At 71.5% G+C, this 115,343-nt stretch carries 89 protein-coding genes and 1 pseudogene (1 of these 90 running past the window's edge); 57 read left to right on the top strand and 33 right to left on the bottom strand.

Translation table 11 applies throughout. From position 1 onward, the window contains the following. Positions 1-154: the 3' portion of a dihydrofolate reductase family protein gene (locus LWF15_RS16625; RefSeq protein ID WP_232811738.1), read on the top strand. 407 nt of this gene lie to the left of the window's left edge; only the last 154 of its 561 coding nucleotides appear in the window; its start codon lies off the left edge, out of view; the stop codon is at positions 152-154. A 13-nt stretch (positions 155-167) separates the two neighbouring features. Here LWF15_RS16625 and LWF15_RS16620 read toward each other — a convergent pair whose 3' ends face one another. After that, positions 168-1,535, bottom strand: a complete 1,368-nt coding sequence (locus LWF15_RS16620) for an MFS transporter (protein WP_232811737.1) — start codon at positions 1,533-1,535, stop codon at positions 168-170. 442 nt (positions 1,536-1,977) lie between these two features. On the opposite strand from LWF15_RS16620, the gene LWF15_RS16615 reads away from it, so the two are divergent. The 3 genes from LWF15_RS16615 to LWF15_RS16605 are packed head-to-tail and all read left to right on the top strand — an operon-like array spanning position 1,978 to position 4,404. Then, positions 1,978-3,246, top strand: a complete 1,269-nt coding sequence (locus tag LWF15_RS16615) for a hypothetical protein (RefSeq protein ID WP_232811736.1) — start codon at positions 1,978-1,980, stop codon at positions 3,244-3,246. A gap of 56 nt (positions 3,247-3,302) precedes the next feature. Beyond that, a complete protein-coding gene (locus tag LWF15_RS16610) occupies positions 3,303-3,896 on the top strand; it encodes a TIGR03086 family metal-binding protein (protein ID WP_232811735.1) in 594 nt (197 codons plus the stop codon). Between the two features lie 40 nt (positions 3,897-3,936). After that, complete coding sequence (locus tag LWF15_RS16605; protein ID WP_232811734.1) at positions 3,937-4,404, top strand: group II truncated hemoglobin; 468 nt, start codon at positions 3,937-3,939, stop codon at positions 4,402-4,404. Between the two features lie 3 nt (positions 4,405-4,407). On the opposite strand, the gene LWF15_RS16600 is transcribed toward LWF15_RS16605, so the two are convergent. The 8 genes from LWF15_RS16600 to dhaK form a co-directional block, all read right to left on the bottom strand. Then, positions 4,408-5,202: an MBL fold metallo-hydrolase gene (locus LWF15_RS16600; RefSeq protein ID WP_232811733.1), complete on the bottom strand. Its 795-nt coding sequence runs from the start codon at positions 5,200-5,202 to the stop codon at positions 4,408-4,410. A 38-nt stretch (positions 5,203-5,240) separates the two neighbouring features. Then, positions 5,241-6,701: an aminotransferase class I/II-fold pyridoxal phosphate-dependent enzyme gene (locus LWF15_RS16595; RefSeq protein WP_232811732.1), complete on the bottom strand. Its 1,461-nt coding sequence runs from the start codon at positions 6,699-6,701 to the stop codon at positions 5,241-5,243. Positions 6,702-6,755: 54 nt separating this feature from the next. Then, on the bottom strand, positions 6,756-7,067 hold the full coding sequence (locus LWF15_RS16590; RefSeq protein WP_232811731.1) for a DUF3349 domain-containing protein: 312 nt from the start codon (positions 7,065-7,067) through the stop codon (positions 6,756-6,758). 3 nt (positions 7,068-7,070) lie between these two features. Further along, complete coding sequence (locus LWF15_RS16585) at positions 7,071-7,382, bottom strand: hypothetical protein (protein ID WP_232811730.1); 312 nt, start codon at positions 7,380-7,382, stop codon at positions 7,071-7,073. Positions 7,383-7,395: 13 nt separating this feature from the next. Beyond that, positions 7,396-8,607: an inorganic phosphate transporter gene (locus LWF15_RS16580; protein ID WP_232811729.1), complete on the bottom strand. Its 1,212-nt coding sequence runs from the start codon at positions 8,605-8,607 to the stop codon at positions 7,396-7,398. 117 nt (positions 8,608-8,724) lie between these two features. Next, on the bottom strand, positions 8,725-11,193 hold the full coding sequence (gene ptsP, locus LWF15_RS16575; protein ID WP_232811728.1) for a phosphoenolpyruvate--protein phosphotransferase: 2,469 nt from the start codon (positions 11,191-11,193) through the stop codon (positions 8,725-8,727). A 4-nt stretch (positions 11,194-11,197) separates the two neighbouring features. After that, positions 11,198-11,854, bottom strand: coding sequence for a dihydroxyacetone kinase subunit DhaL (gene dhaL / locus LWF15_RS16570; protein ID WP_232811727.1), 657 nt, complete (start codon positions 11,852-11,854; stop codon positions 11,198-11,200). After that, on the bottom strand, positions 11,855-12,865 hold the full coding sequence (gene dhaK, locus LWF15_RS16565; protein WP_232811726.1) for a dihydroxyacetone kinase subunit DhaK: 1,011 nt from the start codon (positions 12,863-12,865) through the stop codon (positions 11,855-11,857). A 203-nt stretch (positions 12,866-13,068) separates the two neighbouring features. On the opposite strand from dhaK, the gene LWF15_RS16560 reads away from it, so the two are divergent. Together LWF15_RS16560 and LWF15_RS16555 are read left to right on the top strand one after the other, a co-directional pair. Beyond that, positions 13,069-13,887 (top strand): mycofactocin-coupled SDR family oxidoreductase, encoded by an 819-nt coding sequence (locus LWF15_RS16560; protein ID WP_232811725.1) that lies wholly within the window; start codon positions 13,069-13,071, stop codon positions 13,885-13,887. A gap of 15 nt (positions 13,888-13,902) precedes the next feature. After that, positions 13,903-15,111, top strand: a complete 1,209-nt coding sequence (locus LWF15_RS16555) for an MFS transporter (RefSeq protein WP_232811724.1) — start codon at positions 13,903-13,905, stop codon at positions 15,109-15,111. A gap of 4 nt (positions 15,112-15,115) precedes the next feature. Here the strand turns inward: LWF15_RS16555 and LWF15_RS16550 are convergent, their stop codons facing one another. The 4 genes from LWF15_RS16550 to LWF15_RS16535 form a co-directional block, all read right to left on the bottom strand. After that, entirely contained in the window at positions 15,116-15,631 is a 516-nt protein-coding gene (locus tag LWF15_RS16550) for a VOC family protein (protein ID WP_232811723.1), read from the bottom strand. 45 nt (positions 15,632-15,676) lie between these two features. Next, entirely contained in the window at positions 15,677-16,255 is a 579-nt protein-coding gene (locus tag LWF15_RS16545) for an LbetaH domain-containing protein (protein ID WP_408623430.1), read from the bottom strand. Between the two features lie 68 nt (positions 16,256-16,323). Further along, entirely contained in the window at positions 16,324-17,721 is a 1,398-nt protein-coding gene (locus tag LWF15_RS16540; RefSeq protein ID WP_232811721.1) for a glycosyltransferase, read from the bottom strand. Position 17,722: 1 nt separating this feature from the next. Next, positions 17,723-19,321, bottom strand: a complete 1,599-nt coding sequence (locus LWF15_RS16535) for a sugar transferase (protein WP_232811720.1) — start codon at positions 19,319-19,321, stop codon at positions 17,723-17,725. A gap of 593 nt (positions 19,322-19,914) precedes the next feature. On the opposite strand from LWF15_RS16535, the gene LWF15_RS16530 reads away from it, so the two are divergent. Together LWF15_RS16530 and LWF15_RS16525 are read left to right on the top strand one after the other, a co-directional pair. Then, the gene (locus tag LWF15_RS16530) at positions 19,915-21,375 is read left to right on the top strand and encodes a hypothetical protein (protein WP_232811719.1); all 1,461 of its coding nucleotides are present in this window, start codon (positions 19,915-19,917) and stop codon (positions 21,373-21,375) included. 93 nt (positions 21,376-21,468) lie between these two features. Next, positions 21,469-23,283: a glycoside hydrolase family 15 protein gene (locus LWF15_RS16525; protein ID WP_232811718.1), complete on the top strand. Its 1,815-nt coding sequence runs from the start codon at positions 21,469-21,471 to the stop codon at positions 23,281-23,283. Here the strand turns inward: LWF15_RS16525 and LWF15_RS16520 are convergent. Then, entirely contained in the window at positions 23,280-24,545 is a 1,266-nt protein-coding gene (locus tag LWF15_RS16520; RefSeq protein ID WP_232811717.1) for an MFS transporter, read from the bottom strand. The two genes, LWF15_RS16525 and LWF15_RS16520, sit on opposite strands and share 4 nt — an antisense overlap. A gap of 52 nt (positions 24,546-24,597) precedes the next feature. On the opposite strand from LWF15_RS16520, the gene LWF15_RS16515 reads away from it, so the two are divergent. Then, positions 24,598-25,722, top strand: coding sequence for an ROK family transcriptional regulator (locus tag LWF15_RS16515; protein ID WP_232811716.1), 1,125 nt, complete (start codon positions 24,598-24,600; stop codon positions 25,720-25,722). A 5-nt stretch (positions 25,723-25,727) separates the two neighbouring features. On the opposite strand, the gene LWF15_RS16510 is transcribed toward LWF15_RS16515, so the two are convergent. Then, positions 25,728-26,132: a VOC family protein gene (locus tag LWF15_RS16510; RefSeq protein ID WP_232811715.1), complete on the bottom strand. Its 405-nt coding sequence runs from the start codon at positions 26,130-26,132 to the stop codon at positions 25,728-25,730. A gap of 38 nt (positions 26,133-26,170) precedes the next feature. Between LWF15_RS16510 and LWF15_RS16505 the strand changes: the two genes are divergently transcribed. Further along, a complete protein-coding gene (locus tag LWF15_RS16505; RefSeq protein WP_232811714.1) occupies positions 26,171-27,127 on the top strand; it encodes a threo-3-hydroxy-L-aspartate ammonia-lyase in 957 nt (318 codons plus the stop codon). Here LWF15_RS16505 and LWF15_RS16500 read toward each other — a convergent pair. Then, on the bottom strand, positions 27,117-29,099 hold the full coding sequence (locus tag LWF15_RS16500) for a putative bifunctional diguanylate cyclase/phosphodiesterase (protein WP_232811713.1): 1,983 nt from the start codon (positions 29,097-29,099) through the stop codon (positions 27,117-27,119). The genes LWF15_RS16505 and LWF15_RS16500 overlap by 11 nt on opposite strands. Positions 29,100-29,509: 410 nt before the next feature. Between LWF15_RS16500 and LWF15_RS16495 the strand changes: the two genes are divergently transcribed. The 3 genes from LWF15_RS16495 to LWF15_RS16485 all read left to right on the top strand — a co-directional run bounded on the left by LWF15_RS16495 (position 29,510) and on the right by LWF15_RS16485 (position 34,754). Beyond that, a complete protein-coding gene (locus LWF15_RS16495) occupies positions 29,510-29,782 on the top strand; it encodes a hypothetical protein (RefSeq protein WP_232811712.1) in 273 nt (90 codons plus the stop codon). Beyond that, positions 29,779-33,423 carry a hypothetical protein gene (locus LWF15_RS16490; protein ID WP_232811711.1) on the top strand — a complete coding sequence of 1,215 codons (3,645 nt, stop codon included), beginning with the start codon at positions 29,779-29,781 and terminating at the stop codon, positions 33,421-33,423. Before LWF15_RS16495 ends, LWF15_RS16490 begins: the two co-directional genes overlap by 4 nt. A gap of 497 nt (positions 33,424-33,920) precedes the next feature. Continuing rightward, positions 33,921-34,754 (top strand): hypothetical protein, encoded by an 834-nt coding sequence (locus tag LWF15_RS16485; RefSeq protein WP_232811710.1) that lies wholly within the window; start codon positions 33,921-33,923, stop codon positions 34,752-34,754. Between the two features lie 18 nt (positions 34,755-34,772). Here the strand turns inward: LWF15_RS16485 and LWF15_RS16480 are convergent, their stop codons facing one another. Then, positions 34,773-36,158: a sugar transferase gene (locus tag LWF15_RS16480; protein ID WP_232811709.1), complete on the bottom strand. Its 1,386-nt coding sequence runs from the start codon at positions 36,156-36,158 to the stop codon at positions 34,773-34,775. 651 nt (positions 36,159-36,809) lie between these two features. Between LWF15_RS16480 and LWF15_RS16475 the strand changes: the two genes are divergently transcribed. The 5 genes from LWF15_RS16475 to LWF15_RS16455 all read left to right on the top strand — a co-directional run bounded on the left by LWF15_RS16475 (position 36,810) and on the right by LWF15_RS16455 (position 42,965). Beyond that, the gene (locus tag LWF15_RS16475; protein WP_232811708.1) at positions 36,810-38,348 is read left to right on the top strand and encodes a hypothetical protein; all 1,539 of its coding nucleotides are present in this window, start codon (positions 36,810-36,812) and stop codon (positions 38,346-38,348) included. An 83-nt stretch (positions 38,349-38,431) separates the two neighbouring features. Further along, positions 38,432-40,378 carry an ArnT family glycosyltransferase gene (locus tag LWF15_RS16470; protein ID WP_232811707.1) on the top strand — a complete coding sequence of 649 codons (1,947 nt, stop codon included), beginning with the start codon at positions 38,432-38,434 and terminating at the stop codon, positions 40,376-40,378. Positions 40,379-40,507: 129 nt separating this feature from the next. After that, a complete protein-coding gene (locus tag LWF15_RS16465) occupies positions 40,508-41,140 on the top strand; it encodes a hypothetical protein (protein WP_232811706.1) in 633 nt (210 codons plus the stop codon). Positions 41,141-41,253: 113 nt separating this feature from the next. Beyond that, positions 41,254-42,210 carry a methylenetetrahydrofolate reductase gene (locus LWF15_RS16460; protein WP_352396541.1) on the top strand — a complete coding sequence of 319 codons (957 nt, stop codon included), beginning with the start codon at positions 41,254-41,256 and terminating at the stop codon, positions 42,208-42,210. A gap of 5 nt (positions 42,211-42,215) precedes the next feature. Continuing rightward, positions 42,216-42,965: a class I SAM-dependent methyltransferase gene (locus tag LWF15_RS16455; protein ID WP_232811858.1), complete on the top strand. Its 750-nt coding sequence runs from the start codon at positions 42,216-42,218 to the stop codon at positions 42,963-42,965. 9 nt (positions 42,966-42,974) lie between these two features. Here the strand turns inward: LWF15_RS16455 and LWF15_RS16450 are convergent, their stop codons facing one another. Beyond that, positions 42,975-43,961: an LLM class flavin-dependent oxidoreductase gene (locus LWF15_RS16450; RefSeq protein WP_232811704.1), complete on the bottom strand. Its 987-nt coding sequence runs from the start codon at positions 43,959-43,961 to the stop codon at positions 42,975-42,977. Between the two features lie 197 nt (positions 43,962-44,158). Here LWF15_RS16450 and LWF15_RS16445 point away from each other — a divergent pair, with 197 nt between their 5' ends. Next, positions 44,159-44,782, top strand: coding sequence for a class I SAM-dependent methyltransferase (locus tag LWF15_RS16445; protein ID WP_232811703.1), 624 nt, complete (start codon positions 44,159-44,161; stop codon positions 44,780-44,782). 6 nt (positions 44,783-44,788) lie between these two features. On the opposite strand, the gene LWF15_RS16440 is transcribed toward LWF15_RS16445, so the two are convergent. After that, positions 44,789-46,768 (bottom strand): M48 family metalloprotease, encoded by a 1,980-nt coding sequence (locus LWF15_RS16440; protein ID WP_232811702.1) that lies wholly within the window; start codon positions 46,766-46,768, stop codon positions 44,789-44,791. 67 nt (positions 46,769-46,835) lie between these two features. Then, the gene (locus tag LWF15_RS16435; protein WP_232811701.1) at positions 46,836-50,693 is read right to left on the bottom strand and encodes a PAS domain S-box protein; all 3,858 of its coding nucleotides are present in this window, start codon (positions 50,691-50,693) and stop codon (positions 46,836-46,838) included. 115 nt (positions 50,694-50,808) lie between these two features. Between LWF15_RS16435 and LWF15_RS16430 the strand changes: the two genes are divergently transcribed. Both LWF15_RS16430 and LWF15_RS16425 read left to right on the top strand, forming a co-directional pair. Beyond that, positions 50,809-51,303 carry a hypothetical protein gene (locus tag LWF15_RS16430; RefSeq protein ID WP_232811700.1) on the top strand — a complete coding sequence of 165 codons (495 nt, stop codon included), beginning with the start codon at positions 50,809-50,811 and terminating at the stop codon, positions 51,301-51,303. A gap of 218 nt (positions 51,304-51,521) precedes the next feature. Then, the gene (locus tag LWF15_RS16425; RefSeq protein WP_232811699.1) at positions 51,522-51,929 is read left to right on the top strand and encodes a hypothetical protein; all 408 of its coding nucleotides are present in this window, start codon (positions 51,522-51,524) and stop codon (positions 51,927-51,929) included. Between the two features lie 7 nt (positions 51,930-51,936). Here the strand turns inward: LWF15_RS16425 and LWF15_RS16420 are convergent, their stop codons facing one another. Both LWF15_RS16420 and LWF15_RS16415 read right to left on the bottom strand, forming a co-directional pair. Next, the gene (locus LWF15_RS16420) at positions 51,937-53,067 is read right to left on the bottom strand and encodes an acyltransferase family protein (protein ID WP_232811698.1); all 1,131 of its coding nucleotides are present in this window, start codon (positions 53,065-53,067) and stop codon (positions 51,937-51,939) included. 111 nt (positions 53,068-53,178) lie between these two features. Then, positions 53,179-54,159, bottom strand: coding sequence for a helix-turn-helix transcriptional regulator (locus tag LWF15_RS16415; RefSeq protein ID WP_232811697.1), 981 nt, complete (start codon positions 54,157-54,159; stop codon positions 53,179-53,181). A gap of 106 nt (positions 54,160-54,265) precedes the next feature. Between LWF15_RS16415 and LWF15_RS16410 the strand changes: the two genes are divergently transcribed. Together LWF15_RS16410 and LWF15_RS16405 are read left to right on the top strand one after the other, a co-directional pair. Next, positions 54,266-55,522: a GNAT family N-acetyltransferase gene (locus LWF15_RS16410; RefSeq protein WP_232811696.1), complete on the top strand. Its 1,257-nt coding sequence runs from the start codon at positions 54,266-54,268 to the stop codon at positions 55,520-55,522. Between the two features lie 205 nt (positions 55,523-55,727). Then, on the top strand, positions 55,728-56,480 hold the full coding sequence (locus LWF15_RS16405) for a copper resistance CopC family protein (RefSeq protein ID WP_232811695.1): 753 nt from the start codon (positions 55,728-55,730) through the stop codon (positions 56,478-56,480). Here LWF15_RS16405 and LWF15_RS16400 read toward each other — a convergent pair. After that, positions 56,468-57,673, bottom strand: coding sequence for a hypothetical protein (locus LWF15_RS16400; protein ID WP_232811694.1), 1,206 nt, complete (start codon positions 57,671-57,673; stop codon positions 56,468-56,470). The genes LWF15_RS16405 and LWF15_RS16400 overlap by 13 nt on opposite strands. A gap of 291 nt (positions 57,674-57,964) precedes the next feature. Here LWF15_RS16400 and LWF15_RS16395 point away from each other — a divergent pair, with 291 nt between their 5' ends. From LWF15_RS16395 to LWF15_RS16380, 4 genes and pseudogenes are all read left to right on the top strand, one after another. Continuing rightward, complete coding sequence (locus LWF15_RS16395; RefSeq protein ID WP_232811693.1) at positions 57,965-58,588, top strand: hypothetical protein; 624 nt, start codon at positions 57,965-57,967, stop codon at positions 58,586-58,588. Positions 58,589-58,806: 218 nt separating this feature from the next. Continuing rightward, positions 58,807-58,949 (top strand): annotated as a pseudogene (locus LWF15_RS16390) (phosphate ABC transporter permease subunit PstC); the annotation flags it as partial. Between the two features lie 653 nt (positions 58,950-59,602). Continuing rightward, positions 59,603-60,442 carry a YcnI family copper-binding membrane protein gene (locus LWF15_RS16385; protein ID WP_232811691.1) on the top strand — a complete coding sequence of 280 codons (840 nt, stop codon included), beginning with the start codon at positions 59,603-59,605 and terminating at the stop codon, positions 60,440-60,442. Beyond that, positions 60,439-61,155, top strand: a complete 717-nt coding sequence (locus tag LWF15_RS16380; protein WP_232811690.1) for a copper resistance CopC family protein — start codon at positions 60,439-60,441, stop codon at positions 61,153-61,155. Before LWF15_RS16385 ends, LWF15_RS16380 begins: the two co-directional genes overlap by 4 nt. A 355-nt stretch (positions 61,156-61,510) precedes the next feature. Here LWF15_RS16380 and LWF15_RS16375 read toward each other — a convergent pair whose 3' ends face one another. Together LWF15_RS16375 and glgP are read right to left on the bottom strand one after the other, a co-directional pair. Next, positions 61,511-63,103, bottom strand: coding sequence for an OmpA family protein (locus LWF15_RS16375; RefSeq protein ID WP_232811689.1), 1,593 nt, complete (start codon positions 63,101-63,103; stop codon positions 61,511-61,513). Positions 63,104-63,302: 199 nt separating this feature from the next. Next, the gene (glgP, locus tag LWF15_RS16370; RefSeq protein ID WP_232811688.1) at positions 63,303-65,894 is read right to left on the bottom strand and encodes an alpha-glucan family phosphorylase; all 2,592 of its coding nucleotides are present in this window, start codon (positions 65,892-65,894) and stop codon (positions 63,303-63,305) included. Positions 65,895-66,399: 505 nt separating this feature from the next. Here glgP and LWF15_RS16365 point away from each other — a divergent pair. From LWF15_RS16365 to LWF15_RS16350, 4 genes are all read left to right on the top strand, one after another. Next, positions 66,400-68,523 (top strand): alpha-1,4-glucan--maltose-1-phosphate maltosyltransferase, encoded by a 2,124-nt coding sequence (locus tag LWF15_RS16365; protein WP_232811687.1) that lies wholly within the window; start codon positions 66,400-66,402, stop codon positions 68,521-68,523. 1 nt (position 68,524) lies between these two features. Continuing rightward, the gene (gene treS / locus LWF15_RS16360; protein ID WP_232811686.1) at positions 68,525-70,297 is read left to right on the top strand and encodes a maltose alpha-D-glucosyltransferase; all 1,773 of its coding nucleotides are present in this window, start codon (positions 68,525-68,527) and stop codon (positions 70,295-70,297) included. Next, complete coding sequence (locus tag LWF15_RS16355; protein ID WP_232811685.1) at positions 70,294-71,826, top strand: maltokinase N-terminal cap-like domain-containing protein; 1,533 nt, start codon at positions 70,294-70,296, stop codon at positions 71,824-71,826. The genes treS and LWF15_RS16355 overlap by 4 nt, the downstream gene beginning before the upstream one ends. 169 nt (positions 71,827-71,995) lie before the next feature. After that, positions 71,996-72,346: a hypothetical protein gene (locus LWF15_RS16350; protein ID WP_232811684.1), complete on the top strand. Its 351-nt coding sequence runs from the start codon at positions 71,996-71,998 to the stop codon at positions 72,344-72,346. A gap of 60 nt (positions 72,347-72,406) precedes the next feature. Here LWF15_RS16350 and LWF15_RS16345 read toward each other — a convergent pair whose 3' ends face one another. From LWF15_RS16345 to LWF15_RS16335, 3 genes are read right to left on the bottom strand one after another with little or no spacing between them, the layout of a single operon-like run. Further along, complete coding sequence (locus LWF15_RS16345) at positions 72,407-73,402, bottom strand: transporter substrate-binding domain-containing protein (RefSeq protein WP_232811683.1); 996 nt, start codon at positions 73,400-73,402, stop codon at positions 72,407-72,409. Between the two features lie 34 nt (positions 73,403-73,436). Then, positions 73,437-74,195, bottom strand: a complete 759-nt coding sequence (locus LWF15_RS16340; protein WP_332879912.1) for an amino acid ABC transporter ATP-binding protein — start codon at positions 74,193-74,195, stop codon at positions 73,437-73,439. Next, positions 74,192-75,133, bottom strand: coding sequence for an amino acid ABC transporter permease (locus tag LWF15_RS16335; RefSeq protein WP_408623428.1), 942 nt, complete (start codon positions 75,131-75,133; stop codon positions 74,192-74,194). Before LWF15_RS16335 ends, LWF15_RS16340 begins: the two co-directional genes overlap by 4 nt. Positions 75,134-75,465: 332 nt before the next feature. On the opposite strand from LWF15_RS16335, the gene LWF15_RS16330 reads away from it, so the two are divergent. Beyond that, positions 75,466-76,206 carry a GNAT family N-acetyltransferase gene (locus LWF15_RS16330; protein WP_232811681.1) on the top strand — a complete coding sequence of 247 codons (741 nt, stop codon included), beginning with the start codon at positions 75,466-75,468 and terminating at the stop codon, positions 76,204-76,206. A gap of 69 nt (positions 76,207-76,275) precedes the next feature. Here the strand turns inward: LWF15_RS16330 and glgX are convergent, their stop codons facing one another. Next, positions 76,276-78,420, bottom strand: coding sequence for a glycogen debranching protein GlgX (gene glgX / locus LWF15_RS16325; RefSeq protein ID WP_332879911.1), 2,145 nt, complete (start codon positions 78,418-78,420; stop codon positions 76,276-76,278). Between the two features lie 120 nt (positions 78,421-78,540). Between glgX and LWF15_RS16320 the strand changes: the two genes are divergently transcribed. The 9 genes from LWF15_RS16320 (at position 78,541) to LWF15_RS16280 (ending at position 88,781) form a co-directional block, all read left to right on the top strand. Next, the gene (locus LWF15_RS16320; protein ID WP_232811679.1) at positions 78,541-78,996 is read left to right on the top strand and encodes a T3SS (YopN, CesT) and YbjN peptide-binding chaperone 1; all 456 of its coding nucleotides are present in this window, start codon (positions 78,541-78,543) and stop codon (positions 78,994-78,996) included. Positions 78,997-79,131: 135 nt separating this feature from the next. Continuing rightward, the gene (locus LWF15_RS16315) at positions 79,132-79,911 is read left to right on the top strand and encodes an enoyl-CoA hydratase/isomerase family protein (RefSeq protein WP_232811678.1); all 780 of its coding nucleotides are present in this window, start codon (positions 79,132-79,134) and stop codon (positions 79,909-79,911) included. Positions 79,912-80,516: 605 nt separating this feature from the next. After that, complete coding sequence (locus LWF15_RS16310) at positions 80,517-81,920, top strand: class I SAM-dependent methyltransferase (protein WP_232811677.1); 1,404 nt, start codon at positions 80,517-80,519, stop codon at positions 81,918-81,920. 71 nt (positions 81,921-81,991) lie between these two features. Beyond that, positions 81,992-83,191 (top strand): hypothetical protein, encoded by a 1,200-nt coding sequence (locus LWF15_RS16305; protein WP_232811676.1) that lies wholly within the window; start codon positions 81,992-81,994, stop codon positions 83,189-83,191. A 197-nt stretch (positions 83,192-83,388) separates the two neighbouring features. Then, the gene (locus LWF15_RS16300; RefSeq protein ID WP_232811675.1) at positions 83,389-84,168 is read left to right on the top strand and encodes an electron transfer flavoprotein subunit beta/FixA family protein; all 780 of its coding nucleotides are present in this window, start codon (positions 83,389-83,391) and stop codon (positions 84,166-84,168) included. A 29-nt stretch (positions 84,169-84,197) separates the two neighbouring features. Beyond that, complete coding sequence (locus LWF15_RS16295) at positions 84,198-85,160, top strand: electron transfer flavoprotein subunit alpha/FixB family protein (protein ID WP_232811674.1); 963 nt, start codon at positions 84,198-84,200, stop codon at positions 85,158-85,160. A gap of 77 nt (positions 85,161-85,237) precedes the next feature. Further along, positions 85,238-86,509: a cysteine desulfurase family protein gene (locus tag LWF15_RS16290; RefSeq protein WP_232811673.1), complete on the top strand. Its 1,272-nt coding sequence runs from the start codon at positions 85,238-85,240 to the stop codon at positions 86,507-86,509. Continuing rightward, a complete protein-coding gene (mnmA, locus tag LWF15_RS16285) occupies positions 86,506-87,609 on the top strand; it encodes a tRNA 2-thiouridine(34) synthase MnmA (protein WP_232811672.1) in 1,104 nt (367 codons plus the stop codon). The genes LWF15_RS16290 and mnmA overlap by 4 nt, the downstream gene beginning before the upstream one ends. Before the next feature lie 26 nt (positions 87,610-87,635). Then, positions 87,636-88,781: a sensor histidine kinase gene (locus LWF15_RS16280; protein WP_232811671.1), complete on the top strand. Its 1,146-nt coding sequence runs from the start codon at positions 87,636-87,638 to the stop codon at positions 88,779-88,781. 21 nt (positions 88,782-88,802) lie between these two features. On the opposite strand, the gene LWF15_RS16275 is transcribed toward LWF15_RS16280, so the two are convergent. Then, on the bottom strand, positions 88,803-89,609 hold the full coding sequence (locus tag LWF15_RS16275) for a VOC family protein (RefSeq protein ID WP_232811670.1): 807 nt from the start codon (positions 89,607-89,609) through the stop codon (positions 88,803-88,805). Between the two features lie 181 nt (positions 89,610-89,790). On the opposite strand from LWF15_RS16275, the gene LWF15_RS16270 reads away from it, so the two are divergent. The 7 genes from LWF15_RS16270 to nhaA all read left to right on the top strand — a co-directional run bounded on the left by LWF15_RS16270 (position 89,791) and on the right by nhaA (position 98,568). Further along, positions 89,791-90,549 (top strand): hypothetical protein, encoded by a 759-nt coding sequence (locus LWF15_RS16270; protein WP_232811669.1) that lies wholly within the window; start codon positions 89,791-89,793, stop codon positions 90,547-90,549. Between the two features lie 178 nt (positions 90,550-90,727). After that, the gene (locus LWF15_RS16265; protein WP_269810314.1) at positions 90,728-91,738 is read left to right on the top strand and encodes a uroporphyrinogen decarboxylase/cobalamine-independent methonine synthase family protein; all 1,011 of its coding nucleotides are present in this window, start codon (positions 90,728-90,730) and stop codon (positions 91,736-91,738) included. A 15-nt stretch (positions 91,739-91,753) separates the two neighbouring features. Continuing rightward, positions 91,754-92,407 carry a class I SAM-dependent methyltransferase gene (locus tag LWF15_RS16260; protein ID WP_232811667.1) on the top strand — a complete coding sequence of 218 codons (654 nt, stop codon included), beginning with the start codon at positions 91,754-91,756 and terminating at the stop codon, positions 92,405-92,407. A gap of 74 nt (positions 92,408-92,481) precedes the next feature. Continuing rightward, on the top strand, positions 92,482-94,617 hold the full coding sequence (gene ligA, locus LWF15_RS16255) for an NAD-dependent DNA ligase LigA (protein WP_269810313.1): 2,136 nt from the start codon (positions 92,482-92,484) through the stop codon (positions 94,615-94,617). A 44-nt stretch (positions 94,618-94,661) separates the two neighbouring features. Next, entirely contained in the window at positions 94,662-95,315 is a 654-nt protein-coding gene (locus LWF15_RS16250; protein WP_232811665.1) for a hypothetical protein, read from the top strand. 138 nt (positions 95,316-95,453) lie between these two features. After that, a complete protein-coding gene (locus LWF15_RS16245; RefSeq protein ID WP_232811664.1) occupies positions 95,454-97,100 on the top strand; it encodes an FAD-binding dehydrogenase in 1,647 nt (548 codons plus the stop codon). Between the two features lie 64 nt (positions 97,101-97,164). Next, the gene (nhaA, locus tag LWF15_RS16240) at positions 97,165-98,568 is read left to right on the top strand and encodes a Na+/H+ antiporter NhaA (protein WP_232811663.1); all 1,404 of its coding nucleotides are present in this window, start codon (positions 97,165-97,167) and stop codon (positions 98,566-98,568) included. A gap of 79 nt (positions 98,569-98,647) precedes the next feature. Here the strand turns inward: nhaA and LWF15_RS16235 are convergent, their stop codons facing one another. Then, positions 98,648-99,319, bottom strand: coding sequence for a DsbA family protein (locus LWF15_RS16235; RefSeq protein ID WP_232811662.1), 672 nt, complete (start codon positions 99,317-99,319; stop codon positions 98,648-98,650). A 167-nt stretch (positions 99,320-99,486) separates the two neighbouring features. On the opposite strand from LWF15_RS16235, the gene gatC reads away from it, so the two are divergent. The 4 genes from gatC to LWF15_RS37590 are packed head-to-tail and all read left to right on the top strand — an operon-like array spanning position 99,487 to position 105,168. Next, entirely contained in the window at positions 99,487-99,783 is a 297-nt protein-coding gene (gene gatC / locus LWF15_RS16230) for an Asp-tRNA(Asn)/Glu-tRNA(Gln) amidotransferase subunit GatC (protein ID WP_232811661.1), read from the top strand. Continuing rightward, the gene (gene gatA / locus LWF15_RS16225) at positions 99,783-101,300 is read left to right on the top strand and encodes an Asp-tRNA(Asn)/Glu-tRNA(Gln) amidotransferase subunit GatA (protein WP_232811660.1); all 1,518 of its coding nucleotides are present in this window, start codon (positions 99,783-99,785) and stop codon (positions 101,298-101,300) included. The genes gatC and gatA overlap by 1 nt, the downstream gene beginning before the upstream one ends. Beyond that, a complete protein-coding gene (gene gatB, locus LWF15_RS16220) occupies positions 101,297-102,844 on the top strand; it encodes an Asp-tRNA(Asn)/Glu-tRNA(Gln) amidotransferase subunit GatB (protein ID WP_232811659.1) in 1,548 nt (515 codons plus the stop codon). The genes gatA and gatB overlap by 4 nt, the downstream gene beginning before the upstream one ends. A gap of 26 nt (positions 102,845-102,870) precedes the next feature. Further along, positions 102,871-105,168 (top strand): putative bifunctional diguanylate cyclase/phosphodiesterase, encoded by a 2,298-nt coding sequence (locus LWF15_RS37590; RefSeq protein WP_232811658.1) that lies wholly within the window; start codon positions 102,871-102,873, stop codon positions 105,166-105,168. Between the two features lie 3 nt (positions 105,169-105,171). Here the strand turns inward: LWF15_RS37590 and LWF15_RS16210 are convergent, their stop codons facing one another. Beyond that, entirely contained in the window at positions 105,172-106,266 is a 1,095-nt protein-coding gene (locus tag LWF15_RS16210; RefSeq protein ID WP_232811657.1) for a PQQ-dependent sugar dehydrogenase, read from the bottom strand. A gap of 41 nt (positions 106,267-106,307) precedes the next feature. Further along, the gene (locus LWF15_RS16205; RefSeq protein WP_232811656.1) at positions 106,308-107,000 is read right to left on the bottom strand and encodes a sirohydrochlorin chelatase; all 693 of its coding nucleotides are present in this window, start codon (positions 106,998-107,000) and stop codon (positions 106,308-106,310) included. A gap of 110 nt (positions 107,001-107,110) precedes the next feature. On the opposite strand from LWF15_RS16205, the gene LWF15_RS16200 reads away from it, so the two are divergent. The 5 genes from LWF15_RS16200 to LWF15_RS36475 form a co-directional block, all read left to right on the top strand. Further along, positions 107,111-107,779: a SigE family RNA polymerase sigma factor gene (locus LWF15_RS16200; protein ID WP_232811655.1), complete on the top strand. Its 669-nt coding sequence runs from the start codon at positions 107,111-107,113 to the stop codon at positions 107,777-107,779. After that, entirely contained in the window at positions 107,776-109,290 is a 1,515-nt protein-coding gene (locus tag LWF15_RS16195; RefSeq protein WP_232811654.1) for a hypothetical protein, read from the top strand. The genes LWF15_RS16200 and LWF15_RS16195 overlap by 4 nt, the downstream gene beginning before the upstream one ends. 83 nt (positions 109,291-109,373) lie before the next feature. Beyond that, positions 109,374-111,053 (top strand): dihydroxy-acid dehydratase, encoded by a 1,680-nt coding sequence (gene ilvD, locus LWF15_RS16190; protein WP_269810309.1) that lies wholly within the window; start codon positions 109,374-109,376, stop codon positions 111,051-111,053. A gap of 92 nt (positions 111,054-111,145) precedes the next feature. After that, positions 111,146-113,716: a putative bifunctional diguanylate cyclase/phosphodiesterase gene (locus tag LWF15_RS16185; protein WP_232811652.1), complete on the top strand. Its 2,571-nt coding sequence runs from the start codon at positions 111,146-111,148 to the stop codon at positions 113,714-113,716. Between the two features lie 32 nt (positions 113,717-113,748). Further along, positions 113,749-115,343 (top strand): diguanylate cyclase (locus LWF15_RS36475; RefSeq protein ID WP_332879910.1); only part of this gene is annotated, 1,595 nt, incomplete at its 3' end.

The following is a 115,343-nucleotide window of genomic DNA, read 5'->3' as shown; positions in this document are numbered from 1 at the left end:
CGGCCTGGTCGACGAGTACCACCTGTTCATCACCACCACCGCGGTGGGCGGGGGCAAGCGGTTCTTCCCCGACGGGGTGCGGCTCGAACTGGACCTGGTCGACCAGCGACGCTTCGCCTCCGGCCTGCTCTACGCGCGGTACCACACCCGGTGACGACTCGACCGGGTCAGGCCGATTCGGTCGCCTCGCGGGAGACCGCGCCCATGGTGTGCGCGGTGTTGCTCAGGCGGGTGCGCAGACCGGCCAGTTCGGCGCCCTGACCGGCCAGGGCGGCGCGGGCCCGGGCGCAGCGGGCGCGCAGGGCAGCGGCGACGCTGATCGCCGAGGGCACCTGGTCGGCCACGGCGAGGGCCAGACCGGTGGCCACCAGCACCATCAGGCTCACCCCGGTCAGGGCGGTGCGCAGACCCACCTGGTCGGCGACCAGGCCGATCACCGGTGGGCCGGCGAGCGGGCCGAGGTAGGCGACGGTCGAGGCCAGGCCCACGCCCCTGGCCCCGTTGAGCAGCCCGGCCCGGCCGATGGCGAGCGGGAAGACGTTGGCCAGGCCGAGGCCGACCAGCAGGAAACCGGTCAGGGCGACCGGCAGCGAGGGGCCCAGCGCGGTGGCGAGGGCACCGGCCGCGGCCAGCAGGGTGCCGCCCAGCAAAACCCGGGTGTCGCCGAGGCGGGTGATCAGGCGGGGCCCGGCGATCCGGCCGGTGGCCATGGCCAGGCTGAACAGGGCGTAGCCGACGGCGGCGATGCCGGGATGCGCCTCGAGGTTCTCGCGCAGGTGCAGGGCGCCCCAGTCGCCGAGCGCGCCCTCGGCCAACGACGAACAGGCGGCGATCGCTCCCAGGGCCACGATCACCCGCAGGCGTGAGGTGAACCGGCCGGGCAGCACCCGGATCGCGTCCGGGGGCAGCAGATTCACCGAGATGAGCGGGCGGGCAACGGCTTCGCCGGCATGGGCGTGACGGCCTCGGTGGCGGTGGACCGGTCGTTCGCGCGGTGGCTCGACCACCTTGTCGATCACCCCGGCCAGCCAGGCGCACACCACCAGGCTCAGCCCGGTGATACTTGAAAGATGAAGTGTGGCGGGGGTAATCCCGGCCAGCAGGCCGCCGGCGGCGGAGCCGGCCAGACCGCCCAGGCTGAAGACGGCGTGCAGCGAGGACATCACCGGTCGTTTCGCCCGGGCCTCCACCTCGACGCCCAGGCTGTTCGCGGCGACGTTGGCGGCGCCGCTGGCCATCCCGAAAAAGAAGAGCGCAAGGCACAGTTCGGTCAGGTTACCGGCAAGTGCGGGCAGGGGGAGGACCACCGCGAAGGTGGCCACCGCCACGATGCCGACGTGTTTCGAGCCCAGCCGGGCGCACAGGTGGCCGGTGGGCTGCATGCTGGCCAGCGCCCCGAGCGACATGCAGAAGAGGGCGGCGCCCAGCGTGCTCGGGGTCAGGGCGAGGTTGCGGGCGACGTCCGGGACGCGGGCGGCCCAGCTTCCGAAGGTGAGGCCGTTCAGGGCAAAGAAGATCGCAGCGGCGATAAACACGGGGGTGTCCTCAGTGTGCGTGGGCAAGCCTGTGGTCGGTGCGGGCGGCTGCGCGCCGCAGGGATCACCCGGACGACGAGGAGAGGTCCTCGCGTCGTTCCGCGCCGACAGGCTTCGACGGGCCCGGCCTGACCGGGCACCTTCAGCCTGCGGGCAGGCCCGGGCAGGGTCAACCGGAACGAAGGTGATCACCGGTTCCGGATCTGACCTGCGGTTTCGTAGGCTACGGAAGCGTAGGGGCATCGTTGTCGTGCGGGAGCGGTGTTACAGCCGGGCCGGATGTTCCCCGGAATGGCCGAACGGCGGCCGGATCCGGGCGGCGAGATCGGTGCAGTCGTCCAGGGTTGGTGTGCCGTCGGCGGTTCGGCCCCCTGAACGTCACCTCGCGTTTCCTTGTCACAGATTGGGTGGCTGTGATGTCTACGCGGCGAGGGCGAACCTGATGCACCAGCAGTCGAAGGGCCGGCCCGGCCGGTCCCGGAGCCGGCGCTCGACGCCGAACCTTCTTCTTGCCGCCGGGGTCACCGTGCTGGTGATGGCACTCCTGGCCGGGGTCCTGGGTTGGCAGGGGTTGCTGCGGCGGGCCGACGCGCTGGAGCGGGCCCGGGCCGACACGGCCCAGCAGGTGAAGATCCAGACCGCACGCACCGCGCTGATGATCGCCGACACCAACGCCGGCACCGACGTCCTGACCGGGGCCGACCCCACCCAGTTCCGGTACAAGCTGTTCGCCTTCGAGGCTCAGCCGGCCCTGCTCGGCCTGGTCACGGCGGCCCGCACCGACGCCGACGCGGCCCGGCTGGCAACCGCCAACAAGTACCTCACGCTGTACGCGATGCAGGTCGAGAGTGCGCGCACCCTGGCTCAGGAGGGGCAGGACGAAGACGCCGCGCAGACCCTCACGGCAGCCTCGCAGATGCTGCGCGAGGAGGTGCTCTCGCGGCTGAACGAGGTGCAGCAGGCCAGCCGTGACCGGCTGGACGACGACCGGTCGGCCGCCGACCTGGCCCCGGTGATCGCGCTGCTGGCCGGGATCGTGGCCGTGCTGGTGATCGTCGGCGTGCACCTGTGGCTCACCCGGCGCACCCGGCGGCTGCTGAACCTGGGCCTGCTCGGGTGTGTGGTGGTGCTGATCGTGGCCACGGTGGCCGGTGCCGTGGTGGTGGCGGACAGTCGCGAGAAGGTGGTCGACGCCGAGGAGAACGCCCTCCAGGTGGTCGACTTCGTGGTCGAGACCCGCTTCTCCGCCTTCTCGGCCCGCTCGGGCGAGGCCCTGGCGGCGCTGAACGGCACCACCGTGAAGGAGGAGCCCGCCTGGGCCGAGTCGATGGAGAACGCCGACTGGTACCTGGGGAAGGCGGCGGAGGGGCAGCCGGCCCGGATCGGTCAGGACGTGGACCGGATCGCGAAGGGGCTGGCCCAGTACCGCTGGGTGCACGGGCGGCTGCTGGAAGAGGCGGAGAAGGGCAATCCCCGCGGCGTCCGGCGGATCACCTCCAACCCGGCCGAGAACGGTTCGGTCGGCTCGTTCGAGGCGTTCGACGCCTACAGCGGGGCGTTGCTGGCCCGCCAGGTGCAGGCCGCCGACGACGCCTGGGCGGCGGCCGGGCAGAACCTGCGGCTGGTCGGCTGGCTCACCCTGGTGGTCGGGCTGCTGGGGGCGGTGCTGGCCTGGGCCGGGATCGCGGCCCGGCGTCGTGAGTACCGATGAGAAGAGGACGCCGGGGCGGTCCTACTCCCGACTGAGCCGTCTCGGGAAGGATCGTCATGTTCGACTTCACTCCGGCCACCGAGGAAGCCACCCGCCTGCTGAGCGGGGTGCGGGACGAGCAGCTGGGCGCTGCCACCCCCTGTGAGAAGTGGCCGGTGGTCCAGGTTCTCGACCACCTGATGGGGCTGAGCCTGGCCTTCGCGGCAGGTGCCCGGAAGACTCCGCTGCCGATGCCGGACGGGCCGGCGGAACCGTCGGCGCACCTGCCGCCGAACTGGCGCGAGGAGGGGCCCCGGCGGTTGGCCGACCTGGCCGCGGCCTGGGCCGATCCGGCCGCCTGGCAGGGCGCGGCCGAAGTCGGTGGGGTGGAGATGCCGGCCGAGGTCTGTGCCCTGGTCGCCCTCGACGAGGTGGTGGTCCACAGCTGGGACCTGGCGGTGGCCACCGGCCAGGCGATCAGCGTGCACCCGGAGCTCGCTGCCCGGCTGCACGAGTTCTGGTCGTCGCAGGACGGGGACGAGGGCGACCTGCCCCTGCGGCAGGTCATCTTCGGGCCGGTGGTCGAGATGCCAGGTGAGGCAAGCGTTCTCGAACGTACGCTGGCGCTCACCGGACGCGACCCGCAGTGGCGACCGGGACTCCGTCCGTAAAACGCACATAGCCGGGGCCGGTCGATGTAATCATGATTACATGACGACGGATGAGCCCAGTCTGTACGACTGGGCGGGTGGGGCGGCGGCCTTCGAGTCGCTGATCAACGCGTTCTACGACCGGGTGGAGCAGGACGACCTGCTCTCACCCCTCTTCCCGGGCGGGGTGAGCAGCGCTCATCGCGAGCATGTGACGGTGTGGTGGCGGGAGGTGTTCGGCGGGCCTTCGGGGTACAGCGAGACCCTGGGCGGCTATCCGGCCATGCTGCGCCACCACATCGGGCTGGGGATCACGCCGGAGATGCGGTTCCGGTTCGCCTCGCTGATGAGTCGTGCCGCCGACGACGCCGGGCTGCCGGACGACCCGGAGTTCCGGGCCGCCTTCGTGGGCTACGTGGAGTGGGGCACCCGGCTGGCGATGGGCAACTCGCAGCCCGGGGCCCAGGTGGTCGAGCAGGCCCCGGTGCCGCGCTGGGGGTGGGGGGTGGCGCCGCCCTACCGGCCCTGAGGCTCAGGGCAGCAGGTCCACGGTCTGGCCGCGGGCCGCCTTGGTCAGCGTCATGCCGGTCTCCCGGGGGGACGAGCGGTCGAACAGTGCCTCGAAATCGGCCAGCGGTGAACGGAAGACGCGGTAGTCGTCGTAGTGCACCGGGATCACCTGGCCGGGCCGGGCCCGCTGCAGGTAGTCGACGCCCTGCACGGCGTCCATCGTGACCGTGTGCATGAGCACCCGGGTGCCACCCAGGTGCACGATCGCGGTGTCGAAATGGCCGAAGCGCTCGCGGATCTCGTCCACGTGGTCTCCGGTGAGGGTGTCGCCGGAGATCAGGATCCGCCGGGTCTGCCCGTCGGCCGTGCGGTGTTCCAGCACGCTTCCCATCACCGGGGGCAGCACCATGCCCAGCAGTCCCCGGGCGTGGAAACCGGGCACCGCGTGCACGGTCAGCTGTTCAGTGCCGAGTTCCAGCCGGTGCTCCGTCCACGACTCAAGACCGTGCGTGCGAAAACCGTAGCGCTGCAGACGCTGGGCCGCGGCGGGGGTGGTGATCAGCGGCGGCTCCCGGTCGAGCTCGGCCCGGGCGACCCGGTCGAAGTGGTCACCGTGCAGGTGCGAGAGCACGATCGCGTTCAGCGGCGGCAGATCGGCGATGCTGCAGGCCGGATCGGTCAGACGCCGTGTCCACAGGCCTTTGCCCAGGTAGGCCCGCTGCCCCCGGTGCAGGAAGTTCGGGTCGGTCAGGAGGGTGAAGCCCCCCAGACGGATGATCGTGGTGGCATTGCCGATGAAGGTCAGGCTGTCGGGCACGCGGCACTCCCAGGCAGGATCGTCGTGCAGGGCAAGAGTCAGCGGGCCACTACGCGCAGGGTCTCCAACGAGGCATCGGCCGCGTCGGGGATCAGCGTGCCGGCGGCGACGCTGCTGCGCAGGTAGTCCACCACCTCGTCGGTGATCACCTCTCCGGGGGCGAGCACCGGCACGCCGGGGGGATAGGGGGTGACCAGTTCGGCGCTGATCCGGCCCGCCGCCTTGTCGGCCGGAACCGTCTCGGCGGCAGCGAAGAACGCGTCGCGGGGCAGCACGGCCGTCTCCAGTTCCAGGGCACCGGGCCTGGGCAGCCGGACCGGTGGGGCCTCGCCCATCCGGGGCGCGTCGCTGATCAGCCGGCCCAGGGCGTCCATCAGCCGGGCCTCGGTGTCGTCGTCGTCCGCGTGCGTGATCCGGGCGTTGAACCGGCACACGTCGGCCGAACCCACGTCGACCCGGTGGTGCTCGCGCAGCCACTCGGCGGCCTGCATGCCGGTGATCCCCAGCTCACGCACCTCGACCGTGATGGCCAGCGGATCGAGGTCGAAAGCGCCTGATGGGCCGAGCACCTCGCGGCCCATCAGGCCGAGCCCGTCCAGCTCGGCGACCCGGCCCCGGATCCGGCCCGCCCGGGTGAGCGCGCGGGCCATCAGCTCCGGGCCGTGCTCGCTCATCTGCCGGCGCCAGCCGTCCAGCGAGGCGTAGACCAGGCTGGAGGCGCTGGTGGTGCCGAGCAGGTCCTCCCGCTGCTTCAGCACCGTGGGGTCGATCCGGTCGTACTGCAGGTGGAACACCGAGCTCTGCTCGACCGCCGCGCCCATCTTGTGCACGCTGGTCACCACCAGGTCGGCGTCGGCGTGCATGCCCCAGGCCGGAAGCCGGTCGTGGAAGGGCAGATGCGCGCCCCAGGCCTCGTCCACGATCAGCGGCACGTCGTAGCGGTGGCAGACCTCGGCCACCGCCCGGACGTCGGCGCAGGTGCCCCAGTCGGTGGGGGTGATCAGCAGCATGCCCTTGGCGTCGGGGTTGGCCCGCAGCTGTTCTTCGACGTCCTGCGGCTGCGGCGGGTGGGCCAGGTGCAGGCGCTCGTCGAACTGCGGGTGCACCCAGACCGGCATGGTGCCGTTGACGATGACCGCCGAGATCACCGACTTGTGCGCGTTGCGCGAGATCAGCAGCTTCTCGCCGGGACCGGCCACGGCCAGCATGGCCGTCTTCACCGACAGCGAGCTGCCGCAGGTGGAGAAGAACGCCTGCTCGGCGCCGACCGCGTCGGCCATGAGTTCCTGTGCCTGCTGCAGGATCCCGCCGGACTCGCGCCGGTCGTCGAGGCCGTTCAGCAGCAGGACGTCGGACTCGAACACCCCGGGGCCGAGGATCTCCAGCACCCGGGGATCGACCCCCCGGCCCTGCTTGTGGCCGGGAGGGCCGTACACGATGTCACCCCGGCGACGGAAGTCGGCGAGGGCTTCGAGAACGGGTGCCCGGGAGTGGTCCATGCCGCCTATGCAAGTACCGGCCCGGGCATCCGCCAGTCGATCAGTCCCCTCCGGCTACGGCTTGTCGATCTCGGCCAGGGGCCAGCCGCCCGCCGCCAGGCGGCCGGAGACCCGGGTGATGTCCTCGGGCGAGGCGGTGTCCAGCGTGGCCTCACCGATCATCCGTTCCACGTCGGCGGTGGTGATCTCGGCCCCGAGCTCGGCCTGCATGGCCAGGTCGGAGGCGATCTGGTGGACCTCGGTGTCGGTGAGCTTGCGGCGCAGCAGGCCGAGCAGGACCACGTAGTCCTGCTGCGGCACGCCGCTGGGGTATCCGGCCCGCAGCCAGGACACCACCCGGTTGACCATGCTGAGTTCGTCGGACATGAGTCAGCCCTTGTCCTGGATGGTGGGGTAGATGTTGTCGAAGTTCAGTTCCTTGCCGAAACCGGTGGCCACGATCAGGGTTATGCCCAGCACCACCACCAGCAGCACCACCGCGAAGCACAGGTAGGCGCCGAGCCGGCCGACCGGGTGCGGCGCGGGCAGGTTCCCGGCGGTGTGCTCCTCGGCGTCACCACCGGTGCCGTAGGCCAGTGAGCGGATGCCGACGGCGAACAGCGCCGGCAGGCCCGCGCCCAGGATCAGGCTGGCCACCAGGATCTTCCAGATGTCTTCCCACATCAGTTCGAGCGTGTGCATTCCGGAACTCCTTTCAGGCCGTGGTGGGCTGGCGGTCGGAAGGTGCTTCCCACTCGTCGTTGACGTTGCCCGAGTGCACCGGGGTCTTGCGCGAGTGCAGCCACATGAAGGTGGCGGCGGCGACCAGGAACGCGGTGATCGCCAGGGCGCCGAACAGCCCGCCGCCCAGCAGGTCGGCGACGAACCAGGTGACGGCTCCGACCAGGCCGGCTGCGGGCAGGGTGATCACCCAGGCGGCGACCATCCGGCCGGCCACCCGCCAGCGCACCTGCGCCCCCGGCCGGCCCACGCCGGAGCCGAGGATCGAGCCGGTGGCGACGTGCGTGGTGGACAGGGCGAAGCCGAGGTGGCTGGAGATCAGGATGACCGCGCCGGAGGCGCCCTCGGCGGCCATGCCCTGCGGTGAGGAGATCTCGACCAGGCCCTTGCCCAGCGTGCGGATGATCCGCCAGCCGCCCAGGTAGGTGCCGGCCGCGATGGCGAGGGCGCAGCTGGCCTTGACCCAGAACGGGATGTTCTCGGTGTCGGTCCAGTGGCCGGAGGCGATCAGGCCCAGCGTGATCACGCCCATCGTCTTCTGCGCGTCGTTGGTGCCGTGGGCCAGCGAGACCAGCGAGGCGGAGCCGATCTGGCCCCAGCGGAAGCCCTGCTCGGTGAAGCGCTCGGCCACCCCGGCGGTGATCCGGAAGATCAGCCAGGTGCCCACCGCGGCCACCAGCCCGGCGATCAGCGGTGAGACCAGGGCGGGCAGGACCACCTTGCCGATCACGCCGTCCAGCTTGGAGCCGTCCCCGTTCCAGTTCACCCCGCTGGTGCCCAGGCCGGCCATGGTGGCTCCGACCAGGCCGCCGAACAGGGCGTGCGAGGAACTCGAGGGCAGGCCGAGCAGCCAGGTCAGCAGGTTCCAGGTGATCCCGCCGACCAGGCCGGCCAGGACGATCAGGAGCAGGTCGGCCCCACCGCCGGTGAGGAGTTCGGGTCTGGGGGCGCCGTCGGAGTTCTGGATCTTCACCACGGCGTTGGTCACCGTGAGAGCCACTTCGACGGACAGGAAGGCGCCGACCAGATTGAGGGCGCCGGACAGCGCGACGGCGACCTTGGGGGTCAGGGCGCCGGTTGCGATGGACGTGGCCATGGCGTTGGCAGTGTCGTGGAAGCCGTTCGTGAAGTCGAACGCCAGAGCGACCACGACAACAAGGATGAGAATCACCGTTGCGGTCGTCACGCCGTCAGGGTTCACCCCGAACCGGGTTCGGTTAAAGGGGTTCGGGCGAGGCGTTCAGCACTATTTGCCGGTCGTTTGCTTAGTGTGATGAGGCAACTACTGAAGGGCGCACGACGACTAGGACCTGCGGCGGAGCGACTCGCGAACCTCCTGCGCCGACGCCGAGAGCAGCGCCTGCGCGGCCGATTCGCGGACCTCGCCGAGGTCCTGCTGGCGGATCGTCTGCTTGATCTGCGGCACCGAGCGCGGGTTCACGCTCAGCTCCGTGACCCCTAGTCCAGCAAGAAGTGCGCCGGCCCGCACGTCGGCGGCGAACTCGCCGCACACGGCCACCTCGGCCTGCCCGGCGGCGCCGTTGACGGTGGCCCGGACCAGGTGCAGCACGGCCGGGTCGAACGGGTCGCCGAGTGCGGCCACCGCCTCGTTGCCGCGTTCGGCGGCCAGCGTGTACTGGGTGAGGTCGTTCGTGCCGATGCTGAAGAAGTCCACGTACGGGGCCAGGGCGGCGGACTTCAGGGCGGCCGCCGGCACCTCGACCATGATCCCGACCTGCAGGCCGAGCGGGGTGCCCTCGCCCGCCATCACGTCGTTCAGCAGGCGGCGGGCGGTGAGGAGCTCGTCCAGGGTGCTGACCATCGGGAACATCACGCTGACCGGGGTCTGCCGGGCGGTACGCACGATCGCGCGCAGCTGGTCGGTGAGCAGGTCGGTGCGCCGCAGGCCGAGTCGCAGGCCACGGGTGCCCAGGAACGGGTTGGCCTCGGCGGGCAGCGGGACGTACGACAGCGGCTTGTCCCCACCGACGTCGAGGGTGCGCAACGTGATCCGCTCACCTCCGAAGGCGTCGGCCAGGTCGAGGTAGGCGGACTCCTGCTCGTCCACGCCCGGGGCGGTCTCCCGGCCGAGGAAGAGGAACTCGGTGCGCACCAGGCCGATCAGGTCGGCGCCCATCGCCCGGGCGGCGGTGGCCTCGGCCGGCGTGGAGGCGTTGGCGCCGACCAGGATCCGGAAGCCGTCGCGGGTCAGGGCCGGCTGGTGGGCCGAGCGCAGGGCGCTCTCGCCCGCCACCCGGGCGGTCTCGGCGCGGGCCGTGAAGTCGGCCACGACCTCGGGGGACGGGCTGATCACGAGTTCGCCGGTGGTGCCGTCGAGGGCGACGGTGGTGCCGTCGGGCAGATCGAGGACGTCGGTGCCGGCGGCGACGATCGCGGCGATCCCGCGCGCCCGGGTCAGGATGGCCGCGTGTCCGCTCGGGCTGCCGTAGGCGGTGATCACGGCCGGCGTGACGTCGGGGTCGAGCGCGGCGGCCTGCCCGGGGGTGAGGTCCTCGACCACCAGAATGCCCGGGGCGCTGTGGTTCTGGGTGGCTGCAGAAGGTGGGAGCAGTTCGGCCAGCACCTGGTCGCCGACCGCGCGTACGTCGGCGCCGCGCGCCGCCAGGTACTCGTCGTCGAGGCGTTCGAGCTGCTCGGCGGCCTGGAGCGCGGCGCTCACCCAGGCCTGCGCGGCGAGCTGCCCGGCCTCGATCCCGGTGAGCGTCGTGCCGAGCAGGGCCGGATCGTCGAGCAGGGCCAGATGGGCGTCGAAGATGGCCGCCTCGTCGGCCGGAACCTGGTGCGCCAGGCGCTCTCTCAGTTCGACGATCTGGATGCGGGTGGCGGCCAGGGCGGCTTCGAGGGCCTGCTTCTGCAGTTGGGGAGAATGCTTTTGGACGTTTTCGGGCGGCGACGGTGTGTAGCTCGCCAGAGTGGGGCCCGGGTTCGCGTGCCGGACCGGGCCGACGGCGATCCCGGGGGCGGCGGGCAGGGGAGTGCCGACGGTGCTGACAGTGTTGACCGGTTCCGGTCGAACTGCCGCAGAGGACGTTTCGTCGAAGTTACGCCCGGCCAGAGCGGTCAGCCGGGCCAGGGCGGAGTGGGCCTGCTCGCCCGTGGCCCTGGCCTCCATGTCGTGCCCGGACCGCAGCCCGAGGGTGGTGATGCCGGAGAGGCTGGCCGCACTGACCCAGGCCGAATCGGTGGTGGCGTTGCGCAGTTCCACCGTGGCGGCCACAGCGCGCAGTTCGGCCACCAGCCGGGCTGCGGGCCGGGCGTGCAGGCCGTGGGCCGGGGTGACCCTCACGCGAGCGGTGCTCCACTGCGCAGCCGGTTCAGAGACCACCGGGAGCGGGTCAGCCACGGTGTCGTCCAGCTGAGACTGCTTGCCAGCGAGCCCGTTCCGGGCTTCAGCGGCCACCTCGGCCCGCCCGGCGCCCCCGGCCGCGGTGACCACGGCCGCCACCAGACCCTCCACCAACGGAGCCGAGCACAACAGCACCCGCCCGCGCGCCTCGTCCTCAAGGAACTCCAGCGCCATCTCGGCCGACAGCACGGCGCTGCCCAGATCCATCAGCACCACGACGCCCGCGTCGCCGTCCACCTCGCCGATCGCGTCGGCGATGGCGACCGCGTCGGTGCCCAGGGTGTTCTCGTCGAGCCCGGCGGCCACCGCGACCGGCACCGGCCGGCCCGGCGTCATCTCCTGCGCCAGCTCGACGGCGGCCCGGGCCAGGGCCCGGCTGTGCGAGACGACGACGATGCCGACCATCGCCCTACTTGCCGTCCTGACCGTCGATCATCGTGGTGGCGGCCGCCCGGAACAGCAGGGCCAGGCTGGTCGCTCCCGGGTCCTGGTGGCCCACGCTGCGCTCGCCCAGGTAGCTGGCCCGCCCCTTGCGGGCGAGCATCGCAACGGTGGCGTCCCGCCCGGCCTCGGCCGCGTCGGCGGCCCGGCGGATCGCCTCCTCGAAGGGCTGCCCCTCGGCCAGGGCCGAGTCCAGCGCCTCGACCGCCGGGATCAGCGCGTCGAGCAGCGTCTTGTCGCCCGCGGCGGCCTTGCCTCGGGCCATCACGCCCTCCAGCCCGGCGTGGAAGGCCTTGGACAGCGAGGCCGGGCCGATCGCGTCGCAGTCACCGGTCGAGGCGGCCATCCGCAGGAACAACGTGCCGTAGAGCGGCCCGCTGGCCCCGCCCACCGTGCTGACCAGGGTCATGCCCGACTGCTTGAGGATCGGCCCGATGCTGGCCGGGGTCGCGTCGTCGAGCAGCGCGGTGACCACCGCCTTCATGCCCCGGGTCAGGTTCGAGCCGTGGTCGGCGTCCCCGATGGCCGAGTCCAGCTCGGTCAGCTCGGCCGAGTGCTCCTCCACGTCCCCGGCGAACCGGATCAGCCACGACCGCAGCGTGCCGACATCGACGATCTCGCTCAATCAGACTCCCCACCTCAGCCCCGGTGTGCGCACCGGGGCGTCCCACAGGCCGGTCAGTTCGTCGTCCACCTTCAGCAGGGTGACCGAGCAGCCGGCCATGTCCAGACTCGTCACGTAGGGCCCGACCAGCGAGCGCACCACGTTCACCCCGGCCTTCTGCAGCGCCGCGGCGACCTCTCCGTACATCAGGTACAGCTCCAGCAGCGGGGTGGCGCCCATCCCGTTGACGAAGGCGATCACCCCGGTCGAGCCGTCGCCGCCGGTGAAGTCGAGATCGGCGAGGATCGGCTCGAGCAGCATCTCGGCGATCTCCTTGGCCGGGGCCACCGGCACCCGGCGCCGGCCCGGCTCGCCGTGGATCCCGATCCCGATCTCCATCTCGTTCTCCGGCAGGTCGAACGTGGGCCGGCCGGCGGCGGGCACGGTGCACGAGGTGAGCGCCATGCCCATGCTGCGGCCGTTCTCGTTGACCCGCCGCACGATGTCGGCCACGCCGTTCAGGTCGCGCCCGGCCTCGGCGGCCGCGCCGGCCAGCTTCTCGGCGAGGACCGTGACCCCGACCCCGCGCCGGCCCGCGGTGTACAGCGAGTCCTGCACCGCCACGTCGTCGTCGAGCACCACCGCGACCACCTCGGTACCGGTGTCGGCGGCGGCGATCTCGGCGGCCATCTCGAAGTTCATCACGTCGCCGGTGTAGTTCTTCACGATGTGCACGACCCCGGCGCCGGAGTCGACCGCGCGGGTGGCCTCGACGATCTGGTCGGGCACGGGGGAGGTGAACACCTCACCGGCGATCGCCGCGTCGAGCATGCCCGGGCCGACGAAACCACCGTGCAGCGGCTCGTGCCCGGAACCTCCGCCGGAGACCAGGCCGACCTTGCCGGGGACCGGGGCGTCGGCCCGGTAGACGATCCGATGGGTGAGGTCGACCCGCAGCTCCGGGTGCGCGGCGGCCAGACCCCGCAGGGAGTCGGTCACCACGTCGGAGGGGGCGTTAAGCAGCTTCTTCATCGGAGTGCTCCTGCTCCTCGGGCGGTTCTTGATCCACCGGTCGGTGCCAACCTACGCCAGCCGCCCGGGCCCCACCAGAGCCTCTTCCCAGGGTCCGTCCCCGGACCCCGCTTCCTCGTCGACACCTGACGAACTAGCCTGCACCGGGAGGGTCCACTCGGGGTGACACCGCAACGACGCCGTGTTTGAGGGGAGTGTTCGACGTGGGGAAGCTGGACAGGAAGGTCGCCTTCATCACCGGGGCGGCCCGGGGGCAGGGACGCAGTCACGCGGTGCGGCTGGCGCAGGAGGGGGCCGACATCGTCGCGGTCGACATCTGCGCCCAGATCGACACCGTGCAGTACCCGATGGCGACGCCGGACGACCTGGCCGAGACCGCCCGGCTGGTCGAGGCGCTCGACCGGCGGATCGTCACGCGGATCGCCGACGTGCGCGATCCGGAGGGCCTGCAGGCCGCCTTCGACGCCGGGGTGGCGGAACTCGGGCCGGTCGAGATCGTGCTGGCCAACGCCGGGATCGCGCCCATCTCGCTGGATCCGCGGCCGGGGGAGTGGCAGGACGTCGTCGACGTGAACCTGACCGGGGTCTACAACACCGTGGAGGTGGCCCGGCCCTCGATGGTCGCGCGCGGGGTGGGCGGGGCGATCGTGCTGACCAGTTCCACCGCCGGGCTCGTCGGCATCGGCAGCGCCACTCCGGGCGGGCTGGGCTACACCGCGGCCAAGCACGGGGTGGTCGGCCTGATGCGGCTGTACGCCAACAAACTCGCGCCCTACTCGATCCGGGTGAACACGGTGCACCCCACCGGGGTGGACACTCCGATGGTCATGAACGAGGCCATGCAGACGTTCCTGAACCAGGCCGCGGCCGAGGGGTCCAGCCCGCTGCAGAACGCCCTGCCGGTACCGATCCTCAAGGCCGAGGACATCTCCGCCGCGGTCGCCTGGCTGGTCAGCGACGAGGCCCGGTACATCACCGGGGTCGCGCTGCCGGTGGACGCAGGATTCACCAACAAGAAGTAGAAGGAGCACCACTTCGTGACCGCCGCACCGCAGTCCGCCGAGCGCGCCCGCACCCTGGCGGGGGTGCGGGCCACCTACGCCGCCTTCATCGCCACCGGTTTCGTCTTCGCCAGCTGGGCCTCCCGGATCCCGCACTTCCAGGACCAGCTCGGCCTCAGCCCGGGGCGGCTGGGGCTGCTCCTGCTGGCGATCGCGGTCGGGTCGCTGATCTCGCTGCCGATGGCCGGGGCGATCGTCGACCGGTTCGGATCACGCCGCACGGTGGCGGTGATGGCGGTGCTCGACGGGCTGGCCGTGGTGCTGGTCGCGATCGGCTACGAGGTGGGCGTGCCGCTGGTGGCGCTCGGACTGGTCTTCTTCGGGTTCGCCCAGGGCGGCTGGGACGTGGCGATGAACGTGCAGGGGGCGGTGGCGGAAAGGCGCCTGGGGCAGGCGATCATGCCCCGCTTCCACGCCGGGTTCAGCCTCGGCACGGTGGCCGGGGCCCTGCTCGGGGCGCTGCTGGTGGGGCTGGACGTGGCCCCGTCCGTACACCTGCTCGTCGTCGGACTGGTGATTGCCGCCGCGGTGCCCACCGCCGTCCGTAATTTCCTGCCGGACAACGAGACCGAAGCCGAACCCGGTGCCCCGGCCGCCCCGCGAACGTCTGCTCTGGTGGCCTGGACCGAACCGCGAACCCTGCTGATCGGGCTGTTCGTGCTGACTTTCGCCTTCGCCGAGGGATCAGGCAACGACTGGGCCGGGGTGGCCCTGATCGACGGTTACGGAACCTCCGACTCGGTGGGCACTCTCGGGTTCGCCCTGTTCCTGACCGCGATGACGGTCGGGCGCTGGTTCGGCCCGCACCTGCTGGCCCGCTTCGGCCGGGTGGTGCTGCTGCAGGCGATGGCGGCTGCCGCGGCGCTCGGGGTGCTGCTGTTCGTTCTCGCTCCGAATGCCCCGCTGGCCTTCGCCGGGGCGCTGCTGTGGGGGCTGGGAACGGCGCTCGGCTTCCCGGTCGGGATGAGCGCCGCCGCCGACGAACCGGCCCGCGCCCCGGCCCGGGTGAGCGTGGTCGCGTCGATCGGCTACTGCGCGTTCCTGGGTGGGCCGCCGCTGGTGGGCCTGCTCGGCGACACCTTCTCGGTGCTGAGTGCCCTGCTCGCGGTGGCGGTGGCCATGGCCGTCGGGTTCCTGGTGGCTCCCGCGACCAGAGAGCCGAAAGTGCTCGAGCCGCAACGCTGACAGGTCAGTCGGGCGGCAACGGCCGGCTGCTGCGTCCGGCGACGCCGGTGAGTTCGGCGTCGAGCGTCTCCTGGGCCACCCGCATCACCTCGGCCTGCTCGGGAAGCTCCAGGCGCCGCCAGATCTCGGCCTCGCTCACCTGTTCGATCACACTGACCACCCACCAGATGTTGCCGAAGGGATCGCGGAGCCGGCCGCCTCGCTGCCCGAAGGCGTCGTCGGCGGCCGGGGTGACCACCCGGCCCCCGGCCGCTGTGCCCCGTTCCAGGACGGCGTCGGTGTCGGACACGAAAACCCGGAGCAGGCTGGGCACAACCGGCCAGTCGGGGCGCCGGTCGAAGGCCAGGACGACGGTGTCGCCGATCCGGATCTCGGCGTGCCCGATCAGGCCGTCCGCGGTCCGGATGCGGGCGATCTCCACGCCCCCGAACACCTGGGTGACGTAGTCGAGGAGGGCTGCCGTGTCGTCGGTCACCACCCAGGGAGCGACGCTCGTGTAGCCGGAGGGGACGGTGGTCATGAATTCTCCTGGGCTCGACGGGTTCGGCACCAGCCTAGGAGGGGATCAGGAACGGGCGCTTCCTGATCGCCGGTTCCGGGAGCGCACGGCGTGGGCCGGGACCACCTCGCCGGGTTCCACCGTGGCTCCGCGCAGCACGGTCGCCCGGGCCGCCACCCAGGCTCCCCGGCCGATCCGGACGGGTGCGTTGTCGAACTCGAAGGCCGGGTCGTCGTGCCGGTGACTCCCGGTGCAGAGCATCGACTCCTGGCTCAGGCAGACGTCGTCCTCGATGGTGATCGGGGCCAGGTTCAGCAGCCAGGCGCCCTCGCCGATCCAGCAGTCGTCGCCGATGCTCAGGTTCCACGGCCACAGCACCCGCACCCGGTGGCGGATCAGCACCCGCTCGCCCACCCGGGCGCCGAACGCCCGCAGGATGGCCGGCCGGAGACGGGGCGGCAGCCACCATTTCGAGAACACCAGGTTCATCGTGGCGAACCAGGCCGCCTGCCAGAGCTTCGAGCGGCCCTTGTCGTAGCCGGCACCGGTGAAGGCGGCCAGGTCACGTTCGAACGACGGACGATCGGGGTCGCCGGAGAGCAGCCCCTCGGTGATCGGGGTGGCCGGGGCGAGCAGGGTGTTCATCGGCGGCACGGTGCGCCGGGCGGCAGCGGGGCGGGCCGGCGGCGCCTGGGTCAGGTCGATCTCTTCGCTCATGGCTGCAGGCACTCCTCGATCAGTGCGTCCAGGCGGGCCGCGGCGGCCTCGCGGCCCAGGTTGGCCTCGGCGTAGACCCGCCCCAGCAGGCCCATCTCGTTGCAGTGGCCGGGCCGGCCCCGCAGCGCCAGCACGCCCTCGGCCAGTGCGGCCGGGTCGCCGGGGGCGATGAGGTGCGCGGCACCGTTGGTGCGGCGCAGTTCGGCGGAGGTGGCGCCCTCCGGGCCGACCGCGGCGATCACCGCCCGCCCGGCCGTGAGGTAGGAGGTGAGCTTGCTGGGCAGCGACATGTCACCCACCCCGGGCCGCTCGTTGACCACCAGCAGGTCGGCCGCGGCCAGCGACTGCGGGTAGCGCACCCCGTCGAGCGGCTCGACGAAGTGCAGGTTCCGCAGCCCGCGGGCCTGGGCCCGGACCGCCTCCCGCTGGCTGCCGTCGCCGACGATCACGAACCGCACCCCGGCGTCGCGTTCCGCGCAGATCCGGGCCGCCTCGACCAGATTGCCGAGATCCTGCTTCAGCCCGATGTTCCCGGTGTGGACGACGGTGAAGGGCTCCCGCGGCCAGCCCAGCGCGTCGCGGGCGTCGGCCTTGGACAGGTCCGAGGCGCGGATGTGGGTCCAGTTGGGCAGCAGCCGGATGCGCTCGGCGGGCACCCCGTAGGCGAGCAGTTGCTCGCGGAAGGACTCGCTGACCACGGCCACCAGATCGGCCCGGCGCAGGGCGTGGCGCTCGACGGCCGCGGTCGCCTGGGCGACCCGGCCGCCGCCGGAGATCCCGCTCTGCGAGGCGGCCTTCGCCATCAGGTCCTGCACCACCACGATCAGCCGGGCCCCGGTGCGCCGGGCGACCTGGGCCGCGGCGACCGCCCCGCCGAGCGCGGGGGTGACCGCCAGCACCACGTCGGGGCGCTGCTCGATCCGGGTGGTCAGGCAGTTCAGCAGGAACGTGAGCTCGTAGCCGGCCCGGCGGGCGGCGGTCTGCCGGGCCGGGACGTAGTGGCGCAGCCGCCGGATGGTCAGCCCACCGGCCTGGCCGGTGGCGCCCGAACCGGTGAGGCCGTCGAACGCGTCACCGGTCTGCCGGCCGATCTCGTTGCTGCGCAGGCGGAACCGGTACTGCGGTTCGAGCTGCCAGTTGGGGTAGTGCGGCATCCCGGTGAGCACCGTGACGCTGCGGGCGTGACCGGCCAGGTGGTCGGCCATGCCGGTGGTGTACGGCGCGATGCCGGTGGGCTCGGGGGCGTAGTTGATGCCGACCATCAGCACGTGCCGGCCGGCCAGCGGGGTGGTGTGGCGCTGACTGGGGACTGCCCGGGGGGTGGGGGCCTTCGGCAGGATCACCGGCAGTTCGGTCTGCGTGACCGGAGTGCGGGTGGAGGGCGTTGAATCCATGTCAGTAGGCTCCCGAGCCCTGGGTGACGGCGCGGACGGTGCGCCAGAGGATGGACAGGTCGAGCGCCAGCGACCAGTTGTCGACGTAGCGCAGGTCGAGCCGCAGCGACTCTTCCCAGGTCAGGTCGGAGCGGCCGGAGACCTGCCAGAGGCCGGTCATGCCGGGGCGCACCCGCAGCCGGCGGATCTCGGTGGGTGAGTAGCCGGCCACCTCGCTGGGCAGCGGCGGCCGGGGGCCGACCAGCGACATGGTGCCGCGCAGCACGTTCAGCAGTTGCGGCAGCTCGTCGAGCGAGTACTTGCGCAGCACCCGGCCGATCGGGGTGACCCGGGGGTCGTTGCGGATCTTGAACAGCACGCCGTTGCCCTCGTCGGCGTCGGCCAGCTCGCGCAGCCGGGCCTCGGCGTCGGTGACCATCGAGCGGAACTTGTACACGGTGAACTCGCGGCCGTCGGTGCCGACCCGGGTCTGCCGGAACAGTGCCGGGCCGGGGCTGGTCAGCCGGACGGCCAGGGCCAGGGCCAGCATCAGCGGGCCGAGCAGGAGCAGCAGGACCAGGGTGGCGCTGTAGTCGAAGGCCACCTTCATCGCCCGGCGGGTGCCCCTGAGCCGGGGGCGCTCGAGGTGCAGCAGCGACATCCCGGCCAGCGGCCGGATCGACAGGCGGGGCCCGGCCACCTCGACGATGCCGGGGGACAGCAGCAGTTCGACCCCGCGGTCCTCCAGGGCCCAGGAGAGCCGGCGCAGGGCGTGCCCGGACAGGTCCGGCTGGGACACCACGGCCACCGCGTCGGCGGCCGTGTACTCCACCGCGGCGAGCACGTCGGACGGGGTGCCGACCACCGGCACGTCGTGCACGTGCGAGGGGGAGACCTCCTCGCCGGGCAGGCAGACGCCGACCGGGACGATGGCGTGGTGCAGCGAGTTCTCGGTGTGGCGCAGCTGCTCGATCAGGGCCACCGCCGCGTCGCTGCGGCCCACCACCAGGGTGCGGTGCAGGCCGCGCCCGGCCGCCCGGGAGCGGCGCAGGCCGATCCGCAGCAGGCAGCGCCCGGCCATGCTGCCGAGCACCGCGAACGGCACCGACATCAGGGCCAGGGTGCGCGGGAAGTTGCCGTTCAGGCTGTAGGCGACGATGGCCACGGTGGCGAACAGGATCAGGCCGGCCCGGGTGAGCCGGTGGAACTCCTCCACCCCGGCGCCGACGAAGCGGTGTTCGTAGGTGCGGTAGAGCCAGGCGAGGGTGACCCAGGTGGCCGGCAGCAGCACCGGCAGCAGCAGGTACACGTCGGGGACGGTGCCGAACCGCACCCGCACCGCGAGCGCGGCGCCCAGTGCGGCCACCGCCGCGTCGATCAGGCGCGCACACCGGCTGTAACGGGCCAGCAGGTCGCGGGGGCGCTCCAGGCGCCGGGTGATCCGGTGATTGGTGCGGGGTGAGGGCACCAGCAGTTCGTCGAAACCGACCTCGGCCGCGCCGGGGGCCCACCGTTCGCCGGGCCTGGAATCCGAATCGGTCACCGGCTGCCGGGGCACGCCCGACGGCTGGGTCTGGATCAGCTGCTCGACGGACAGTGCTGCTCCCGAAACCTCGGACACGGACATCGGAATTCGGCCCCCCACGGCACGGACTACGGCCCGAACGGAACTGACCCCCGTTGGCCGATCCGGACCCGGTGCCCAGGCTAGGACGAATGATCTTGCTGCGTCGGGCTTTCCGGCCGTCCCGGCGGATCAGGCCCGTTCGGGTGGCACGCCCGGCCCGCCCGGCCGATGGCGGATTCACCGATCGGCCGATGGCCCTCCCGGTCCTTCCGGAAAGCGGTGCCCGGGCATTTCCGGACATCGGTGAGGGTGCGCCCGAGGGGTGAAGCCCACCGAATGCGGAAATGCTGAAGGCGCGGCCCGGAAAAGGAATTCCGGTGCGGTCCCGGGAATCGGCGACGCCATTGCCGCGAGCCACGGGGTCGGCCGGTGGCCGCCGCCTTCCCTGGCCCGGCCGGTCGCTCAGTGTTGCCAGATCACTTTCTGCGATCAGAACCGTACACGAAGTGAGGCAGGGATGTGGCACTCAGGTATTGACGCGTTGCATTGGGTGATTAATGGTGATTTGACCGTCTGGTCCGGCGAACGGCCACGGGGACTGCGGGTGCCGGCGGAGCTTCTTCCCTCAGATGCTCGAGGAGCGACTGGTGACAGTGAACGAGACCACCGGCAGGCCGGGGGCCCCGGCCACCGGGCGGCACCTGGCCGAGCCCGGCCCGGAACCGGCCCAGCCCGACGACCTGGTGACCCGGCTGCTCGGCGCGGCCTGCTACCTGCACGACGACATCGCCGACTTCGCCCACAGCTCGCTGCTTTTCCCGAGCCGGCGGGCCCTCAGCCCGAACTGGGAGGTGGACGTCGTGGCCCTGGCCCGGCACGCGTCCCGGGCCCGGGAGCTGCGGGCCACCCGCGACCGCTGGCTGAACCTCGCCCTCTGGTCGATCGGGGCCGCCCTGATCGGGTCGTTCGTCCTGCTGGTGGCCGGGGCGCTGAACCTCTTCGAGCTCGTGCTGGTGGTGATGTTCCTGATCTTCTGGGCCTACGTGATCGCGGTCTGGACGGTGTACACCCAGTTGCGGGCGGCCCGCCGGGCGGCGATCGGGGTGGTGCTCGACCCGCGGGCCGATCCGCCCCCGCCGCCGGCGAGCCTCGCGGCCGAGGAGGCTCTGCACGACCTGAACCACTGCAACGCGGTGCTCTACCGGGCCGACGGCGCGCCCTTCGTCGGCTCCGGGGTCAAGCTCGACAACTGGCAGATCACGATCGACATCAGCCGCCGGACCGGGCCCGGGTCCGAGCCGGTGACCGGGGCCGACCTGCAGGCCGCACTGCTGGAGCTGCTGCCGGGCAAGGTCTCGCCGCGACCCTCGGCCCAGCACCGGCTCTACGTCAGGGGTGGCGCCAGTGCGCTCGGGGTGGAGCTGTACCGGATCGGGCCGGTCGAGCGGGACCTGGCCGAGGCGCTGCACTTCCGGCGGCCGGTCACGGTGGTCCCGTCCGCCCACCTCCAGCAGTACTACGACCGTCGCGACGAGTCGGCCCGGGTCTACACCTGTTTCCAGCAGTCGGCGCTGGGCGGGCAGGTGGTGGTGAGCCTGTTCGTGCGGGCCCACGTGGCCAACCAGACGCTGTTCGTCGAGGGCCAGGTCTACGCCCTGCGCCCGCTGCACCCCGAGCTCTACGAGGTGCGCTCGCTGGCCGCCGGGGGCTCGGCCGAACTGCAGGAGCTCGGCCCGGTCGCGCTGTCCACCGCCACCGCGCTGCTGCTGAACGCCCCCTCGGCGATGATGAAGAACGCCCGCACCGCCCGCCAGGACGCGGCCAACGCGGCCGAGGCGGACACCGAGATCGCCAACCGGCGGGACGTGGACTTCGGCGCGGTGAAGAGCGTGCGGGAGCAGGTGACCAACTTCGACCTGGGCGAGCACTTCGCCGCCGCCGACGAGGAGCTGTACTACCAGGTCTTCGTGCGGCGCACGATGGAGTGCATCGACCTCTTCCTGTCGTCCCGGGGCGTGGACACCACCGAGTTCGCCGGTCAGAGCGCCGAGATCATCAGCCAGACCACCACGAACGCGCGTACGGTCTACGGAGCGGCCAGCAGCTGAGCCGGGGTGTTTGCGCCCAAACCCGGCGCAAACACCCGTCCATTGTTGGGATCCCGACTCGCCGGACGTCCCGAATGGTCTGACAGTGGGCCGGTGACGTCCCCCTCCACCCCCGGCCGCCGGACCGACCCGGCCGCCTACAGCGACCTGCGCGACTACGCCGTTCTGGGCGACGGGCGAACCGTGGCCCTGGTCACCAAAGGTGGCTCGGTCGACTGGTTCCCCGTACCCGACCTGGACTCCGTGCCCCCGTTCGCTGCGTTGCTGGACGCCGAGGACGGGGGCCGGATCGAGCTCGCCCCCACGATCGACTGGAGCGTCGAAAGGCGTTACCTGCCCGGCACGAACGTGGTCGAGTCGGTCTACACCACCGCGCGCGGGCGGGTGCGGGTGACCGACTCGCTGAACAGCGGGGTGGCCGGAAGGCTGCCCTGGGCCGAACTGGCCCGCCGGGTCGAGGGCCTGGAAGGCCGGGTCCCGATGGCCTGGCGGGTGCGGGCGGGGACCGGGCTGGGCAGCTTCTCGCCCTGGGTGCAGCAGACCGCGCACGGACCGGTGCTGCGGATGGACGAGGTCATGATGGCCGTGCGTACCCACGCTGCCGGCGAGCCTGAAGTAGGTGCCCAGCACCTGGCCGGCACGTTCGAGACCGAGGCGGACAGCCGTCATCTGTTGGCGCTGGTCGGCACCCACGACGAGCCGCTCAACCTGCCGCCCGCAGAACACATCGACGCGCGGATCGACCGGTCGATCGACGGCTGGCGGGAGTGGACGTCGCAGGTCGGGTACGAGGGGGAGGACCGCGAGCAGGTGCTGCGCAGTGCCCTGGCCCTGAAACTGCTGCTGCACAGCCCGACCGGCGCGATCGCGGCCGCCGGGACCACCTCGCTGCCGGAGAGCCTGGAGGGCGGGAAGAACTGGGACTACCGCTACACCTGGGTCCGGGACACCGCCTACACGCTGGACGTGATGCTGCGCCTGGGACTGCGCGAGGAACCGCACGCGGCGGTGGCCTGGCTGCTGCACACCATCCACACCAACGGCCTGGAGGTGTTCTACCGGCTGAACGGGGACCGGCCGGGGGAGCGGTCCCTGGCCGACGTGCCGGGCTGGCGGGGGATCCAGCCGGTCGTCACCGGCAACCCGGCGGCCGGGCAACTGCAGCTGGGGATCTACGGCGACCTGTTCTCGGTGGTGCGGCGTTACGTGGAGGCCGGGCACGTGCTCGACCGGCGGACCGCGCGGCTGCTCGGCGGCCTGGCCGACCGGTGCTGCGACACCTGGCAGCGCCGCGACGCGGGGATCTGGGAACTGGAGCGCGAGGAGCACTACACGTCCTCGAAGATCGGTTGCTGGCAGGCCCTGGACTGCGCGGTGGCGCTCGGCGAGGTCGGGCAGCTGCCGGGCGACGTGGAGCGCTGGGCGGCCGAGCGCGACCGGATCCACGCCTGGGTCAGCGAACACTGCTGGTCGGCCGAGCGCCGGGCCTACACCTGGTTCGCCGGCAGCGACCTGCTCGACGCCTCGGTGCTGCAGGCGGCGGTCACCGGGTTCGACACCGGCGAGCGGGTCTCGCAGACCATCGACGCACTGCGCGAGGAGCTGGGCCGGGGGCCGTTGCTGTACCGCTACAGCGGCGCCGAGGACACCGAGGGGGCGTTCCTGACCTGCTCGTTCTGGATGGTCACGGCGCTGGTCACGGTGGGCCGGGGCAAGGAGGGGGCACAGCTGCTGGCCGAGCTCACCCCGCTGGCCAACGACGTGGGGCTGTTCGCCGAGATGGTCGACCCGGCGACCGGGGACTTCCTGGGCAACCTGCCGCAGGGCCTGAGTCACCTCTCGCACATCGACGCCGCCCTCGCCGTGTCCGGCTACGACGAGGGCGGCACCAAGTCCGCCACCAGTTAGTGGATGGCGTCCACGTGGGCGGCCGGGTGGTTGGGGAAGGTCTCCTTGGCCCGGAGCACCATCAGCAGCGCCACCGCGATGAGCACGGCGCCGACCAGCGGCACCAGCACCAGGTGGCCGTGGCCGTAGAGCCGCTCGCCGATCAGGGCGCCGCTGCCGATGCCGATCTGGAAGGCCACCACCTGCACCGAGGCGGCCGCGTCGGGGCTGCGCGGGGCCCGGCGGATCACCGCCGCCTGCAAGGTCATCGACAGCGGGGACGAGGAGTAACCCCACAGCAGGACCGCGATCACCGTGACCACCGGGCCGGGCGTGCCGATCAGCACCGCGATCGACACCACCATCACGGCCAGGATGGTGATCATCACCAGGTCGTGCCGCCGGTCGATGAAGCGTCCGGCGGTCAGGTTGCCGAGCACACCGGCGATGCCGAAGCCGAGCAGCAGCAGGGCCAGGGCCCGGCCCTCGAGCCCGCCGCTGCGCTCGGCCAGCGGGGCGATGTAGGTGTAGGCGGTGAACTGGCCGACCACCACGACCACGGTGATCGCGCAGCCGGGCAGGGTGGCCCGTGAACGGATCTGCCGGCCGGCGTTGGCCAGCTGGCCGATCAGGGTGGCGCCGGCGTCACGGGGCAGCACCGGCAGCTTCGGCACCAACAGGAAGACCGCGACCAGGCTGAGCGCCGCCGAGCCGGCCACGCAGGCCACGGCGGTGCGCCAGCTGGTGGCCTGGCCGATCACGGTGGCCAGCGGGGCGCCCATCACCATGGCCAGGGCGGAGCCGGTGAAGACCACGCCCATCGCCTTGCCGGCCAGGCCGGGCGGGGCCAGCCGGGCGGCGAGCGGCGCGACGATGGCCCAGAACACCCCGTGCGCGGCGGCCGAGAACACCCGGGAGAGCGAGAGCACGGTCAGGGTCGGGGCGAACGCGGCCATCAGCTGGGCCAGCACGAACACCACCAGGGTGCCGGCCAGCAGCTGGTGCCGGGGGAAGCGCATGGTCAGGGCGGTGAGCGGGATGGTGGTCACCGCGGCCACGGCGGCGTACGAGGTCAGCAGCAGGCCGACCTGCGCCTGGGTGACGTCCAGGCCGGCGCTGATCTCGGGGAGCAGGCCGACCGGCATCATCTCGGCCGTCACGAAGATGAACGAGCACGTCGCCAGGACGACCAACGCGGCATAGTTGGGTCTGTCCGGCAGGCGGAAGTCGCCGGCCGGTTCGGGGAGAGGGGTGTGGGTCTGGCTCAGGTCGGGGCTGGACACACGCTCGATATTAAACTCTGTCGTCGAGCAAATACAGGGAGTTGGGCCGGTCGTGATCGGCACGAGGGCGTCCGAACTGCTCCGGGTGGTGCACGAGAACCCGGACGTGACCAGGGCGGACGCGGCCCGCATGGTGGGGGTCGGGACCGGCGCGGCGACCGGGCTGGTGGCGCGGCTCACGGCCGCCGAGCTGATCAGCGAGCGCCCGGCGGGGGTGGTCGGGCGGGGCCGGCCGACCACCGTGCTGCAGCCGCACCCCCGGGGTCCGCTGGTGCTGGCGGTGGCCTTCACCCACGAGTCCTGGCGGGCCGAGGTGGTGCAGCTCGGCGGGGCCGTGGTGGCCTGCGACGGCGACGAGGAGATGGTGCACGCCTACGGTGAGGGCGAGCGGGTCCTGCTGTCGGTGAAGGAGCGGCTGACCAGGTTGCGGCGGCGGTTCCGGGGGCGGATCCGGGGCATGGGGGTCTCGGTGCCCGGCCTGGTCGCGAAGGACCGGCTGGTCGAGGCCAGCACGCTGGGCTGGTCGGGGGTGGATCTGACCACCCTGTGGCCGAACGCGCCGGTGATGGCGGTCGGCAACGACGCCACCTTCGCCGGGGCGGCCGAGTCGCATCGCGGCGCGGCCGTCGGGGCTGCGCTGGCGCTGCACATCCGGGTCGATGCCGGCCTGGGCGGGGCGCTGGTCGAGAACGGCCGGGTGCTCGCCGGGGCGATCGGCCTGGGCGGGGAGTTCGGGCACATCCCGTTCGGTGCCGGCGACATCGAGTGCCCCTGCGGGGCAAGGGGTTGCTGGGGGCCGAGCCTGGACGGGCACGCCCTGGCCCGGCTGATGGGCCAGCCCGACCCGGCCGACCCGGTGGCCTACGCCCGCCGGGTGCTGGCGGCGGACGGCGAACGCGAACGGGGGGCGGTCGCGGTGGTCGCGGCCCGGCTCGGGCGCGGGATCGCCGGGCTGGTCAATGCGATCGACCCGGACCTGGTCACGGTCGGTGGCCTGGGGGTGGACTACCTGGCCGCGGCCTCACGCTCGCTCGACGACGCGTATCTGGCCGGGCTCATGGCTTTTCGGCGCGCGGATCCGCCGCCGGTGCTCGCGGCCTCTCTGCTCGAGGGCGGGCCGGTGGCGGGCGCGGCGGAGGAGGCGTGGGCCCGGTTGTGGCCGCTGCTGCCGACCTGAGCAGCTCAGCTCTCGGGCAGGTTTTCGGGCAGGTTTTCGGGCAGGTACAGGCAGAACGGGTGGCCCGAGGGGTCCTGCAGCACCCGCACGTCGTCCTGCGGCTGGAAGTCGCTCAGGGTCGCCCCGCACTCCTGGGCCCAGGCCACCGCCGGTTCCAGCTCCTGCACCAGGATGTCCAGGTGCACCTGCATCGGGGTCTGGCCCGGCTCGGCCGGCCACGCCGGCGGCGCGTAGTTCGCCTCGAACTGGAACGACAGGCCCGCCCCGGAGGGGGCCCGGAGGATGCGCCAGTAAGGGAGCTCGTCCTTCTCCAGTTCCCAGTCCAGCAGCCGGAGGTAGAACTCCGAAAGGCCTTTCACGTCGTCGGTGTCGAGCACGGTCGAGGTGAACTTCAGCGACGGCTTGGTCATGTGACCACCCTGACACGAGTCGTCCTAGGATGCTGTTCATGTCGCCCAGCGCAGGTGTCACTTACGCAGATGTCCAGGACGCGGCGCAGCGGATCGCCGGGGTGGTGCACCGTACCCCGGTCGTGACCAGCCGCCGCCTCGATGCGCGAGCCGGTGCCCGGCTCTTCCTCAAGTGCGAGAATCTGCAGCGGGCGGGGGCGTTCAAGATCCGCGGGGCGTACAACGCGCTCGCGCAACTGAGTCCGCAGCAGCAGCGGGCCGGGGTGGTCGCGTTCTCGTCCGGAAATCACGCCCAGGCGGTCGCCCTGGCGGCGAGCCTGCTCGGGATCCGGGCCACGATCGTCATGCCGCACGACAGTCCGGCCTCGAAACTGGCTGCCACCAAGGAATACGGTGCCGAGGTGGTCGGCTACGACCGGTTCACCCAGGACCGGGCCGCGATCGCCGATGCGCTGGCCCAGGAACGCGGGTCGGTGCTGATCCCGCCGTTCGACCATCCCAGTGTGATCGCCGGGCAGGGCACGGCGGTCAAGGAACTGCTTGAAGACGCCGGGGGCCTCGATGCGGTCTTCGTACCTCTGGGCGGTGGTGGGCTTCTGAGCGGGAGTGCGCTCAGCGTGCGGGCTCTCGCGCCCGAGGCCAAGATCTACGGGGTGGAGCCGGAGGCCGGTGACGACGGGCGGCAGTCTCTGCAGGCCGGTGAGATCGTCACCATCCCCACCCCTGAGACCATCGCCGACGGAGCCCAGACCACCGCCCTGGGCCGGCACACGTTCCCCCTCATCCGCGACCTGGCCGACGGGGTTCTCACCGCTTCCGACACCGAACTCGCCGATGCGATGCGGCTTCTCGCGGTCAATGCCAAGCTGGTGGTGGAACCCACCGGGGTGCTCGGGCTGGCTGCCGCCCTGAGGCTGGCCGAGGGGCGGGTCGGGGTGGTGCTCAGCGGCGGCAATGTGGATCTCGACCGCTACGCCCGGTTGCTCAGCGACTGAGGAAGGCGCCGCAGTCGCTGACCGGTAGCGGCGTGCTGAACCAGGCACCCTGGGCGTGGTCGGCGCCGAGCGAGGTGACCAGGGCCTCGTCGGCCTCCGTCTCCACCCCCTCCACGGTGACCTGCAGACCCAGCCGGTGGGCGAGGGCGATGGTCGAGGCCAGCACGTCGCGCCGGGCCGAGCCCGGTACCGGCGGCTGCGGGTGCCGGCCGGACCCGAACAGCCGGCCGGGGCGACGGGCCGGGGTGGCCGAGGCCGGGCTCGGCAGCGGGCGCTCGGCCGAGAGGAACTCACCGGCCAGCTTGAGCGTGCCCACCCCCAGCCCGGGCAGTTCCGAGAGCCGGGCCAGATGGGCCCGGCCGGTGCCGAAGTCGTCGAGGGCCAGGCTGACGCCCACGTGCGCCAGGTCGCGGATCACCGCCTGGGCCGCCGGGTCGCCCAGGGCCGCGTTCTCGGTGATCTCCAGCTGCAGCAGGTGCGGCGCCAGGCCGGTGTTCTCCAGCACGGTGACCACGTGCCCCACCGTGGCCTGCTCGGTGAGCTGCTGCGGATCGAGGTTCACCGAGACCACCGGGCCCCGGGGCAGCGTGCGGCCCCAGGCCGTGGCCTGCAGGCAGGCCCGTTCCAGCACGCTGCGGCCCAGCTCCTCGATCAGCCCGGCCCGCTGGGCCAGCGGGATGAACGCGTCCGGCTCGAGCAGGCCCAGCCGCTCGTGCTCCCAGCGGGCCAGCGCCTCGACCATCTCGACCCGGCCCGAGCGCAGCCCGACGATCGGCTGGTAGTGCGCCAGCAGCCGGCCGGAGCCGATGGCCGCGGGCAGCTCGGCGGCCAGGGTGAGGCCGGCCACCTGCCGGGCCGCCCGCTCGACCTCGAACAGCGCGATCGAGCCGGTGCCCCGGTCGCGGGCCCACGAGCCGGCCAGGCCGACGTCACGCAGCACCGTGTCCGGATCGGCGGAGGCGGTGGGCCGGGAGACCACCCCGACCGAGGGGGAGAGCACCATCGACCGCTCGCCCAGGGTGATCGGCGCGCGCACCGCGTTCTGCGCGGCGGCCACCCGTTCGGCCACGCTGTCCTGACCGTTCCGGTCCGGGGAGCGGACCCCCACGGCGGCGACGATGAACTCGGCCCGGCCCACCTTGCCGATCAGCTCGTCGGCGCCGGGGAAGCGGGTCTGCAGCCGCTCGGCCACCGTCTTCAGCAGCTCGTCGCCCACCGCGGGCCCGAAGCCCCGGTCGAGCGGCTCGAACCCGCCGAGGGTGAGCAGGCAGACCCCCAGCACGCCGGGGGGAGAGGAGTCGAGCAGCCGGCGCAGCGCGGCGGTGAAGCCCTTGCGGTTGAGCAGACCGGTGACCGGGTCGCGCAGCTCGGCCGCCCGCTGGTCGGCCCGCACCCGCTCGAGCGCCAGCAGGGCCGAGCTGCGGATCGCCTCCTGCTCGCGGAGCGTGCGCTCGCGCACCGCCCGGACGAAGCCTGAGCTGAGCGCGGAGACCACCTCGGCCACCCGCCCCTGCAGCTCGTCGTCGCCGGTGCCGAGGAACCGGCGGATGACCAGGGCGGTGGTGCGGCCCAGCGCCTCGGGCGCCGCGAAGCCCATCTGCACCAGGGCCTGGCCGGCCTCGGCGGCCGGGGCCGGGTCGAACGGCTCCTCGCGCAGGATCCGGATCAGCCGGATCGCCCACCGGCGCAGCTCGGCCACCACGACCGTGCGGTCGGCCGCGACGTGGCCGGTGTCGGCGATCAGCCGGGCCCACTCCCAGGCGAACAGCGCGGTGTTGACCGAGGTGCCGTCGAGGGTGAGGACGTTGCGTTCGTCCGGGCCACCGTCGGCCCCGATCGCGGGGGTGCTGCGACTCATGCTGGCTCCGCCGTTCATGATCGAGCGTTTGCCGTCGGCCCGGGACCGGATGCGTACCAGGTGGTTCGGCGTGCGGGGCGGGACTTCCTCGGCCCGGTCGGGGGTCGTGTCCACCGGTCTCCTCCACAACTGCGGACCGCGGCCCGTCGTCGGTGGGTGTTGCCCGGCGACCAGGACCAATCGGCCTGCGGTCCGGGTCGTCACCCGAGCCTAGTGGGTTGTTTTGCACATAAGTAGCGGAACCGGGCGTGGGTCGCGCTCAGGCCCCTGACCTGGCCGGACAGGGTGGAAAAGGGGCGAACGGACGTCGGTTTCGGGCTCGGTGCCAACGATGTCGATGCAGTGGGAGTGCCATAACTCGGTTCGGACACGCTGAAGCTTTAACTCAGAGTTGAGGTCCACTACAGTGAGCTACGCCAATTCGGACGGCAGGTGGAACCCGGACGCCTCCGCAGGGATCGCGTCACCGCGCTCCGGGAGCCGGAGCCGGGAGGCTTCGCGGAACAGGTGAGAGGGGCTTCTGCGTGCCGGAGGACCTTTCGGAGGTCGGTCTGCCGGGTGTCGCCGTCGGTGGCGCCGGAGTCCTCCTTGTCGTGCTCGGGTGTGTCGTGGTGCTGCTGGCGGCCCGCTACCGCCGGGAGAACACCCAGCTGAGAGCGAGAGTCACCGAGTTGTCGATGGAGAACGACCGCTGGCACGAGGATTTCGCGGCGGCGACCGGTGAGCTGACCGCCCTGCGCGACGGCCTGCACGCGAACTGCGCCTATCGAGGGGCACCACGAGCGGAGGCGTCATGAGTGACCTGGCCGGGCGGGCCGAGCAGGCCCGCCGTCTTGCCGGCGAGATGTGGGCGGGCGCAGGCGATTCCGCCGAGCGCACCCGTGAGCAGATGGAGCGGTACCCGGAGCTGACCGCCGCGGCCTTCGGCCTGTCGCTATTCCTGCTGGTGCTCGTGGTGTTGGTGATCCGGGCCGTGCGGCGCAGCACGCGGCGGCACCAGGCTGCGCAGCTGCGGGACGACCTGGTGGACGCCGTGCGGATGGGCGAGATCGACGCCGGGGGTGCCGACGACTTCCGGGTGTTCGCCATGATCGACTTCTGCGACCGGGTGGCCAAGGGCGGCCGCCGCCCCCACTCCGGCCGCCACGCCAGCACCCGCCCGGTGCTCGACAGTGCCCTGGCCAGCAGCCTGATCAGCGCAGTGGGGCCGGGCAGCCTGCTCCCGCCCGGCGGGCCGTTCTGGCCCTACGCCGCTCCGGAGCCGGGCGAGGTCGAGATCAACGACGTCTGGGTGCGCGCGGTCAGTTTTCAGCGCCAGGTGATGGGCCGGCGTCGCAGCCGCGACGCCGAGTTCGTCGAGCCCGTCCCAACCCCTGGCTCCGCCCCGGCCCCCCGACGTCTCGTTTCGGTGCCCACCGGGGAACTGCCGTTCGTGACCGCCGGGCAAACGTTGTCGGCCGAGTCTGCCGGCCCGGCTGAGGCTTCTTGGTCGGCTGCGGATGACGTGGCACTGGCCGAGGAGGAGGCACTGGCCGAGGAGGAGGCGGTGCACCCGCTCGAGGCCGTCTCTGGTTCTGATGCAGCCTTCGCCTCCAGTGCGGAGTTGGAGCTTGACCTGGAGCTGGGGTTGGAGGACACCCGGCCCTCGCCGGTGGTCCGGCTGACCGGCCGGCACGTGGACCTCCCCGATTCGGGGGCGCCGGACACCTCTCCGATCGCCCTGGTGTCGGATCCGGAGATCAGCGTTGAAAGCGATCGGGCGCCTGCGCTGGGTGACGAGGTCCTCGACGCCGAGTCGACCTCGTCCGAGGCCACTCCCATCGCCGACTCGATCCTGGCCGCGCATGTCACCGACGCCGGCGCCGGTCTGGACGACGGCTCGGCTTCGCCGGACGCTCGGGCGGCAACGGGTGCGGTGGCAGAAGGTGCGGACGTGACGACGATGTCAGGCTCCCTCGGCCTGGCGTCTGACACACCTGCTGCCGAGGCCGGCCGTTGGGACGGCGTTGGGGTGGCGGTGAGCAGCGGCGGTGCGGTCGCCGCGGATGAGGCTGCTCACGGGATGTCGGAAGCGACAGTTGGGCAGAAGTCGGCCAGCGCGGAGGTCAGGCCGTTCGCTGAACCTGCCGCGCTGGACGCTCCTGAGCGGGAGGCTGCTACTTCCGTGCGTGCAGTTGGTTCGGCCACCGTGGGTTCTGCCGGGGCAGGCTGGGCCACCGCAGGTTCGGAGGCTGTGTGTTCGGATATCGGGGATTCCGTCACTGCGGGTTCGGAAGCCGTGGGTTCAGTCACCGGAGGCTCGGACACCGCGAGTTCGGCCACGGCAGGGTCGGCCATTGCGGATCCGGCCACCGAAGGTTCGGTTACCGGGGATTCGCTCACCGCGGGTTCGGAGGCGGCGGGTTCGGTGCCTGCGGGTTCGGTGCCTGTTGGTTCGAGGATCGCTGGTTCGGGGGCGGCTGTGTCGCCGGAGGTGCTGCCGGGAGTCGCTGTCACGGCTGCCGCTGCTCCGCAGACCGTGGACTCGCCACACGCGGATGAATGGGCTTTTGAGTCCGCAGCCGGTGTTGCTGAAGCTCCCGTTCCGGCAACTGCTGACTTGGTGATTCCTGCCTCAGGAGTGGATGTTCCAGGGAATTCCGGTGCTAAGTCTGAGGCAGCCACCCTTGCCTCGGCGGAGCCCGCTGTCCCTCCCTCCCATCAGCGTTCGAGCGTTCCGCAGGCCTTCGATCCGCTCAGCGATCCGCTGTCCAGTCCGGTGTACGAGCCGGGGGACGCTCCGTCGGAGGAACTCGAGCCCGTGTTCCTGGCGGCTGCGGCGGCTCAGAAGGCGGCCGATCGGGCAGCGCAGGAGCAGGCCGACCAGGAGCGGCTGATGCAGGAGAGGGTGGCCCGGCGCTGGGCCGCTCTCAGGCAGGTGGCCAAGGAGCGGGCGGCGGAGTCGGCGGGCGAGTCGGCTGTCGGTCAGGTGGGTGCCTCCTTCCGGCGTAGTGCAGAGGCCGCGCTGGGGGATGCTGCCGTGGCCCCGGTGTCCAGGGCACGGACGGGTGGGATGCGGCCCGAGGTCGCGCCGTTCCGCTCGGCCCAGGACGAGGTGGGCCAGCGTTCGGCGGCGCTGAGTCGGCCAGCGCGCGACGAGGCGGCGCCGGTCCGGGCCACGGGAGCAGACGTGGCGTCTGCTCGAACTGCGACGGGTGAGGTGTCGTTGACTCCTGCCGCACGGGGTCAGGTAGCGGACGCGGCGGCGCCGCTTCCAGGGGCAGGGGGCGAGGTGGCGTCCACTCAGTCCGCGATGGGTCAGGTGGCGTCGACTTCGTCGGTGCGGGACCAGGTAGGGCTGAGTGCGGCGGCCCGGGACGAAGAGGTCCGAATCCAGACTGCACTGACCCAGGCCGCGCAGGGTGAGCTGGTGTTGGGCGAAGAGGCCGTGGGCGAGGTGACGCAGACGGCGCCGGACGCTCGGATGCAGGCTGAGGCGCCGGATGACGCCGCTGAGTGGGTCGAGCCGGCGCGGTCCATCGATCTGCGTTCCCTTGACCGGCCTCGGCACGAGGCGCCGCAGCAGATCGATCTCACTCGGATCGAGCGTCTTCAGGCGCAGTCCATCGAGATGGCGGTGGGGCGTTCTTCGCTGGTGCAGTCTTCGTCCGGTGAGGCGCTCGTTGGGACTGCCCCTGCTCCGGCACCCCTGGAGGGCGCGGGGGCCGAGGGGCATCGGTCGGTGACCGAGCGGGTTACGGGACCGATCCCTATTGCTCCGTCAGCGTTCGAGGGTCCTCACGGGCGGGTGTCGCAGTCCGTACGGTCCTTGCTCCAGCCCTCGCCTCTGCCCACGCCGCCGCTCCCGGCCATCGATGGTCAGGCGGGGTTGGCGAAGGGAGTGGTTTCGGGGCCGATGGACCTGCCGCTGACCCGGCGCGAGCTTCGTGAGCCTGAGGGTGCGCGGCGGTCGGTGCGGTATCACGTGGGGGAGGCTCACGTGGCCGGTGACTCCGGTGACGCCGTCTCCGAGGCCGAGTGGGCGGCCGAGCGGTTCGTCCAGGAGCCCGCCGCCGGAGGCAATGAGCCGGCACCGCCCACGAATCCCATCCCCGTCTCCACAATTCCTGCTGAACAAGTGCCGGACGAGTCTGAGACCGTCGAGCTGCGGCCGCGCTGGATGAGCCCGGGAGGAACGCCGGCCGAGCCGGTCGGCGGTGTGGACGATGCTGCCGGACCCAGTCAGGAGCGGCCGAGCGGTCCCACTCCGCGCTCCGGGTTCTTCGGGCGCCGGGCCCCGCGGCGGGCTCGTAGCAATCTGATCGAGGTGACCGGGCACGGCAAGCCGCCGGGCGCACTGGTGCCGTTCGACCAGGTTCCGCCGCAGGGCGGCGCGCCCGAGGTCGAGACCGCAGACGTCCGCGATGCTCCGCGAGTCGGGGACGAAGCCGTCCGTTGATCTTGCTCTTACTCCGCCGGGCGGGCTCAGGAATCTGGGCCCGCCCGGTCCTGCGTGGGTTGGCTGACACCAGTTGATGCACCCCTGCACTACCCGGAACGCCCTGCGCAGGTTGTCCTGAATTGACCCGGCTCCGGCCGGTCGCCCGGGCCGCATCGCTGCCCGATGAGGCGGTATCCACCCGCACAGGGGTCGGGTGGATGCTTGCCTTGCCCCGGCTCGTCCGGTCCGGCCGAACTGGCGCCGAGTGGCCCGTGCCCTTCTTGGCTTCCGTTGTCCGCGTGCTTTTTTGGGCCTGCCGACAGCCCGGTTGCCACGGCGGTGCAGTGCGCCGGGCTTGGCGTGATTGCTCAGATCACATCGGGATACCACTTTCGTTTCGTCGTCAATGGGCTGTTCGTGCCGTACCTTGCGGTGACCGGTGACAGATCCGGGCGAATGAGCGAAAGTGGAGGTCTTGCGTGCGGGGCGCGGACTTCCCCGGAAGGACTGCGCGGATGGGGCAGATGGGCATGACCCAGCAGGTGCCGGGTGGCGCGACGAGTCAGCCACCGTTCGGTGAGGCGCAGTCCGCCGCCGTGCTCTTCTCGGTCGCCGAGGGCACGGGGCGCCGGGCCGCCCGGCCGGGCCAGGAGGTCACGGTCGGCCGCAGCCGCACGTGCGACCTGCGTGTCGCCCACGAACCGGAGGACGACCACGTCTCCCGGCACACCGCCACGCTGCGGGTCCTCGCCGACTGCGTCCTGATCCGCAACGTCTCCTCGTCCAAGCTGCTCACCCTGCGCCCGCACACCGGGGCCGCCCGTACGGTCGAGCCCGGCGCGGCCACCACCTCGCTGCCCTGGCGCCAGTTCGACGTGGTGGTCACCGGGCGCTTCGGCCGGGAGTACGTAGTGCAGGTGGATGCCCGCGGTCTGCCGCCCTCACGTCCCGAGACGGAGGAGGAGACCGACTCCTCACCCACCGTGGTGGTGCCGCCGATCATGCTCACCCCGGCCCAGCGGCGGCTGCTCACCGCGCTGTGCGAGCCGCTGCTGACCCGTTCCGGGCCGGAGGCCAGCGCCGCCACCTACCGGCAGGTGGCCGAGCGGGTCGGGCGTCGTCCCGGCTACGTGCGCAACGTGTTCAAGCAGGTGCGGGAGAAGCTGGACAGCCACGGGGTGCCCGGGCTGGTCTCCCGTGAGCGGCCGGACGCGGCCGAGGACTTCCGGCTCCCGCTGGCCATGTGGGCGATCCGCAGCGGCACCATCACCCGCGCCGACCTGGTGCAGGCCCAGGCCTGGTTCACGGTGGCCGAGGCCGATCCCGACCGTGAGGACGAGGAGGCCTGAGACCGCCGCCCGGCGGGCTCAGTAGGCGCCCTCGCCCTTCAGCACGGCCCGTACCGTGCGCCAGAGGATGCTCAGGTCCAGCGTCATCGACCAGTTGTCCACGTAGCGCAGGTCCAGCAGCAGGGACTGCTCCCAGCTCAGGTCGGAACGGCCGGAGACCTGCCACAGCCCGGTCATCCCGGGCCGCACCCGCAGCCGGCGCACCGCGTCGTCGGAGTAGCCGGCCACCTCGCTGGGCAGCGGCGGGCGCGGGCCGACCAGGGACATGTCGCCCTTGGCGACGTTGATCAGCTGGGGCAGTTCGTCCAGCGAGTAGCGGCGCAGGAACGCCCCGATCGGGGTGATCCGGGGATCGGCGCGCATCTTGAACAGCACCCCGTTGCCCTCGTCCTGCTCGGCCAGCTCGATCAGCCGGGCCTCGGCGTCGGTGACCATCGAGCGGAACTTGTAGATCGAGAACTCCCGGCCCCCGACCCCGACCCGGGTCTGCCGGAACAGGGCCGGGCCCGGGCTGGTGGTGCGCACCGCGACCGCCACCGCGATCAGCAGGGGCGAGAGCACGAGCAGGACGAAGCTGCCGAGCAGCCGGTCGAAGGCGGCCTTCAGCAGGAGGTCGCCGCCGGCCGCGGTGGGTTGTTCCAGGTGCAGCAGCGAGAGCCCGGCCAGCGGCCGGATCGACAGGCGGGGCCCGGCCACCTCGACGATGCCGGGGGAGACCACCAGTTCGACGTCCAGGTCCTCCAGGGCCCAGGCCAGTTCGCGCATCGGGTGCCCCCAGAGGTCGGGGTGCGAGACCACGGCCACCACGTGCGCTCCGGTGGCCTCGACGGCGGCCAGCACGTCCTCGGGCCCGCCCATCACCGGAACCCCGTCCAGGGCGCTGGGGGTGACCGGGCTGGCGGCCAGGCAGACCCCGACCGGCACCATGCCGCGGTGCGTGGTGTGCCGCAGCAGGTGCACCAGTTCCACCGCGCCCTCGGCGTCGCCCAGCACGATGGTGCGCTCCAGCCCGATCCCGGCGGCGCGGGCGTGGTGCAGGCGCACGCGCAGCAGCTTCCGGGCGGCCAGGGCGCCCAGCACGGTGACCGGCACGGCGAAGAAGACCACCGAACGGGAGACGTTCGAGCGGGAGAGGTAGCTGGTGACGGCGATCGCCGCGAAGAGCACCACCCCCGAGCGCAGCACGCGCTGGAACTCCTCGGTGCCGGCGCCCAGGAAACGCCGTTCGTAGACCCGGTCCAGGCCGGCGATGCCGATCCAGACCACCGGCAGCACGATCGGCATCCAGGCCCAGAAGCCGGGGGCCTCGCCGTCGAAGCGCAGCATGATGGCCAGCAGGGCCGCGGCGCCGGCGCTCAGGGCGTCGGCGAGCAGGGCGTTGCGGCGGTAGCGGGTCAACGCCACCCGGGCATCGATGTCGGCGTGGCGGGGGAGGCCACGGTCCGGTCTGCTCTCGTCCCTCCCCGAGGCCGGGCCCGAAGACGGGCCCGAGGTCGAGCCCGACGCTGACACTGCACCCGCACTGCCCGCCACCCCCGGGGCCGGGCGGGTGCCCGCATCGGCGATATCGGTGGTGCCGATGTGATCCGCGGGCCGGGAGTGAGCGGGATTGTTCTCATCCTGCGGGCTTACTCGCCGGGACATCAGGACAAACCCCCACAACGCGCTGGCCGATCGCTGTTGTTAACCGGGTCCGGCTCGCGGCAGGCCGTGCGGCGGCCCACCGGCGCCGGTCCAGGCGCGCCCAACCCTAGGCCATTCATCACTGCCCGCGTTCGGTTATTCACTTCTGGTCACTAGAACATCCGTGCAGGTCAGAGGGATGCCTTAATTGCCCGGAATTGACCGGGAATTGATGGACGAGTGGTGGTTGCGTTTGGTTACCGGGGCGAAAGTGGGGCGGGGAAAGATCGGGTGACTCGCCCCGTCCTGTCGCTCTTGCGTTGATCGACGGTGCATCATCTGTATCGGGCGAGCACCGTGGATCCGCCGGACGGGTGAACTACCCTCACGGTGACCCCCACCAAGGGTCAGTGAGCGACGCAGGGAGTCTGAATGCCGCCCTCGGAGACTTCGCGCCACCGCGGAGCCGGCCGCACCACGGTCGAGTCCAAGCCGCGGCTGATCCCCGGCCCTTCGCCGGAGGACAGCCTGCGTCAGGCGCTCCAGCCGCCCTGGGCCGCGCGCCGCGCCCCGGCCCGCCGGGCCCAGCCGTTCACCCCGGCCGGAGACGGCATCTCCCGGCAGCTGTGCTCGGCGATCCACCTGAACGCCTCGTTCGGCGGCGAGGTCCTGAACGACCTGGTCTATCCGGACTGGAAGGCGATGGCGCCGAACTGGCACATCGACGCGGTGGCGCTGGCCCGGCACGCGGCCCAGGCCAAGCAGCGCCGGGAGACCCGGGACGTGTGGCTGCTGGTGGTCACCGCCGCGGTGGCGATCATCGCCGAGGTGGCCCTGGTGTCCATCTTCACCGGCGGGCTGGGCCCGGGTGGGCTGCTGATGCTGATGTTCTTCGCGATCGTCGGTGCCTACCTGGCCGGCTTCGTCATCGTCTGGGTGCACTACCAGGCGGTGCACGACTCGGCGCTGGCCTCGATCGGCATCCGGGGGCTCAACGCGGTGGCCCCGCCGCCGTTGCCGCCCGACGTGGAGGAGTCGATCCGCAGTTCGATGCGGGCCAACGTGGTGGTGTTCGCCGGCAAGACGCCGTTCAACGGCTCGGGCGAGCAGATCGACCGGTGGAGCTTCACCGTGGACACCCGGGTCGGCACCCTCGACTCCGGGCTGGGCAAGCGCGCCGAGCCACGTGTGTTCGAGGCGCCCGACCTGCACCGGTACCTGCTGGAGCAGATCCCGCAGACGATGGAGAACAAGCCCCGTACGGGGCAGCGGCTGTACGTGATCGGTGGGCACGCCCGCACCGTGGGCGGCCTGTTCCGGCACGGTCCGGTGCTCGACGACCCGGACTACGAACTGCGGTTCCGCCGGCCGGTCAGCGAGGTCAAGCAGGAGCGGATCGAGCAGTCGCTGCGCGCCCAGCACCGTTCGGCCCGGCCCTACACGTTCTTCGAGATCACCGGCTGGGACGGGCAGGTGGTGGTCACCCTGTTCGTGCGGGTGGAGAAGCGCGGGCCGATGCTCGAGGTGGAGATGTCGGTCTGCGCGCTGCGCCCGCTCAAGCCCGACTACGGCGACGTGGTGAAGATCCCGCTGGGGCCCGGCGCGCACCGGCTCCCGTTGCTGCGCACGGTGTTCCCGATGGTCTGGCCGCTGCTGTGGGGCAGCCCGGCCCGGGCGATCCGCAAGATCCGGATCGACCGGCAGGAGGCCGCCGACCGGGTCGACCTGGACCAGGAGCTGGAAGAGCGCAACGACCTGAGCTGGGCCGCCGCCGCGAGCCTGCGCGACCGGACGGCCGCGGCCGCCAACGGCAATCACTTCGGTGCGGCCGACGAGAAGATCTACCACAACGCGTTCAAACGCCGGTCGATCGACGTGCTGCGGGAGTTCCTGGTCGAGCACGACGTGGACGTGAAGGAGTTCGACCTGGCCGCCTCGTTCATGGTGCCGGGCATCACCGCCACCCCCTGAGGCGAAGACCGGCGGTGAGACGCACAGCCGGCCCCTAGGAAACGGTCGGCCGCTGGTCAGGCGCTGGGTGAAGAGTCGTCACCATGACGACGACCTCGCCCGGGCCTGACGCCGCCCCCGACTCCGCCGCTCCCAGACGGGGGCGGCGTCTGTCGTGGGCGTCGTCGAAATCAGCTGGCCCAGCTGATCCGGCCGCCCAAGCCGACCCGGCCTGGGCCCGGCCCGCCCTGATCGTGCTGCTGCTGGCCACCGCGGCGCTGTACCTGCAGAACGTGGCGGTCTCGGGCAACGCCAACGAGTTCTACGCCGCGGCCGTGCAGGCCGCCTCGAAGAGCTGGAAGGCCTGGTTCTTCGGCGGTTTCGACGCGAGCGGCTTCATCACGGTGGACAAGCCGCCCGCCTCGACCTGGGTGATGGGCCTGTCCGCGCGGATCTTCGGCTACAGCAGCTGGAGCATGCTGGTGCCGCAGGCGCTGGAGGCCGTGGCCGCGGTGGCCCTGCTGTACGCGGCGGTCAAGCGCTGGTCCGGCCCGCTGGCCGGGCTGGTGGCCGGCGCGGTGCTGGCCCTCACCCCGGCCGTCGCCCTGATCTTCCGCTTCAACAACCCCGACGCCCTCCTGGTGCTGCTGATGACCGCGGCGACCTACTGCATGGTGCGGGCCCTGGAGAACGCCTCGACCAAGTGGGTGCTGCTGGCCGGCACCGCCCTCGGGTTCGCCTTCCTGACCAAGATGCTGCAGGGCTGGCTGATCGTGCCCGCCCTCGGCCTGGCCTACCTGGTCTGCGCCCCGGCCCCGGTGAAGCGGCGCATCCTGCAGCTGCTCGGCGGTCTGGTCGCGATGGTCGTCTCTTGCGGCTGGTGGATCGCCGCGGTCTCGCTGTGGCCGGCGGGCTCACGCCCGTACATCGGTGGCTCCGAGAACAACTCCGTGCTCGAGCTGGTGTTCGGCTACAACGGCCTGGGCCGCATCTTCGGGGGCGACGGCAACGGGGGCGGCGGAGGCGGCGGCATGGGCGGGACGGGCGGTCAGGCCGGTTCCTCGTTCGGCGGCGCCACCGGGCTGAACCGGTTGTTCGGCTCGGAGATGGGCAACCAGATCTCCTGGCTGCTGCCCGCCGCGCTGATCGCCCTGGTGGCCGGGCTGCTGATCACCGCCCGCCGGCCGCGCACCGACCGCACCCGGGCCGCGCTGATCGTGTGGGGCGGCTGGCTGCTGACCGTGGGTCTGATCTTCAGCTACATGAAGGGCACGATCCACCCGTACTACACCGTTGCCCTGGCTCCGGCCATCGCCGCTCTGATCGCGGTCGGCGGCACGGCGCTGTGGCAGGCCCGGAACCTCTGGCGCGCCCGCCTCGCCCTGGCCGCGATGGTGCTCTCCTCCGGCCTGTGGTCGTACACGCTGCTGGCCCGCAACGCCGACTGGCACCCGGAGCTGCGCTACCTCGTGCTCGCGGTCACCGTGGTCGCAGCAATCGGCCTGCTGGTCCCGCTGCGGCTGGCCACCCGGGCGCTGGCTGCGCTGGTCCTGGCCGGTCTGCTCGGGGGAGTGGCCGGCAGTGCGGCCTACGCCGTGGCCACCACCGCCAGCGCGCACACCGGCTCCATCCCCTCGGTCGGTCCGTCCAGCGCAGCCTCTTCCGGCTTCGGCGGAGGCGGCGGCGGTCGAGGGGGCGGAATGGGCAGCGGGTCGGAGGTCAGCGACGAACTGGTCGAGCTGCTGCAGAACGCCGGCACCAAGTGGGCGGCGGCCACCGTCAGCTCGAACTCGGCCGCTCCGTTGCAGCTGGCCAGCGGCCAGCCGGTGATGGCGCTGGGCGGGTTCTCCGGCAGCGATCCGGCGCCTACCCTGGAGGAGTTCCAGGCTTACGTGGCCGCCGGTGAGGTGCGGTACTTCATCTCCGGCGGCATGGGCGGCGGGATGGGAGGAGGCCGGGGCGGCGACAGCGGGATCGCGGACTGGGTTGCGGCGAACTACACCGCGATTACCGTAGGTGGACAGACGGTGTACGACCTGCAAGCTGCGTAGACCGCGCCGGAGACGGCCCAGATCTGGTGCGGTGGTGCTGTGGATCCCCTCCCCGCAGCGCCACCGCGCCCCCTCCTCGCTTCCTCCGCCCCGCGGTAGCCGTCCGGCACTGCGGCAGTGGGGGTGCGAGTGGAGACGCTCGATCTGGAGCCAGGGGGCGAAGACACCCCCGAAGGCCAACCGCCCACGCCCCTGCGCCTCCTGCTCTACGCGCTGGGGGCGATCCTCGTCCTGCTGCTGGGCAGCGTGGCGGTGGGCCGCAGCCCGCACCACCCCTACGAGCGCTTCGACGCCCAGCCGCAGCCGGCGATCAGCACCACCGAGCTGGATCCGGACCACCTCATCCCGTTCGCCCTGCGGGACACCTGCCCGGTGCGTACCGATCACCGCAACTACGTGACGGTCTCGTTCTGGCTGCACAACGTGGCCCTGGAACCGGCCCTGCTGGTCGGGGTGCAGGGGCATCCCCCGCTCGGCGGGCTCAGCCAGGAAGGCCCGGCCCTGTCCGGCGGTACCTGCAAGCGGCCCGGGCGTAGTGAGAAGGCAGTGATGGTCGAGCCGGAGAGCTCTCGGCTCTACACCGTGCGGTGGAAGCTGCCCGACGCCTGCCCCGAGCCCTACCCCCTGGAAGTGCGGGTGACCTACCAGCGTTCTGGCCAGGTGCTGATGAAGTCCGGCTACGTGACGGTGCTGGTCGACATGGGCGGTATCGGCTTCGTACAGTGCCCCAAAGCGGTACCAGACGCCTTTCCCACCTCCTGACTCTGAAAGTGCAGCCCGGCCCAGACGGTTCCAGACTCGGTCGGGTGGCAGTGCTTGAGCATGACGGTGGCCTCCTCGGCGGGGTACGCCCGGAACCGGGCTGCCCGAAGCGCATGGAGTTCGGGCCGTGCGGAGGCGTGCGGCCAGACCTGAGCTGCGAGATGCGCGCTCAGCCGTGCCCGTTCGCGGTGGCCGGTGAGGTGGTCGAGTGGACGGGACCGCAAGCTGACACCCGTCTTCAATTGGGCTCTTCGAAAACCCTGGTGCTCACCGACTTCACCGTTCGCCCCTACGATCTGGCCTCCGTAGAAGCGGTCGCCGCGGCTCTGCGGGGATCCTGCGACGGGGTGCTGGTCGGTGAGCACCACAACCGCCCGGATTTTCCGCCCAGCCTGATGACCCGGTTGATCACGGAAGCCGGACTCGCTGCGTGGGTGACGCTGACCTGCCGCGACCGCAATCGGGTGGTGCTGGAGCAGGAGCTCGCGGGGCTGGTCGCGGCGGGCGCCTCAGGCGTGCTCTGTGTGACCGGAGACGGCCGTGCTCACGACGTACGTCCTGAAGTCACCCAGGTTTTCGACATCGACAGTACGCGGCTCGCCGCCCTAGCGGCCTCGACCGGACTGACGGTTGCGGTGGCCGAGTCCCCCGACGCCCCACCGGTTGCGTTGCGCCCAGGACGGCTACGGGAGAAGCAACGGGCTGGAGCGCAGATCTGCCTGCTGAACCACGTCTCTTCGCCCGCCAGGGTGGCTGAATTCGTCTCCGTCGCGCGCGATTCCGGGGTAAGCATGCCGGTGATCGCGGGGGTTGCGGTGTATACCGACGAACGGTCCGCCCGCGCGTTGAGCCTGCCTGGACTGGGGCTGGACCAGGCTGTGGTGCAACGGGTTCTGTCGTCAGCTGATCCGGTCGCGGCGGGTATCGAGGCTGCGGTTACGGAGGCCCAGGAACTACTAGCAGTGGACGGGGTGGTGGGGGTGAACCTGTCCGGGCTGGCTTCGGGGCGGGGTGAGGTTCTCGCGGCGGAAATCAAGGCCGAGGTAGGAAGGACGGTGCTGGCCCAGTGAGCGCGATGGAGTCCGAGTTCGGGGTGCAGGCCACCTGGACGGCCGACGCGGTGGGGCTGCTCGGTGCCGAGTACGCGATTCCTGCGGCCTGTAAGGGCAGTGCCAGTCCGGCCGTACTCGACTGGCTCGCAGCCGAGTGCCGACTACGCCCAGAAATGCTGCTTACGGACGTCGGTGGCGGGCTGGGTGGGCCAACCGCCTTCGCGGCGCGGCATCACGGCATCCGGCCCCTGGTGCTCGAACCAATGGTGGCCGCCTGCGCGGCGGCGACGCAGTTGTTCTCGGTGTCGGCGCTGGCCTGCGAAGGGGCCCGGCTGCCGCTGGCCGACGAGAGTGCCGACGCTGTGTGGTGCCTGGGCGTGCTGTGCACCACCTCGGACAAGACCGGGCTGGTCGAGGAGATCGCCCGGATCATGAAACCGGGCGCGGCGCTGGGGCTCCTGGTGTTCACCAGCGATCAGCCGCAGCCGCCCGGGGCGCCGGAGGGCAACGAGTTCCCCTCGGAGGCGGAGCTTCCCGGCCTGCTGGACCGGGCCGGCCTGGAGATCACCGGCTCGATCCGCGCGGCCGACCTGCCGGCCGACGACCGGGCCGAGGAGTGGGACCGGCAGGCCGCCGAGGTGCAGGCCCTGGTGGAGCGCCTGCACACCGGCGACCCGCGGCTGAGCGAGGCCCAGGAGCAGGAACGACGGATCGGCCGGCTGATCGGGGACGGCGTCGTGCGGGCGAACCTGCTGGCCGCCGTCCGGCGCTGACCGGCGGGCCTACTTGATCTGGCCCATGACCTCGGCGGTGAGCTCGACCGAGCGCAGCCGGCCCTCGGTCTCGGTGTGCGCGAAGGCGACGATCAGCTCGTCCGCGTCGGCGACCTTCTTGAACTGCTCGAGGTAGTCCTTCACCTCACCGGGCGTACCGGCCGCGGTGTACTTGGTCATCTCCTCCAGCTGCACCGCCTGGCCGGAGTCGACGATCTGCTCGGCCTCGGCCTCGGTGAGCGTGCGCCCCCGGCCGTAGAGCAGGCCGACCCGCTGGATCTTGACCCGGCGCAGCTCGGCCTGGGCCTGCTCGGTGGTGTCGGTGGCGATCACGTTCAGCGCGGCCAGCACGTGCGGGTGGTCGAGCTGGGCCGAGGGCTTGAAGTCGCGGCGGTAGATCGCCACGGCGTCCTGCAGGGCGGACGGGGCGAAGTGCGAGGCGAAGGCGTAGGGCAGGCCGAGCGCGGCGGCCAGCTGGGCCCCGAACAGCGAGGAACCGAGGATGTACAGCGGCACCCGGGTGTTCTTGCCGGGGATCGCCTGCACACCGCGGACCTTGGACTCCCCGGCCAGGAAGCCCTGCAGCTCGACCACGTCCTGCGGGAAGTTCTCGGCGGTGGCCGGGTCGCGGCGCAACGCGTAGGTGGTGGCCTGGTCCGAGCCCGGGGCCCGGCCCAGGCCCAGCTCGATCCGGCCCGGGTGCACCTCGGCCAGGGTGCCGAACTGCTCGGCGATCACCAGCGGCGAGTGGTTGGGCAGCATCACCCCGCCGGCGCCGAGCTTGATCGAGGTGGTGTTGGCGGCCACGTGGGCGATCAGGACGCTGGTGGCCGAGGAGGCGATCGCGGCCATGTTGTGGTGCTCGGCGTACCAGACCCGCTCGTACCCGGTCCTCTCCGCGGTCTGGGCCAGGGCGACGCTGGCGGCGATCGCCTGACCGGCGGTCTGGCCCTTCGCCACGGGTGCGAGGTCGAGGATCGACAGGGGTGTGGCCACGGTTGCTGCCCTTCGTCACGGTTTCCGAACGTGCTGGTCTTCCTGAGGTGGCAACGGCCGGTGCGCGAGGAGTAGTCCCGGATCCGGCCAGGTGTTTGACGGGGATCGATCACTTGCGTGGAGTTACCTAACGGTCACAGAAAGTCGAGGTAACCTGCGGACGGCCATCTGCAACCGGACGGATGAACTGAGGTCCCATGCTGCATTCGTTCGCCAGGGACGCGGCGACCGCGGCCTACTACCAGAAGCGGGCCCGGGAGTACGACGACTGGTACACCGGCGAGGGGCGGTTCGCGTCGCGCAATCGGCCCGGCTGGCGGGAAGAGGTGATCCGCCTGGTCGAGTTCGTTTCCGGTCTGCCCGCCGCGCGCACCCTCGACATCGCCTGCGGCAGCGGCTTTCTCACCCGTCACCTGGCCGGGATGGTGGTGGCGCTCGACCAGAGCCCGGCGATGGTCGCGCTGACCCAGTCGCGGCTGCCCGAGGGGGTGGCGATGACCGGCGACGCGCTGAACCTGCCGTTCGCCGACGGCGCCTTCAACCGCGTGGTCACCGGTCACTTCTACGGGCACCTGCCGGAGGACGAGCGGGAGATGTTCCTGGCCCAGGCGCGGCGGGTGGCACCCGAGCTGATCGTCATCGACTCGGCCCTGCGGCCCGGGCTGCCCGAGTCCCGCACCGAGGAACGGGTGCTGAACGACGGGTCCCGGCACCAGGTGTACAAGCGATTCCTCTCGCCCCGGCAGCTCACCGCCGAGATCGGCGGCGAGGTGCTGTTCACCGGCACCTGGTTCGTGGTCGCCCGCTCGGTGCAGGCGTGAACCCGGTCAGCTGATCGCGGCGGCCACCACCCGGGGCACGTCGTCGATCCACAGCCCGGCGTTGGTGGTCTCGATCTGGACCCGGGAACCGTCTTTCAGCGTCAGCTTCATCACCTGTCCCTCGGAGACCAGGGCGTCGCGGTGCTTCACCTCCGAGATCTGCCGGAAGGTGAGCCACGTCCCGCCGTTGGCCAGGGCCCAGGCCTGGGGGTGGGCGCCGACCTGGTCGGCGAAGGCCTGGATCCGGTGCAGGGCGCGGTCGTGGTGGTGGCTGCGCGGGGTGAAGACCCACTTCAGCGCCCGCCAGGGATTCATCCGGCCCTCCGGCGGGGTGCGCCCGGCCAGGATGCCCTCGTCGAACACCAGCACGTCCTGCGCACCCCGGGGACGCAGGTGGTGACGGGCCGGCCCCTTCACGGTGATCTTGGCCAGGGCCACCGCCCCGGCCAGCAGTGCACCGCCCGGCCGGTCCGGGGGAGCGACCGGCCGGTGCAGGTCGAGTCCGGCCCAGATCAGTACGTCGGCCAGATGGCCGACCGCGCGCGGGTCTTCCAGGGCATCGTTCAGCGGGTCGTCCAGGACCTCGTCCAGGGGAGGTTCGAAGGAGTGGCCGTCCGGGTGCCGGTAGTCGATCCGGAACGGGCCCTGGGGGCTGAAGTCGGGTAGCGCGGCCACCCGCCGCTCCTGGCCCAGCAGGGTGATGATCGCGCCCAGCAGCGTGTGGCCCAGGACCTGCCGGGACTGGGCCGAGCGCTGCTCGCGCGGGGTGTCGCCCCGGAGCAACGGGGCGGCGAGCCGTTCGCCGTGCCCGGCCGCCATCACCCGCAGCACCGAGTCGAGCGTGGGCGGGGCGTCCCGGTCCAGCTGTTGCAGAGCACCCATCAGCAGGGCCGCCGACTCGTCGTGGGTCTGCAGCATGCGCCGGGTGAGAACGCTGGACCAGTCGGAGACGGCGGGGCTGGGGCCGGGGGCGATCTGGGTGGCCTCCACCTCGGTCAGGCGCTGCCCCGGCTGCATCAGCCACGACCAGGCCGGCTCGTCCGGGTACTCCAGGTACGGCGCCGAGCGGGGGTCCGGCACGGGCAGTCGACGCAGCAGTTCGATGCGCTCCGGCACCGGCGGGTGGGAGTCGTAGGGCGAGGTGGGCCGGGGGTGGCGGCGGACCTCCTCCTCGAGGGCGGGGCCGGAGTGGCGGATCACGCCGGAGAAAGCCTCGGAGAGGCTGCCCCGGGGCCCGCCGTTCACCATCGCCTGCCCGTAGGAGCCGAGCACCTGCCCCCAGGCCAGGGACAAGAAGTGCAGCCGGCTCAGCGCGGCGGCCATCGCCTCCGGTCCGGCCAGCCGGGCGGCCCACTGGTCGGCCTGGCGTTCCTTCTCCCGGCGGACCGAGGCCGAGACCCGTTCGTACAGCTTCAGGTACACCACGAGCAGGCGCCGGACCAGGCCCGGGTCGTGGTTGTCGAGGGTGGCCTGGAGGAAGTAGTGGGCGCGGTGGACGAAGGTGCTGCCGCGGGTGTGACCGTGCGCCAGATGACCCATCTCGTGGGCGATCACGGCCCGCAGTTCGGCCCGGGTGAGACCGATCAGCAGAGGCAGGCCGATCAGCAGCTCGCGTCGGCCCGAGGCCTCGGTGACGGCCGCCGTGACCCGGCCGAAGAGCACCACCCGGTCGGGCGGGTCCTCGTCCATGGCCTCGGCCACCGCCCGGATCTCGGCCCAGAGCCGGGGTTCCTGCTGCGGCGAGATCTCCAGCCCGGGGGCGGGCGGGAGCCGGCGCAGCCGCAGGAGTTCGCGGCCGGTCGCGAACACGGCCGCGACCAGTGGGAACGCCAGCACGATGACCTTGCCGCCGAGCTGGCCGGCGTACTTGATGCCGATCACGAACAACACCAGGATCAGCACCAGAACAGCCATCAGCACCACTGGGAACAACACCAGCAACGCAACGCTCGCCCAGACCCGCAACCGCATTCCCCAAGCACCCACCGGGGGACTCTAGGGGTTACCACCCACTGAGGTGACCGTTTCGCCCGAGGCGGGCAAACGTCTTCAATCAGGTCTGCCTCAGGGGTACCCCGCCGAGCGCCTCGGTCAGGTCCTCGGCCCGCACCGGCTTGGACAGGTAGCCGTCCATCCCGGCGGCCGCGCAGGCGTCCCGGTCCTCCTTGGTCACGCTCGCGGTCATCGCGATGATGTGCGGCTGACGGCCGGGCGGGATCTGTGCGCGGATCGTCCGGGTCGCCTCGAGGCCGTCCATCACCGGCATGTGCATGTCCATCAGCACGACGTCGTAGTCGAGCCGCTCCAGCGCCTCCACCGCCTCCAGGCCGTTGTTGGCCAGCTCGACCGTGTGCCCGAGCTTGCCCAGCATCAGCCGGCCCACCTTCTGGTTGATCTCGTTGTCCTCGACCAGCAGGATCCGCAGTTTGCCGGCCACCGTGAGGTCGCGGTCGCGCGGGGCGGGCTGGGCCTGGTCGCCCGGCGGGCTGGGCTGCGGGATCTGGGCGGGCGGACCGGACGTCTCCGGAACGAGCGCCTGTCCCAGGGCCTCGACCAGGGCGGCGCTGCGGATCGGCTTGGTCAGCACCGAGGCGAACACCTTCTCCTGACTGCGGTCACGCCGGCCGATGCTGGACAGCAGCACCAGCGGAAGGTCCTTGCCACCGGGCAGCTGACGCAGGGCCAGGGCCAGCTGCACACCGTCCATCACCGGCATCGCGTAGTCCAGGATCGCCAGGTCGAACTGCACGCCGCTGCCGATCAGGGCCAGCGCGTCGAGCGGGGAGGGGCTGTCCTGACAGACCATCCCGAAGCTCTCCAGCTGCAGCCGCAGGATCTGGCGGTTGGTGTCGCTGTCGTCCACGATCAGCACGTGCCGTCCGGCCACCACGGCCGGCGGGCGCTTCGGCAGCCCCTGCCGGTCCGGGCCCTGGGGCAGGCCGAGGGCCACGGCGAAGGTGAACCGCGAGCCCACGCCCACCTCGCTGGTCACGGTCAGCTGCCCGGACATCGCCTCGACGATCGCCTTGCTGATCGCCAGGCCCAGCCCGGTGCCGCCGTACAGCCGCGTGGTGGAGGCATCGACCTGGCTGAACGACCGGAACAACCGGCCCATGTTCTCCTTGGAGATGCCGATCCCGGTGTCCGCCACGGTGAACCGCAGGCGCGCCCGCTCGCCCACGCTCGCGTCGGTGGCGTCCCAGTCGCCCGCGGCCGGGTCCACCGGGTTCAGCGGTTCCTCCTCCAGCTCGACCTTCAGCAGCACGTCGCCCTGGGTAGTGAACTTGATCGCGTTGCTCACCAGGTTGGTCAGCACCTGCCGCAGCCGGGTGACGTCACCCACCACCACCGCCGGGCAGTCCAGGTCCACGTGCGAGACCAGGTCGATGTTCTTCAGCGACCCGGCGAACTGGGCGACCACCCCCTCGACGCACTCCCGCAGCTCGAACGGGTGCTCCTCGAGGTCCAGGTCACCGGCCTCGATCTTGGAGAAGTCGAGGATGTCGTTGATGATCGCCAGCAGCTGGTCGCCGCTGCTGCGCACGGTCAGCAGCAGCTCGCGCTGCTCGTCGTTCAGCGGGGTCTCCAGCAGCAGGCCGGTCATCCCGATCACGGCGTTCATCGGGGTCCGGATCTCGTGGCTCATGGTGGCCAGGAAGGCCGACTTGGCCTTGGTCGCCGCCACCGCGGCGTCCCGGGCGTGGGTCATCGCCTCCATCGCGGCGGCCTTCTCGGCCTCGGCCCGGCGCCGCTCGGTCACGTCCAGGGCCACCGTGCAGATCGCGTAGGTCTGGCCGGCCTCGTCCTGCAGCGGGATGCGCACGGTGTCGTACCAGTGCCGGCCGTCGGCCAGGTCGGCGATCTCGTCGACCTGTACCGGACCCCGCAGCCCACGCCGGTCGTTGGCCCGCCAGCGGCTGGCCAGCCGGGGGTCGAGCAGCTCGTCGGTGGCCCCGACGATCTCCTTCTCGTCGATCCCGAAGGCGTCCAGGAACGCCTGGTTCACCATCAGGTAGTGGCCGCTCAGGTCCTTCACGGTGATGATCGACTGGTTGTTGTGGATCACCGCGCGCAGCATGTGGCTCTGCGCGTCGCGTTCCTTCTCGGCCCGCACCCGCGCGGTCACGTCGGTGACCACCCCGATGTAGCCGCAGATCACGTCCGGGTCGCCGTCGTACATCGGCCGCATCGACACCTCGACGGTGTGCCGGGTGCCGTCCTTGGCGATGTGCGTGCGGGGCCGGCGCAGCGCCGGGTGGTCGAGGTGGCCGGTGAGCAGGGCCAGACCGAAGGGCTCGCCGACCTCGGCCGCGATCTGGGCCATCTCGTCCGGGTCGTGCCAGGACAGGGCCCGCCGGGTGCCCAGCACCTCGTCCGCGGTGTAGCCCAGCAGGTGCTCGGCGCCGCGGTTCCACAGCGTGATCCGGCCCTGCGGGTCGATCGCGACGAAGGCGTGCTCGGTGGCGTCGAGCACCTGGACCAGCAGGTCCCGGGCCCGGCGCACCTCGCGTTCGGTGCGGCGCAGCTCGGTGACGTCGAACAGGGTGCCGACCACGTGCACGGTGCGGCCGTCGGGGTCGGTCTCGCGCCGGCCCCGGGCCTGCACGATGCGTTCCTCGCCGTCGCGGCGCACGATCCGGTACTCCAGCTGCTCGGCCACCCCGCCGTCACGGATCCGGGCGGTGGCCGAGGTGACCCGCTCGCGGTCGTCGGGATGGATGAAGGTGCGGGACAGCTCCACGGTCGGGTGGACCTGCCCGGGAACGACCCCGAAGAGCCGGTACAGCTGCGGCGACCACCACGACTCGCCGGTCGAGAGGTCGACCGCCCAGCTGGCCAGCTCGGCGATCTCCTGGGCCTCCTCGAGCTGGCGGCCGCGCCGCAGCGCCTCGGCGTTGGCCTCGCCCAGGGCCTGCTGCGCGGCCGTCCGGTCGGTGACGTCGCGGCCGATCAGCATCAGCTCGGTGACCGTGCCGTCCTCGTCCGGGATCGGCAGCATGCTCACCTCGATCAGCCGGTAGCCGCCGGTGCCGACGTGCCGGACCCGGCTGGTGAACTCCCGCCGCTGCCCGCCGGCCACGTCCCGCACGGCCTGGCGGGCGGCCTCCCGCTCGTCCGGGTGCACCATCATCCCGACGATGTCGGTGGTGTTCGTGGCGGCCTCGGGGGAGAGACCGAGCACGTGCTGGAGGGCGGGGGAGGCGTAGAGCAGCTGCCCCTGCGGCGACATCCGGCCGATGATGTCGGGCGAGCTCTCGACCAGGGTGCGGTAGCGGCTCTCGGAGCTGGCCAGCAGCTTGATCAGGCGCTGCCGCTCGGCCAGTTCCTGCTCCCGCTCGAACAACGTGCGCCGCAGCGTGAGCTGGGTCATCACCTGCTCGCTGAGCACCCGCAGCAGCTCCAGCTGCTCGTCGGTGAGATGGCGCGGCTCGTAGTCGATCACGCAGAGCGTGCCCAGCACCTCACCGCTGGGCGTCTCGAGCGGGAAGCCGGCGTAGAAGCGGATCTGCGGTTCGTCGGTGACCAGGGGGTTGTCGAAGAACCGGGGGTCGGTGCTGGCGTCGGTGACGATCACCGGGGCCCGGTCGGAGACCACCCGGTCGCAGAAGGCGGTGCGGCGCTCACCCTCCCGGTTGGCCATGCCCACCGCCGCCTTGAACCACTGCCGGTGCTCGTCGATCAGGGTGATCGTGGAGCTGGGGGTGCGGGCGATCGACGACGCCACCCGGACCAGGGCGTCGAAGCCGGGCTCGGGGTCGGTGTCCAGGATGCGGTACGTGTCCAGCTCGGCCAGGCGGCGGGCCTCGGCCGGAGCGGGCCCGTCCACCTCGTCCGGGAGCTGGGAGTGCTCGGTCACCTCTGGGACATCGGCGCGCCGGACCTCGCGCTGGACCGTCACCGCATCCCTCATGGAACTCTCATCCGGGGCTGCGACGGTGGTGCTGCACCCGGCGGAACCCGCTCTTCGGGGCCACCGTTGGATCAGTGAGTTGTTCGGGAGGTCGGTCAATGGGAGGCAGCAGGTCATGCGCAGTGTGGTTTCGAAGCGGTCGGGGGCGGTCCGCACACTGGTGGTGCTGCCGCTCGCCGCACTCCTGCTGGCCGCGTGCAGTGGCGAGGGCTCCACCGCCGACCAGATCAACCAGCTCAACGACACGGCCAACGAGCTCAACGACACGGCCCAGGAGCTGGAGTCGGCGGCCGACAGCATCCCCGACCTCAGCCAGGCGGAAGACGCCCTGCAGGACGCCGCCCAGAACCTGGGCCAGAAGGGGCAGGCCGAGCTGGCCTGCAGCACCGTGCGCGCGGTGGTGAGCACCAGCGAGGGCGGCGACGCCGAGGCGGCCGCCACGCAGCTCGCGGCCACGGTGGCCACCATCTTCAACACCCTGGGGCAGGACGAGGAGGGGGCGGACAGCTTCGACCTCGACGCGGTGATGCAGGAGGAGTGCCCGAAGGTGCACACCGAGGCGCTCGAGATCACCCAGCGCGACAGCCTGAACGAGCTCTACCGCAACTGATCTCCGCCCCGGACATCCGGGCGAATCACCACGACCCGGGCGCGAACGCATCGCGTCCGGGTCGTGCTTTTGCCGTGCGGTGTGACAACTGGGACTCAGGAGGTAGCCTGCTGGACGGCCACCGGGGGGCAAGGGCCGAGGTCGAAGGCGATCTGACCTTCTGAAAAGACTGATCCGGAGAACTTACCGTGGCATCTGGTTTGCGTAAGGCAGTTGGCGTGGCGGTAGCGGCCCCGCTGCTCGGGCTCGTGCTGGCGGGGTGCGGGAACGGCGCCAGCGGGACCACCGCCGAGCAGACCGCCCCGGCCCCGACCCAGGCGGCGACCACCTCCGGCGAGACCGAGGCCGCGGAGCCGACCGAGACCGCGCGCTACGACATCAATCTGATCATGGTGTGCGACGTGGTCGAGGCCACGCTGGCCGACCTGGGCGCCAAGCCCACCGTGCCGCACGCCCGGTCCGCCTTCCGCAAGGCCCTCACCGCGGCCTTCGAGACCTCGACCACCCCCGACGCCACCCTGCGCGACGTCGAGGTGGACAACATGCTGAACGAGGGGTGCCCGGGGGCCCGCTCGAAGGCGCTGACCGTCATCGACCTCGACGCGATGTCCAAGCTCGCCCGCTGAGAACGGCTCAGGCGGGCACCGGTTCGCGGGCCGGCTGCGCCGGCGCCTTCCGGCGCGGCAGCCAGGCCTGCTCGATGTACCGGTGGCCGATCTCGGCCGCGACGAACGTGCCCGCGAGCGTGGCCGAGACCAGAGCGGCGGCCACCGGCGGGGCGTCCTGGTCGAGACCGGCCAGGCTGATGACCAGCTCGAAGGTCACCAGCACGGGGCCGTGCAGCGCGTAGATCGCGAACGACCGGCTGCCCAGCCACTGCGCGACCGGCCGGTTCAGCAGCCACTGGGCCGGGCCGCCGGTGGGCAGGGCCAGGCTGATCACCAGCAGCACGGCCAGACCCAGCATGGGCAGGAACCGCAGCTCCCGGACCAGCTCGCGCTCCCAGCAGGCCAGCACCACGAGCAGGAGCCCGATCACGCCGAGCGGCATCGCCGCCCGCACCTTCCGGCCCGGACGGGCCGCCAGCCACAGGTACAGCTCGTAGGCCACCATGCCCGCGCCGAGACCGCCCAGGCCCCGCCCGAACGCCACCCAGCCCACCGTGTTCTCGGCGTCGGCGGGGGTGAGCGAGAGGATCACGGCCCCGGCGACCAGCGCCACCGGGCCGACCAGGCTGCGCAGCCGGGGCGCGAGCACGGCGATCACGACGACCACCAGGATGTTGGCCCAGAGCTCGATCGACAGCGACCAGGCGGCCGCGTACCCGGCGAACAGCGGGCCGACGAAACCCTGCACCAGGAAGAAGCTGGTGATCCAGGCCCGGGGCGTGGTGTCGTCGTGGGTGAAGGCGCCGGCCTCGGGGGTGTGGAACAGGTTCAGGGCCTGGCACAGGGCGGCGAACGAGACTCCGGCCAGGGCGATCGTCCAGCCGGTCAGGTGCAGCGGCATGAAGCGCCGCACCCGCAGCGCCGCGAAGCGGGCGGCCGAGCGCAGGCCGTCGGTGCGCAGCAGGGTGCGGGCCAGCACGAAACCGCTGAGCACGAAGAACAGGTCGACCATCAGGTAGCCGCCGGTGACCAGCCGGTCGACGGTCTCCGGGGCACCGAGGTCGCGCAGCTCGCGGCGCAGGTGGAAGAAGACCACCACCAGGGCCGCCAGGCCGCGCAGGCCGTCCAGGGCGGTGAAGCGGTTCGGGACGGACATGCACGGCCTTTCACTCAACCTTCAACAACGTTCGAAGGTTAGGTGAATGCTGTGAGAACCGCGCGAGGAGATGTGCGCTATGCCCTATTGTGGAGAGTCTTTGCCGTGAATTTAGGAGACCGGCGGAATCGCTGAGCGCTGCATCCGCTCCGCCACCCTCCCCACCGCCTCCGCCAGCTCCGGCGGTGACAACACCCGGAACTCGGACCCGACCAGGCTCAGCCACGGCGCCATCGACTCGGCGTCCGCGCCCCCGATCGTCACCACGCACTGATCCTCGCCCTCGGCCTCCACCGCCTCGGCCGCCGTGCCCAGCCGCTCGGAGACAACCTGGGCCGACGCGAACACCCGCAGCCGGGCGGTCACCGCCCACTGCACCGACTGACTGCCCCGCCGCACGAAGGCGGCCGCGTCCCCGCCGGGCACCTCCCGCTCGGCGAACCGCGCGCCCACGGCCAGCGGATCGCTCACCCTGTCCACCCGGAACGTGCGCCAGTCGACCCGGTCCAGGTCCCAGGCCAGCAGATACCAGCGCCTTCCCCAATTCACCAGACGGTTCGGCTCGACCGCCCGCTTGGACACGGTGCCCCCGTGGTCCGCGTAGCCGAAGCGCACCCGCTCCCGGTCCCGGCAGGCCGAGGCCAGCAGGGAGAGCGTGCCCGGATCGACCACCGGAACCGGCGCGGCCGCGGTGCCCGGGCCGATCCGCACGGTGTAGGCGGTCAGCGCGTCCACCCGCCGGCCCAAGCGGTGCGGCAGTACGCGCTGCAGCTTGGTCAACGCCCGCAGCGCGCTCTCTTCCAGACCGGCCACCGCCCCGCCGGCCGCGGTTCTCAGGCTCAGCGCGATCGCCACCGCCTCGTCGTCCTCCAGCAGCAACGGCGGCAGGTCGGCGCCCGCCCCGAGGCGGTACCCGCCCACCGAGCCGCGGGTCGCGTCGACCGGGTAGCCCAGCGAGCGCAGCCGTTCCACGTCGTGCCGGATCGTCCGGGTGCTCACGTTCAGCCGCTGGGCCAGCTCCGGCCCGGACCACTCACGCGGGGTCTGGAGCAGCGACAGGAGCTGGAGCAGTCGCTTCGAGGTCTCGGCCATGCCGTCCAGGGTGACAGGCCAAGCGGAAGGCTTCGTTCCTCTTGCCAGGCGTCCGCTCGGGTGGGTCCCCAGGAGTAAGGCCGGTCACAGCACTAACTTCGACGGTGTGGAACACGAGATCAGAGTCCTCAGCGACGCCCAGGAAGTCGGCCGGTCCCTCGAGGTCTTCCTGAACGCGATGGTCGGCATGCGCTGGCCCGACCCGGAGGCCGTGCCCGGACTGATGGAACCGGGGCGCACCGTGGCGGCGTACGTGCCCACCGCCAACCCGAGCGCCGACGTGCCGGCCGGGAACACCAGCCACCCGGAACGGCTGGTCGGCACGGCCAGCTCGTTCACCAGCTGGATGATCGTGCCCGGCGGCAAGAAGGTGCCGCAGGCCGCGGTCACCGACGTCGGGGTGCTGCCCACCCACACCCGGCGCGGGCTGGCCGGGGCCCTGATGCGCCACCAGCTCGAGCAGTGCCTGGCCCGCAACGAGATCGTCGCCAGCCTGCGGGCCAGCGAGGCGACGATCTACGAGCGCTGGGGCTTCGGCATCGCCAGCAACGTGGCCACGGTGGAGATCTCGGTGGACCGGGCCGACTTCCGCCCGGGGGTGCCCAAGGGCGGTGACGTCCGGCTGGTCGACCTGCGCGAGCGGGCCGACCAGGACCTGCTGGCCCGGATCTACACCGGCGCCAACTGGGTCGGTGCGATCGACCGGCCCAGCTACTGGTGGCGGGCCCGGGCGCACGTGCGCCAGCTCGGCCAGGACCACCACTACGCGGTGGTGCACGGGATCCCCGGTCACGAGGACGGGTTCGCGATCTACACGCCGCAGGACAGCAGCACCTGGTTCCGCTCCAAGGACCGCTGCATCGTGGTCGGCGACTTCGTCGCGAACACCTCCCGCGCGCACTTCGGCCTGCTGCGGTACCTGCTCTCGCTCGACCTGGTGCAGCGGGTGGTGCTGGACACGATGCCGGTCGACCACTCGATCGAGAAGCTGTTCACCGACGAGCGCTCGGTCAGCACCCACGGCCGGCGCGACGAGACCTGGCTGCGGCTGGTCGACGTGCAGGCCGCGCTGGCCGCCCGCACCTACCGGGCGCCGGGTCAGGTGATCATCGAGGTCCGCGACGACCTGCTGCGCGACAACAACGGCCGCTACCTGATCTCGGCCTCCGGGGTGGCCCGCACCGAGCAGCCGCCCGACCTCACCATGGACGTGGCCCAGCTGGCCTGCGTCTACCTCGGCGGCACGCCGTTCTGGCAGCTGGCGCAGGCCGGCCGGATCGCGGTGCACCGCGACGCCGGGCTGACCGTGGCCGACCACCTCTTCGCCCTGCGTCGCGCGCCTTTCGGGGGCACGATGTTCTGAGCGCCCAGCCCCAGGCCGGGATGATCGTCCGAAGGTGAAATCGTCTGTCCATGAGCTGATTTCACCGAGCAGAACGGTCAACCCCGGCGAACCTGACGAGATGCGGCTGGGATCTGAGAGGTGCTTGGGGATATCCCCCGTTCGACGACTGAACCTCCGGCGATTCGGCAGGGGTTGGATCATCACCAAGTGACATTCTGTCAAGATGTTGTGGCTGAGAGTAGGCAAGGCGTGTGGTGCTCTCCGTACCGCCGCGATGGTCTCCGTCGCCGGTGCAGGGCTCGGACTCTCCCTCACGGGAACAGCTTTCGCCGATACCGGAGAGCCGGGCCCGAAGGGCGAGATCGGCCGGAGCCCCTACCGCGAGGTCGTCCAGTACGCCCCCAACGCCGTCTCGGTCACCTTCGGCACTGCGCTGCGTGAGTCCGGCGCCTCGATGAGCATCAGGACCAAGTACGGCGAGGTCGGTGAGGGCAAGGTCTCCACCAGTGCCCGCACCCTGCGCCGCTCGCTGGTGGTGGGCGCGCCCAACGGCCCCTATACCGTCGACTGGGAGGCCGTGGCCAAGGACGGCCGCAAGTTCTCCGGCACCTTCAGCTTCACGGCCGGGCACCCGAACGACGATCCGCGCAATCCGGGCCGCCCCTCCCCGAAACCGACCGGGACCGAAGAGCGTGCGCAACCGTCGACGTCCTCAGATCCTGCCCCCTCGGTGACCGTGACCGCCTCGCCGTCGGTCAAGGACGCCTGGGCCTACGACGACGAGGCCTCGGTGGTTCCGGTGCGGACCGACCGCGAACCACCCTCGAACGGCGGCGCCGCGTACGGCTTCCCGCTCCTGGCCCTCGGGGTCGGCTCCTTGCTGGTTCTCGCATCCGGGCTGGTCAGCCGACGCCACCGTCCAGCGGTGGCCGAACGGCTGACCATCCGGACCAGTCGGGGCATCTACTCGGTCTGACCGTCCGGCTCGACGCGCTGCTCCTTCTGCCCCGCCTTCTGAACCGTTCGGCCGGGCAGGGGGAGCAGTCGCAGTTCGGCCGGGATCTGGGCCAGGTCGATCACCCGTCCGCTGGGGGCGACGTACGTTTTTTGGATTGAACGGGTGTTGTCGCCCTGATCTTCAGTGGTTCCACTCGGGTCGGTGGCCGGGTTCGGGGTGGCCGGGGCGGTCTCGACGGTGACCTCTGCGTCGGGCCGGGTCTGGTTCAGGGCATGAAACGTTTGTTCGGACTGGGCGGTCGGCCCACCTGGGTCGGTGGTTGCGCAGACCCGCTCGGCCGGCGGATCGGGCAGAAGGATCTGACGTCGCACCGGCCCCTGTCCGGTCTCCGGAAAGCGGTGAGGCTGGTTGCGCTGCACGGTTTTCCCGAGGCGGTCGAGCAGGCGGGTGAGGGGGGAGTGCGGGGCCCGGACCAGGGTGACCACGAGCCAGGCCGAGGCGAAGTGGAGCGGCAGCAGATAGGCCGCGGCCAGCACGTCCGGCCGGGCCGCGCAGAAGAGCAGGGTGGTGAACGCGAGCAGGGGAGCCGTACGCGAGGTCCGGATCCGCTGCGGCACCGAAGGACCGTGCGCCGGCACCCGCACCGACCCGGTGTTCATCCGCAGCCAGTAGATGGTGAGCGTCCCCGTCCCCAGCCCGGCCAGGGCCCGCCCCAGCACGGCCAGCCCCAAGGTGCCCAAACCCTCCTGCTCGAGCGTGAGCAGCAGCGCCGAACCCCCGATCGCCGCCAGCCCGGCCAGCAGCGGCCAGATCCCGAAACGCCAGAACCCCCTGCGGTCGGCCGGGCTTCGCCAGGCCAGGAAGACGCCGGCCAGCACCAGGAGCAGGTCGAACCCCACTCTGCTGCCCACGAGAATCTGTTCCAGCACTTCGGGCCCGGCCGAGGTCTGCCCTGACTCTGCGGTGAGCCAGGAACTGGTCTCGCCGCCCAGGGCGAAGGGGATCGCGAGCAGGGCCAGGCCGGTGATGGCCGGAAGGAGTGGCTGGGGGCCGGCCGGCGGCAGACGTTTCGGGATGGGACGAGGCTGCTCGTTCCCCTGGTCGTTCCCTTCGGCGGCAGCGGTCCCGGCGGCTTGCCTTTGCTCCACCACCGCAGCGGGCGGGACCTGGGCCTCGGCCGTGTGCAGGTCGGGTCGGGGCGCGGCGTTCATGTGTGACGAAAGCCCTTTCGGCCGATGCGAATGACGGCGGTCCGCAAGGTGCCGATCGGAACGGCCCCCGCGCGCCGCCGGGGCAGCCTATGAACCAACGGCCGGTACTCACGTGATCACACAGCGTCAAACGGCCGGTAGTGTTCAGTTCGGCCGTTCGACCTACCTGTCCATTGCCTGCCCTGCCCCTGGCGCGACCCGCTGGTCGGGTGTTCGGCCGCTCCCCGTCCGGCGCAACCTTGATCCAGGGCTGAGCCGGGATTGTCGGTGTGGCCGGTTAGGGTTCTTCCCATGACTCCGGCGCGCGGTGCGATCCGGCTGACCCGGACGGCGATCTTCTCGCTGTCCGCCGTCGGCCTCGCTGTCGCTGCCCACGCGGTCGGGGGCGAACCGGTCAACCTGGTCGTCGCCCTGCTCTGCGTCCCTGCAGTCATGCTGGTGGTCAACCTCCTGGCCGGCCGCCGCCGCGGCCCCGCCGCGCTGGTGCTGGCCATGGGCGGCACCCAGTTCGCCCTTCACACCGCGCTGATGGCCGGCGAGATGGCGGGCTCCTGCCGGATGACTGCGCAGCACCTGGCCTCCGGCGCCCACGCCTCCACCCTCTCCGGCTGCGGCCCGGGCATGTCCGGGCACCAGACCTCAGACCTCTTCGCGATGTCGCCGCGCATGCTCGCCGCGCACGCCCTCTCCGCCACCCTGCTAGCCCTGCTCCTGGCCCGGGGCGAGGCCGCGATCTGGGCCCTGGCCGGCTGCCTCGGCTTCCGGCTCGCCCTGCCCCACCTCCCGGCCCCACCCCCGGCCCGAAGCCCCCTTCCCGTCCTCGTCCGCGAGGCCCTGCTGCCCCGCGCAGTGGTGCCGCGCCGCACCGTCCGACGGCGCGGCCCACCCGAACCCGCCCTGCCCCAGGCCCTCTAGGCGCGTTCTGTGAGTCGCTGGCGTGGCGAGGAGATGCCGATGCGCGGCCGTGGCGAGGACATGCCGGTGCGCGGCCGTAGCAAGGACATACCGATGCGCGGCCGTGGCAAGGACACGCCAGTATGCGGCCGTGGCGAGAACATGCCGGTGCGCGGCCGTGGTGTGGACATGTCCGGTGGTCGTGCGGCAGGCCGGTTCTGCTGACCCTCTGCGGGTGGCTGTTCCTGACCCAGTACGCCCGCCCCGGCTGGCGGCGCCCTTCGGCTACCTGGTCGACCTGCTGGCCGCCGTGCCGTCGATCGTCTACGGCCTGTGGGGCTTCTACGTCTTCCGCCCGAAGATCGAGCCCTTCCAGAGCTGGCGGTGAGTGCCCTGACCCTCTGCGGGAAAGTGCCCTGACCCTCTACGGGAAAGTGCCCTGACCCTCTACGGGTAAGTGCGCTGGCCCTCTGCTGGTGAGGGCCCTGTCCTTCGGCGGCCGTCCTACCGAGGTCTCCTCCTTCGAGGCCCGGCGAGACTGACCGTCACTGGGACTGCTCAGCTGTCACGGACAGCGCTTCGCGCAGCAAGACTCCGAGGGCGAGCTTCGTCGGCCGGCACTGCTCCCACAAACGGCACCGCGAGTTCCCCTCCGACGCCGGCCCAACAGTCCGATCGTCAGCGCTATCGCCAAGACTCAGTTCTGCCAGGCCCGAGGTCATCGCCGGCTGATCGATGTGACGTCGTTCCGGAAGAGCGGCGGCCTCGGCAGCAGATCTGGCGGATGGCGTCGGCTCCGGTGGGGACGGCATCGGCGTTCGGCCTGTGAACTGGCTAACTCTGGCGGGTCAGCCCTTGGCTCTCTGGGGCAAGGATTCCCGAGGACGGCCGTCGCCGACGCAGCAGAGGGCAGCAGAGGGCAGCAGATGGCAGCAGATGGCCTGGGGCAATACGTGCAGTTCGCAATTCCTGGCAGTAGATCCGAGGCGGCCGTGAGCCGTCCATCATTCGTCCTTAGAGAAAGACTTCCGAACCATGTCGCAATCGCGCTCTCCTCTGGCCGCCCGCGCCGGGGCCACGCTCCTGGCCGCCGCCGCCATCACCTTTGCCGGGGCTACGGCGGCCCAGGCTCACGTCCGGGTCACCCCTGACAGCACCGCTGAGGGTGGTTACTCGCGGCTGACGTTCCGGGTGCCGAACGAGTCGGAGACCGCCGGGACCACGTCGGTCGAGGTCAGCCTGCCCATCGCCACCCCCTTCAGCTCCGTCATGACCAAGCCGGTGCCGGGGTGGAAGGCCGAGGTCGTGGAGGGGGAGCTGCCCGAGCCGATCGAGGTGGACGGGGCCACGGTCACCAAGGCGCCGGTCACGGTGACCTGGACGGCGGCGAAGGGCACGCAGATCAACCCGGGCGAGTACCAGGAGTTCTCGATCTCGGTCGGTCCGCTGCCGAAGATGGGCACCGCGATCGAGCTGCCCACCAAGCAGACCTACTCCGACGGCCAGGTGCAGGACTGGAACGAGCCGACGGTCGAGGGTGAGGAGGAGCCGGAGAGCCCGGCGCCGGCCTTCGAGGTCACGGCGGCAGAGGCCGATGGACACCACGCGACCGCGGCACACACCGACACCGCGGCCGGCGAGGCTGCAGGCTCCGACGACTCGGGCAGCTCAACCTCCGGCAGGTCGGACTCGGACAGCTCGGACTCGGCGGCCCGCTGGCTCGGCGCCGGTGGCCTGGCGGTCGGCCTGATCGGGCTGGGACTGGCCGCAGTGGCCTGGCGCCGGGTGGCGGCGCTGCAGAGCGCGCGGCCGGTTCAGGGCAGCACCGCCGGTTCCGAGAACAAGCCGGGAAGCTCGCAGGGGAGTGTGGCGTGACCATCCGTACCAATCGTTCAGTGGCCGAGCACGGCGAGCAGCAGCGGCATCTCGGCCCCCGGGCCCGGTTCGCAGCCGTTCTGGCCCTGGTCCTTTCCGGGCTCGTGCTCGGGGCCGGCCCGGCACTGGCCCACGACCAGATCGTGGAGTCCAACCCCAAGGACGGCGCGAACGTCAAGACGCTGCCGGACGAGATCGAGCTGGTCTTCAACAACAACCCGCTCGCGCTCGGCTCGGTGGTCCGGATCGAGAGTCCGGACGGTGACGTCACCGAGGGCAAGCCGAAGATCGTCGACGAGACGCTCACCCAGGCCATCGCCGCCGGGGCCCCCGCAGGCAAGTACACCGTCCAGTGGCGGGTGACTTCGTCCGACGGCCATCCGATCTCGGGCGAGTTCACCTTCACGGCCGAGGCAGGCAACGAGCCGGCCGCCGAACCCACCGAGACCACCGGGGCCACCGGGGCCACCGGGGCCACCGACCCCACCGAGACGGCCGAGCCGACCGGGACCGCTGAGTCGACCGAGGGCGGGGCCCAGGTGATTGAAAGCGCCGAGCCCAGCGAGAACACTGCCAGCGCGCAGAGTTCTTCGGACGAAGACGGTGGCGCATCTCCGGTGCTGATCGTGACCCTGCTCGTGCTGGCGCTCCTGGCGATCGGCGCGGCGGTCTACGTCTTCGTGCTGGCGCCGAAACGCTCCAGCGACAACTGATCTCACCCGGCCCCGCCCGCTCCGCTCCTCAGCGGGCGGGGCGAGGGCGGGTGCTGATGTGTGCACATGGTTCACCTGGTACCAGGTGAACCATGTGCACACATTCGTTTTGGGGCGGACTGAGGTCCGAGCGTGGCCGGCTTGGGCCGGAGTGGGGTCGCCTCGCGCCGGGGTGAGGCCGGAACGGGCTGGGTTGGGGTGAGCCGGAGTGGGGCCGGGTTGGGGCGGAGTGGGGCCCGAGTGGGGCCCGAGTGGGGCCGGATTGTGTTTGGCGGGAGCTGGTCAGTGCCGGGTCAGAGGTTTGGGCAGTACCGCGTGCGGGGCCGCTGGCACCTGAAGCAGACCCAGTACTGGATCAGCGTTGTTCGGGGAGCACGACGGTGACGCGGCGGTTTGCCCGGCGGCCGGCCTTGGTGTCGTTGGTCCGGCGCGGGCTGGTTTCCCCGAAGCCCTGTACGTCGAGGCGTACGTTGGTTCCGTGGAGCCGCAGGCTCAGGGCATTTGCTACCGCGAGTGCCCGCTGCTGGGACAGGTCCAGGTTGTGGGTCTCGCTGCCGGTGCTGTCGGTGTAGCCGTTGACCTGGATGGTTCCCTGCATCCGGGCTTCCCGGACCTGCCGGGCCAGGTTGTCCAGCCGTGAACTGGCCCGGGGGGACAGTTCGAAGGAGTTGAAGGGGAACAGGACGTCTGAGAGGAACGTGATCTCGCGGCCTGGCTGAACGGTGGGCGCCACGTTCGGTTTCTGCGAGGAGAGCACGGGCGCTCCGGATCCGCCTGGCCCGGCACCGGTGGCTTGGGGGTCGCTGGCGGACGAGGTGTCGCCCGCGCCGGACTCGCCCCCTGCCCCTGCCCCTGCCCCTGGCTCGCCCTCAGCCCCGGGTTCGCCTCCGACGTCAGAGTTCGCTGCGTCGGAGCCTTCCCCGTCAGAGCTTCCCGCGTTTGAGCCCCCTAAAGCAGTGCCGCCCTGGCCAGTGCCACCCGGATCGGTGCCACCCGGATCGGTGCCGCCTGGGGCAGTGCCATTGGGATCGGTGCCGCCTGGGTCAGTGCTGCCCGGGTCAGACAGGGCGCTGCTGGGGTTGGCGCCGTCTCCAGATCCTGGGCCACGAGCGTTCCCCGTTTGCCCGGTGTCCGTGGCGTCGGCGCCACGGAGGTCGCCGACGGCGGTGGTCGATGGGTCGGAACTCTTCAGTGGGGGGAGCACATGCAGGCCTACCCAGCCTAGGAGTACCAGCGCGGCGAGCGCCATGACGCTGCCCACGACCGTGTTGCGATGCACCTGCCACCAGACCGCCCCTCGGCTCATCGGCTTCGGCCGGTCAGGTTCTTCCTGCTCCGTCGCGGCCGGTTGCTCGGGGATCACCGGGACCGGCGGGGTCTGCAGTACGCGGAAGCCCCGGTCGTCGCGGGCACGGGCCAGGGCGACTAGTGCGCTCGCTAGGCCGTCGGCGGAGTTCAGGCCCTTCGGGTCGAGCAGGGCGGCCCAGTCCAGCCACAGGGTCAGCGCACTGATCAGCCCGTCTGGCCCGAACCCGGCCACTACGCGCAGGGGAACGCGGATACCTTCGTCGTCAACTGGCGGGGGAGCCGAAACCCGACTGGGGCGGCGCTCGTGCTGGCGCGCGACCACTACGGCTTCCTCCGTGACCTCCGCGGCCGAGACCAGGCGTCGCGACGGTGTCCAGGAGAACTCCCGGATCATCGACTGCAGGTCCCGGCTCGCCCGGCCGAGTTCCTCGTGCCCCCGGAGAACGATGTCCCCCTCGCGCCGAGGCACTCGCAGGTAGGCGTCGGGAGCAAAACAAAGGACGAACGCGTCGGGGTCACGCCGAAGAACGGCCTCGCGTACGGGTTCGAGGGGGTCGGGGCCGTACAGGGCCGACGACGTCGGTTCGTCCGCGGGGGAGTCGTCGCGGCGTGCTCTCCGGCGGGAAGGTGCTTCGGTCACGACCGCCGTCCGGCGAACAGGACGGGCGGATGTGCACGACGGGTGACGAATGGTGTCGGAGCGCGCACGGACGAAGACTGCCGGTCGCCTCGAGCGATCCGCAAGGGGGCAAGCACCTAGAGGGAACGAAAACTCTCCAACAAACTGAGGACGCTGGTGAGCCGGAGTGGCTCACCAGCGTCCTCAAGCGGTTGTTGCATCAGGCGTTGGTGACCAGCCCGAGCTCGGCGGGCGCGACCAGCCCCTCGTGCCGGGGCAGCACCCGGACCGTGTATCCGAACGGGCCGGTGCGGCGCAGGGTCAGGTGCCCCTCGAACACGTGCCGCCCGTCGGCCGGGTCGTTGTCGGCCGGGCCGGCGTACTGCAGGTCCTGCACCACGAAGTCGGTGATCAGGTCTTCCGGCGAGACCCGCCCGTGCACCACCTGCACCTGTACGTCTTCCGGGGCCAGGCCGTCGATGAAGGCCACCGCGCGCACGCTCATCTGATCGCCCACCTGCGGGCTGTCGGAAAGGCCGGAGGAGTCGACGTGCTCGACCCGCACGGCCGGCCAGGCGGTGCGCACCCGGGCCTTGAAGGCGGCCAGGTCACGGGCCAGTTCGGGGGTGGTGGCCCGCCCGGCCTGGGCGGCGGGCAGGTAGAGCTGGCGCACGTAGTCGGCGACCATGCGGCTGGCCAGCACCTTCGGGCCCAGCGAGGTGAAGGTGTGGCGGACCATCGACAGCCAGCGCTGCGGCAGGCCGTCCTCGTCGCGTTCGTAGAAGCGCGGCGCGACCTCGTTCTCCAGCAGGTCGTACAGGCCCGCGGCCTCCAGGTCGTCGCGGTAGCCCGCGTCCTCCACCCCGTCGGCGGTCGGGATCGCCCAGCCGTTCTCGCCGTCGAACCACTCGTCCCACCAGCCGTCCAGCACCGAGAGGTTGAGCCCGCCGTTCAGCGCCGACTTCATCCCCGAGGTGCCGCAGGCCTCGAACGGGCGCAGCGGGTTGTTCAGCCAGACGTCGCAGCCCGGGTAGAGCGACTGGGCCATGGCGATGTCGTAGTTGGGCAGGAAGACGATCCGGTGCCGGACGCCGGCCTCGTCGGCGAAGCGCACCATCTGCTGGATCAGCCGCTTGCCGGTCTCGTCGGCCGGGTGCGACTTACCGGCGATGACCAGCTGGACCGGCCGCTCGGGGTGCAGCAGCAGACGCCGGAGCCGCTCCGGGTCGCGCAGCATCAGGGTGAGCCGCTTGTAGGTGGGCACCCGGCGGGCGAAACCGATGGTCAGCACGTCCGGGTCGAGGATCTCGTCGACCCAGTGCAGCTCGGCGTTGCCGGCGCCGCGGCGCAGCCAGGAGGCGCGCACCCGCTGCCGGGCCTCGTGCACCAGGTCGGCGCGCATCTCGCGGCGGGTGGCCCAGAGCTCGGCCGCGGGCACCTTGCCGATCTCTTCCCATGCCTTGGCCTCGGTGCGGATCTGCGGGCCGATGTGCCGCACCGCCAGCTCGATCATCCGGCCGTCGACCCAGGTGGGGGCGTGCACGCCGTTGGTGATCGAGGTGATCGGCACCTCCGGCGGGTCGAAACCCGGCCACAGGCCGTCGAACATCTCCCGGCTGACCACCCCGTGCAGCTGCGAGACCCCGTTGGCGCGCTGGGCCAGGCGCAGGCCCATCACCGCCATGTTGAACACCGAGGCGTCGCCCCCGGGGTACGTCTCGGCCCCGAGCGCCAGGACCCGCTCGACCGACAGGCCGGGCAGGCCGCCCTCCGGCCCGAAGTGGCTCATGATCAGCTCGCGGGCGAACCGGTCGATGCCGGCCGGGACCGGGGTGTGGGTGGTGAACACGGTGGCCGCGCGCACGCTTTCGAGCGCCTCTTCGAAGCTCAGGCCGGTGCCGACCAGCTCGCTGATCCGCTCCAGGCCGAGGAACCCGGCGTGGCCCTCGTTGGTGTGGTAGACCTCCGGCTCCGGGGCCCCGCTGATCCGGCTCCACAGCCGCAGGGCCCGTACGCCGCCGATGCCCAGCAGCATCTCCTGGTGCAGGCGGTGTTCCGGGGTGCCGCCGTAGAGCCGGTCGGTGACCGCCCGGAAGGCGTCGTCGTTGGCCTCGTGGTCGGAGTCGAGCAGCAGCAGGGGCACCCGCCCGACCTGCGCCTTCCACACGTGGGCGACCAGCGGGCGGCCGCCCGCGAGGGTGACCGTGACCTCGGCCGGCGTGCCGTCGGCCTCGCGGACCAGCGAGATCGGCAGCTCGTGGGGGTCGAGGACCGGGTACTCCTCGTGCTGCCAGCCGTCGCGGGTGAGCGACTGCTCGAAGTAGCCGCGCTGGTAGAGCAGGCCGACCCCGACGATCGGCACGCCCAGGTCGCTGGCCGACTTCAGGTGGTCGCCGGCCAGGATGCCCAGACCGCCGGAGTACTGCGGCAGCACGGCGGTGATGCCGAACTCCGGCGAGAAGTAGGCGATCGAGCGGGGTGCGGCCGGCCTGCCCTCGGCGGCCAGTTCCTCGTCGAGGGTCTGGTACCAGAGCGGCTTGGTGAGGTAGGCGTGCAGGTCGGCGGCGGCCGCCTCGACCTGCTCGACGAACTCGCTGCGCTCGGCGAGGGCCTGCAGCTCCTCCGGCGAGAAGGAGCCGAGCATGGCGACCGGGTCGCGACGGGCGGCCTCCCAGCGGGCCGGGCTCAGCGACGCGAACAACTCCAGGGTCGGGCGGTGCCACGACCACCGGAGGTTGCTGGCGAGCTCGTCCAGTGCTTTGAGCGGCTCGGGCAGGACGGTCCGGACGGTGAATCGGCGGATCGCTCTCACCCGGCAAGCCTAGGCCCTGCCGGCGGATCTCTCTCGGCGAGTCGGTGAACCTCTTGCGGAACTCGCAAGAAGTTTCACCCGGAGGCTGCCGATAGGTTTTGAAGCACCGCAGTGATCGCCACGAAACTACTGTCTGGTTGGATCTGGGCCTGGGGTGCCGTTGGCGCGACCATGATTCGTGGTGGTCGGCGGGCGGCCCGCTTCGCGGATTCGTTCCAGGTGCCTGGTGTGTCGGTGACGCGGGCCAGGTGAACGGTGGGGTACCGCCCGAGGGCGTTCGGATGGCGTCCTGATGGTGGCTCGGCGGTGACGGTGCGGTGGAAATGCGGGGACCCCCCGGCATGACCGACCCTGGTACCTGGATGTTGGGCAGTTGGTGTTGTTCGGAATTGGCGGGGGCCGAGTCGGGGCCCTGCCGGGAAGGTCGTCGGAAGCGTCCATGAGCCTGCACAGTGGCTTTGATCAGATCGACCGCATCTCAGGCGTCGCGGGAACGGGTAAACGCATGGAGACACAGACCAGCTCGACCCCTGAGTACAACGGCAGGGACGCCGCGCTCTCCGCGCCCGTCCCCGCCCCCTATCTCGCCCAGGGGAAGGGCGAGAGCGCGTCGGTCGTCTACGGACGTCCCGGCATCGGCCGCATCCCGGTCACCGGGGTGACCCCGAACGTCGACGGCGGGCGCTGGCCGGCCAAGGCCGTCGTCGGGGAGACCGTGGAGGTGAGCGCCGTCGTGTTCCGGGAGGGGCACGACGCGGTGGCCGCCACCGCCGTCCTGATCGACCCGGAGGGCAACCGCCACTCCGAGGTCCGGATGACCCCGGGCGCGCCCGGGACCGACCGGTACCACGCCAGTTTCACGCCCGACCGGATCGGCATGTGGTCGTTCGTGGTCGAGGGCTGGAGCGACCCGTACGGCACCTGGGAGCACGACGCCGTCATCAAGATCGGCTCCGGGGTCGACGTCGAGCTGATGCTCGAGGAGGGCGCCCGGCTGATGGAGCGGGCGGTCAAGGAGACCCGCCAGCGCCGTAAGCCGATGCTCAACCTGACCGAGGCCGCGGCGGTGATGCGCAACAGCAACCGCTCGGTCTCCGAGCGGCTCGCCGCCGGGCTGTCGCTGCAGGTCAAGGGCGCTCTGAACGAGAGCCCGCTGCGCGACCTGGTCTCGCCCTCACCGGTGCTCAGGCTCGAGGTGCAGCGCGAGCGCGCGCTGTTCTCGTCCTGGTACGAGTTCTTCCCGCGCTCCGAGGGCGCCCGGCTGGACGAGAACGGGCGCTGGATCTCCGGCACCTTCCGCCAGGCCGAGCCCCGGCTCGAGGCCGCCGCGGCGATGGGTTTCGACATCGTCTACCTGCCGCCGATCCACCCGATCGGCCGGGTGAACCGCAAGGGCCCGAACAACACCCTCACCCCCGGCGAGACCGACCCGGGCTCGACCTGGGCGATCGGCTCGGACGAGGGCGGTCACGACGCGATCCACCCGGACCTGGGCACGATCGAGGACTTCGACCACTTCGTGGCCAGGGCCCACGAGCTGGGCCTGGAGATCGCGCTCGACCTGGCCCTGCAGTGCGCTCCGGACCACCCCTGGGCCAAGTCGAACCCCGAGTGGTTCACCACCCGGGCCGACGGCACCATCGCGTACGCCGAGAACCCGCCGAAGAAGTACCAGGACATCTACCCCCTGAACTTCGACAACGACCCGGCCGGCCTGGCCAACGAGATCCTGCGCGTGGTCAACCACTGGATCGACCACGGCATCAAGGTGTTCCGGGTGGACAACCCGCACACCAAGCCGGTCTCGTTCTGGGAGTGGCTGATCCGCACGGTGAACGAGACCCATCCCGAGGTGATCTTCCTGGCCGAGGCCTTCACCCGCCCGGCGATGATGCACACCCTGGGCAAGGTCGGCTTCCACCAGTCGTACACCTACTTCACCTGGCGCAACACCAAGCAGGAGATCACCGAGTACGTCACCGAGCTCTCGGGCTCAAGTGCCGACTACATGCGGCCGAACTTCTGGCCTAACACCCCGGACATCCTCCACGACTTCCTCCAGAACGCGGGGCCGTCGGCCTTCAAGCTGCGTGCGGTGCTCGCGGCCACCCTCACCCCGAGCTGGGGCATGTACTCCGGCTACGAACTCTGCGAGGGTGCGCCGCTGCCGGGTCGCGAGGAGTATCTGGACAGCGAGAAGTTCCAGTACCGCCCACGGGACTGGAGCAGCTACGAACCGGGCGGGTCGAACCACGGCCGATCCATCGCGCCGTACATCACCCGGCTGAACGACATCAGGCGCAACCACAAGGCTCTGCAGCGCCTGCGCAACACCGTGTTCCACGCCGTCGACGACGAGCAGGTCATCTGCTACTCGCGCCGGCTGGAGTCGAGCGAGACGGGCGGTGGCCCCGAGGACGTGCTCATCGTCGTCGTCAACCTCGATCCGCACACCACCCGAGAGACCACTGTGCACCTGGACATGCCCGCCCTGGGCCTGGACTGGTTCGACGGCTTCGTCGTCGAGGACCTGATCACGGGCACCACGTACCCGTGGCAGGAGCACAACTTCGTGCGTCTCGACCCCTACTTCCAGCCCGCCCACGTCCTCCACGTCAGGAGGGTCTAGGTTGCCCAGGAACATCGGTGCGGGAATCCACCCGGGGCTCGACAACGACCCCAACTGGTACCGCAAGGCCGTCTTCTACGAGGTCCTGGTCCGGGCCTTCGCCGACTCCAACGGGTCGGGCTCGGGTGACTTCACCGGGCTGATCGGCAAACTGGACTACATCCAGTCGCTCGGCGTGGACTGCCTCTGGCTGCCGCCGTTCTACGCCTCGCCGCTGCGCGACGGCGGGTACGACATCGCCGACTACTGCGCCGTGCTGCCGGAGTTCGGCACCATGCCGGACTTCCAGGAGTTCGTCGCCCAGGCGCACGCCCGGGGCCTGCGGGTGATCACCGACCTGGTGATCAACCACACCTCGGACGCGCACCCCTGGTTCCAGTCCAGCCGCAACGACCCGGAGGGGCCGTACGGCGACTTCTACGTCTGGAGCGACACCGACGAGCTGTACCAGGACGCCCGAATCATCTTCGTCGACACCGAGTCCAGCAACTGGACGTTCGACCCGGTGCGCCGGCAGTACTTCTGGCACCGCTTCTTCAGCCACCAGCCGGACCTGAACTTCGAGAACCCGGCGGTCGGCGAGGCGATCCTCGACGTGGTCCGGTTCTGGATGGACATGGGCATCGACGGCTTCCGCCTGGACGCCGTGCCCTACCTGTTCGAGGAGGACGGGACCAACTGCGAGAACCTTCCGCAGACCCACTCCTTCCTGCGCAAGCTGCGCACCACGATCGACGAGGAGTACCCGGGCCGGATCCTGCTGGCCGAGGCCAACCAGTGGCCCAAGGACGTGGTGGAGTACTTCGGCACCGAGGACGAGCCGGAGTGCCACATGTGCTTCCACTTCCCGGTGATGCCGCGGATCTACTACGCCCTGCGCGACGAGAAGGCCAAGCCGATCGTCGACATCCTGGCCGAGACCCCGGACATCCCGGCGCACGGCCAGTGGGGCACCTTCCTGCGTAACCACGACGAGCTCACCCTCGAGATGGTCACCACCGAAGAGCGCGCCGCGATGTACGGCTGGTACGCCCCGGACCCGCGGATGCGGGCCAACATCGGCATCCGGCGCAGACTCGCGACCCTGCTCGACGGTTCCCGCGCGGAGATCGAGCTGGCGCACGCGCTGGTCCTGTCGATGCCCGGCAGCCCGACGCTGTACTACGGCGACGAGATCGGGATGGGCGACAACATCTGGCTGCCCGACCGCGACGCGGTGCGCACCCCGATGCAGTGGACGCCGGACCGCAACGCCGGCTTCTCCACTGCCGATCCGGGCAAGCTCTACCTGCCCGCCGTGCAGTCGCTGCAGTACCACTACGCGGCGGTGAACGTGGAGGCGCAGCTGGCCACCTCGAGCTCGCTGCTGAACTGGGTGCGCTCGATGCTGCAGATCCGGCGCGAGCACCCGGCCTTCGGGATGGGCACCTACCAGGCGGTCGAGGCCGACAACCCGGCCGTGCTCGCCTTCCTGCGGGTCTACCAGGGCGACCCGGAGACCGGCACCGCCCCGGAGATCCTGCTGTGCGTCAACAACCTCAGCCGCACCGCCCAGGCGACCACGCTGAACCTGCCGCACTGGACCGCCGACCACGAGATCAGCGACATCTTCGGCGGGACCGGGTTCAAGCCGGTGCCGCAGACCGGTGAGCTGACCCTGACCATGGGCTCGCGGGACTTCTACTGGCTCTCGATCACACCCCCGATCGACCCGACCGCGCGCAACATCGGCACCTCGATCGCCGCCAGCGCGAACGCCGGGGCCGCCCGATGAGCGAACCGGGCAAGCCGTCCACCGGTGCCGTCGACGTGGCCGGGCTGCTGGCCAGCTGGCTGCCCCGGCAGCGCTGGTTCTCGGCCGGCCACGGCGGGGTCACCCTGGCTCCGGCGGGCCAGATCATGCTGGTCCCGCCGGTGCCGGCCCCGTCGGTGGTCGAACCGGCCACGGGTGAGATCGCGCTGCCCCCCGAGGGGCAGCCGGTGCTGGCGCCGGAGGCGGCGATCGAGCGTCCGGTCGGGATCGTGGTGCACCTGATCAGTGCGCTGCCGGCCGGGCAGTCGCCCTCCGACGCGGGTTCGGCCACCTACCAGGTGCCGCTGACCTACCGGGCCGAGCCGGTGCCCGACCTGGCCCACGCGCTGCTCGGCGAGCTGCGCACCCCGGACGGCGTGCGGTACGTCTACGACGCCCCGCACGACCCGGACTTCGTGTCGGCCTGGACCGAGCTGATCGCCGCCTCGGCGGAGGCGATGTCCGAGGCCGGCACCCCGCGCAGCCGGGTGCGGGGGGTGCGCCGGGCCGGGGAGAACCCGCCCGACCCGCACCGCAGCGCCAAGGTGCTCTCCGGCGAGCAGTCGAACACCTCGATCATCGTCGGCCCGGACGGCGCCGACCCGGTGATGATCAAGCTCTTCCGGGTGCTCCAGCCCGGCCGCAATCCCGACGTGGTGGTGCCCGGGGCGCTCGCCCGGGCCGGCAACGAGCGGGTGCCGCGGCTGGTCGGCTGGGTCGAGGGCGAGTGGGTGCAGCCGGGCGGTCAGCCCGCCTGGGGGCACCTCTCGGCCGCGGCCGAGTTCGTCGCCGGCAGCTCCGACGGCTGGCGCATCGCCACCGGCGCGGTCACCGACGGCGAGACCTTCGCCGGGCTGTCGGCCCAGCTGGGTGGGGCCACGGCGGCGGTGCACGCAGCGCTCGCGGCGGCCCTGCCCACCCGTCCCAGCACCAAGGCCACGCTCGCGGCGCTGGCCGATCACCTGAAGCAGCGGCTGAACTGGGCGCTGGAGGCGGCGCCGGCACTGGCCGAGTACGCCGCGGCCGCGGGTGAGGTGGTCGAGAAGGTGCGGCACCTCGACGAGGCGCCCGACCTGCAGATCGTGCACGGCGACCTGCACCTGGGCCAGGCCCTGCACTCGGACGCCCGGGGCTGGGTGCTGCTCGACTTCGAGGGGGAGCCGTTGCGGCCGCTGGCCGAGCGCGGCGACCCCGACCTGGCGTTGCGCGACGTGGCGGGCATGCTGCGCTCGTTCGACTACGCCGCCCGGCACTCGGTTCTCGGGCTGGCCGACGACGACCCGCGTTCCCTGGCCGCCTCCACCTGGGCCAGTGAGTGCCGGGAGGCCTACCTCAACGGCTACGCGGCCGAGGCCGGTCGCGACCCGCGTCAGGATGCCGAGCTGTTGCGCGCGCTGGAGCTCGACAAGGCGCTCTACGAGGTGGTTTACGAGACGCGGCACCGGCCCGGCTGGGTCGAGGTGCCGCTGCGCGCGGTGGGGCGGCTGCTGGCCAGGTCTTCCGTCCGGTAACTCCGAACAGAACTGGGGACGTGTGTGCGCTCGGTGCGCACACACGTCCCTTGTTTGTTGTGGTTGGGGTGGGTGGCGCAAATTGGGAAAGCCCCGAACCTTGTGGCACTATTCCAAATGGCGCAGTCGCGGGGGCTGCGGCCGAAGTGCTCTGGGAGGACGAGGCAGCATGATGGCGAGTCTGGAAGACCGGGTCTCGGCGATGGAGCGGGTGCTGGGTATGGAAGACGGAAAAGTCGGTCCTGAGGGGCATCTCGGGGCCGTGGTGCGGTCGCACACGCGGTCGCTGGACTACCTGAAAATGAACCAGGCTCAGCACAGCGTGATGCTGAACCAGTTGTGGCAGGAGCAGAAGCGGCAGGCCCAGGTGCAAGAGGCGCACAGCAATACCTTGAACATGCACACGGCTGTGCTCAACGACATGCGGGCCGAGATGAAGGGGCTGCATGCGAAGCAGGACCGGCTTCTCGAGATGCTGACCAACTTCGTCAACCCCGAATGGCCCAACAGCGGTCGCTGACCCGGGCAAACCGAGGACGTGTGTGCGCACCGAGCGCACACACGTCCTCAGTTCGTGGTCTCAGGAGTTGTCGAGCGGGAGCCCCGGCGGGTTGATCTCCGCCTTCTCGACTGCCTCGTTCTCCAGCTGGTAGGCCTTGAGCCAGGCCTCGTACTGGCCGTTCTCGATCAGGTAGTCGATCGCCCCGGCCAGCGGTTCGACCAGCCCGTTGTCCTTCTTCGTGGTGGCCGCGATCAGACCCTGCAGCGTGTCACCGGCGCCCGACCACTGACCCGCGCCGCGGGTCGGCGAGCTGCCCGAGGCGCCCCGGGCGACCTCGTACTGGATCCCCGGGTTGGGGCCGAAGTAGGCGTCGATCTTGCCCGAGGTCAGGGCCAGCTTGATGCTGTTGTTGTCGGGGAAGTACTTGACCTCGAAGTCCTTGCCCTCGCCCTGCAGCTTCTTCTGCCACTCCAGCAGGATCTTCTCCTGGTTGGTGCCCCGGCCGACGCTGACCACCAGCCCTTCGAGGTTGCGGTAGTCGCCGTCGAAGTTCCAGGTGCTCTCCTTCTTCACCTGGAAGGCCAGGTCATCCTTGCGGTACGCGGCGAAGTCGTACTTCTGCTTGCGTTCCTCGGTGTCGGTGATGTTGGAGAAACCGACGTCGTTGCGGCCGCTGTCGATCCCGACGAACAGGTTCTCCCAGGTCACGTTCGACACCTCGGCCTCCAGCCCGAGGGTGGCGGCGACCAGCCGGCCCAGGTCGGGCTCGGCCCCGGTGACCGTCTTCTGGTCGGTACCGACGAACGCCAGCGGCGGGAAACCGGCGGGCAGGGCGCCGACCCCGATCACCAGCTTGCCGCTGTCCCGGATCTCGGCCGGCAGCTTGGCCCGCAGGTCCTCCTGCACGTCGATGTCGATCGTGGTCTCGGTGTACGGGTCGCCGGTGGCCACCGCGATCTTCACCTGGTTGCTGCCGGTCGTGCCGGCCGGCGCGGAGGTCGCGTCGGCCTCGCCACCGCAGGCCGCCAGGGTGACGAGCAGGACGGTGGCCAGGGCGATGGTGGATCTGGACATGGTTCTCCTTGGGAACGTGCTGCGGGGGAGGTGGTTACAGGACCTTGGCGAGGAACTCGCGGGTGCGGGGGTGCTCGGGCCGGTCGATCACCTGACGGGCCGGGCCGTGCTCGACCAGCCGGCCCTCGTCGAGGAAGAAGACCAGGTCGGCGACCTCACGGGCGAAGGCGATCTCGTGCGTGACGATGATCAGGGTGGTGCCGGTGCCGGCCAGGTCGCGGATCACCGTGAGCACCTCGCCGACCAGTTCCGGGTCGAGCGCCGAGGTCGGCTCGTCGAACAGGATCAGCTCCGGCTCGAGGGCCAGGGCCCGGGCGATGGCCGCGCGCTGCTGCTGCCCGCCGGAGAGCTGACGCGGGTAGGCGTGCGCCTTCTCGGCGATCCCGACCCGCTCCAGCAGGGCCAGCCCCTTCTGCCGGATCTCGGCCGGTGGGTGGCGGCGGTGCGCCAGCGGCGCCTCGATCACGTTCTCGAGGATGGTCAGGTGCGGGAACAGGTTGAAGTTCTGGAACACGAAACCGATCCGGGAGCGCTGGGCCCGGATCGCCCGGTCGCTCAGTTCGTGCAGCCGGCCGCGGTGTTCGCGCACACCGACCAGTTCGCCGAACAGCTTCACGTAGCCCAGGTCGAGCCGGTCGAGGTGGTTGATCGTGCGCAGCAGGGTGGACTTGCCGGCGCCGGACGGGCCGATGAGCGCCGCCACCTGCCCGGCCGGGATGCTCAGGCCGATCCCGTCGAGCACCTTGTGGGTGCCGAACGACTTGGTGGCCTCACGGATCTCCACTGCGGTCACGAGAACCTCCGGTTGACGACCAGATTCGTCACGCCCCGGCGCAGTTTCTGCCAGGGGGTGGGGGGAACGGTGCGCAGGGCGCCGGGGGCGTAGTAGCGCTCGACGTAGTACTGGACCACCGAGAGGATGCTGGTCAGGATCACGTACCAGACGGTGGCCACGAGCAGCAGCGGCACGATGTCCCCGGGGAAGGTGGAGCTCATGCTCTGCACCACGCCGAACAGGTCGAGCAGCGACACGTAGAACACCAGGGAACTGGCCTTGATCAGGCCGATCAGCTGGTTCACGTAGGCCGGCACGATGGTGCGCAACGCCTGCGGCAGGACGATCCGGCGGAACTGCCGGGTGCGGCTCAGCCCCAGCGCGGTGGCCGCCTCGTGCTGGCCCTGGTCGACCGAGGCGATCCCGGCCCGCACCACCTCGGCCGCGTACGCCGCCTCGTTCAGGCTCAGCCCGATCACCGCGATCACCGTGTAGCCGAGCAGGTCGGTGGTGGCGAACGAGGTGAACACCGGGCCGAACGGGATGCCCAGGCCGAGCTCGGGGTAGAGCGCGGAGAAGTTGAACAGGAAGATCAGCAGCACGATCAGGGGGATCGACCGGAACAGCCAGATGTAGGTCCAGCTGACCGCCTGCAGCAGCGGGTTGGGCGACAGGCGCATCAGGGCCAGGACGATGCCGCCGGCCAGCCCGAGCACCGCGCTGTAGGCCGTGACCTGCAGAGTCAGCAGCAGGCCGTCGAGGATGGAGGCCTGGGCGAACCAGTGGGCGAACCGGTCCCACTGGAAGAACGGGTTGGTGACCAGGCCGTTCACGACCTGGGCGGTCAGTACCGCGACCACCACGGTGGCGACCCAGCGCCAGGGGTGGCGCAGCTGGACCACCGGCTGGGTGACGAGCGGGTCAGGTTCGGGCGGAGCCACGACGGGCTGGGCCACGGAGGAATCGGCGCTCACGCAGAACGTCTCCTAGAGGGCAGGACCGACAGCCCTGCCCGGGTGGGCAGGGTCAGTGAGAAGAGGCGTGCCTGGTCAGATTCGACAGAGTGCGCTGCCGACCAGGACCAGGTCGACGTGCAGGCGCCTGCACAGGGGGACGCGGGCAGCAGGAAGCATCGCTCGTCCCTCCTCAGGATGACGATTCCGCTCGCCGTGAATGGCGTTGACAAGCAAGCTAAATCGCCCATTTTCTTTTGTCAACCAAATTGGTCATGATTACCGGTGTCCGACCGGCCCGGGTTCCCCTGGCGCCGGACGATCCAGGAGGTTCGATGACCACCGTTGAGCGCCCGTTCGACCCCGCCGGCCAGCTGGGGCATCCGCTCGATCACGCCCCGTGGGCCTCGCTCACCGGGGCCCACGCCTATCTGGCCGAGGGCACGCAGCACGCGCTGCGCTACCCGCCCGACGTCTCTCCGTTCGTGGCGGTCGAGCCCTCGCCGGGGCCACAGGCCTGGCGTGACCTGGCCGAGCTGGCCGGGCCCGGCGCCACGGTCGCCCTCTCAGGGGATGCCGACCTGTTCGCCTCGGTGCCGGCCGACTGGGAGTTCGAGATGCGCGGAGAGGGGGTGCAACTGGTTGCTACCCCGGCTCTGCAGACGGCGCCCGACTCGGAGGCGGTGCGACTAGGAGAGGCTGACGTGCCGGAGATGCTCGACCTCGTCGCGCGTACCCAGCCCGGTCCCTTCCTGCCGGGCACCTACCTGCTCGGTACCTACCTCGGAATCCGTCGCGGGGGTGCGCTGGTGGCGATGGCCGGCGAGCGACTGCACCCGCCGGGCTGGACCGAGATCAGCGCGGTGTGCACCGATCCAGCGTTCCGCCGGCAGGGGCTGGCCGGGCGATTGGTGAGTGCGGTCGCGCACGGTATCCGGGAACGTGGCGAAACCCCGCTGCTGCACGCGGCGGCCGGCAACGTCGGGGCGATCCGGCTCTACCAGGCAATGGGTTTCGAACTGCGGCGGCGTACGGAGTTCGCCGCTCTTCGGGTTCCCGGCCCGGCACCCGAGTGAGGGTTCCCGCTCCGAGGCCCACAAACGTCTTTAGCTTGTGGGTTGTTTGAGGACGATTGGCGCGGCGGCTCAGCGAGCCACGTACAGTCGCACGGAGTCGGGAGAGGGAGTGATCTCGGTCGCGGGGGGCAGGACGGGGGCACTGCCGGGCGCGGGCGGGCGCGGCTCGGCGCTGTCCCAGAGCAGTTGGTACGAACTGAGCGGGGGTACGTCCGGCAGGATCACGGTGGGCGGTTGCACTGCCCCCGCGATCACCATCAGCAGCGAGCCCGTGGTCTCTGCGGGGCTGATCGGTGCCGGGGGTTCGGCGAACAGCACCTGCAGCATCCGGCGCTGCCCGTCGCCCCAGTGCGCCATCGTCATCTCGGTGCCGTCCTCGGCGAACCAGGCCACGTCGCGCAGACCGCTCGGGCCGTGCTCGCCGGTGAAGAAGCGGGAGGGATGCACGGCGCCGAAGCGCTGCCGCAGCGAGATCAGGTGACGAGTGGTGGCGAGCAGGTCCTCCTGCCAGTTCTCCAGCTCCCAGTCCAGCCAGGAGACCGGGCCGTCCTGGGAGTAGGGGTTGTTGTTGCCGTTCTGGGTACGGCCGAACTCGTCGCCCGCCACCAGCATCGGCACGCCGGCCGAGAACAGCAGGGTGCCCAGGATGTTGCGGATGTTGCGGCGCCGGGCGGCCAGGATCACCGGGTCGTCGGTCGGGCCCTCGACGCCGTGGTTCCAGCTGCGGTTGTTGTCGGTGCCGTCGCGGTTGTCCTCGCCGTTGTCGTGGTTGTGCTTGACGTTGTAGGCGGTCAGGTCGGCCAGGGTCAGACCGTCGTGCGCGGTGACGAAGTTGACCGAGGCCAGCGGGCCGCGGGCGGCCGCGAAGGTGTCGGCCGAGCCGGCGATGCGGGTGCCGAGATCACGCAATCCGCCGGGCATCTCGCCCTTGGCCACCCGGGCGCCCGAGGTCAGCCAGAAGTCGCGCACGTCGTCGCGGTAGCGGTCGTTCCACTCGGCGAACGGGGGTGGGAACTGGCCGGTGCGCCAGCCGTCGGGACCCACGTCCCACGGCTCGGCGATCAGCTTGGCCCCGGCCAGCACCGGGTCGACCCGCATGGCCACCAGCATCGGGTGGTCGGCGTGGAACTCGTTGCGGCCCCGGGCGAGGGTGGGGGCCAGGTCGAAACGGAAGCCGTCCACGTCCATCTCCTGCACCCAGTAGCGCAGTGAGTCAAGCACCAGCTGCACCACCCGGGTCTGGGTGGCGTCGAGCGAGTTGCCACAGCCGGTGAAGTCGACGTCGCGGCCGTCACCGTCGAGCCGGTAGTAGGTGGCCGCGTCCAGCCCGCGCCAGGACAGCGTGGGGCCGGTGACGCCGGCCTCGCAGGTGTGGTTGTAGACGACGTCGAGCAGCACCTCGAGCCCGGCCTGGTGCAGGTCCTGCACCATCTGCCGGAACTCGGCGACCACCAGGGCCGGGTCGTCGGTGGCGGCGTACAGCGGGTTCGGGGCGAAGAAGCCCAGGGTGTTGTAGCCCCAGTAGTTGACCAGGCCGCGGGCTTCCAGGTGGGCCTCGGACTGGCTGGCGTGCACCGGCAGGAGTTCGAGGGCGGTGATGCCGAGCTTGTGCAGGTAGTCGATCGTGGCGGGGTGGGCGAGCCCGGCGTAGGTGCCGCGCAGGGCCTCGGGCACCCCTGGCAGGTTTTTCGTGAGGCCCCGCACGTGCGCCTCGTAGATCACCGTGCGCCCCCAGGGGATGCGCGGTTTGGTCGACGTGAGCTGCGTGGGTGCGGCGGTGACGAGGCCGTGCGCCGCGAAGGGGGCGGAGTCGCGATGGTCGGGGTTGCGATGGCTGCCGGTCAGGTCGGCGTTGACGTGGTGCCCGAAAAGCTCTGGACGCAGGCGCTTCGGGGGCACGATCGCCCGTGCGTACGGATCGAGCAGCAGCTTGGCGGGGTTGTGCCGGTGCCCGCGCCGCGGATCCCACTCGCCGTGCACCCGGAAGCCGTAGCGCTGCCCGGTGGGCACGTCCGGGACGAAGCCGTGCCAGATGCCGTAGGTGCAGTTCGGCAGATCGATCCGCCGTTCGCTCCAGCGGCCCTCGGTGTTGACGTCCGGATCCAGCAGGCACAACTGCACGCGATCGGCGTGCGAGGCCATCACGGCCACGTCGATGCCGCCCTCGCGCGGATGCACACCGAGGGGATAGGGAAGAGACCTGCCGGAAGCCACCGGACCAGTCTGCCGGAACGGCGTGTGAGCGCACGGCTACGGCGCCCGCCGGTCTGCTCAGCAGCGCCGTCGAGCGGTGTCGCCGTCGCACGTACGGGTGAAAGGACTAGGGTCTGGGACATGACCGATCCCACGTCGCTGCCCTCCTTCCCGCCCCCGCCGGACGAGCACCCGCTGCGTGGCAAGGTGCTGGACGCCATGATCGACGAGGGGCACCAGCCCCGGATCGACGAGGACGGTGACGTCGCCGTCTCGATCCAGGAGCAGATGCTGTTCGTGCGCTGCCTGGACACCCAGCCGCCGATGATGCGGGTGTTCGGCCAGTGGCTGCTGGACGACTCCCTGGCCGGTGACGAGATCACCCGGCTGCGCGCGGCGAACGCCGTCACCAGTGCGCTGAACCTGGTCAAGGTCACGGTGAACGCCGACCGGCTGGCGGTCGCGGTCGACCTGATCGTGGCCGACGGGATGGACCTGGGCCCGCTGCTCACCGCCACGCTCGAGGCGGTGCTGGGCTCGGTGCGCACCTGGCACCAGACCGTCCAGCAGCTCCTCGAGCCCGGCGACGGCGCCTGAGACCAGCGCCTTTCGATCGCTGCCGGGATCCGGGCGAGGCGTCCTGCGGTGCTGCCTCGCCCGGGCCGGGCGGATAGAGTCGGTGTTTTCCGGGCATTCCGGGTCGGCCGGCGGTGGGTGAGGGGGAGTGGCGACGTGACGGAGTTCGTGCGCCTGGAGGTCGAGGAGTCGATCGCGACCATCCGCCTGGACCGGCCGAAGATGAACGCGCTGAACGGGCAGATGCTCGAGGGCATCCGCGTGGCGGCGGAGGAGGCGTCCCGGCGGGCCGATGTGGCCGCAGTCGTGGTGTACGGCGGGGAGAAGGGTTTCGCCGCAGGTGCCGACATCAAAGAGATGCAGCAGATGACCTACGCCGAGGCCCTGGTGCACGCGGGGCGTCTGCAGCACGCCTTCGACCAGGTCGCGGCGATCCCGAAGCCCACGGTCGCCGCGGTCACCGGCTACGCGCTCGGGGGCGGCTGTGAACTCGCCCTGGCCTGCGACTTCCGGGTGGCGGCGGAGGACGTGCAGCTCGGTCAGCCCGAGGTGCTGCTGGGCCTGGTCCCGGGGGCGGGCGGAACTCAGCGCCTGCCCCGGCTGATCGGCCCCTCCCGGGCGAAGGACCTGATCTTCACCGGGCGTTTCGTGGACGCGGCCGAGGCCCTGGCCCTCGGGCTGGTGGACGAGGTGGTCCCGGCCGGGCAGGTGTACCAGGCCGCCCGCAGCCGGATGTCGAAGTACGTGGGCGCCGCGGGCCTTGCCCTGCGCGCCGCCAAAGAAGCCGTCGACCGGGGGCTGGAGACCGACCTGGCCACCGGTCAGAAGATCGAACAGGCGCTCTTCGCAGGCCTGTTCGCGACCGAGGACCGCACACTGGGCATCACCTCGTTCCTGGAGAACGGCCCGGGCAAGGCAGAATTCGAAGGACGTTGATGAGCAACGAGAAGGCGACCGGCAGCAGCTCCGACGGCGCGGGGGTGAACCGCCCCACCGGCTCGGAGGGTCCTGGTGCTGCCGGAACCCCTGGCGCCGGCAGCGCTGGTGGCACGGGTGGCACTGGTAGCAGGAACGGTGGATCGGCGGGCCGTCCGGGCAAGGCTCCGGTGCGTAAGGCGCAGGCCGGCCGGGGAGCTGCCCGGAAGGCGGCCGGTGAGGCCACCCCGCAGTCGTCGCCCCGCAAGCCCACGTCCAAGCGGGCGCCGGCCCGCAAGACCACCCCGCGTAAGTCGGCCAGTGCGTCGGTGACCCCGGCCGATGTTGCGGGTCTGAGCTCCTCGGCGGGGGCGGCTGCTGCTGGGAAGGTTCCGGATGCTGCTCCGGCGGGTGCTGCGGAACCTGCTCCGACCGGTGCTTCCAAGTCTGCTCCGACGGGTGCTTCTGAGTCTGCTCCTACGGGTGCTTCTGAGTCTGTCCCGCTCACGGCTTCCGGATCTGTTGCGGCAGAACCGGTGACCACACCCGCTGCGGCCGATGTCGCCGACCTGCTCGCCGAGACTCCTGCCGCTCCGGTCGCGCCTGCCCCTGAGGTGCCGGACCAGGTGCTGGCGCAGGTCGACGAGGTGCAGGCCCGGGAAGATGCGGCGACGAAAGAGGCTGCTGGCGAAGCTGATGCGGCGGGTGCAGGCCGACCGCAGGCCGGAAAGTTCGAGGCGGAAGAGCCCACAGCGCCGAATCCGACAGCGCCGAAGCCTGGTCGGCCCGTCGAGGTGAACGAGGTATCAGAAGAGTCCGCCTCTCCCACAACCGTTTCTGGGCCGGCCGACACGCCTTCTGCGGCCGGTGATGCTGAGCCGGCTCCCGCCGCCGAGGTGGTGGCGGAGGAGGAGCCGGCCAGCGACTCGGCGGCGCGCCCCAAGAGCGGCGCGGGCACTGAAGGAGCGGAAACGGCCGTCTCGGAGAGCGTGAGTGGTTCGGCTGCGCTGGGCGACAAGTCCACGGTGACTGGGTCGAGCGACGCCGGGAGTTCGGCCGGGACCAGCAACGCGGTCGGGTCGAGCGGCGCGGTGGGGGTCGGCGAGGCGCCCGCGACAAGCGGTGCGGCGAAGTCGGCCGGGGTTGCTGAGGTGACCGAAACGCCCGTGGTGACTGACACATCCACGGAGGCCACCGACGTCCCCAAAAAGAAGACACCCCCGGCGGTTTCCGCGGCGGCCACCCTCCCCGGAGCGAAAGGCTCGCAGGGGGCGGGGTACGCGAGGGACAGGTTCGCGATGATGGTGGGGGCGCGGGTGCTCCGTAAGGAGAAGCTGCCCTACGCCAACGCGCTGGAAATCGGTGCGGGGGCTACTTTCGGCTTCTCGTTGGGGCTTCTGCAGTCCGGTGTGGTGGGGCGGCTGTGGATCAGCGACCTCGCCACGTCGGCCCTGGTTGCTGCCCGGCGTCGTTCCGAGCAGTACGGGCTGCGGATCCAGGGGGACGAGCTGGCCGACCCGGAGCTGCTTCCCTTCCCCGACGGCAAGTTCGATCTGGTGGTGGCGCATGCGCTGCTACACCGGCGGATGGATCCGGCGAGCACGCTGACCGAGATGCTGCGGGTGCTGAAGCCCGGCGGGCGGTTCGTGATCACGGGGGAGTCGACTCGCGCGAAGGACTGGGCGTCGCCGGGGTTCGCCCGGGCGCAGGGGAGCGTCGGGCGTGTGGGCATGTCTCGGGCGGGGAAGGCGCGCACCCGGCTGCCGGAGCGGCTTCGTGCCCTGACCGGTGCGCCAGATGCCCCGGTGCCCGTACCTGACCAGCTGCAGGCGCTCGCCGCGGAGGCGGGGGCCCGCGAGGTGAAGGTGAAGCCCGAGGAGCTGCTGGCCACGGTTCTGCCCTACCCCGGCGCGGAGCCTGCTCCGGTGGTCGTGCGCTCCCGGCAGCGCCTGTCCATGGTCGACCGGAAGCTGTCGCAGGTGCTTCCTCCGTCGGCGTTCCCGACCGTGGGGATTACCGGCATTCGCTGACAAGCGGTACGTCCTGGGTCAAAGGCGCAGGGTGGCTCAACTGGGTGGGGTGGCCTGCCGACAGAACAGCCGTGAGCCAGCACCCTGCCGAGGAACCCAGGACGGACCAGCAGCCCGCCGAACTACCCAGGGAGCACGGACGCACCCTGGTGATGCCGGTGCGGCCAGGGGTGATCCCGCCCAGTGTGCTCCGGGCGGACGGCCCTCCGCCGGAGGTGTTGCGGCAGTGGAGTGATGCCTTGGCGGCGGCGGGGCTGTACGCGGAGGCGCTGGACGTCCACCCGACGCTGGAGCGGGTGGACATCGTGCGTCAGGCAGAACTGGCAGTGCTGGCCGGGATTCACCCGAAGGCGCTGGAACTGCTGCAGGAGCTGCGCGAGGCCAAGTCTGAGCGCACACGTCGGACGGTGACCCCCCTGAAGAAGGAGGGCAGCCCCTGGCTGGAACTGCTTTCCCGGGTAGCCGAACTCCTGGCCGGCACGGGCGATCTGGCTGCAGTGCAGGAGGCTGCCCAGAGGGCGCAGCCTTCCGCGGGGCTGGACTGGATCGTCGCGTTGGCCGCGGTGTCGGTGGGGGATCTCCTGACCGCCGCGCCGCTGGCCCGTTCCGCCCGGGAGGGTGGCTGCCGGGACCTGCGCATGCTGACCATTGCCGCGGCCGACGACGCGCGTCAGGGGAACTACCGCCAGGCCCTGGATCTCACGGGGCAGGCACAGCGGATCGCCCTGCCGGACGAGGATCCGGCCGCGCTCACCGTGCATGTGCTGCAACGCTGCGGATTCGCAGCGGCAGCGCGCTCGCTGGCGATGGCCGGAGTGGGGGAGGCCACGCTGGCCCCGGCTTACCGGGCCGACTGGAAGGCTGCAGCGGCCGGCGCTGGTGGGGGTGGCATCGCCATGCTCGGGCAGCGGGTCAAAGCGCACGCCCGGCGCTCGGACCGCCGGATGGAAAAGCGGGCCCGTGAGGCCGAGGCCATGGCGACCTACGACCTGACCTGCCGGTGCTACGGCTCGGGGGGCTGGATCGGCGAAGGGCGGCACTTCTACCTGCAGCACCACCTGCACGAGTTGCTGCCCGCGCCGGTGGCCGGCCTGAACGCTCGGCTGATGATCTGCCGGGCCACCAGCCTGACCTTCCTGGACCTCCTCGCCCGGGCGATCACGCTGCCGGTGCCCTCCAGCCCGCCGAGCACGGTCGTGGCCTCGGACGGGAACGAGGAACGGCCCACTCCGGGCATGGGCGTGAGCCTCGGACTGGCCCTTCCGGCCTGAATAAAGACATGTCCTTGTGAGTTAATTCACGGGCCGGTGGTCAAAGAGCCCGTCGGTCGTGAGTAGCGTGTGCACCCAGCGGCCCAGGAGTGGCTCCGCCGAACCCGGATGAGAAACTGGAACCCTGGTAAGCGGATGGTCAGTAAGCCACCTTCTGGCAGATTCCCCGCAAGCACGCGAAGACTCGAGAGGCGCTCATGAACATCGTGGTCTGTGTGAAGTACGTACCGGACGCCCAGGCCGACCGGACCTTCTCGCCGGACGACAACACGACCGACCGCACCGGCGTCGACGGTCTGCTCTCCGAGCTCGACGAGTACCCGGTGGAGGAGGCCCTGAAGCTGGCCGAGGCCACCGACGGCAAGGTGATCGCGCTCACCGTCGGTCCCGACGACGCCAGTGACGCCGTGCGCAAGGCCCTGCAGATGGGCGCGCACGAGGGCGTGCACGTGCTGGACGACGCGATCCACGGCTCCGACGCCCTGGCCACGTCCAAGATCCTCGCCGCGGCCCTCGGCAAGCTCGAGTTCGACCTGGTCCTGACCGGCCTGGCCTCCACCGACGGCTCGATGGGCGTGGTCCCGGCGATGCTCGCCGAGCGGCTCGGCCTGCCCCAGGTCACGCTGGCCAGCGAGCTCACCGTGGCCGACGGCAAGGCCACGATCCGCCGCGACAACGACGCGAACACCGAGATCGTCGAGGCCTCGCTGCCCGCCGTGGTCAGCGTCACCGACCAGATCAACGACCCGCGTTTCCCGTCGTTCAAGGGGATCATGGCGGCCAAGAAGAAGCCGGTGCAGACCTGGTCGCTGGCCGACCTGGGGCTGTCCGCCGACGAGGTGGGCCTGTCCGCGGCCTGGACGTCGGTCGCCGACGTCACCGCGCGCCCGCCCCGCACCGCCGGCCAGGTCGTCACCGACGAGGGCGACGGCGGCACCAAGCTCGTCGAGTTCCTCGCCGGCGCCAAGCTGGTCTGACCCCCCTCGCCGCAGAAAGGAAACCGCAGATGTCGCAGGTACTCGTGCTCGTCGACCACGTCGACGGCGCCGTCCGCAAGACCACCACCGAACTGCTCACCATCGCCGCCCGCCTGGGCGAGCCCGCCGCCGTCTTCATCGGCCAGGGGTACGACAACGCCGCCGCCACGCTCGCCGAGTACGGCGCGCAGACCGTCTACCAGGTCGAGGGCGAGGGCATCGAGGACTACCTGGTCGCGCCCAAGGCCGAGGCCCTGGCTGCCGTCGTGGCCCAGGTCGGCACCCCGGCCGCCGTGCTGCTGGCCAGCTCGGGCGAGAACAAGGAGATCGCCGGTCGGCTGGCCGTCAAGCTCGACTCCGGCCTGATCACCGACGCGGTCGACGTGCAGGCCGGTGAGGCCGGGCCGGTCACCACCCAGTCGGTGTTCGCGGCCGCCTTCGCGGTCACCGCCACCATCACCAAGGGTGTGCCGGTGATCACGGTCAAGCCGAACTCGGCCGAGCCGCAGACCGTCGCCGGGGTAACCCCCGCCGTGGTCAGCGTGCCCGTCACCGTCTCCGACGGGGCCAGGACCGCCCGGGTGGTCGAGCGCCGGACGAAGGAGAAGGGCGGCCGTCCCGAGCTCACCGAGGCCGCGATCGTGGTCTCCGGCGGGCGCGGCACCGACGGTGACTTCACCCCGGTCGAGAGCTTCGCCGACGCGCTCGGCGGGGCCGTCGGCGCCTCCCGGGCCGCGGTCGACGCGGGCTGGTACCCGCACAGCAGCCAGGTCGGCCAGACCGGTAAGCAGGTCTCGCCCACGCTCTACGTGGCCAGCGGGATCTCCGGCGCGATCCAGCACCGGGCCGGTATGCAGACCTCCAAGACGATCGTCGCGGTGAACAAGGACCCGGAGGCGCCGATCTTCGAGCTGGTCGACTTCGGCGTGGTCGGCGACCTGTTCAAGGTGCTGCCGCAGGCCACCGAAGAGGTGCTCAAGCGCAAGGGCTGAGACCCGGCGCACAGTGGCGGGGGTGGCTGCGGCCGCCCCCGCCTCAGGGTGTCCGCACCATGCCTACACTCGAACCCGTGACTTCCTACCTCGACCACGCGGCGACCACGCCGATGCTGCCCGAAGCGGTGGCCGCGATGGCCGAGGAGATGACCCACACCGGCAACGCCTCCTCCCTGCACTCCTCCGGCCGCCGCGCGCGTCGCGTGGTGGAGGAGGCGCGTGAGCAGCTCGGCGTCGCGCTCGGGGCCGGCCCCAGCGAGGTGGTCTTCACCGCCGGGGGCACCGAGTCCGACAATCTGGCGGTCAAGGGGCTGTACTGGGCCCGCCGGGCCGCCGACCCGCGGCGCCGCACCGTCGTGGCCTCCCCGATCGAGCACCACGCGGTGCTCGATCCGGTCGAGTGGCTGCACACCCACGAGCAGGCGGACGTGCGCTGGATGCCGGTCGACCGCGCCGGCCGCGTCGACCTGGACGGCCTGAAAGAGCTTTTGGACGATTGTCACGACTCGGTCGCGCTGGTCACCGTGATGTGGGCGAACAACGAGGTCGGCACGGTGCAGCCGATCGCCGAGATCGCGGAACTGGCCCACCGTCACGGCATTCCGGTGCACACCGACGCGATCCAGGCGGTGGGCCACCTGCCGGTCGACTTCACCGCCAGCGGGGTCGACTGCCTGAGCGTCAGCGGGCACAAGCTGGGCGGGCCGGTCTCCTCCGGCGCGCTGCTGGCCCGCCGGGGGCTGGACGTGGTGCCCGGTCTGCACGGCGGCGGGCAGGAGAGGGGCATTCGCTCCGGCACTCTCGACGTGGCTGCCCTGCGTGCCTTCGCCGTGGCCACCAGCCTGGCGGTGCAGGGACAGGAGGCCGAGGGGGAGCGGATCGCGGCGTTGCGCAACGATCTGGTCCGGGCCGTCTGGGAAGCCGTCCCGGATGCCGTCCTCAGTGGAGCCGTCCCGCGCGAACTGGCCGGTCTGGGACCGACGCTCGCACCCCCGTCCTCAGTTCCGGGTCTTTCGAGGCTGCCGGGCAACGCGCACTTCACGTTCCCCGGCTGCGAGGGCGACTCGCTGCTCTACCTGCTGGACGCCCGCGGGGTGGAATGTTCCACCGGTTCGGCCTGTCAGGCGGGAGTACCGCAGCCCAGTCACGTGTTGCTGGCCATGGGCGTACCCGAGACCACGGCCCGGGGCGCGCTCCGGTTCACCCTGGGGCACACCTCCACGGCGTCCGACGTCACCGCGCTGGCCCAGGCCATCGGCCCGGTGGTCGAGCGGGCCCGGGGCGCGGGGCTCAGTTCCGCGCCCGGAGTTTCCAAGCGTAAGCAGGCCGAAGAGGTAGGGCGATGAGAGTTCTGGCGGCGATGAGCGGTGGGGTCGACTCGGCCGTGGCCGCGGCCCGCGCGGTCGACGCCGGGCACGAGGTGGTCGGCGTGCACCTGGCGCTGGCCCGTAACCCCGAGACGCTGCGCGCCGGGGCCCGCGGCTGCTGCACCATCGAGGACTCGGGGGACGCCCGCCGGGTCGCCGACGTGCTCGGGATCCCGTTCTACATCTGGGATCTGGCCGAGCGGTTCCAGCAGGACGTGATCGAGGACTTCGTCGCCGAATACCGGGCCGGCCGAACGCCGAACCCGTGCGTGCGCTGCAACCAGAAGATCAAGTTCGCCGCGCTGCTCGACAAGGCCGTCGCCCTCGGGTTCGACGCGGTCAGCACCGGGCACTACGCCCAGCTCGTCGACGGCCCGGACGGGCGCGAGCTGCACCGCGCGGTCGACGCCGGCAAGGACCAGTCGTACGTGCTCGCCGTGCTGGAGCCCGATCAGCTGGCCCGCTCGATGTTCCCGCTGGGCGACACCCTGAAGGAAGACGTGCGCCGCGAGGCGGCCGAGCGTGGGCTGCGGGTGGCCAAGAAGCCCGACAGCCACGACATCTGCTTCATCTCCGACGGCGACACCCAGGGGTTCCTGGCCAAGCACCTCGGTGAGCAGCCGGGCCGGATCGTGGACAGCAACGGCGAAACGCTCGGCGAGCACTCCGGCGCCTACGGTTTCACCGTCGGCCAGCGCAAGGGCCTGGCCCTCGGGCGGCCCGCGGCCGACGGCCGGCCGCGTTACGTGCTCTCGATCGAGCCGGTGTCCAACACCGTGGTCGTGGGGTCGGTCGAAGAGCTGAAGGTCAGCACGATCACCGGCGCCGAGGCCACCTGGTGCGCCCCAGTGCCCGAGCCCGGGGCCGAGCTGATCGTGCAGGTGCGGGCTCACGGCCGGGCCGTGCCCGCCCGTCTGGTGAAGGCCGGAGGGCCGGAGGCCGGGCCGGTGCAGACGCTGCCCGCAACCGTCGACGTGGAGCTCATCGAGCCGATCGCGGGGGTGGCCACCGGGCAGACGCTGGTGCTGTACCGGGGCACTCAGGTGATCGGATCGTCCACCATCAGCGCCACCAGCTGAACCGACTGCTCCGAACCTTGACCCGGGTGCGCCGCTCGCGGGACGTGCTGCTGGCCGTGGTCCTGACCGTGGCCTCGCTGGTGCCCGGCAACGGCACGTTCGGGGTGGCGCTGGGCAACCAGGACCTGCGTGACCAGGACGCCGACCCGCTCTCGTTCTTCCTGATCCTGGCCCAGTGCCTGCCGCTCGCGCTGCGGCACCGCCGGCCCGGCCTGTGCCTGGCCCTGGTCGGTCCGGCGGTCGGCATCTACCAGTTGCTCGGCTATCAGCCCACGTCGGCCGGGCTCAGTCTGTACGTGGCGCTCTACAGTGCCGGTGCCCACCTGGCCCGACGCCGGGCCCTGGTGGCGGCTGCGGCCGTCGCGGGCTACGTGGTCGTCGCCGTGGCCATGCAGCACACCCCCTACGCCGAGCGCCCGGTCGACTCGCTCACCTTCTTCGTGGCCCTGTCACTGTTCTGGGTGGTCGGCGAGGGCCTGCGGGCGCGCGCCCGGGCCGAGGCCGAGCGCCGCGTCGCGCTGGAGAGAGAAGCGGTGGCGGCCGAACGGGCCCGGATCGCCCGCGAACTGCACGACGTGGTGACCCATCACGTCACGGCCATGGTGGTGCAGTCCGAGGCCCTGCCCTTCCTCCTGCCCGACCGGCCTGACGGCGTGCGCGACGGCCTGGCCACGATCAGCCGCACCGGCCGCTCGGCGATGACCGACCTGCGTGAACTGCTCGACGTCCTGCACGATCCGGGCACACCGCCGGGAGAGGAGGCCGACCGCACCCCGGCCCACGAACCCCTGGAAACCCTGATCGAGCGAGCCCGTTCCGCCGGCCAGACCATCGAGTTCACCCACCAGGGCGACACCGACCCCTTGCCGACCGGCCTGACCCTCGCCCTGCACCGCGTAGTTCAGGAAGCTCTGACCAACGCGCTGAAACACGCCCCCGGCTGCCCGATTTCCGTCACCCTCGCCCAGACCTCCGACGCCGTGCAGGTCGACATCGTCACTGCTGCTTCTTCGGCCAAGGCCGCCCCACGCCGTCCCTGGGCCCGATCCGGCAGGGGTATCAACGGGATGCGTGACCGGGTGACGGCCTTCGGGGGTGAGCTGACGGCTGGACCGGAACCGGACGGAAGCTTCGTGGTCCGAGCCCGGTTGCCACGCAAGCTGACTGTCTGAGCCTCCAACACCCGCCCTGACTCACTCAGCCGGTGGCTGCATGAGCCAGAACCGGCTGCCCTGGGTGTCGCGGATCGAGGCCATCCGGCCGAAGGGGCTCTCGAAGTCGCGCTGGGTGATCTGCCCGCCCGTGGACTCGACGAAGTCCAGCGCCGCGGTGATGTCGCGGATCTGAAAGTAGTTGAGCCAGTAGGGGGCGGATTCGGTGTCGCCCATCATCGGGCCCATGCCGCCCAGCGGCCATTCCTCGTCTGGGTGCGAGAAGGTCTGGTAGCTGTCGTCCGGTTCCATCTCCGGGGGGAGCGCTTCGTTGCGGAAGCCGAAAAGCTTGACGTAGAACTCCCGGGCTACGGTCGGATCCGGTGTGCGTAGGTCGTCCCAGACGAACGAGCCCGAGTCCTGGACGTGGGCCGCGCCGATCGAGTCCCCGGCCTGCCAGAGGCCGAAGGGGGCGCCGGTCGGGTCGCAGACCACGGCCCGGTGCCCGCGCGTGCCCGAGGCTCGGGGCGGCAGGAGAACCTGTCCATCGTTCGCCTGCACGGCCTCGACGGTGGCGTTCAGGTTGTCGGTGGCGAAGTAGGTCAGCCAGCCGGTCGGCCGTCCGGTCTCCTCGCTGGGGCTGCGCAGGATGTCCTCGTGGATCTCGGTGATCCCGGCCGCCTCCACCCCGTCCACCGTGGCCAGCACGAGCGAGTGGTCGGACGGGGAACGCTCGAACGACCACCCCAGCAGCGGTCCGTAGAAGGCCTTCGCCTCCTCCACGTCCTCCACCGTGAGCTCGGTCCAGCACGGTGTGCCCGCGCGCCAGCGTTCGGTACGAATTCCCACGTGCGCCTCCAGAATGCCTGGCGCCACTGCGGACGCCCCCGTGAAGCCCGCCGCGTTCCTGCCGGCGTCCGGCCGAAGCATGCGGATAGTAATCGCTGGCTCACGGTACTGCGGACCTCCGTAAGGCTCCAGGCTCGCGGGGGAGCCTGTCGTACGGTGGGAGCCGGATCGGAGGTATGCCATGGATGATCAGGACACCGACGATGAGCGTGTACGAGCCCGTCGGCGGGCCAAACGCTCCGGGGTGAGCCAGGTGGGGGAGACGCCGGCCTCCGAAGGACGCACGGTGTATCCGCGTGGCGCTGACCCCGGGCGTCAGGCCTTCGTGGAGCAACGCGAGCGGCGCCGGTTCGCCGAACGGCTGAGCGACACCGAGTTGGCTTCCCAATTGCCGGACGGCCGGGCGGAGCATCTGGTGAGGCGATTCCCTCCGCTCCAGGCTGCCGCCGGGTTGCAGCTGTACGCCGGGGATGGCCGGCAGGCGCTTCTGAGTGCGCTCTATCAAGCAGTCATGCAGCGCGCACCGGAACTCGTGCCTACCCCGCAAGATCTGGCGGAGGCGGCTGAGCTGGGCGAGGAGTCGGTGATCGATCTGCTGCTGGCCGAGGTCGACCGCGACATCAGGCTGCTGCTCGATGAACCGCCGGAACGACTTTGGGCCTTACTGGGGCTGGGGCTGGAAGGGGCGCCAGTAGCGGGGGTAAGGCAGATTCTCGACGCTTTGCTCACGATTGCCGACGACGGCCACGCACCCGGCACACGGGTCCGGATGCTCACTGGGCCAGTGGCCGGGCGCATTGCCACGGTCGTCAGCGTGGTGTGGGGTTCGTCCGGCCCACCGGTCGCCTATCGAACCAAGGACGAGGTGGCCGGCGGGGAGTTCGGTGCGGCTACGGGGGACCTGGCTGTGTTAGCCGGGCAGGAGTGCCTCGGGCGCTAAGAGCATCTCCAACAACGGACGGGTGCCGCGCCTCCGGGGGCAGCGGCGGCTCGGGTGCCGGTGGAGCTCGGTGACGCTGTGCACGGGCGCACCGTAGGCTCGGGGCGTGTCGTCGTCCTCTTTCCTGCATCTGCCCGGTGACCTCCCTCTTGACGGGCCCGCCGCGCCGGAGAACGAGCTGAAGATCGGGCCGGCCGCGGCCACCGGCATCGGCTCCTGGCCCGGCACCGACGTCGTCGACACCATGCGCACCACCTTCGGCGAGCTCGGCGAACCGCCTGCGGTGCCCTACCTGCCGGAGCTGCCCGCCCGCGGGCCCGGGGCGGACATGATCGGCCGTGGGGCCGGGCTTCTCGTCGACCTGCCCGTCGACCTGCAGCCCTCCGGCTGGCGCCTGGTCGACCACCCCGGCCGCGACCACAACCGCATCCGGGCCTGGCTGCGTCAGGACCTGGACGTGCTCGCCGAGATCGCCGAGGGCTACCAGGGGCCGCTCAAGCTGCAGGTCACCGGCCCGTGGACGCTGGCCGCGAGCCTCTGGCTGGCTCGTCTGGAGCGGGTGGTGGTCGATCCCGGCGCCTGCCGCGACCTGGTCGCCTCCCTGGCCGAGGGGGTCCGCCAGCACCTCGAGGAGGTGGCCCGGCTGGTGCCCGGCGCCCAGCTGATCCTGCAGGTCGACGAGCCGGGCGTGCAGGCGGTGCTGGCCGGCGCCCTGCCCACCGCCAGCGGCTTCGGCCGGCTGCGGGCGATCGATGAGCCGATCGTCGTGGAAGGTCTGCAGACCGTGTTGGAAGCCGCGCGTTCCGCAGGGGCGGTGCGCACCGTCGTCCACAGTTGTGCCTCCAAGCCACCGGTCGACGTGCTCCTGCGCACCGGTGCCGATGCGCTCTCCCTGGACATCTCGCAGCTCGGAACGCAGCGCTGGGAGCAGATGGCCGAGGCCACCGAGAACGGCACCGCCCTGTGGGCCGGGGCCGTTCCGACCGCTGCCGACACCCGTCCCCAGGCGGTTGCCGACGCGATCTGGACGCCCTGGCGCAAGCTCGGCCTGGCTCCGAAGAGCGCAGCCGACGTGGTCGTCACCCCGACCTGTGGCCTCGCCGGGTCTTCGCCGGCGCAGGCCCGTGCTGCCCTGAAGATCGCCCGCGAGGCGGCGCGGATCCTGGCCGACCGGGCCTACGACGCATGAGGGGCAGGAACGGACATGAGTGAACCGGTCCGGTGGCAGGGCGAGGCCGATCGGCTGGCCGCGGCGGCCAATGCCGACGGCACCCCGACCCGTTGGTTCGAGGAGCTCTACCGGGCCGCCGCCGACGGCGAGGTGACCAGACCCTGGCCCCGTGAGGAGCCGCATCCGGCGCTGACCGGGTGGTTCGGGGAACATTCGGTGGACGGGTCGGCCCAGGCGGTCGTGGTCGGCTGCGGGATGGGGGCGGACGCCGAGTACCTGGCCGCGCTGGGCCTGGCCACCACGGGTTTCGACATCTCGGAGACGGCGCTGCGGCTGTGCCGGGAGCGCTACCCCGCCTCCGCCGTGACCTACCGTCAGGCCGATCTGCTGCAGCTCGCACCCGATCTGGTCGGCGCGTTCGACCTGGTGGTGGAGATCTACACCGTGCAGGCCATGTCCCGGTCGGTGCGTGAGCGCGCGGTCTCGGGGGTCTCGTCGCTGGTGGCGCCGGGCGGCACGTTGCTGGTGATCACGTTCGTGCTCGGTCACGGCGCTGACCCGGAAGAGGGACCGCCGTGGCCCCTCACCGAGGCTGAGCTGCGCTCGTTCGCGGGCGGGGATCTGCGGTTGTCGAACCTGACCGGGCACGGGCCGGAGCAGCTGGCCGAGTTCCACCGGCCGGCCTGAGCGCTCGCCGCGGCTCCTTCGTCGCGAAGAATGTCGGTGGGGCGCGGTTCAATGGGCTCGTGGCTGAAGCAGAGATGAGCGCGGCGGAGGGCCTGCCCGAGGGCGGCGTGGTCGAGGGCCAGGCCCCGGTGCCGGAAGAGGCGCGTCACCGCTGGGCCGATCTGGCCGAGCAGATCCGGGGTCACCGTTTCGCCTACTACGTGCGCGATGCGCCGACCGTCTCCGACGGCGAGTTCGACGCTCTGCTGAAGCGGCTCGAGGGGCTGGAGGCCGAGCATCCCGGCCTGCGCACGCCCGACTCGCCCACCCAGCAGGTGGGTGGCACCTGGTCCACCGACTTCGAGCCGGTCGACCACCTCGAGCGCATGCTCAGCCTCGACAACGCCTTCAGCTTCGACGAGCTGCGCGAATGGGCCGCCCGGGTCGAGCGCGACGCCGGCCCGGTCAAGTACCTGTGCGAGCTGAAGATCGACGGGCTGGCCGTGAACCTGCTCTACGAAGAGGGCCGGCTGGTGCGCGGGGCCACCCGCGGCGACGGCCGCACCGGAGAAGACGTCACCCTCAACGTGCGCACCATCCAGGGCGTCCCGCACGTGCTCACCGAGGTCGAGGGGGTGCCCTTCCCGCAGCGGGTCGAGGTGCGCGGTGAGGTGTTCTTCCCGATCGAGGCGTTCGCCGACCTGAACACCCGGCTGGTCGAGTCGGGCAAGGCGCCGTTCGCCAATCCGCGCAATGCCGCGGCCGGTTCGCTGCGCATGAAGGATCCGCGGGTCACCGCCACCCGTCCGCTGCACATGCTGGTGCACGGGCTGGGCGCCCGCACCGGGTTCGACATCACCTCGCAGTCGGGCAGTTACGAGCTGCTGAAGGCCTGGGGCCTGCCCACCTCGGGCACCTACCGGGTGGTGGGCAGCATCGACGAGGTGGTGCAGTTCGTCGAGCACTTCGGCGAGCACCGGCACGACCAGCTGCACGAGATCGACGGGGTGGTGGTGAAGGTCGACGAGGTGGCGCAGCAGCGCCGGCTCGGGGCCACCAGCCGGGCGCCGCGCTGGGCCATCGCCTTCAAGTACCCGCCGGAAGAGGTGAACACCAAGCTCCTCGACATCCGGGTCAACGTCGGGCGCACCGGCCGGGTCACCCCCTACGGCGTGATGGAACCGGTGCTGGTGGCCGGTTCCACCGTCGGGATGGCCACCCTGCACAACGCTTTCGAGGTGAAGCGCAAGGGTGTGCTCATCGGCGACACGGTGGTGCTGCGCAAGGCCGGCGACGTGATCCCCGAGATCGTCGGGCCGGTGGCGGAGGCGCGGGACGGCAGCGAGCGCGAGTTCGAGATGCCCACCCACTGCCCCGAGTGCGGCACCGAGCTGCGCTACGAGAAGGAGGGCGAGAAGGACATCCGCTGTCCCAACGCCCGCACCTGCCCGGCCCAGCTGCGCGAGCGGCTCTTCCACGTGGCCGGCCGCGGCGCCTTCGACATCGAGGCCCTGGGCTGGGAGGGCGCCATCGGCCTGCTCCAGGCCGGGGCGGTGAAGGACGAGGGCGACCTGTTCGACCTCACCCCCGAGGTCGTGCGCACGGTGCCGATCTACACCCGCAAGGACGGCGAGCTCTCGGCCAACGGCCAGAAGCTGCTCGACAACCTGAGCAAGGCCAGGAACCAGCCGCTGTGGCGGGTTCTCGTGGCCCTGTCCATCCGCCACGTCGGGCCCACCGCGGCCCGCGCCCTGGCCCAGTCGCTCGGCTCGATGGAGAAGATCCGCGACGCCACCCAGGAAGAACTGGCCGCCGTCGACGGCTGCGGCCCGGTCATCGCGGTCGCCGTCAAGGAGTGGTTCGACGTCGACTGGCACGCCGAGGTGGTGCGCCGCTGGGCCGAGGCCGGGGTACGCATGGCCGACGAGGTCGACGAGTCGGTGCCCCGCACCCTCGAGGGCGTCACCGTGGTCGTCACCGGCTCGCTCGAAGGCTTCAGCCGCGACGAGGCCAAGGAGGCCATCCTGACCCGCGGCGGCAAGGCCTCGGGCAGCGTCTCGAAGAAGACCAGCTTCGTGGTCGCCGGCGAGGCCGCGGGCAGCAAGTACGACAAGGCCATCCAGCTCGGCGTCCCCGTCCTCGACGAGGCCGGCTTCCGCCTCCTCCTCGACCAGGGCCCCGGCGCGGTGACCCCCGCAGCCGACGAGGAGGCCGCTGCAGAGGAGAAATAGCTGAAGCTCTGCAACGGGTCAGGGGAGAAGCACGTCCCTTGCCCGTGAGCATGTCGCCGCAGGTGGGTAGCCCGTCCGAAGCGCAGGTCCCGTGGCTCGTCCGGGTCGTTGCGGTGGTGTTCGTCCTGCCCTTCCGCCTGGCCTGGGAACTGCTGAAGGTGCTGGGGCGGGCGGTCGTGGCCTACGTGTTCCGTCCGCTGGGGTGGCTCCTGCACCGGCTGGTCGTGGTTCCGCTGGAGTACCTCTGGCGCAACCTCGTGGCCCGGCCCTTCGGCTACCTCTGGCGGCACCTGCTCCGGCCGGCCCTTGAGTTCCTCGGGTACTACCTGGTCGTGGTGCCCCTGCGCTTCGCCTGGCACCGCGTGCTCCGCCCGCTGTGGCACTACCTGGTCGAGATCCCGCTCGTCTTCCTCTGGCGGCGTTGCCTGGTGCCGCTGGCCGAGCTGCTCTGGCGTCCGGTGCTCTGGGTGCTGACCCAGCTCTACCGCTACCTGCTGCGCCCGGGCTGGCTGGGCGCCGGATGGCTGCTGCACCAGGTCTACCGCTTCACGCTGCGGCCGATCGGCCTGGCCCTGGGCTGGGTCTGGCGGCACGCGGTGGTCCCGGTCGGGCGCGCTGTGCAGGGCTGCTGGCGCTGGCTGCGGCAGGCGGTGCTCACCCCTGCCGCTGATCTGGTGCGGGCCATGTTCCGCGGCTGAACGAGGTGTACACCGGGTACCACGTGTACACCTCGTCGCCGGGCTGAGCGCCGGCCGCCATCGGGGATGCGGGGCCAAAGCGTCATCAGTGCGCCCAAAGGTCTTCTGCCGGTCCGCCGATCATGATGGGATTCGGCGATGGACGCTGACGTCATCGTGGTCGGGGCCGGTCTGTCCGGGCTGGTCGCCACCGCCGAGCTCGCGGATGCCGGAAAACGGGTGCTCCTGCTGGACCAGGAGGGTGAGCAGAACCTCGGTGGGCAGGCGTTCTGGTCGTTCGGCGGGCTGTTCCTGGTCGACTCGCCCGAGCAGCGCCGGATGCGGATCCGCGACTCGCACGAGCTGGCCTGGCAGGACTGGCAGGACACGGCCGGTTTCGACCGCGACGAGGACCTCTGGCCGCGGCGCTGGGCCGAGGCCTACGTCGACTTCGCCGCGGGCGAGAAGCGGTCCTGGCTCTCCGGGCTCGGGCTGAAGTGGTTCCCGCTGGTCGGCTGGGCCGAGCGGGGCGAGGGGCGGGTCGGCGGGATCGGGAACACCGTGCCCCGCTTCCACATCACCTGGGGCACCGGGCCCGGGGTGGTCGAGCCGTTCGAGCGCCGGGTCCGCGAAGCGGTGGCCAAGGGCCTGGTCACGCTGGCCTTCGGGCACCGGGTGGATGCCCTCGTCACCGAGGGCGCAGCCGTCACCGGGGTGCGGGGCTCGCTGCTGTCGCCCGATCAGCGCCCGCGCGGGGTGGGCGGTAACCGCCGCGAGGTAGGCGAGTTCAGCTACACGGCGCAGGCCGTGATCGTCACGTCCGGCGGTATCGGCGGCAACCACGAGCTGGTCCGCGCGGCCTGGCCGCAGAGCCTCGGCACCGCGCCCGAGCACCTGGTCACCGGGGTCCCGGCCTACGTCGACGGCCGCATGCTGCAGATCACCCAGAAGGCCGGCGGCACGGTGATCAACCCCGACCGGATGTGGCACTACACCGAGGGCCTGCACAACTGGGACGCGATCTGGCCCGACCACGGCATCCGCATCCTGCCCGGGCCGTCCTCGCTCTGGGTGGACGCCCGGGGCCGGCGGCTGCCCGCCCGTCTCTACCCCGGCGCCGACACCCTGGGCACGCTCCAGTACCTGCGCACCACCGGCCACGACCACAGCTGGTTCGTCCTCTCGCACAAGATCGTCGAGAAGGAGTTCACCCTCAGCGGGTCCGAGCAGAACCCCGACCTGACCGAGAAGTCGCTGCCGAAGCTGCTCGGCCGGGTCAAGCCCGGCCCGGCCCGGCCGGTGCGTGCCTTCCTCGACAACGGGGTCGACTTCGTCACCGGTGACGACCTGCCCGCGCTGGTCCAGGCGATGAACGCGACCACCGCCGAACCTCTGCTCGACCTGGCCACGCTCGAGGCGTCGGTGCTGGAACGGGACCGGCAGATCGTCGACCCCTCCTCGGTGGACGAGCAGATCCTGGCCATCCGTGACCTGCGCAGCTACCGGGGTTACCGCCTGCTGCGCACCGCCGGGGAGCAGCGCCTGCTCGACCCCCGCTCAGGCCCGCTGATCGCCGTGCGGCTGAACGTGCTCACCCGCAAGACCCTGGGCGGGCTGCAGACCGACCTGGACTCCCGGGTGCTCGGGGCGGACGGGGAACCGGTGCCCGGGCTCTACGCCGCGGGGGAGGTCGCCGGGTTCGGCGGGGGAGGGGTGCACGGCTACCGGGCGCTCGAGGGCACCTTCCTGGGCGGTTGCCTGTTCAGCGGGAGGACGGCCGGCCGGGCGGCAGCCCAGGCGGTGTGAGCCTGCTGACCTTGGTACCTGCTGTGTAACCAGGGCGTTCCCTGGGTGAGGCAGGATGTGGCGCATGGCCGTCAGTCTGCGTCCAGGGCCTCCCCTGCGTTTCGTCACCCCGTCGATGACCCCCTCGCTCCGTCGCTTCATCCACAACGAGGCCAGCAGCGCCGCCGTGCTGCTGGCGGCCAGTGTGGTGGCGCTGATCTGGGTGAACTCCCCCTGGGGAGAGAGCTACCACCACCTGTGGGAGCTCCCGGTGCGGATCGCCTTCGGCGACGCCGTGTTCGAGATGGACCTGCACCACTTCGTCAACGACGCCGCGATGGCCGTGTTCTTCATGGTGATCGGGCTGGAGGTGGCCCGCGAGACCACCGCCGGGGAGCTCAGCGACCGGCGGATCATGAGCGTCCCGGCGATCGGGGCGATCGGTGGTCTGGGCATCCCGATCGCGATCTACCTGATCATCAACGCGCTGTTCGGCGACGGCGGCGAGGCGATGAACGGCTGGGGCATCGTGATGTCCACCGACACCGCGTTCGTGCTCGGCGTGCTGGCCCTGTTCGGCCCGCACTGCCCCGACCGGCTGCGGATGTTCCTGCTGGCCCTGGCCGTGGTGGACGACATCGGCGCGATCGCGGTGATGGCGATCTTCTACTCCGACGACATCCAGATCGTGCCGCTGTTCGTGATGGCCGGCATCGTGGTGCTGTTCGGCGTGCTGCGCTGGGTCGGCTACTGGAAGCTCACGCCCTACGTGATCCTGACCCTCGCCCTGTGGTTCGCCGCCTATGCCTGCGGGGTGCACCCCACGCTGGCCGGGGTCGTGGCCGGTCTGCTGATCCCCGCCTCCACCCCGGAGAACCGCAGCCGCGAGCTGGTGATCTTCGGCCGGGCGCTGATCGAGAACCCCTCGGCCGACGGCGTGCGGCTGGCGAACCTGGCCGCCAACAGCACGGTCTCGGCGAACGAGCGGCTGCAGACCTGGCTGCACCCGTGGTCGGCGTTCGCCGTCATCCCCGCCTTCGGCCTGGCCAACGCCGGGGTCGAGCTCAGCTCGGAGACCCTCGAGACCGCGCTGACCTCACCGGTCACGATCGGCGTGATGGTGTCGCTCATCCTCGGCAACGGCCTCGGCATCACCATGTTCGCGGTCGGTGCGCTGCGCTCGGGGGTGGGCATGCTGCCGGGCGGGGTGCGTTACGGCCACCTGGTCGGTGCCGCCCTGCTGGCCGGGATCGGGTTCACCATCTCGCTGTTCATCACCGACCTGGCCTTCGACGACGAGTCGCTGCAGGACCAGGCCAAGATCGGGATCCTGGCCGGCTCGATGCTGGCGGCGGTGATCGGGGTCTGGGTGCTGCGGGTGATGGGCGAGCGGATGCCGCTCTGCTCACCCTCCGGTGACACGGCGCCGCCGGAGCTACCCCCGCTGCCCTGGACGGCGCCGGCCTACCCCCGCACGTTCGGGCGGTAGAAAGCACCGCACCCGACCCGACCACAACCCAATGGTGGACGTCCGACAGCAGTCGCGTCGGACGTCCACCATTGGGTTTTCAGCTGAGTCCGAAGAACCGGCGACGAGGCTGGGCCGCGGGACTGCCGTTGGTGGCCCGGCGGATCGATGGGACATCGACCACACCGGAGTACGGCGTTCCGTTGATGAACAGCGTGGGGGTGCCGGAGACACCGCTGGCCACGCCCGCCGCGTAGTCGGCCTGCACCAGGGGCGCGAACTCCTGCGCCTTCTCGCCGGCCGCCCGTTCCGGATCCGCGCCGACGTACTCCGCGTACAGGCGTAGGTCGCGGTCGGTCAGCCGGGTCTGGTTCTTGAACAGCTTGTGGTGCATCTTCCAGAACACCTCCGACCCGGCGCTGGCCTCGGCCGACTCGGCGGCCAGGGCGGCGGTCAGGGCGAAGGGGTGCATCTCGAAGAGCGGGAAGTTCTGGAAGACCAGGCGCACCCGGCCCTCGGAGGAGTCGACGACCTCGTGCAGCACCGGAGCGGCCCCGGCGCAGTAGGGGCACTCGTAGTCACCGAACTCGACGATGCAGATCTCGGCCTCGGGGTTGCCGAACACGTGCCGGGCGGCGGCCAGGACGGTGTCCCCGTCGGGCAGGCCGGGGTCGGCGTCGGCCGGGTCGACCTCCCGTACGGCGACCGCGTTGAACGGGGGCAGGGCGGGCGTGCCCTCGTCGGTGTTCGTGGGCTCGACGTCCTGGGACAAGGGTGGGACCTCCGGATCGGGCGGTTCAGGTTACGGACATGAAACGGCTGGGGCCGCTCAGGGGCAGGTCCGGGAGTCATGCGCGTGGGGCGGGTGATCGTGACCGTAGACTGCCATCGCATTTAGCAGAGCAAGCACCACCACCGAACGCAAGGGAGCCCCTCCTCATGCCCGCGATCTCTCGCGATGAGGTGGCCCACCTCGCCGGACTCGCCCGGATCGAGATGAACGACGAGGAGCTGGACCGGATGGCCGGCCAGCTCGACGTGATTCTCGGCGCCGTGGCCCAGGTCCGCGAGGTGGCCGGGGACGACGTGCCCGCCACGTCGCACCCGATGCCACTCGTCAACGTGACCCGCCCGGACGAGCCGCGCCCCGGCCTGTCCGCGGAGCAGGCACTCGCGGGAGCCCCGGCCCAGCAGGAGCAGCGTTTCCGCGTTCCCCGCATCCTTGAGGAGGACTGATGAGCGAGCTGATCCGCCGCACCGCGGCCGAGCTCTCGGGCCTGCTCTCGTCCGGCGAGGTCTCCGCCGTCGAGGTCACCCAGGCCCACCTGGACCGGATCGCCGCCGTCGACGGGGACGTGCACGCGTTCCTGCACGTGGCCGGTGAGCAGGCGCTGGCCGACGCGGCCGCCGTCGACGCCGCCCGGGCCGCCGGCGAGCAGCTCGGCGCCCTGGCCGGGGTGCCGATCGCGGTCAAGGACGTGATGGCCACGAAGGGCCTGCCCACCACGGCCGGCTCGAAGATGCTCGAGGGCTGGGTCCCGCCCTACGACGCCACGGTGGTCCGCCGGCTCCGCGAGGCCCGGCTGGTCACCCTGGGCAAGACCAACATGGACGAGTTCGCGATGGGCTCCTCCACCGAGCACTCGGCCTACGGCCCGACCCGCAACCCGTGGGACCTGGACCGCATCCCGGGTGGTTCCGGCGGTGGCTCCTCGGCCGCGCTGGCCGCCTTCGAGGCGCCCCTGGCCACCGGCACCGACACCGGTGGCTCGATCCGCCAGCCGGCCAGTGTCACCGGCACGGTCGGCGTGAAGCCGACCTACGGCGCGGTCTCCCGCTACGGCCTGATCGCCCTGGCCAGCAGCCTCGACCAGGCCGGCCCGTGCGCCCGCACGGTGCTCGACACGGCCCTGCTGCACGAGGTGATGGCCGGGCACGACCCGCTCGACTCGACCAGCCTGACCGGGCCCTACCCGGACGTCGTGGCGGCTGCTCGCGAGGGCGCGCAGAACGGCATCGCCGGGATGAAGATCGGCGTGATCCGCGAGCTGCACGGCGGTGAGGGCGGCTACCAGGCCGGCGTGATGGCCCGCTTCGACGAGTCGCTGGCCCTGCTGACCAAGGCCGGCGCCGAGATCGTGGAGGTGTCCTGCCCGAGCTTCACCGCCGCGCTGGCCGCCTACTACCTGATCCTGCCGAGCGAGGCCAGCAGCAACCTGGCCAAGTTCGACGCCATGCGGTACGGCCTGCGGGTCGCCCCCGCCGGCGTGGACGCGCCCAGCGCCGAGCAGGTGATGGCCGCCACCCGCGCCGCCGGCTTCGGCGACGAGGTCAAGCGCCGGATCATCCTGGGCACCTACGCCCTCTCGTCCGGCTACTACGACGCCTACTACGGCTCGGCCCAGAAGGTGCGCACGCTGATCCAGCGCGACTTCGCCGCTGCCTTCGGCCAGGCCGACGTGCTGGTCAGCCCGACCAGCCCGACCACCGCGTTCAAGCTGGGCGCCAAGCTCGACGACCCGCTGTCGATGTACCTGCAGGACGTGGCCACCATCCCGGCCAACCTGGCCGGGGTCCCCGGCATGTCGCTGCCCTCCGGCCTGGCCGACGAGGACGGGCTGCCGGCCGGTATCCAGCTGCTGGCCCCGGCCCAGGCCGACGACCGGCTCTACCGGGTCGGCGCCGCGCTGGAAGCCCTGCTGGTGGAGAGCTGGGGCGGCCCGATCCTCGCCAAGAAGGAGGCGACGAAGTGACCTCGCTCAGCCAGTTCGCCGAGGTGCTCGACTACGACGAGGCCCTCGAGAGGTTCGACCCGGTGCTCGGCCTCGAGGTGCACGTCGAGCTGAACACCGCCACCAAGATGTTCTGCGGCTGCCGCACCGAGTTCGGCGCCGAGCCGAACACCCAGGTGTGCCCGGTCTGCCTGGGCCTGCCCGGCGCGCTGCCGGTGCTGAACCAGACCGGCCTGGAGTCGGCGATCCGGATCGGCCTGGCGCTGAACTGCTCGATCGCCGAGTGGTGCCGGTTCGCCCGGAAGAACTACTTCTACCCGGACATGCCGAAGAACTTCCAGACCTCGCAGTACGACGAGCCGATCGCCTTCAACGGCTACCTGGACGTCGAGCTGGAGGACGGCGAGACCTTCCGGGTCGAGATCGAGCGCGCCCACATGGAGGAGGACACCGGTAAGTCGCTGCACGTCGGCGGCGCCACCGGCCGCATCCAGGGCGCGGAGTACTCGCTGGTCGACTACAACCGGGCCGGCATCCCGCTGATCGAGATCGTCACCAAGCCGATCACCGGGGCCGGCTCCCGGGCCCCCGAGGTGGCCAAGGCCTACGTGTCCGCGCTGCGCGAGCTGCTGCGGGCGCTGAAGGTCAGCGACGTGAAGATGGAGCAGGGCTCGATGCGCTGCGACGTCAACGCCTCGCTGCGGCCACGCTCGGAGAAGCCGCAGGACCAGGACGCGGTGAAGTTCGGTACCCGGACCGAGACCAAGAACGTCAACTCGCTGCGCAGCGTGGAGCGCTCGGTCAAGTACGAGATCTCCCGTCAGGCGGCCGTGCTGGTCGACGGCGGCAGCATCCTGCAGGAGACCCGGCACTGGCACGAGGACACCGGGATCACCACCTCCGGCCGGCCCAAGTCCGACGCCGACGACTACCGCTACTTCCCCGAGCCCGACCTGGTGCCGATCGCGCCCTCGGCCGAGTGGGTCGAGGAACTGCGCGGCACCCTGCCCGAGCCGCCGGCCGAGCGCCGGCGCCGGCTGCAGGGCGAGTGGGGCTTCTCCGACAAGGAGATGCGCGACCTCTACAACGCCGGCGCGGTCGAGCTGGTCGAGGCCACGGTCGCGGCCGGCGCCTCGTCGGCGGCGGCCCGCAAGTGGTGGACGGGTGAGCTGGCCCGGCTGGCCAACCAGCAGGAGAAGCCGCTGGCCGAGATGCCGGTGACGCCGGCCCAGATCGCCCAGCTGCAGTCGCTGGTCGACGCGGGCAAGCTCACCGACACCCTGGCCCGGCAGGCGCTCGAGGGCGTGCTGGCCGGCGAGGGCGACCCGGAGCAGGTCGTGCAGGCCCGCGGTCTGGTCGTGGTGTCCGACGACGGCGCGCTCGGCGAGGCCGTCGACCGGGCGATCGAGGCCAACCCGGGGATCGCCGACAAGATCCGGGCCGGCAAGGTCCAGGCGGCCGGGGCCCTGATCGGTGCCGTGATGAAGGAGATGCGGGGGAAGGCCGACGCGGCCCGGGTCCGCGAGCTCGTGATCGAGCGGCTCGCCCCGGCCGAGGACGCCTGAGTGCCCGAACCGTGTTACGCGACGCGGTGACGCCCGCTTCCGGGCGGGCGTCCGGGGACATCGCCCTGCGGGCGGCGGCGGTCTTCGCCGTCGCCTGCGTGGTGGCCCTGACGCTGGCCGGGCCGGGCCACGGGCCGCAGGCCCGGGAGCTGGCCACCGGGCTGACCGGTGCGGTGGCCCTGGCCTGCGGTGCCGTCCTGGCCTGGCGGGGCACCACCGACGGCCCGGCGCGCTACCGCCAGGTCCTCGGTGCCTCGCTGGTGTTCTGGGGGATCGGTCAGGTCGTGAACGGCCTGACCGACCAGGTGTTCCCGGCGGCCGGCGACGGCATCGCGCTCGTTGCCGCGCCGCTGGCCGTGTGGGGCCTGCTGCTGGTGCCGCGCCGCACCCCGGGCCGCCGGGCGGCCTGGCGTCTGGGGCTGGACTCCGTCCTGCTCGGCGTCACCGTGGCCCTGCCGGTCTGGCACTTCGCCTTCGCCCGGGCCCTGAGCGACCGGCCGCTCGAGGCCGACGTGGTGATGGCCGTGCTGGTGCTGATCGCCGACCTGACCGTGATCTGCTTCGCCGTGCTGGCCTACGTCCGCGACCTCGACCGCAACCTGCTCCTCGCCGCGGTCGGCGCCGGCCTGTACGTGGTCGGCGACCTGGTCTCCCTGCGGGCGGCGCTGACCATCGGCGAGACCTGGCCCTGGTGGGCCGCCCTGCTCTGGTGCCTGGCCTGGCCGGTGATCGCCTACGGTCTGCTGAACCACCAGGCGGGTCCGGCCGACGACCGGTCCGCGCCGGTCGACCCGGAGGCCCGCGGCGTGGTGGTCACCACCACCGCCAGCCTGGTGCTGCTGATGGTCTCGCTGGCCGCCCTGCTGGTCGCCGACGACACCGACAAGGTGGCGCTGGTCCTGGTGATGATCGCGGTGATCGTGTTCGGCGGCCGTGAGCTGCTGAACACCCGCATCCGCGCGGCCCTGCTGCAGCGGCTGAACGAGGAGGCCACCGCCGACCCGCTGACCGGCCTGGCCAACCGCCGCGTCCTGCAGGCGCAGATGGCCCGGCTGCAGCACGGCGAGCCGTGGTGCCTGCTCACCGTCGACCTCGACGGCTTCAAGGACGTGAACGACCTGCTCGGCCACGCCACCGGCGACAAGCTGCTGGCCGCGGTGGCCCACCGCCTGGCCGCCGCGGTGCCCCCGGGCGCCCTGGTCAGCCGGATCGGGGGCGACGAGTTCGCCGTGCTCCTGCCGGGCAGCCTGGAGATCGGCACCCAGGTCGGCCAGACCGTGGTCACCGCCGTGCGGCAGTCCGCCGCCGACGTGGACGGGGTCAACCGGGTGGAGGTCTCGGCCAGCATCGGCGTGGCCGCCGTCGACGCCCGGGCCACCCTGGCCGACCTGGACAGCCGGTCCGCCCCCGAGGACGACTTCGCCAGGCCCACCGTGGTGGACCCGCTGGGCGCCCTGTCCGCCTCCGGCGCAGCGCTCCGCGTGGCCAAGGCCACCGGCCGGAACCGGGTCGAGGTCTACGACGCCACGGTCGCGCAGATCCGCCAGCGCCGGCTGCGGGTGGAGGAGAGGCTGCGCACCGCGGTCGAGGACGGCGCGATCACCGTGCAGTTCCAGCCGATCGTCGACCTGCGCCGGGGCGTGGTGACCGGCGCCGAGGCCCTGGCCCGGTGGACCGACCCGCAGCTGGGCCGGGTCGGCCCGGACGAGTTCATCACCGTGGCGGAGCAGACCGGCCTGGTGGTCGACATCGGTGAGCAGATCCTCGAGGCCACGCTGAGCAGCGCCGTGAAGGAGGGGCTGTTCGACCGCGGCCTGCGGATCAACTGCAACGTCAGCCCGGTCCAGCTGCGGGTGCCCGGGTTCCACCAGGTGGTGCAGGAGGCGCTGACCGCCCACGGCGCCCCCCGCGAGCAGTTCGTCATCGAGGTGACCGAGCAGGTGCTGGTCGAGGAGGGACAGGCCGCCCAGACCCTGCACCGCCTCGCCGCCCTGGGCCTGACCATCGCGATCGACGACTTCGGCACCGGCTACTCGGCCCTCGGCTACCTGCAGCGCCTGCCCGCCGACATCCTGAAGATCGACCGCGCCCTGACCAGCAGCCTGGTCTCCGAGCCACGCTCGCGGGCGATCACCCGGGCGGTGCTCGACCTGAGCCGCACGGTCGGGGTGAGCGTGGTGGTCGAGGGCGTGGAGACCAGCCAGGTGGACGACCTGGTGCGCCGGATGGGCGTGGGGTTCGGCCAGGGCCTGCACTACGGGCACGCGATGAGTGCAGGCGACCTGGCCGCGATGGCCGACCGGCTGGGCCGCTCCGGCCCCTGAGACTCAGCCCAGGTCGAGCCGCACCACGCGGTCGTCCGACTTACCCGGCTCCCCGCGTCCGTCGGTGTTCGACGTGGTTACCCACAAACTCTTGCCGCCGGGAGCGGCCACCACGTTCCGGAGCCGGCCGAATCGTCCTTTGATCAGGCTCTTCGGGGTACCCACGCTCTTGCCCTTCAGCGGAACCGCCCAGAGCCGCTCGCCGCGCAGCGCACCCAGGTAGGCCACCCCGTTCACGATCGCCAGGCCGCTGGGGGAGGCGACGTCGGTACGCCACTGCACCTTCGGCGAGACAAAGCCCTTGCGCTTCTTCTTGCCCTCGACCAGCGGCCAGCCGTAGTTGCGGCCGGGCAGGATGCGGTTGAACTCGTCCCAGGTGTCCTGGCCGAACTCGGTGGCCCAGGCCCGGCCGGCCGGGTCGAAGGCCAGGCCCTGCACGTTGCGGTGGCCCAGCGAGTACACCGCCGAGCCCTTGAACGGGTTGTCGGCGGGCACCGTGCCATTCGGGTTGATCCGCAGGATCTTGCCGCCGAGACTCTTCTTGTCCTGGGCGTTCTCGGTCTCGGCGGCGTCGCCGGTGCCGATCCAGAGCTTGCCGTCGGGGCCGAACGTGATCGCGCCGCCGTTGTGGTTCCAGGCGCTGGGGATACCGGTGAGCACGGTTTTCGGCTTACCCAGCTTCGCCCCGTCGAAGCTCATCCGGACGATGCGGTTGTCGGTCCTGGTGGTCAGGTAGGCGTAGAGCTGGACGGGCTTGCTTTTGGACGCTTTCGAGCCGGGTTTGAGAGCGAGGCCGAGCAGGCCGCCCTCACCGTCGTCGAAGACCCCGGGCACCGTGCCCACCTTCACCCGCTTGCCCTTGGGGCTGACCTTGACCACCACCCCGCTGGGGCGTTGTGCCACCAGGGCCGAGCCGCCGGAGAGAAAGGTGACTCCCCAGGGCACGTCCAGCCCGGTGGCCAGGGTCTTGCCCAGGCTGACCTTCGGCACGGCGGCCGAGGTTCCGGGCGCGGCCTGCGCGGGCGAGGCCGGGCCGGAGGAGACGGCCAGGGCGGCCACGAGCACTGAACCGGCTGCGATCGTGCGTGATTTCTTCACCCGCCCGATCCTTCCGGTCCGCCGGTCCGGTCGGCGACCCCCTAAAGGACCATAACCAGGGCCTCGTCGAAACGCCGCAGCGCCAGTTCGACCAGGGCCGGGTGCGGGGCCATCGGAGCGCTGACCCGGTCGGCCCCGGCCTCGTTGAGCCGGGTGACGAACTGCCCCGGGGCGAGCAGGTAGCTGGCGACCGTGACCCGGGCCCCCGGATGCGCCGCCCGGGCCGCAGAAACCGCATCGGCCACCGTGGGTGTGCCCGCGGCCGCGTAGCCGGTGGTGACCACGGCGCCACCCCGGGCCGCGGACAGCGCAGCCGCGGTCTCCTCCACCGCGGCGGAGGCCGCCGGATCGCTGGAACCCGCTGCGGCCAGCACGATCACGTCGTCCTCGGCTGCCCCGGCCTCGGCCAGCCGGTCCTGCAGCACCTTGACCAGCAGAGCGTCCGGGCCGAGCGGTTCGGCCGCCCGGGCCCGGCCCGGGGCGGAGGCGACCGCCCGGCCGATGTCGGTCTTGACGTGGAAACCGGTGGAGAGCAGCAGCGGCACCACGACCACCGGCGCGTCCAGCCCGGCGACCACGTCGCCGACGAACGGCTCCTCCACGTCGACGTGGGCAGCCTCCACCCGCAGTCCGGGGCGGGCGGCGGCCAGGGCCGACCGGAACTCGGCGATCACGGCGCGCCCGGCCTCGGACCGGGTGCCGTGCGAGCAGGCGACGAGAACAGGAGTGCTCATGGCCGGGGAGTCTGGCACGGCCGGGTACCGGTGCGGGGCGGTGGCCCGGGCAGAAAGTTCCGATTCGGCGGAAACCTGTGGGTGGGCTGTCCGCGTCTGGAATATCGTCCTTGTCCGGCGAGCTCTCGGAGAACCCCTTGATGGCCCTGCTGCCGGCGCTGAGTGCGCTGCGCCTGCTCAGCAAACCCGCCGATCCGCCGCGGCCGCGCTACGACCTGGTCACCGAGAACGGTGCCGAGGCCCGGGAACTGGACCAGGAGTCGGCCGAGACGAACTTCCGGCGGTTCGTCGCCGCCCGGTGGGGCGCGCTGCAGCGTTACGCATTCCTGCTGACGGGCGATCACCAGCTGGCCGAGGACGTGGTGCAGGTGGCCCTGGAGAAGTGCTGGCGGCGGTGGGACCGGATCCGGTCGGATTCTCCGGAGAGCTATGTGCGGGCCGCGGTCGCGAACACCGCGGCCTCCCGCCACCGGCGCCGCCGGCATCCCGAGACGTCGCTGGACGCGATCGTGCAGCAGCCGGCGCAGGCGTACGACCACGCCGAGACCTACGCCCTGCGTTCCGGTCTCTGGGCCGCGCTGAGCGACCTGCCGCCCCGGCAACGCACCGTCGTGGTGCTGCGGCTGTGGGAGGACCGTTCGGTCGAGGAGACCGCGCGGATGCTCGGGATCAGTACCGGTGCCGTGAAGTCCCAGCTGTCCAAGGCGATCGCCCAGTTGCGCCGGCACCCGCAGGTGCTCGGAGCGGTCCTGGGGCTGGACCGGATGGAGACCCCGTGACGAACGACCGGCTGTCCGGAGAGATCCGCGCTCTGCTCGACGACGTCGACGTCGCGCTGGCCGAGCGGCCCGCTCCCACCCCGCCGTGGGAGGAGATCCAGAAATTCCTGGTCCGCTCCCGGACCCGGCGCCGTCGGCGGGCCGCGCTCGCCCTGGCGGCCGCGGCCGCCGCGGTGGTGGGCCTGCTCGTGGTGCAGCAGGCAGTGCTGGGCCCCGAGCAGGACAAGTCCGCCCCGGCCGACCGGCGCACCCCGAAGTACCTGGTCGAGACCAGAGGCAACCTGGCCGACGACACGCAGTGGGTGAACGCCCTCGGCGACTGGGCCGCTCGGCACGACCTGCTGGACCTCGACCACATCGACGTGGGACCGATGCCGGAACTCAAGCAGCCGGTCCGGGACGCCAAGGTGGTCTACGCCTCGGACATCGGGAACTACCGGATCGCGGCGGTGGTCGGGACCTGGCCGGGAGGCGAGTCCGGGGGACCGACGCTGATCCAGTTCTACGGGCGGGCCGGCACGGCCGCCGACGCGATGTCGGTGGGGGAGTGGACCGAGCCGGACTCGATGTTCCTCGGGATGGTCTCGCCCGATCAGTTCGGCGACCGCTGGAACCCGGACGACTACCCGGACCTGGGCGCGGCCGCCTACGTGGTCGCGCAGCGGCCTCAGCGCGCCCGCCTGCAGCAGCCGCCCACCATCGACGCCGACGGCAAGGTCACCGGGAACAGCCGCGACCTTCCTCTCACGGCCGGGGTCCAGGAGATCTCGGTGGAGCGGCCCGGCCATTACGCCCTGCTGGCCGAACAGGAGGGGAAAGAGCCCTACTACTGGGACCTCTTCACCGAGCGCCCGGGGGTGCGCCCGGAGGCCCTGGTGCTGGCTCCCGAGCGCGGGGGGGCCGACGAGAAGTTCTCCCGGGTCGAGGATCTGGCCTACCGCACCTGGATGGCGTCCCGGCAGCCGTTCGCCGAAGGCGAATGGAAGCTGCTCGCCGCGGATCCGGATCCGGCTACCAAAGCCGGCCCCAATCGTCCTCTGGTTGGTGTGCTCACCCTTCCGAGCGGGGCCAGAGTGCTGGCTGCCGGGCACGTCTCGGCACCGTACGGCGAGCGCGAGGGCGGGGAGGGATCCTGGCTGGACACGGCGGAACTGCTTCCCGCGGGAAGCAACTCCGAACTGGCGCTGGCCTGGTCTAGCTACCGGGACACGACGCAGGGAACCAGTGACAAGACGGTCCAGACGGCGGCGCTGGGGCCGGTGGGCACCGTGACGGTGGAATGGACCGGTCCGGACGGGGTCACCACCTCTCCCGCCCGAAACACCCTGGCCAGTACGTCTCGTACGGATGTCCGGTCGGTGCGGTTCCTCGACGCAGCCGGCGCCGAGGTCGGGACGACGGCGGTGCGGCGGCCGGAAGCGATGAAGTTCTCAGACGATCCCCAGTTCCTGATGGAGAGCAAGCCCAGCTGGCTCCTGCCCGAGGTCCGCAAGGCCCTCATCGCCCCCTGAGAGGTTGCGCCGCCGGGTTGCCTGATTCCGGGGTACCCGGCGGCGTAGAGTCACCGACCGTGAGCCAGACGAGCGAACACGACATGAAGCCGCGCAGCCGGCAGGTCACCGACGGGATCGAGGCCACTGCCTCGCGGGGCATGCTGCGCGCGGTCGGCATGGGCGACGAGGACTGGGTCAAGCCGCAGATCGGGGTGGCCAGTTCGTGGAACGAGATCACCCCCTGCAACCTCAGTCTCGACCGGCTGGCCAAGGCCGTGAAGGACGGGGTGCACGCCGGGGGCGGCTACCCGCTGGAGTTCGGCACGATCAGCGTCAGCGACGGCATCTCGATGGGCCACGAGGGCATGCACTTCTCGCTGGTCTCCCGCGAGGTGATCGCCGACAGCGTGGAGACCGTGATGCAGGCCGAGCGGCTGGACGGCAGCGTGCTGCTGGCCGGCTGTGACAAGTCGCTGCCCGGGATGCTGATGGCCGCCGCCCGGCTCGACCTGGCCAGCGTGTTCCTCTACGCCGGCTCGATCCTGCCGGGCAAGGCCACGTTCACCGACGGCACCGAGAAGGACGTCACCCTGATCGACGCCTTCGAAGGGGTCGGCGCCTGCGCCCGCGGCCTGATGAGCCGCGAGGACCTGGACATCCTGGAACGCGCGATCTGCCCGGGGGAGGGCGCCTGCGGCGGGATGTACACGGCCAACACGATGGCCAGCGCGGCCGAGGCCCTGGGGATGTCGCTGCCCGGCTCGGCCGCCCCGCCGGCCACCGACCGCCGCCGCGACGGCTTCGCCCGCCGCTCCGGCGAGGCCGTGATCAACCTGCTGCGCCACGGCATCACCGCCCGCGACATCCTGACCAAGGAGGCCTTCGAGAACGCGATCGCGGTGGTGATGGCGTTCGGCGGGAGCACCAACGCGGTGCTGCACCTGCTCGCCATCGCGCACGAGGCCGAGGTGGAGCTCACGCTGGACGACTTCGCCCGGGTCGGTGCGCGGGTGCCGCACCTGGCCGACGTCAAGCCCTTCGGCCGCTACGTGATGTTCGACGTGGACCGGGTCGGCGGAGTCCCGGTGGTGATGAAGGCCCTGCTCGACGCGGGCCTGATGCACGGTGACGTGATGACCGTGACCGGCCGGACGATGGCCGAGAACCTGGCCGGGATCAACCCGCCCGACCTGGACGGCAAGGTGGTCCGCGCGCTGTCCGAGCCGATCCACCGCACCGGCGGGATCACCGTGCTGCACGGCTCGCTGGCGCCGGAGGGGGCGGTGGTGAAGAGCGCCGGGTTCGACTCCGACGTGTTCGAGGGCACCGCCCGGGTGTTCGAGCGCGAGCGCGCCGCCCTGGACGCGCTGGAAGACGGGACGATCACGGCCGGGGACGTCGTGGTGATCCGGTTCGAGGGGCCCAAGGGAGGCCCCGGGATGCGCGAGATGCTGGCCATCACCGGTGCGATCAAGGGCGCCGGTCTGGGCAAGGACGTGCTGCTGCTGACCGACGGCCGGTTCTCCGGCGGCACCACCGGGCTGTGCGTGGGCCACGTGACCCCGGAGGCGGTGGACCGCGGGCCGATCGCGGCGGTGCGCGACGGCGACCGGATCCGGCTGAACGTCGCCGAGGGCACGCTCGACCTGCTGGTGGAGCCGGCCGAGATCGAGAACCGGATGCGGGACTTCGCACCCCTGCCGCACCGCTACTCCCGCGGCGTCCTGGCGAAGTACACCAAGCTGGTGGGTTCCGCCTCCAACGGGGCCGTTCTGGGCTGACCCGTTAACCGGTCCCCGTCACCCGCCGATGAAGGGGCGGGGCCGATCAGGGGACGACCGGCCCGTGGGGAGTCGGGTTCACGGGTGGACACATGCTGATCGCGATCATCGCGACTGCCGTTACGGCGGTCGCGGCCGCCGGCGTCGCTTTCGCCGCCGCGCTGCGTGAGCCCGCCTTCCGGCGGGGCACGGTGCTGTCCGGGGTGGGTTTCCTGGTCTGGGGCGGCGTCGCGATCGCAGCCCTGGCCGACGTGCCCGACGGCTGGCTCTGGGGGCTGTTGCGCCCGCTGCCGCTGATCATGTTCATGCTGGCCACGAGCAATCCGGCCTCCGACCTGAACGGGCGGGAGGTCCTGGCGGCCTGGGCCGACGGCTGGCTGCTCCTGGCCAACCTGGTCGGGGTCGCCTGGCTCGCGTCGTACCACCAGGGGCTGATCGAGGTCCGCCCGGAGATCGCCCCGGCCCTGGGCTGGCTGGTCCCGGTCCTGCTGATCAGCAGCATGGGCGTGGGCCTGGCCTTCCGCACCATGCCCGCCTACCGGCTGCCGTCGTTGCTGGCCATCGTCTCCAGCGGGTTCGCCCTGGTCGGCGACGTGGTCGGGCTGGCGATCAGGACCGAGCTGGCGGTGCCCTTCTGGGCCGCCACCTGGCTGGTCATGGCCTGGACCACCAAGCTCGACAACGGTGGCGTGTACGGCCGGCCCACCCTCGACCCCCGGCCGCGCACGATGCAGCTGTGGCAGTTGCCGGTGCCGCTGGCCCTCGGGCTGATCATCGTGCCCGACGGCACCGACGCGGTGGTCGCCATGCTGCTGGCCGGCACCTCGGTCGCCGCCTGCGTGGCGCTGACCGCCCAGTCCCGGCGTACCGAGCAGCTCTGGGACGACCTGACCGCGCGCAGCCGGCTGTACGAGGAACTGCTGGAGAACACCCAGGACGTGATCCTGCAGGTGGACGACTTCGGTGTGATCGAGTTCGCCAACCCGGCCTCGGCCCGGGTGCTCGGGATGAGCTCCAAGCAGCTGGTCGGCAGCACGCTGCTGGACTACCTGCACCCGGACGACCAGAAGATGACCGCGAACGTCAGCACCACCCCGCAGTGGCGCCAGGGCGAGCAACGCGTCGAGACCCGCTTCCTGCCGCTCAGCCAGACCCCGGCGGTGAAGCCGCGCAACAGCCCTCCGCCCGGCACGGTCGGGCTGGTCGGCAACATGTGGGCGGCCGAGGAGTCGCGCTGGCGGGTGATCGAGTGGGGGATCACCCCGCGCGACGACGGTGGTGCGGTGCTGGTCGGGCGGGACGTCTCCGAGCGTGTCCGGATGCAGAACGAACTGGTCGACGCGGCCCAGACCGACTCGCTCACCGGCCTGCTCAACCGCACCGCGTTCCTCGAGGCGGTGAACACCCGGCTGGCCGCCGGGCAGACCGCCGCGGTGATGTTCATCGACCTCGACAACTTCAAAGAGGTCAACGACACGATGGGGCACGCCGAGGGCGACCGGCTGCTGCACCGGGCGGCCGAGTGCCTGCGGCAGGCCGCGGGCCCGGGGGACGCGGTGGCCCGGCTGGGCGGGGACGAGTTCGCGGTGATGCCCGCCGCCACCGACCCGGAGGCCGCCCACGCGGCCGCCAACGCGGTGGTCACCGCCTTCAACGGGTTCGACGAGGCGGCTCACGGACGTCCGTCGGTCTCGGCCAGTCTCGGGCTGGTGATCGCCGATCCCGCGGTCACCCGCACCGCCCGGGAGGTGCTGCGGGACGCCGACCTGGCGATGTACCGGGCCAAGCAGCGCGGCGGGGCCGGGGTGGTGGACTTCGAGCCGTGGATGTCCGAGCGGGTGATGGAGCACCACCGGCTGCGCGGCGACCTGGAGAACGCGGTGCGCAACGAGGGCCTGACCATCTACCTGCAGCCCGTGGTCGACCTGCACACCCGGCAGTGGGAGGGGTTCGAGGCCCTGGTGCGCTGGCCGGTCGGGGCCGAGACCTGGTCACCGGCCCAGTTCCTGCCGGTGGCCGAGGAGAGCGGGCTGATCGTGCCGATGGGCGCCTGGGTGCTGCGCGAGTCGCTGCGGCAGCTGGCCGGCTGGCGCGACGAACGGCTCGGGATGGCGGTCAACGTCTCGGCCCAGCAGCTGGTCGGCACCGACTTCTTCGACATCACCATGGAGGCGCTGCAGGAGAGCGGCATCGCCCCCGGCCGGCTCACCCTGGAGATCACCGAGCAGGCCGCGATCCAGGACCTCGGCCGCACCGCCTCACGCCTGGAGCTGCTGCGCTCCGAGGGGGTGCACGTGGCGATCGACGACTTCGGCACCGGGTTCTCCTCGTTGCAGTACCTGTCCCGGCTGCCGGTCGACATCCTCAAGATCGACCGCAAGTTCGTCTGGGGTCTGGGCCAGCAGGCCGAGGACGACGTGCTGGTGCGCTCGATGCTCGGGCTGGCCGCGGAGCTCGGCCTGGAGGTGATCGCCGAGGGGGTGGAGACCCGCAGGCAGGCCGAGCTGCTGCTGGAGTACGGCTGCCGGCTGGCCCAGGGGTTCCTGTTCTCACCCCCGCGCCCGATCGAGGAACTGCGGGCCAGCGACCCGTTCGTCAGCCCGGCCCCCGGCGTGCAGATCCCGCAGCCGCGCCGGGCCGGGGATCTGCACGTCACCCGGTAACCCTCACTGCTGACAGCGGTTAGTGTCGTTCCGTGCTGAGCGCCTCCGCGATGGGCGCCGCGGCCGTCCTGGCCGGGGTGGCCTGGCTGTACGCCGCGTTGCGTTCGCTCAGCCGGGTCCCGATCACCGCCACGGTCACCGCCGGCGGCGTGTGCTGGGCGGTCGCCGGGGCCTCGGCCCGCCTGGTCGAGCCGTCCGGGACGCTGCTGTCCGGCCAGCTCGCCGACTTCCTGATGGTGCTGGCGGCCGGTGGCCTGCTCACCGCGATCGCCGGTTCGGGCGACCGGATCGTGCCCGGGCGCCGGCCCGGGATCGGGGTCAGCGAGGCCGCCGTGCTGGCCCTGAGCGCGGCCACCATCGTCTGGGTGGTCGTCGACGCCCCGGTCCGGCTGCCCGCCAGCGCCGCGTTCGCCCTGCTGCCGGCCGTGCTCGACCTGATCGCCCTGCTGGTGGTGCTGCGCCTGCCCACCCGCACGTCCGGCGCCCCGGCGGGCTACCTCGGGCCGGAAGGCAACGCCTCACCCGGGCGCTCCTGGGCCGTCCTGGTCACCGCCCTGACCGCAGTGCTGGCCGCCGACCTGCTGCGCGGCACCCGGATCGCCGGGGCCGACGTCCCGCAGTGGCCGGACGTCTCCGACGTCGTGCTGGTGCCGGTCGTCCTGGCCTCGTGCCTCCTCCTGACCACCTACAGCCTCCGGCTCGCGCGGGTGCCGGGCCCGCCGCCGCCCCGGCCCGAGGAACCGGCCGACGCCGTGCGCCACCTGCCCCGCCGCCGGGGCCGGCTGGTGCCCTACGCCGTGGCCCTGGTTGCGCCGTCGGCCGTCGGGCTGCAGGCGATGGTCCTGGGCACCGGCCCGATCCCGCTCTTCGGCCTGGGCTGCCTGGCCGCCGCCTTCGTGGTCTGGCTGACCCTGCTGCTGCTGGAGCAGGACGAGCTGCTGCGGGCCCAGGTGCAGGCCCGCCGGCGGCTCACCGCCCTGGTCGAGAACACCAGCGACCTGCTGCTGCGGCTGGACACCAACGGCCGGGTGCTGGCCGTGAACGCCGCGGCCCCGCGCCTGCTGCACCGCCCGCCCGGCTCGATCGTCCAGCGCCCGTTCGAGGAGCTGGCCCGCCCGGAGGACCAGCGCCAGGTGCGCGAGGCGGTGCTCGAGGTGACCCGCGGACACCGCGACGAGGCCGAGATCGAGGTCCGGCTGGCCCCGCCCGCGGCCGGCACCGCTCAGCTGCGGCTGCGCGGGGTGGAGGGCGGGGCGGTGGCCAACCTCAGCGACGTGACCGACTCCGTCGAGCTGCGCCAGCGGCTGGAGCGGCTGGCCCGCTTCGACCAGATGACCGGCCTGGCCAACCGCAGCCACCTGCTCGACGAGGTGGGCACCTGGACCACCGGCGGCCGTCCGGCGGCCCCGGGCATCGCCGTGCTCTACGCCGACCTGGACGGGTTCAAGGCGGTGAACGACCGCTTCGGGCACGCGGCCGGCGACCGGGTCCTGGTCGAGGTCGCCGCCCGGCTGGAGGCGGTGGCCGGCGGGGTGGACGCCCGCCGCCGGATCATCTCCCCGGGCGGCGGGGACGGGGTCATCCCGGGCCCCCGCGGGCTCGGCCCCGCCGCCCCCCCCCGCCCCCC

It is taken from the genome of Kineosporia rhizophila, assembly GCF_021277265.1.
GTDB lineage: Bacteria > Actinomycetota > Actinomycetes > Actinomycetales > Kineosporiaceae > Kineosporia > Kineosporia rhizophila.
The sequence above is the reverse complement of the archived record's forward strand: the minus strand, read 5'-3'. Positions and strand labels throughout refer to the sequence as shown.

Coding starts and splice junctions, on each gene's coding strand:
- LWF15_RS16615 (WP_232811736.1), top strand. CDS start 1,978: ATGCACCAGCAGTCGAAGGGCCGGCCCGGCCGGTCCCGGAGCCGGCGC.
- LWF15_RS16610 (WP_232811735.1), top strand. CDS start 3,303: ATGTTCGACTTCACTCCGGCCACCGAGGAAGCCACCCGCCTGCTGAGC.
- LWF15_RS16605 (WP_232811734.1), top strand. CDS start 3,937: ATGACGACGGATGAGCCCAGTCTGTACGACTGGGCGGGTGGGGCGGCG.
- LWF15_RS16595 (WP_232811732.1), bottom strand. CDS start 6,701: ATGGACCACTCCCGGGCACCCGTTCTCGAAGCCCTCGCCGACTTCCGT.
- LWF15_RS16590 (WP_232811731.1), bottom strand. CDS start 7,067: ATGTCCGACGAACTCAGCATGGTCAACCGGGTGGTGTCCTGGCTGCGG.
- LWF15_RS16585 (WP_232811730.1), bottom strand. CDS start 7,382: ATGCACACGCTCGAACTGATGTGGGAAGACATCTGGAAGATCCTGGTG.
- ptsP (WP_232811728.1), bottom strand. CDS start 11,193: ATGGTCGGCATCGTCGTCGTCTCGCACAGCCGGGCCCTGGCCCGGGCC.
- dhaK (WP_232811726.1), bottom strand. CDS start 12,865: ATGAAGAAGCTGCTTAACGCCCCCTCCGACGTGGTGACCGACTCCCTG.
- LWF15_RS16550 (WP_232811723.1), bottom strand. CDS start 15,631: ATGACCACCGTCCCCTCCGGCTACACGAGCGTCGCTCCCTGGGTGGTG.
- LWF15_RS16545 (WP_408623430.1), bottom strand. CDS start 16,255: ATGAACACCCTGCTCGCCCCGGCCACCCCGATCACCGAGGGGCTGCTC.
- LWF15_RS16540 (WP_232811721.1), bottom strand. CDS start 17,721: ATGGATTCAACGCCCTCCACCCGCACTCCGGTCACGCAGACCGAACTG.
- LWF15_RS16510 (WP_232811715.1), bottom strand. CDS start 26,132: ATGACCAAGCCGTCGCTGAAGTTCACCTCGACCGTGCTCGACACCGAC.
- LWF15_RS16505 (WP_232811714.1), top strand. CDS start 26,171: ATGTCGCCCAGCGCAGGTGTCACTTACGCAGATGTCCAGGACGCGGCG.
- LWF15_RS16490 (WP_232811711.1), top strand. CDS start 29,779: ATGAGTGACCTGGCCGGGCGGGCCGAGCAGGCCCGCCGTCTTGCCGGC.
- LWF15_RS16485 (WP_232811710.1), top strand. CDS start 33,921: ATGGGGCAGATGGGCATGACCCAGCAGGTGCCGGGTGGCGCGACGAGT.
- LWF15_RS16475 (WP_232811708.1), top strand. CDS start 36,810: ATGCCGCCCTCGGAGACTTCGCGCCACCGCGGAGCCGGCCGCACCACG.
- LWF15_RS16470 (WP_232811707.1), top strand. CDS start 38,432: ATGACGACGACCTCGCCCGGGCCTGACGCCGCCCCCGACTCCGCCGCT.
- LWF15_RS16460 (WP_352396541.1), top strand. CDS start 41,254: ATGGAGTTCGGGCCGTGCGGAGGCGTGCGGCCAGACCTGAGCTGCGAG.
- LWF15_RS16455 (WP_232811858.1), top strand. CDS start 42,216: ATGGAGTCCGAGTTCGGGGTGCAGGCCACCTGGACGGCCGACGCGGTG.
- LWF15_RS16445 (WP_232811703.1), top strand. CDS start 44,159: ATGCTGCATTCGTTCGCCAGGGACGCGGCGACCGCGGCCTACTACCAG.
- LWF15_RS16435 (WP_232811701.1), bottom strand. CDS start 50,693: ATGAGGGATGCGGTGACGGTCCAGCGCGAGGTCCGGCGCGCCGATGTC.
- LWF15_RS16430 (WP_232811700.1), top strand. CDS start 50,809: ATGCGCAGTGTGGTTTCGAAGCGGTCGGGGGCGGTCCGCACACTGGTG.
- LWF15_RS16420 (WP_232811698.1), bottom strand. CDS start 53,067: ATGTCCGTCCCGAACCGCTTCACCGCCCTGGACGGCCTGCGCGGCCTG.
- LWF15_RS16415 (WP_232811697.1), bottom strand. CDS start 54,159: ATGGCCGAGACCTCGAAGCGACTGCTCCAGCTCCTGTCGCTGCTCCAG.
- LWF15_RS16405 (WP_232811695.1), top strand. CDS start 55,728: ATGTTGTGGCTGAGAGTAGGCAAGGCGTGTGGTGCTCTCCGTACCGCC.
- LWF15_RS16400 (WP_232811694.1), bottom strand. CDS start 57,673: ATGAACGCCGCGCCCCGACCCGACCTGCACACGGCCGAGGCCCAGGTC.
- LWF15_RS16395 (WP_232811693.1), top strand. CDS start 57,965: ATGACTCCGGCGCGCGGTGCGATCCGGCTGACCCGGACGGCGATCTTC.
- LWF15_RS16385 (WP_232811691.1), top strand. CDS start 59,603: ATGTCGCAATCGCGCTCTCCTCTGGCCGCCCGCGCCGGGGCCACGCTC.
- LWF15_RS16365 (WP_232811687.1), top strand. CDS start 66,400: ATGGAGACACAGACCAGCTCGACCCCTGAGTACAACGGCAGGGACGCC.
- LWF15_RS16355 (WP_232811685.1), top strand. CDS start 70,294: ATGAGCGAACCGGGCAAGCCGTCCACCGGTGCCGTCGACGTGGCCGGG.
- LWF15_RS16350 (WP_232811684.1), top strand. CDS start 71,996: ATGATGGCGAGTCTGGAAGACCGGGTCTCGGCGATGGAGCGGGTGCTG.
- LWF15_RS16345 (WP_232811683.1), bottom strand. CDS start 73,402: ATGTCCAGATCCACCATCGCCCTGGCCACCGTCCTGCTCGTCACCCTG.
- LWF15_RS16330 (WP_232811681.1), top strand. CDS start 75,466: ATGACCACCGTTGAGCGCCCGTTCGACCCCGCCGGCCAGCTGGGGCAT.
- LWF15_RS16320 (WP_232811679.1), top strand. CDS start 78,541: ATGACCGATCCCACGTCGCTGCCCTCCTTCCCGCCCCCGCCGGACGAG.
- LWF15_RS16300 (WP_232811675.1), top strand. CDS start 83,389: ATGAACATCGTGGTCTGTGTGAAGTACGTACCGGACGCCCAGGCCGAC.
- LWF15_RS16295 (WP_232811674.1), top strand. CDS start 84,198: ATGTCGCAGGTACTCGTGCTCGTCGACCACGTCGACGGCGCCGTCCGC.
- mnmA (WP_232811672.1), top strand. CDS start 86,506: ATGAGAGTTCTGGCGGCGATGAGCGGTGGGGTCGACTCGGCCGTGGCC.
- LWF15_RS16270 (WP_232811669.1), top strand. CDS start 89,791: ATGGATGATCAGGACACCGACGATGAGCGTGTACGAGCCCGTCGGCGG.
- LWF15_RS16260 (WP_232811667.1), top strand. CDS start 91,754: ATGAGTGAACCGGTCCGGTGGCAGGGCGAGGCCGATCGGCTGGCCGCG.
- ligA (WP_269810313.1), top strand. CDS start 92,482: ATGAGCGCGGCGGAGGGCCTGCCCGAGGGCGGCGTGGTCGAGGGCCAG.
- LWF15_RS16245 (WP_232811664.1), top strand. CDS start 95,454: ATGGACGCTGACGTCATCGTGGTCGGGGCCGGTCTGTCCGGGCTGGTC.
- nhaA (WP_232811663.1), top strand. CDS start 97,165: ATGGCCGTCAGTCTGCGTCCAGGGCCTCCCCTGCGTTTCGTCACCCCG.
- gatC (WP_232811661.1), top strand. CDS start 99,487: ATGCCCGCGATCTCTCGCGATGAGGTGGCCCACCTCGCCGGACTCGCC.
- gatA (WP_232811660.1), top strand. CDS start 99,783: ATGAGCGAGCTGATCCGCCGCACCGCGGCCGAGCTCTCGGGCCTGCTC.
- LWF15_RS16205 (WP_232811656.1), bottom strand. CDS start 107,000: ATGAGCACTCCTGTTCTCGTCGCCTGCTCGCACGGCACCCGGTCCGAG.
- ilvD (WP_269810309.1), top strand. CDS start 109,374: ATGAAGCCGCGCAGCCGGCAGGTCACCGACGGGATCGAGGCCACTGCC.
- LWF15_RS16185 (WP_232811652.1), top strand. CDS start 111,146: ATGCTGATCGCGATCATCGCGACTGCCGTTACGGCGGTCGCGGCCGCC.